General features: G+C 67.5%; 112 protein-coding genes, 4 tRNA genes and 1 pseudogene (2 of these 117 only partly in view). 40 read left to right on the top strand and 77 right to left on the bottom strand.

The features are described from left to right. The 8 genes from amrS to ampE form a co-directional block, all read right to left on the bottom strand. On the bottom strand, positions 1-653 hold the 5' portion of the coding sequence (gene amrS, locus DSM104443_RS07245) for an AmmeMemoRadiSam system radical SAM enzyme (protein WP_171090834.1). It extends 454 nt beyond the left edge of the window; 653 of the gene's 1107 nt are visible here — the first part of the coding sequence; its start codon is at positions 651-653; the stop codon falls past the left edge of the window. After that, a complete protein-coding gene (gene amrA, locus DSM104443_RS07240; RefSeq protein WP_171090832.1) occupies positions 634-1194 on the bottom strand; it encodes an AmmeMemoRadiSam system protein A in 561 nt (186 codons plus the stop codon). The genes amrS and amrA overlap by 20 nt, the downstream gene beginning before the upstream one ends. Then, the gene (amrB, locus tag DSM104443_RS07235; RefSeq protein ID WP_171090830.1) at positions 1187-1990 is read right to left on the bottom strand and encodes an AmmeMemoRadiSam system protein B; all 804 of its coding nucleotides are present in this window, start codon (positions 1988-1990) and stop codon (positions 1187-1189) included. Before amrB ends, amrA begins: the two co-directional genes overlap by 8 nt. A gap of 43 nt (positions 1991-2033) precedes the next feature. Continuing rightward, entirely contained in the window at positions 2034-3728 is a 1695-nt protein-coding gene (locus DSM104443_RS07230; RefSeq protein ID WP_171090828.1) for a M14 family metallopeptidase, read from the bottom strand. Continuing rightward, positions 3712-5211 carry a tripartite tricarboxylate transporter permease gene (locus DSM104443_RS07225; RefSeq protein ID WP_171090826.1) on the bottom strand — a complete coding sequence of 500 codons (1500 nt, stop codon included), beginning with the start codon at positions 5209-5211 and terminating at the stop codon, positions 3712-3714. The genes DSM104443_RS07230 and DSM104443_RS07225 overlap by 17 nt, the downstream gene beginning before the upstream one ends. Positions 5212-5220: 9 nt before the next feature. Next, entirely contained in the window at positions 5221-5703 is a 483-nt protein-coding gene (locus tag DSM104443_RS07220; protein ID WP_171090824.1) for a tripartite tricarboxylate transporter TctB family protein, read from the bottom strand. A gap of 4 nt (positions 5704-5707) precedes the next feature. After that, positions 5708-6661, bottom strand: a complete 954-nt coding sequence (locus DSM104443_RS07215) for a Bug family tripartite tricarboxylate transporter substrate binding protein (protein WP_171090822.1) — start codon at positions 6659-6661, stop codon at positions 5708-5710. A gap of 100 nt (positions 6662-6761) precedes the next feature. Continuing rightward, positions 6762-7685 carry a regulatory signaling modulator protein AmpE gene (gene ampE, locus DSM104443_RS07210; protein ID WP_171090820.1) on the bottom strand — a complete coding sequence of 308 codons (924 nt, stop codon included), beginning with the start codon at positions 7683-7685 and terminating at the stop codon, positions 6762-6764. 98 nt (positions 7686-7783) lie between these two features. Between ampE and DSM104443_RS07205 the strand changes: the two genes are divergently transcribed. Further along, positions 7784-8752, top strand: a complete 969-nt coding sequence (locus tag DSM104443_RS07205) for a tripartite tricarboxylate transporter substrate binding protein BugD (protein WP_171090817.1) — start codon at positions 7784-7786, stop codon at positions 8750-8752. 44 nt (positions 8753-8796) lie between these two features. On the opposite strand, the gene DSM104443_RS07200 is transcribed toward DSM104443_RS07205, so the two are convergent. The 4 genes from DSM104443_RS07200 to DSM104443_RS07185 form a co-directional block, all read right to left on the bottom strand. After that, positions 8797-10035 carry a peptide MFS transporter gene (locus tag DSM104443_RS07200; protein WP_171090815.1) on the bottom strand — a complete coding sequence of 413 codons (1239 nt, stop codon included), beginning with the start codon at positions 10033-10035 and terminating at the stop codon, positions 8797-8799. An 8-nt stretch (positions 10036-10043) separates the two neighbouring features. Beyond that, the gene (locus DSM104443_RS07195; RefSeq protein ID WP_171090813.1) at positions 10044-11957 is read right to left on the bottom strand and encodes a serine hydrolase; all 1914 of its coding nucleotides are present in this window, start codon (positions 11955-11957) and stop codon (positions 10044-10046) included. A 15-nt stretch (positions 11958-11972) separates the two neighbouring features. Next, positions 11973-13106 carry an NAD(P)/FAD-dependent oxidoreductase gene (locus DSM104443_RS07190; RefSeq protein ID WP_171090812.1) on the bottom strand — a complete coding sequence of 378 codons (1134 nt, stop codon included), beginning with the start codon at positions 13104-13106 and terminating at the stop codon, positions 11973-11975. 66 nt (positions 13107-13172) lie between these two features. Beyond that, complete coding sequence (locus DSM104443_RS07185) at positions 13173-13901, bottom strand: helix-turn-helix domain-containing protein (RefSeq protein ID WP_171090810.1); 729 nt, start codon at positions 13899-13901, stop codon at positions 13173-13175. Positions 13902-14010: 109 nt separating this feature from the next. Here DSM104443_RS07185 and DSM104443_RS07180 point away from each other — a divergent pair, with 109 nt between their 5' ends. Together DSM104443_RS07180 and DSM104443_RS07175 are read left to right on the top strand one after the other, a co-directional pair. Next, positions 14011-16281, top strand: coding sequence for a TonB-dependent receptor (locus DSM104443_RS07180; protein ID WP_171090809.1), 2271 nt, complete (start codon positions 14011-14013; stop codon positions 16279-16281). Positions 16282-16285: 4 nt separating this feature from the next. Next, a complete protein-coding gene (locus DSM104443_RS07175; protein ID WP_171090807.1) occupies positions 16286-17788 on the top strand; it encodes a M81 family metallopeptidase in 1503 nt (500 codons plus the stop codon). Between the two features lies 1 nt (position 17789). Here DSM104443_RS07175 and DSM104443_RS07170 read toward each other — a convergent pair whose 3' ends face one another. From DSM104443_RS07170 to DSM104443_RS07135, 8 genes are all read right to left on the bottom strand, one after another. Beyond that, a complete protein-coding gene (locus DSM104443_RS07170) occupies positions 17790-18332 on the bottom strand; it encodes a hypothetical protein (protein ID WP_171090806.1) in 543 nt (180 codons plus the stop codon). Next, positions 18329-18550 (bottom strand): helix-turn-helix transcriptional regulator, encoded by a 222-nt coding sequence (locus DSM104443_RS07165; RefSeq protein WP_246232584.1) that lies wholly within the window; start codon positions 18548-18550, stop codon positions 18329-18331. Before DSM104443_RS07165 ends, DSM104443_RS07170 begins: the two co-directional genes overlap by 4 nt. A 289-nt stretch (positions 18551-18839) precedes the next feature. Beyond that, the gene (locus DSM104443_RS07160) at positions 18840-19418 is read right to left on the bottom strand and encodes a lysophospholipid acyltransferase family protein (RefSeq protein ID WP_171090803.1); all 579 of its coding nucleotides are present in this window, start codon (positions 19416-19418) and stop codon (positions 18840-18842) included. Continuing rightward, positions 19418-20380, bottom strand: a complete 963-nt coding sequence (locus DSM104443_RS07155) for a threo-3-hydroxy-L-aspartate ammonia-lyase (RefSeq protein ID WP_171090801.1) — start codon at positions 20378-20380, stop codon at positions 19418-19420. Before DSM104443_RS07155 ends, DSM104443_RS07160 begins: the two co-directional genes overlap by 1 nt. Continuing rightward, positions 20377-20583, bottom strand: coding sequence for a DUF6494 family protein (locus DSM104443_RS07150; RefSeq protein ID WP_171090799.1), 207 nt, complete (start codon positions 20581-20583; stop codon positions 20377-20379). The genes DSM104443_RS07155 and DSM104443_RS07150 overlap by 4 nt, the downstream gene beginning before the upstream one ends. A gap of 7 nt (positions 20584-20590) precedes the next feature. Continuing rightward, on the bottom strand, positions 20591-20833 hold the full coding sequence (locus DSM104443_RS07145; RefSeq protein ID WP_171090797.1) for a hypothetical protein: 243 nt from the start codon (positions 20831-20833) through the stop codon (positions 20591-20593). Between the two features lie 43 nt (positions 20834-20876). Further along, a complete protein-coding gene (locus tag DSM104443_RS07140; protein ID WP_171090795.1) occupies positions 20877-21890 on the bottom strand; it encodes a DUF6352 family protein in 1014 nt (337 codons plus the stop codon). A gap of 2 nt (positions 21891-21892) precedes the next feature. Beyond that, positions 21893-22864 (bottom strand): Bug family tripartite tricarboxylate transporter substrate binding protein, encoded by a 972-nt coding sequence (locus DSM104443_RS07135; protein WP_171090793.1) that lies wholly within the window; start codon positions 22862-22864, stop codon positions 21893-21895. Between the two features lie 72 nt (positions 22865-22936). On the opposite strand from DSM104443_RS07135, the gene DSM104443_RS07130 reads away from it, so the two are divergent. Beyond that, positions 22937-24574, top strand: a complete 1638-nt coding sequence (locus DSM104443_RS07130; RefSeq protein ID WP_171090791.1) for a mechanosensitive ion channel family protein — start codon at positions 22937-22939, stop codon at positions 24572-24574. Here DSM104443_RS07130 and DSM104443_RS07125 read toward each other — a convergent pair. The 3 genes from DSM104443_RS07125 to apbC form a co-directional block, all read right to left on the bottom strand. Continuing rightward, a complete protein-coding gene (locus DSM104443_RS07125; protein ID WP_343034663.1) occupies positions 24571-25665 on the bottom strand; it encodes a type III PLP-dependent enzyme in 1095 nt (364 codons plus the stop codon). The genes DSM104443_RS07130 and DSM104443_RS07125 overlap by 4 nt on opposite strands. 337 nt (positions 25666-26002) lie before the next feature. Beyond that, the gene (gene dcd, locus DSM104443_RS07120) at positions 26003-26569 is read right to left on the bottom strand and encodes a dCTP deaminase (protein ID WP_171090787.1); all 567 of its coding nucleotides are present in this window, start codon (positions 26567-26569) and stop codon (positions 26003-26005) included. Positions 26570-26603: 34 nt separating this feature from the next. Continuing rightward, the gene (gene apbC, locus DSM104443_RS07115; RefSeq protein WP_171090785.1) at positions 26604-27692 is read right to left on the bottom strand and encodes an iron-sulfur cluster carrier protein ApbC; all 1089 of its coding nucleotides are present in this window, start codon (positions 27690-27692) and stop codon (positions 26604-26606) included. Between the two features lie 84 nt (positions 27693-27776). Between apbC and metG the strand changes: the two genes are divergently transcribed. From metG to DSM104443_RS07100, 3 genes and pseudogenes are all read left to right on the top strand, one after another. Then, entirely contained in the window at positions 27777-29930 is a 2154-nt protein-coding gene (metG, locus tag DSM104443_RS07110; RefSeq protein WP_171090783.1) for a methionine--tRNA ligase, read from the top strand. Positions 29931-30188: 258 nt separating this feature from the next. Beyond that, positions 30189-30482 (top strand): annotated as a pseudogene (locus DSM104443_RS07105) (peptide chain release factor-like protein); the annotation flags it as partial. After that, positions 30482-30769: an acylphosphatase gene (locus DSM104443_RS07100; RefSeq protein WP_171090778.1), complete on the top strand. Its 288-nt coding sequence runs from the start codon at positions 30482-30484 to the stop codon at positions 30767-30769. The pseudogene DSM104443_RS07105 and the gene DSM104443_RS07100, both read left to right, overlap by 1 nt. 15 nt (positions 30770-30784) lie before the next feature. Here DSM104443_RS07100 and dnaE read toward each other — a convergent pair whose 3' ends face one another. From dnaE to DSM104443_RS07070, 6 genes are read right to left on the bottom strand one after another with little or no spacing between them, the layout of a single operon-like run. After that, on the bottom strand, positions 30785-34204 hold the full coding sequence (gene dnaE / locus DSM104443_RS07095) for a DNA polymerase III subunit alpha (protein ID WP_171090776.1): 3420 nt from the start codon (positions 34202-34204) through the stop codon (positions 30785-30787). 41 nt (positions 34205-34245) lie between these two features. Further along, positions 34246-34674 carry a tRNA adenosine(34) deaminase TadA gene (tadA, locus tag DSM104443_RS07090; RefSeq protein WP_212757148.1) on the bottom strand — a complete coding sequence of 143 codons (429 nt, stop codon included), beginning with the start codon at positions 34672-34674 and terminating at the stop codon, positions 34246-34248. 23 nt (positions 34675-34697) lie between these two features. After that, positions 34698-35057 carry an arsenate reductase gene (locus DSM104443_RS07085; RefSeq protein WP_171090772.1) on the bottom strand — a complete coding sequence of 120 codons (360 nt, stop codon included), beginning with the start codon at positions 35055-35057 and terminating at the stop codon, positions 34698-34700. A gap of 29 nt (positions 35058-35086) precedes the next feature. Further along, positions 35087-36229 (bottom strand): PepSY-associated TM helix domain-containing protein, encoded by a 1143-nt coding sequence (locus tag DSM104443_RS07080; RefSeq protein WP_171096288.1) that lies wholly within the window; start codon positions 36227-36229, stop codon positions 35087-35089. Between the two features lie 5 nt (positions 36230-36234). Further along, positions 36235-38427, bottom strand: a complete 2193-nt coding sequence (locus DSM104443_RS07075; protein ID WP_246232568.1) for a TonB-dependent receptor — start codon at positions 38425-38427, stop codon at positions 36235-36237. Next, positions 38424-38645, bottom strand: coding sequence for a hypothetical protein (locus DSM104443_RS07070; RefSeq protein ID WP_171090770.1), 222 nt, complete (start codon positions 38643-38645; stop codon positions 38424-38426). Before DSM104443_RS07070 ends, DSM104443_RS07075 begins: the two co-directional genes overlap by 4 nt. 154 nt (positions 38646-38799) lie before the next feature. Between DSM104443_RS07070 and DSM104443_RS07065 the strand changes: the two genes are divergently transcribed. Continuing rightward, positions 38800-39759 carry a Bug family tripartite tricarboxylate transporter substrate binding protein gene (locus DSM104443_RS07065; RefSeq protein ID WP_171090768.1) on the top strand — a complete coding sequence of 320 codons (960 nt, stop codon included), beginning with the start codon at positions 38800-38802 and terminating at the stop codon, positions 39757-39759. On the opposite strand, the gene DSM104443_RS07060 is transcribed toward DSM104443_RS07065, so the two are convergent. The 3 genes from DSM104443_RS07060 to guaB are packed head-to-tail and all read right to left on the bottom strand — an operon-like array spanning position 39760 to position 43446. Then, positions 39760-40395 carry an NAD(P)H-binding protein gene (locus DSM104443_RS07060; RefSeq protein WP_171090766.1) on the bottom strand — a complete coding sequence of 212 codons (636 nt, stop codon included), beginning with the start codon at positions 40393-40395 and terminating at the stop codon, positions 39760-39762. 13 nt (positions 40396-40408) lie between these two features. Further along, positions 40409-41989: a glutamine-hydrolyzing GMP synthase gene (gene guaA, locus DSM104443_RS07055; RefSeq protein ID WP_281359551.1), complete on the bottom strand. Its 1581-nt coding sequence runs from the start codon at positions 41987-41989 to the stop codon at positions 40409-40411. Then, positions 41986-43446 carry an IMP dehydrogenase gene (gene guaB / locus DSM104443_RS07050; protein WP_171090762.1) on the bottom strand — a complete coding sequence of 487 codons (1461 nt, stop codon included), beginning with the start codon at positions 43444-43446 and terminating at the stop codon, positions 41986-41988. Before guaB ends, guaA begins: the two co-directional genes overlap by 4 nt. Before the next feature lie 186 nt (positions 43447-43632). Here guaB and DSM104443_RS07045 point away from each other — a divergent pair, with 186 nt between their 5' ends. From DSM104443_RS07045 to DSM104443_RS07030, 4 genes are read left to right on the top strand one after another with little or no spacing between them, the layout of a single operon-like run. Continuing rightward, complete coding sequence (locus DSM104443_RS07045; protein ID WP_171090760.1) at positions 43633-43971, top strand: hypothetical protein; 339 nt, start codon at positions 43633-43635, stop codon at positions 43969-43971. 22 nt (positions 43972-43993) lie between these two features. Beyond that, positions 43994-44443: a DUF4124 domain-containing protein gene (locus tag DSM104443_RS07040; RefSeq protein ID WP_171090758.1), complete on the top strand. Its 450-nt coding sequence runs from the start codon at positions 43994-43996 to the stop codon at positions 44441-44443. A gap of 59 nt (positions 44444-44502) precedes the next feature. After that, positions 44503-46788 (top strand): hypothetical protein, encoded by a 2286-nt coding sequence (locus tag DSM104443_RS21745; protein WP_212757244.1) that lies wholly within the window; start codon positions 44503-44505, stop codon positions 46786-46788. Positions 46789-46792: 4 nt separating this feature from the next. Next, complete coding sequence (locus DSM104443_RS07030) at positions 46793-48418, top strand: hypothetical protein (RefSeq protein ID WP_171090756.1); 1626 nt, start codon at positions 46793-46795, stop codon at positions 48416-48418. Here the strand turns inward: DSM104443_RS07030 and DSM104443_RS21740 are convergent. Together DSM104443_RS21740 and DSM104443_RS21735 are read right to left on the bottom strand one after the other, a co-directional pair. After that, the gene (locus tag DSM104443_RS21740; RefSeq protein ID WP_212757021.1) at positions 48415-48696 is read right to left on the bottom strand and encodes an RnfH family protein; all 282 of its coding nucleotides are present in this window, start codon (positions 48694-48696) and stop codon (positions 48415-48417) included. The genes DSM104443_RS07030 and DSM104443_RS21740 overlap by 4 nt on opposite strands. Continuing rightward, a complete protein-coding gene (locus DSM104443_RS21735; protein WP_212757019.1) occupies positions 48693-49127 on the bottom strand; it encodes a type II toxin-antitoxin system RatA family toxin in 435 nt (144 codons plus the stop codon). The genes DSM104443_RS21740 and DSM104443_RS21735 overlap by 4 nt, the downstream gene beginning before the upstream one ends. 14 nt (positions 49128-49141) lie before the next feature. On the opposite strand from DSM104443_RS21735, the gene smpB reads away from it, so the two are divergent. Further along, positions 49142-49588 carry an SsrA-binding protein SmpB gene (gene smpB / locus DSM104443_RS07020; protein ID WP_171090754.1) on the top strand — a complete coding sequence of 149 codons (447 nt, stop codon included), beginning with the start codon at positions 49142-49144 and terminating at the stop codon, positions 49586-49588. A gap of 7 nt (positions 49589-49595) precedes the next feature. Here smpB and DSM104443_RS07015 read toward each other — a convergent pair. Next, positions 49596-49670: transfer RNA gene (locus DSM104443_RS07015), tRNA-His, on the bottom strand. A 201-nt stretch (positions 49671-49871) separates the two neighbouring features. Between DSM104443_RS07015 and DSM104443_RS07010 the strand changes: the two genes are divergently transcribed. Further along, positions 49872-50369 (top strand): CHRD domain-containing protein, encoded by a 498-nt coding sequence (locus DSM104443_RS07010; RefSeq protein WP_171090752.1) that lies wholly within the window; start codon positions 49872-49874, stop codon positions 50367-50369. A gap of 20 nt (positions 50370-50389) precedes the next feature. On the opposite strand, the gene DSM104443_RS07005 is transcribed toward DSM104443_RS07010, so the two are convergent. The 9 genes from DSM104443_RS07005 to rimP all read right to left on the bottom strand — a co-directional run bounded on the left by DSM104443_RS07005 (position 50390) and on the right by rimP (position 59308). Beyond that, positions 50390-50466, bottom strand: a tRNA-Arg gene (locus DSM104443_RS07005). A 21-nt stretch (positions 50467-50487) separates the two neighbouring features. Next, positions 50488-50561 (bottom strand) — tRNA-Pro (locus DSM104443_RS07000). 56 nt (positions 50562-50617) lie between these two features. Further along, complete coding sequence (pnp, locus tag DSM104443_RS06995) at positions 50618-52765, bottom strand: polyribonucleotide nucleotidyltransferase (protein ID WP_171090750.1); 2148 nt, start codon at positions 52763-52765, stop codon at positions 50618-50620. Positions 52766-52908: 143 nt separating this feature from the next. Continuing rightward, positions 52909-53178, bottom strand: a complete 270-nt coding sequence (rpsO, locus tag DSM104443_RS06990; protein WP_171090746.1) for a 30S ribosomal protein S15 — start codon at positions 53176-53178, stop codon at positions 52909-52911. Positions 53179-53267: 89 nt separating this feature from the next. Next, positions 53268-54182: a tRNA pseudouridine(55) synthase TruB gene (gene truB, locus DSM104443_RS06985; protein ID WP_171090743.1), complete on the bottom strand. Its 915-nt coding sequence runs from the start codon at positions 54180-54182 to the stop codon at positions 53268-53270. A gap of 2 nt (positions 54183-54184) precedes the next feature. Beyond that, positions 54185-54607 carry a 30S ribosome-binding factor RbfA gene (rbfA, locus tag DSM104443_RS06980; RefSeq protein ID WP_171090741.1) on the bottom strand — a complete coding sequence of 141 codons (423 nt, stop codon included), beginning with the start codon at positions 54605-54607 and terminating at the stop codon, positions 54185-54187. 3 nt (positions 54608-54610) lie between these two features. After that, positions 54611-57313 carry a translation initiation factor IF-2 gene (gene infB / locus DSM104443_RS06975; protein WP_171090739.1) on the bottom strand — a complete coding sequence of 901 codons (2703 nt, stop codon included), beginning with the start codon at positions 57311-57313 and terminating at the stop codon, positions 54611-54613. A gap of 25 nt (positions 57314-57338) precedes the next feature. After that, entirely contained in the window at positions 57339-58823 is a 1485-nt protein-coding gene (nusA, locus tag DSM104443_RS06970) for a transcription termination factor NusA (protein WP_171090737.1), read from the bottom strand. A 20-nt stretch (positions 58824-58843) separates the two neighbouring features. After that, the gene (rimP, locus tag DSM104443_RS06965) at positions 58844-59308 is read right to left on the bottom strand and encodes a ribosome maturation factor RimP (RefSeq protein ID WP_171090735.1); all 465 of its coding nucleotides are present in this window, start codon (positions 59306-59308) and stop codon (positions 58844-58846) included. A 485-nt stretch (positions 59309-59793) separates the two neighbouring features. Here rimP and DSM104443_RS06960 point away from each other — a divergent pair, with 485 nt between their 5' ends. The 7 genes from DSM104443_RS06960 to DSM104443_RS06930 all read left to right on the top strand — a co-directional run bounded on the left by DSM104443_RS06960 (position 59794) and on the right by DSM104443_RS06930 (position 69562). Continuing rightward, positions 59794-62556, top strand: a complete 2763-nt coding sequence (locus tag DSM104443_RS06960; protein ID WP_171090733.1) for a TonB-dependent receptor plug domain-containing protein — start codon at positions 59794-59796, stop codon at positions 62554-62556. Between the two features lie 71 nt (positions 62557-62627). Next, on the top strand, positions 62628-63359 hold the full coding sequence (locus DSM104443_RS06955) for a response regulator (protein WP_281359550.1): 732 nt from the start codon (positions 62628-62630) through the stop codon (positions 63357-63359). Between the two features lie 27 nt (positions 63360-63386). Then, positions 63387-64694: an ATP-binding protein gene (locus tag DSM104443_RS06950; protein ID WP_171090731.1), complete on the top strand. Its 1308-nt coding sequence runs from the start codon at positions 63387-63389 to the stop codon at positions 64692-64694. 247 nt (positions 64695-64941) lie between these two features. Then, a complete protein-coding gene (locus tag DSM104443_RS06945) occupies positions 64942-67662 on the top strand; it encodes a TonB-dependent receptor plug domain-containing protein (protein ID WP_171090729.1) in 2721 nt (906 codons plus the stop codon). Positions 67663-67771: 109 nt separating this feature from the next. Further along, complete coding sequence (locus DSM104443_RS06940) at positions 67772-68269, top strand: GNAT family N-acetyltransferase (RefSeq protein ID WP_171090727.1); 498 nt, start codon at positions 67772-67774, stop codon at positions 68267-68269. Then, complete coding sequence (locus tag DSM104443_RS06935; RefSeq protein ID WP_171090725.1) at positions 68266-69060, top strand: thymidylate synthase; 795 nt, start codon at positions 68266-68268, stop codon at positions 69058-69060. Before DSM104443_RS06940 ends, DSM104443_RS06935 begins: the two co-directional genes overlap by 4 nt. 7 nt (positions 69061-69067) lie before the next feature. Next, a complete protein-coding gene (locus tag DSM104443_RS06930; RefSeq protein ID WP_171090723.1) occupies positions 69068-69562 on the top strand; it encodes a dihydrofolate reductase in 495 nt (164 codons plus the stop codon). Here the strand turns inward: DSM104443_RS06930 and DSM104443_RS06925 are convergent. The 16 genes from DSM104443_RS06925 to DSM104443_RS06855 all read right to left on the bottom strand — a co-directional run bounded on the left by DSM104443_RS06925 (position 69559) and on the right by DSM104443_RS06855 (position 80678). Continuing rightward, on the bottom strand, positions 69559-70041 hold the full coding sequence (locus DSM104443_RS06925; protein ID WP_171090721.1) for a hypothetical protein: 483 nt from the start codon (positions 70039-70041) through the stop codon (positions 69559-69561). The two genes, DSM104443_RS06930 and DSM104443_RS06925, sit on opposite strands and share 4 nt — an antisense overlap. A gap of 102 nt (positions 70042-70143) precedes the next feature. Further along, a tRNA-Lys gene (locus DSM104443_RS06920) sits at positions 70144-70219 on the bottom strand. A gap of 90 nt (positions 70220-70309) precedes the next feature. Beyond that, complete coding sequence (locus DSM104443_RS06915) at positions 70310-71419, bottom strand: YeeE/YedE family protein (RefSeq protein WP_246232560.1); 1110 nt, start codon at positions 71417-71419, stop codon at positions 70310-70312. 4 nt (positions 71420-71423) lie between these two features. Then, entirely contained in the window at positions 71424-72104 is a 681-nt protein-coding gene (queC, locus tag DSM104443_RS06910) for a 7-cyano-7-deazaguanine synthase QueC (protein WP_171090719.1), read from the bottom strand. Positions 72105-72119: 15 nt separating this feature from the next. Beyond that, positions 72120-72971: a tol-pal system protein YbgF gene (gene ybgF, locus DSM104443_RS06905; RefSeq protein ID WP_171090717.1), complete on the bottom strand. Its 852-nt coding sequence runs from the start codon at positions 72969-72971 to the stop codon at positions 72120-72122. Beyond that, the gene (gene pal, locus DSM104443_RS06900; RefSeq protein WP_171090716.1) at positions 72964-73497 is read right to left on the bottom strand and encodes a peptidoglycan-associated lipoprotein Pal; all 534 of its coding nucleotides are present in this window, start codon (positions 73495-73497) and stop codon (positions 72964-72966) included. The genes ybgF and pal overlap by 8 nt, the downstream gene beginning before the upstream one ends. A 34-nt stretch (positions 73498-73531) precedes the next feature. After that, the gene (tolB, locus tag DSM104443_RS06895; protein WP_171090713.1) at positions 73532-74806 is read right to left on the bottom strand and encodes a Tol-Pal system beta propeller repeat protein TolB; all 1275 of its coding nucleotides are present in this window, start codon (positions 74804-74806) and stop codon (positions 73532-73534) included. A gap of 27 nt (positions 74807-74833) precedes the next feature. Beyond that, positions 74834-75691, bottom strand: coding sequence for a cell envelope integrity protein TolA (gene tolA, locus DSM104443_RS06890; protein ID WP_171090711.1), 858 nt, complete (start codon positions 75689-75691; stop codon positions 74834-74836). 4 nt (positions 75692-75695) lie between these two features. Further along, a complete protein-coding gene (gene tolR / locus DSM104443_RS06885; RefSeq protein WP_171090709.1) occupies positions 75696-76112 on the bottom strand; it encodes a protein TolR in 417 nt (138 codons plus the stop codon). Between the two features lie 4 nt (positions 76113-76116). Then, complete coding sequence (gene tolQ / locus DSM104443_RS06880) at positions 76117-76806, bottom strand: protein TolQ (RefSeq protein ID WP_171090707.1); 690 nt, start codon at positions 76804-76806, stop codon at positions 76117-76119. Continuing rightward, positions 76803-77246, bottom strand: a complete 444-nt coding sequence (gene ybgC, locus DSM104443_RS06875) for a tol-pal system-associated acyl-CoA thioesterase (protein WP_246232552.1) — start codon at positions 77244-77246, stop codon at positions 76803-76805. The genes tolQ and ybgC overlap by 4 nt, the downstream gene beginning before the upstream one ends. Next, positions 77243-78277, bottom strand: a complete 1035-nt coding sequence (ruvB, locus tag DSM104443_RS06870; RefSeq protein ID WP_171090705.1) for a Holliday junction branch migration DNA helicase RuvB — start codon at positions 78275-78277, stop codon at positions 77243-77245. The genes ybgC and ruvB overlap by 4 nt, the downstream gene beginning before the upstream one ends. A 4-nt stretch (positions 78278-78281) precedes the next feature. Beyond that, complete coding sequence (ruvA, locus tag DSM104443_RS06865; RefSeq protein ID WP_171090703.1) at positions 78282-78854, bottom strand: Holliday junction branch migration protein RuvA; 573 nt, start codon at positions 78852-78854, stop codon at positions 78282-78284. Then, entirely contained in the window at positions 78851-79381 is a 531-nt protein-coding gene (ruvC, locus tag DSM104443_RS06860; RefSeq protein ID WP_212757017.1) for a crossover junction endodeoxyribonuclease RuvC, read from the bottom strand. The genes ruvA and ruvC overlap by 4 nt, the downstream gene beginning before the upstream one ends. Continuing rightward, entirely contained in the window at positions 79381-79950 is a 570-nt protein-coding gene (locus tag DSM104443_RS21730; RefSeq protein ID WP_212757015.1) for a GNAT family N-acetyltransferase, read from the bottom strand. Before DSM104443_RS21730 ends, ruvC begins: the two co-directional genes overlap by 1 nt. Next, a complete protein-coding gene (locus DSM104443_RS06855) occupies positions 79950-80678 on the bottom strand; it encodes a YebC/PmpR family DNA-binding transcriptional regulator (protein WP_171090700.1) in 729 nt (242 codons plus the stop codon). The genes DSM104443_RS21730 and DSM104443_RS06855 overlap by 1 nt, the downstream gene beginning before the upstream one ends. A gap of 89 nt (positions 80679-80767) precedes the next feature. On the opposite strand from DSM104443_RS06855, the gene DSM104443_RS06850 reads away from it, so the two are divergent. From DSM104443_RS06850 to DSM104443_RS06840, 3 genes are read left to right on the top strand one after another with little or no spacing between them, the layout of a single operon-like run. Next, positions 80768-82285 (top strand): helicase HerA-like domain-containing protein, encoded by a 1518-nt coding sequence (locus DSM104443_RS06850; protein ID WP_171090698.1) that lies wholly within the window; start codon positions 80768-80770, stop codon positions 82283-82285. 14 nt (positions 82286-82299) lie between these two features. Beyond that, positions 82300-82872 carry a nucleoid occlusion factor SlmA gene (gene slmA / locus DSM104443_RS06845; RefSeq protein ID WP_171090696.1) on the top strand — a complete coding sequence of 191 codons (573 nt, stop codon included), beginning with the start codon at positions 82300-82302 and terminating at the stop codon, positions 82870-82872. A 10-nt stretch (positions 82873-82882) separates the two neighbouring features. Beyond that, complete coding sequence (locus DSM104443_RS06840; RefSeq protein WP_212757013.1) at positions 82883-83482, top strand: GNAT family N-acetyltransferase; 600 nt, start codon at positions 82883-82885, stop codon at positions 83480-83482. On the opposite strand, the gene DSM104443_RS06835 is transcribed toward DSM104443_RS06840, so the two are convergent. From DSM104443_RS06835 to clpS, 5 genes are all read right to left on the bottom strand, one after another. Continuing rightward, a complete protein-coding gene (locus DSM104443_RS06835; protein ID WP_171090694.1) occupies positions 83479-84819 on the bottom strand; it encodes an ATP-grasp domain-containing protein in 1341 nt (446 codons plus the stop codon). The two genes, DSM104443_RS06840 and DSM104443_RS06835, sit on opposite strands and share 4 nt — an antisense overlap. A 110-nt stretch (positions 84820-84929) precedes the next feature. Further along, positions 84930-86198 carry an FCSD flavin-binding domain-containing protein gene (locus DSM104443_RS06830; protein ID WP_212757011.1) on the bottom strand — a complete coding sequence of 423 codons (1269 nt, stop codon included), beginning with the start codon at positions 86196-86198 and terminating at the stop codon, positions 84930-84932. 9 nt (positions 86199-86207) lie between these two features. After that, positions 86208-86558 (bottom strand): c-type cytochrome, encoded by a 351-nt coding sequence (locus DSM104443_RS06825; RefSeq protein WP_212757010.1) that lies wholly within the window; start codon positions 86556-86558, stop codon positions 86208-86210. Positions 86559-86696: 138 nt separating this feature from the next. After that, positions 86697-88970, bottom strand: a complete 2274-nt coding sequence (gene clpA / locus DSM104443_RS06820; RefSeq protein ID WP_171090693.1) for an ATP-dependent Clp protease ATP-binding subunit ClpA — start codon at positions 88968-88970, stop codon at positions 86697-86699. Continuing rightward, complete coding sequence (gene clpS, locus DSM104443_RS06815; protein WP_171090690.1) at positions 88967-89278, bottom strand: ATP-dependent Clp protease adapter ClpS; 312 nt, start codon at positions 89276-89278, stop codon at positions 88967-88969. Before clpS ends, clpA begins: the two co-directional genes overlap by 4 nt. 285 nt (positions 89279-89563) lie before the next feature. Between clpS and cspE the strand changes: the two genes are divergently transcribed. Further along, complete coding sequence (cspE, locus tag DSM104443_RS06810) at positions 89564-89767, top strand: transcription antiterminator/RNA stability regulator CspE (protein ID WP_076021892.1); 204 nt, start codon at positions 89564-89566, stop codon at positions 89765-89767. 69 nt (positions 89768-89836) lie between these two features. Here cspE and DSM104443_RS06805 read toward each other — a convergent pair whose 3' ends face one another. Next, positions 89837-91051, bottom strand: coding sequence for an NADP-dependent isocitrate dehydrogenase (locus DSM104443_RS06805; RefSeq protein ID WP_171090688.1), 1215 nt, complete (start codon positions 91049-91051; stop codon positions 89837-89839). Between the two features lie 66 nt (positions 91052-91117). Here DSM104443_RS06805 and DSM104443_RS06800 point away from each other — a divergent pair, with 66 nt between their 5' ends. The 3 genes from DSM104443_RS06800 (at position 91118) to mnmA (ending at position 93328) form a co-directional block, all read left to right on the top strand. Further along, positions 91118-91681, top strand: a complete 564-nt coding sequence (locus tag DSM104443_RS06800; RefSeq protein ID WP_171090687.1) for a pseudouridine synthase — start codon at positions 91118-91120, stop codon at positions 91679-91681. Positions 91682-91813: 132 nt separating this feature from the next. After that, a complete protein-coding gene (locus DSM104443_RS06795; protein WP_171090685.1) occupies positions 91814-92173 on the top strand; it encodes a hypothetical protein in 360 nt (119 codons plus the stop codon). Between the two features lie 90 nt (positions 92174-92263). Beyond that, positions 92264-93328, top strand: a complete 1065-nt coding sequence (mnmA, locus tag DSM104443_RS06790; protein ID WP_171090683.1) for a tRNA 2-thiouridine(34) synthase MnmA — start codon at positions 92264-92266, stop codon at positions 93326-93328. A gap of 4 nt (positions 93329-93332) precedes the next feature. Here mnmA and DSM104443_RS06785 read toward each other — a convergent pair whose 3' ends face one another. Then, the gene (locus tag DSM104443_RS06785) at positions 93333-93941 is read right to left on the bottom strand and encodes a glutathione S-transferase N-terminal domain-containing protein (protein ID WP_171090682.1); all 609 of its coding nucleotides are present in this window, start codon (positions 93939-93941) and stop codon (positions 93333-93335) included. 34 nt (positions 93942-93975) lie between these two features. Here DSM104443_RS06785 and purB point away from each other — a divergent pair, with 34 nt between their 5' ends. After that, a complete protein-coding gene (purB, locus tag DSM104443_RS06780) occupies positions 93976-95343 on the top strand; it encodes an adenylosuccinate lyase (RefSeq protein ID WP_171090680.1) in 1368 nt (455 codons plus the stop codon). Positions 95344-95385: 42 nt separating this feature from the next. Here purB and DSM104443_RS06775 read toward each other — a convergent pair whose 3' ends face one another. Both DSM104443_RS06775 and DSM104443_RS06770 read right to left on the bottom strand, forming a co-directional pair. Further along, a complete protein-coding gene (locus DSM104443_RS06775) occupies positions 95386-95916 on the bottom strand; it encodes a bactofilin family protein (protein WP_171090678.1) in 531 nt (176 codons plus the stop codon). Positions 95917-96141: 225 nt separating this feature from the next. Continuing rightward, on the bottom strand, positions 96142-96984 hold the full coding sequence (locus DSM104443_RS06770) for an aldo/keto reductase (RefSeq protein ID WP_171090676.1): 843 nt from the start codon (positions 96982-96984) through the stop codon (positions 96142-96144). Between the two features lie 75 nt (positions 96985-97059). On the opposite strand from DSM104443_RS06770, the gene DSM104443_RS06765 reads away from it, so the two are divergent. Continuing rightward, positions 97060-97350, top strand: coding sequence for a ComEA family DNA-binding protein (locus DSM104443_RS06765; protein ID WP_171090674.1), 291 nt, complete (start codon positions 97060-97062; stop codon positions 97348-97350). A 70-nt stretch (positions 97351-97420) separates the two neighbouring features. Here DSM104443_RS06765 and DSM104443_RS06760 read toward each other — a convergent pair whose 3' ends face one another. The 6 genes from DSM104443_RS06760 to DSM104443_RS06735 form a co-directional block, all read right to left on the bottom strand. Continuing rightward, entirely contained in the window at positions 97421-98977 is a 1557-nt protein-coding gene (locus tag DSM104443_RS06760; protein ID WP_171090672.1) for a 2-isopropylmalate synthase, read from the bottom strand. Between the two features lie 201 nt (positions 98978-99178). Continuing rightward, positions 99179-100354, bottom strand: coding sequence for a CDP-diacylglycerol--serine O-phosphatidyltransferase (gene pssA / locus DSM104443_RS22150; RefSeq protein WP_171090670.1), 1176 nt, complete (start codon positions 100352-100354; stop codon positions 99179-99181). A gap of 13 nt (positions 100355-100367) precedes the next feature. Further along, entirely contained in the window at positions 100368-101024 is a 657-nt protein-coding gene (locus DSM104443_RS06750; protein ID WP_171090668.1) for a phosphatidylserine decarboxylase, read from the bottom strand. Beyond that, on the bottom strand, positions 101025-102041 hold the full coding sequence (gene ilvC, locus DSM104443_RS06745) for a ketol-acid reductoisomerase (protein ID WP_171090666.1): 1017 nt from the start codon (positions 102039-102041) through the stop codon (positions 101025-101027). It abuts the gene before it with no gap. A gap of 33 nt (positions 102042-102074) precedes the next feature. Further along, on the bottom strand, positions 102075-102566 hold the full coding sequence (gene ilvN / locus DSM104443_RS06740; protein WP_171090664.1) for an acetolactate synthase small subunit: 492 nt from the start codon (positions 102564-102566) through the stop codon (positions 102075-102077). Positions 102567-102568: 2 nt separating this feature from the next. Then, positions 102569-104320 (bottom strand): acetolactate synthase 3 catalytic subunit, encoded by a 1752-nt coding sequence (locus DSM104443_RS06735; RefSeq protein WP_171090662.1) that lies wholly within the window; start codon positions 104318-104320, stop codon positions 102569-102571. A gap of 165 nt (positions 104321-104485) precedes the next feature. On the opposite strand from DSM104443_RS06735, the gene DSM104443_RS06730 reads away from it, so the two are divergent. From DSM104443_RS06730 to DSM104443_RS06715, 4 genes are read left to right on the top strand one after another with little or no spacing between them, the layout of a single operon-like run. Beyond that, entirely contained in the window at positions 104486-105049 is a 564-nt protein-coding gene (locus DSM104443_RS06730) for an RNA polymerase sigma factor (RefSeq protein WP_171096271.1), read from the top strand. Further along, on the top strand, positions 105046-105414 hold the full coding sequence (locus tag DSM104443_RS06725) for a DUF3619 family protein (RefSeq protein ID WP_171090661.1): 369 nt from the start codon (positions 105046-105048) through the stop codon (positions 105412-105414). The genes DSM104443_RS06730 and DSM104443_RS06725 overlap by 4 nt, the downstream gene beginning before the upstream one ends. After that, positions 105393-105872, top strand: a complete 480-nt coding sequence (locus tag DSM104443_RS06720) for a DUF3106 domain-containing protein (protein WP_171090659.1) — start codon at positions 105393-105395, stop codon at positions 105870-105872. The genes DSM104443_RS06725 and DSM104443_RS06720 overlap by 22 nt, the downstream gene beginning before the upstream one ends. Continuing rightward, positions 105869-106309: an RDD family protein gene (locus DSM104443_RS06715; protein ID WP_171090657.1), complete on the top strand. Its 441-nt coding sequence runs from the start codon at positions 105869-105871 to the stop codon at positions 106307-106309. The genes DSM104443_RS06720 and DSM104443_RS06715 overlap by 4 nt, the downstream gene beginning before the upstream one ends. Here DSM104443_RS06715 and lptG read toward each other — a convergent pair. Together lptG and DSM104443_RS21725 are read right to left on the bottom strand one after the other, a co-directional pair. Continuing rightward, complete coding sequence (gene lptG / locus DSM104443_RS06710) at positions 106306-107373, bottom strand: LPS export ABC transporter permease LptG (RefSeq protein WP_212757008.1); 1068 nt, start codon at positions 107371-107373, stop codon at positions 106306-106308. The two genes, DSM104443_RS06715 and lptG, sit on opposite strands and share 4 nt — an antisense overlap. After that, entirely contained in the window at positions 107374-107859 is a 486-nt protein-coding gene (locus DSM104443_RS21725) for a hypothetical protein (RefSeq protein ID WP_212757006.1), read from the bottom strand. It abuts the gene before it with no gap. A gap of 167 nt (positions 107860-108026) precedes the next feature. On the opposite strand from DSM104443_RS21725, the gene DSM104443_RS06705 reads away from it, so the two are divergent. The 6 genes from DSM104443_RS06705 to DSM104443_RS06680 form a co-directional block, all read left to right on the top strand. After that, a complete protein-coding gene (locus DSM104443_RS06705) occupies positions 108027-108533 on the top strand; it encodes a hypothetical protein (protein WP_171090655.1) in 507 nt (168 codons plus the stop codon). A gap of 152 nt (positions 108534-108685) precedes the next feature. After that, on the top strand, positions 108686-108952 hold the full coding sequence (locus DSM104443_RS06700; RefSeq protein ID WP_171090653.1) for a DUF4212 domain-containing protein: 267 nt from the start codon (positions 108686-108688) through the stop codon (positions 108950-108952). After that, positions 108949-111015 (top strand): VC_2705 family sodium/solute symporter, encoded by a 2067-nt coding sequence (locus DSM104443_RS06695; protein ID WP_246232545.1) that lies wholly within the window; start codon positions 108949-108951, stop codon positions 111013-111015. The genes DSM104443_RS06700 and DSM104443_RS06695 overlap by 4 nt, the downstream gene beginning before the upstream one ends. A 104-nt stretch (positions 111016-111119) precedes the next feature. After that, entirely contained in the window at positions 111120-111440 is a 321-nt protein-coding gene (locus tag DSM104443_RS06690) for a hypothetical protein (protein ID WP_171090651.1), read from the top strand. A gap of 5 nt (positions 111441-111445) precedes the next feature. Then, positions 111446-111994, top strand: a complete 549-nt coding sequence (locus DSM104443_RS06685) for a tetratricopeptide repeat protein (RefSeq protein WP_171090648.1) — start codon at positions 111446-111448, stop codon at positions 111992-111994. A 2-nt stretch (positions 111995-111996) separates the two neighbouring features. Further along, positions 111997-112222, top strand: the 5' portion of a protein-coding gene (locus DSM104443_RS06680) for a hypothetical protein (protein ID WP_171090646.1). 68 nt of this gene lie beyond the right edge of the window; only the first 226 of its 294 coding nucleotides appear in the window; its start codon is at positions 111997-111999; the stop codon falls past the right edge of the window.

The raw sequence follows: 112222 nt of genomic DNA, 5'->3' as shown, positions 1-112222 counted from the left end.
TTGAGGTAGACGAGGGTATCCAGCACCGGCGCCAGCCGGGCACCCGTGAGCTTCACGTAGAACTCGTCGGTGAAACCCTTCAGGTCCACGTTCGCCGCATCCATCTTCGCGTAGAACTCGCGCCGCGGCTCCGGGCTGATGTAGCCCGCCGTGACCGCCACCGCGAGCACGCCCACCGCGTGGCACGCATCGGCCACGTCCATCGCGTACTCGGCGAAGATCACCGGGTCGTTGTACGTGAAGGCCACGCTGCGGCAGCCCGAGCGCACGGCCGCCTGCGCAATCGCGCCCGGCGACGCCTCGTCCATGAGGCGATCCATGTCGCGCGACTTCGAGATGTCCCAGTTCTGGCAGAACTTGCACGCGAGGTTGCAGCCCGCGGTGCCGAACGAGAGGATCGCGCTGCCGGGCAGGAAATGGTTGAGGGGCTTCTTCTCCACCGGATCGATGCAGAAGCCCGACGAGCGCCCGTAGGTCGTGAGTACCATCGCATCGCCCACGCGGGCTCGAACGAAGCAAGCACCGCGCTGGCCTTCGTGCAGGCGGCACTCGCGCGGGCAGAGGTCGCACTGCACGCGGCCGTCGTCCAGCGTGCGCCACCAGCGTCCGGGATGCAGTGGGCCCTCGACGGGATCAGGAGCCCGGTCGTTCATCGCGGAACTTCTCGACGGTGTAGCGCGAGAGCTTCACGTCCGGGTGCCAGAAACGCGCGGAGAGGCCCGCCTTGCGCCGCAGCTCGGCGAGGAACACCCGCGGATCGGGCAACGACTCCCACACCTGCGGCAGGAACGTCGCGCTCGCCGCGCCGTACTCGAAATAGACGCCGTCGATGCCGGGGCGCAGCTTCGAAAGCGCATCGGCCTCGCTCGTCACGGCCACGGGCTCGCGTGCCGAGAGCAGCGACACCTCGACATCCAGTGCATCGACCTCGTCGCGCGCGACCGGCGGGAAGCGAGGGTCGCTGAACGCCGCCGCACGCGCGTTGTGCGCAACATCCAACCCCATTGGCCGGCGCGCATCGAGCGAGCCGATGCAGCCGCGCAGGTCCCCCTGCTCTCGCAGCGTCACGAACGTTGCGGCCGGCTGCAGCAGCCAGGGCTCGTGCCGCTCCGTGACGCGCGCCAGCCCGAGATGCTCGCGGATCGATTCGCGCGCGATGTCGACGAGAACCGCCCCGTCCACCGGCTCAGTCACGGACCGCCTCGTGGAAAGCGAAGGCCGCGTAGCCGACCACGCGGTCGCGGCTGCCCGCCGTGTCGCCGGAATTGCGCAGGTCCACGAGGCGCGCCGACAGGCCGCGGCGGCGGGCGATCTCGAGCAGCCCGTTGATGGGCGCCGCCCCGCACGCCTCCTCGGGATCGAGGCCGGCGTCCAGCCGCAGGATGCGATCGGTCGTGTGCCGGTCGATCGCCCGGGCTTCGTCGTACGCGTGGTAGTGCGAGAGGTCCGAGCTCACCACGACGAGCGTCTCGTCGCCGCCCCAGAGGACCTCCAGCACGCGCGCCATCTCCTCGCGCGTCGCGTCGCCCACCACCAGCGGCACGATCGAGAAGTCGTCGAGCACCGATTGCAGGAACGGCAGGTGGACTTCCAGCGAGTGCTCGAAGGCGTGGGCCCGCGGGCTCACCTCGATGAAGGGCAACGCGCGGAGCGTCGCGATGGCGGCGCTGTCGACGGGCACGCGGCCGAGCGGCGAATCGAAGGCCTCGACACCCGGCACCGCGATGCCGCGCACGTAGACGCGGTGCGCAGGCCCCGCGAGGACCACGCGCCGCACCACGCCTCGCAACGGCGCGATCCGTGCGTAGGCGCGCGCGGCGACGGCTCCCGAATACAGGTAGCCCGCGTGCGGGGCGATCAGCGCCTTGGGTGCGGGACCCGTGTCGCCCGCGGGAACCTCAGCGAGGTACGCCGCGACTTCGGTGGCGAGGTCGGTCGGATCACCGGGGTAAAACGTACCTGCGACGGCGGCACGGCGAATCGAGGACATGGCGGCCCTCCGTGGTCCACGGAGAAGGTCAGACTAGCACCCCTCAGAGGAGTTCGACGCTGCCCTCGGCGCGGCCGGCGCGCTCATGCCGCGCGACGAGCTTCACCCGCGTGCCCTTGGGCGCACGCACGGTCCATTCGACCTGGCCCCGGTCCGCGGTGACGTGGAGGTCGGGCAGGAAGGCCTGCAGCGAGACCTTGTTCGCGCGTCCCTCGAGCTGCGCGCCCTCGACGCGGGCCTTGCCCCCGACCAGCGTGGCGCCGGGCGGAAGCTCGATCTCGTAGACGACGCCGCGGCTGATCTTGCGCTCGAGCGCCCGCTTGGAGACGTAGCTCGGCAGGTAGCCGCTGTTCTGCACCGAGAAGCGCACCCGCCACGTATCCGCGCCCAGGGGCTCGGCGGTGGCCTTCAGCGTCTCCAGCTTGGGCAGCGTGAGCGCCTGCCAGATCACCCATTCCGGGAAGCGCTTCACCTCGCGCTCGATGTACTTGGCCGGCGGATTGCGGAACGTGGCGAGCTTGTTCCAGCCACCCAGCTCCACGCGACCGAGCTGCGGATGGTCGAACGGATACCAGGCGATGTAGCCCTCGCCGTTCAGCTCCTTGTCGCTCCAGGCGAGGAGCTTCAGGTCGTCCGCGGGCGGATGCTCGCGGTACCAGTCGATGAAGTGGTAGCTCTCGACACCCGCCTCCTTCACCGGCGCCCAGATCTCCACGGTCCAGAAGAACGCGCCCTGGTGCTCGTAGAGCCAGTCGAAGGCGCCGGTGATCACCTGCTTCGGGTGGTACTTGAAGTCGTGGAAGATCGAGATGTTCGGGTAGCCCGTGGTCTCGGTCGCCTTCTTGCCGAAGAGCTTGTAGAGCCACAGGTCCTCGGCGTGCATCTCGTCGTCGGACTGCCCCGAGAGGGGGCGCAGGATCACGCCGCTATGCGTGTGGAACGAGATGCCGCCGCCGATGTTCGGGTGCTTCACGATGAAGTCCACCACCGCGCGCACTTCCGGCTCGGAGGTCGGGTACGGTCCCGCGCCGAACTGCTGGTACTCCTGGCGCCAGTCGACCGGGAAGTTGCGGTTGAGGTCGAGGCCTTCCTTGTCGCGGTTCACGCGGATGTCGATGCCGTCGTAGTTCACGACCGTGCCCTCGGGCACGATGCGCCAGTACTGGCCGCCGGATTCCGCGGGATCGCGCGGCGTCATCAGGCGCGCGTCGTCCGGGTGCGCCTTGTACGCACCGTGCGGATCGGCGATGCGCATTTGCAGGATGCGCCCGTCGCCGTCCACGTCCTCGACGTTGAGGCCCTCGACCGGGTCCTCGTCGAAGGGATAGGGGCGCGTCGAGGAGCGGATGTACTTCGGCTTGTCCGCGAGCGCCCATTCGGCGCCGTCGGGGTTGATGCGCGGCACGATGTAGAGCGCGCGCGTATCGAGCAGCCGCGTCACGTCCTCGCGCTTGCCGTAGAGGTCTTCGAGCGTCTTGAGGATATAGAAGCACGCGGTGGATGCGGTGAGCTCGCCGGCGTGGATGTTGCCGTCGAGCCAGAACGCCGGCTTGTCGGCCGCGGCACCGGTCTTCGGGTTCGTGGCCGTGAGCAGCCAGATGTCTCGGCCCTCATGGCTCTTGCCGAGGCTGTCCAGCGCGAAGATCTCCGGACGCCGTGCGGCGAAGGCCTTCAGGTGCTCGGTGAGATCGGGGTAGCGGTAGAAGCGGTCGAAGCGCAGCTCAGGATGACTTGGCATCTTTCTTCTTGAGGAAGCGCGCCAACCACGGCGCAAGGAGGATCAGCACGGTGAGGCCCAGCAGCACGGCGGAGATGCCGTGCGTGACGAAGATGCTCCAGTCGCCCTGGCTGATCGAGAGCGAGCGGCGCATCTGCTCCTCGGCGAGGGGGCCGAGGATCATGCCCACGATCACCGGAGCCGCGGGGAAGCCGTACCTGCGCATGAGGAAGCCGCCGAGGCCGATCGCGTAGAGCAGGAAGACGTCGAAGGCCGACTGGCGCATGCCGTACACGCCCATCGTCGCGAAGACGAGGATGCCGGCGTAGAGCTGGGGCTTGGGGATCTCGAGCAGCTTCACCCACAGGCCCACCAGCGGCAGGTTCAGCACCAGCAGCATCACGTTGCCGACGTAGAAGCTCGCGATGAGGCCCCACACCAGCGCGGAGTTCGTCTCGAACAGCAGCGGGCCCGGCTGCAGGCCGTATTGCTGGAACGCCGAGAGCAGGATCGCGGCCGTGGCCGAGGTCGGCAGGCCCAGCGTGAGCAGCGGCACCATCGTGCCCGTCGACGAAGCGTTGTTCGCGGCCTCGGGTCCGGCCACGCCCTCGATCGCGCCCTTGCCGAATTCCTCGGGGTGCTTGCAAAGCTTCTTCTCCATCGCGTAGGAGAGGAAGGTCGGGATCTCCGCGCCGCCCGCGGGAATGGTGCCGAACGGGAAGCCGATCAGCGTGCCGCGGATCCACGGGCCGAAGGAGCGCTTCCAGTCGTCCCACTTCATCCAGATCGAGCCGGTCATCTGTTCCAGCTTCTCGTCGACGGTGCCCAGCTTCGAGGCGGCGTAGATGGTCTCGCCCACCGCGAAGAGGCCTACCGCGATCGTCACGACCTCGACGCCATCGAGCAGCTGCGGGATGTCGAACGCGAAGCGCGCCTGGCCGGTCTGGTTGTCGATGCCGATCAAGCCGATGGCGAGGCCGAGGAAGAGGCTGCAGAGGCCGCGCAGCGTCGACTCCCCGAGCACCGCGGAGACTGTCGTGAACGCGAGCACCATCAGCGCGAAGTATTCGGGCGGACCGAACTTGAGTCCCAGCTCGACCACCAGCGGCGAGAGGAACGTGAGGCCGACGGTCGCGATGGTGCCCGCGACGAACGAGCCGATGGCGGAGGTGGCGAGCGCCGGGCCGGCGCGGCCGCGCTTGGCCATCTGGTTGCCCTCCATCGCCGTCACGATGGTGGCGCTCTCGCCCGGCGTGTTGAGCAGGATCGACGTGGTCGAGCCGCCGTACATCGCGCCGTAGTAGATGCCCGCGAACATGATCAGCGCGCCGCTCGCTTCGACCTTGGTGGTGATGGGCAGCAGCAGCGCCACCGTCACGGCCGGGCCTACGCCGGGCAGCACGCCCACCGCGGTACCGAGCAGGCAGCCGATCAGGCAGAACATCAGGTTCTGGAACGTGAGTGCGACCGCGAAGCCCTGCAGCAGTTGTGCCCAGATGTCCACGCGGCTCTCCTAGGCGGGAAGGACGAACTTGAGGAGACCGGCGGGCAACGTGAGGCCCAGGCCGTAGTTGAAGATCGCGAACACGAACGCGGCGAGGGCAAAGCCGACGACGATGTTGAGGATCCAGCGCCGGCTGCCGAAGCTGCGTGCGACCAGGACATAAAGCACGGTGGAGGCGAAGACGAAGCCCACGCGCTCCACCATCAGGCCGTAGAGGATGATCCCCGCGGAAACCCACGCAAATGCGACCCAGTCCATCGGGATGTGCTTCTCGGCTTCCTCGTCCACGCCGCGGAAGCCGCCGGTGAGCACTTCACGCAGCAGCGCGATGCCGAGGAGGATGAGCCCGACGCCGACGAACTTCGGCACGACGCCGGGACCCACTTGCGCGTAGCCCGCGCCGGCGGGCAGGTAGAACGCCCCGGAGAGGATCGCCACGCCGATCGACAGGATGCCGACCGACAGTGCGAATTGGCCGCCGGGCCCTTTCATGGCGCTACTTCTTGCCCAACCCGAGCGCGGCGAGGATGTCGGCGATGCGCTTGTTCTCTTCGTCGATGTACTTGCCGAAGGCGTCGCCGGAAAGATAGAAATCCTCCCAGTCGTTCTTCTTGAGCGATTCCTTCCAGGCGGGGGACTTCACGCCCTTCTCCACCGCGGCGATCAGCTCGTCGCGCTGCGGCTTCGTGATGCCGGGGGCACCCCAGATGCCGCGCCAGTTGGCCAGCTCGACATCCACGCCCTGCTCCTTGAGCGACGGGATGCCCTCGATCGCCTTGGGCGACGAGACGGCGAGCGCGCGCATCTTGCCGGACTTGATGTGCTGGGCGAACTCGGAGAGGCCCGAGACGCCGGCGGTGACGTGCCCGCCGATGATGGCGGAGACGGCTTCCCCGCCGCCCTTGAACGGGACGTAGTTCACCTTGGTGGGATCGGCGCCGATCGCCTTGGCGATGAGGCCCGCGAGGATGTGGTCGGTGCCGCCGGCGCTGCCGCCGCCCCAGGACACGCTGCCCGGGTTGGCCTTGAACTTGTCGAGCAGCTCTTTCAGGGTCTTCGGGCCGTTGGCGGGCACGACGATCACTTCCCATTCCGACGTGAGGCGCGCGAGCGGCGTCACCTGGTTCAGCTGCACGGCGGACTTGTTCGTGATGAGGCCGCCCACCATGACCAGGCCGCCCATCATCGCGGCGTTCGGATCGCCCTTCGAGGCGGTCACGAACTGCGCGATGCCGATGGCGCCCGCGGCGCCACCTTTATTGTCGAACTGGACGTTCTTCACGGCCCCGGAGGACTGCATCGCCTTGGCGATCTCGCGGCCGGTCGTGTCCCAGCCACCACCCGGGTTGGCGGGAATCATCATCTTCAGGGAATCGACAGCGAGGGCCGGGAAGGAAAGGGCGACCGCGGCAGCGGCGATCGCGATGCGGGCGCGAGTAATGGCGTGCATGGAATGAATCTCCTCAGGGTGTGATCTTGGCCGCCGGCGATGCGACGGGTTTTGACCGAGTGTACCGGAACGGATGCGGCGCGGTGGACGCCCGCTTTGGCTATCCGACGCCGTGAATCGCGGCCGCCAGCAGGAAGACCACGAGCCAGAGAACGAGCGCGCGCCAGAGCAGGCCTTCGAGGCTCGCCAGCGTCTCTTCGCGGGCCACGTCGCCCGTGCCGAGCGGGGGGCGGTCGACGAGCGTGCCCGCCACGGGCACCGGATCGCCCAGGCGCACGCCGAGCGCTCCGGCGCCGGAAGCGAGCACCAGGCCCTCGTCCGGGCGGATCCATTGCGCGGCCTGCGAACGCGCGCAGACCAGCGCGTCCTCGAAGTTGCCGACGACGGCGAATGCGAACGCGGTGAGGCGCTGCGGGATCCAGTCGATCACGAAGAACGTGCGCGCGGCGAACCAGCCGAAGTCCTGGCTGCCGGGCTCGATACCCTGCTCCCAGGACCGGGCCGCGCGATGCGCGAGGGGATAGAGCACGAGCCCCAGCGGCCCCGGCAGCACGAGGAACCAGAAGAGCGGCCCGAAGGTGCCGTGGTGCGCATCGCGCAGGGCCTGCTCCGAAGCCAGGCGGGCGACCGCCGATGCGTCGTCGGCCTCGATGGGAACGCCCTGCCACTCCGACAGCAGGTTCGCCGCCGCGGCGGTCTCGCCCGCGCGAAGCTTCGATTCGATCGCGGCGAGGCTTCGCGTCGTGGCGAGGAAGCGCAACGTCCCGTAGAGCATCACGGTGTCGAGGATCCAGAGCACGAAGGGATGCACCGCCGCGAGGGCCGCGCTCACCAGCGCCAGCGGCACCAGCACCACGGCCAGGAGCGCGATGCCCGCGAGGATCCCCGAGTTGCGGTCGCCCGCGTCGAGGCGCTTGGCGGTCGAGACGCAGAGGCGCCCGTAGAACGCGAGCAGGGGATTGCGGCCCGCGATGGGATAGGCATATTGCGCGAGAAGCGCGATCAGGAGGGCTAAGAGGCTCACGTCGCCTGATTATAATGGCGGGTCGGCCGCGCACCGGGCCCCCCGGCCCCGCGCGACCCTTAGCCGGCTTCCAGAACGAAACCGAGGAGAGAAGACTCATGATGAAACGACTGCTGGCCGGCCTCGCGACGGCCTCGCTCGCCTTCGCCGCCGTGGCGCAGGACTACCCCAACCGCGCGATCACCATCACCGTGCCCTTCGCGGCCGGAGGTCCCACCGACACGGTGACACGCCTTGTCGGACAGTCGATGTCGAAGACGCTGGGACAGCCGATCATCGTGGAGAACGTCGGCGGCGCCGGCGGCACCATCGGCGTGGAGAAGGTCGCGCGCGGCAAGCCCGACGGCTACACGCTGCTGCTGATGCACATCGGCATCTCGACCAGCCCCTCGCTCTACCGGGCGCTGCGCTACGACCCGGTGAAGGACCTCGAGCCGATCGGCCTCGTGACCGACGTGCCGATGACCTTCGTCGCGAAGAAGGACTTCCCGCCGAAGGACATGAAGGAGCTCATCGCCTACGTGAAGGCCAACAAGGACAAGGTCACCTACGCCAACGCCGGCGTGGGCGCGGCCTCGCACCTGTGCGGCATGCTCTTCATGAGCGCGGTCGGCGTGGAGCTCACCACGGTTCCCTACAAAGGCACCGGCCCCGCGATGACCGACCTCATGGGCGGCCAGGTCGACTTCATGTGCGACCAGACGACCAACACCACGCCGCAGATCAAGGGCGGCAAGGTGAAGGCCTACGCGGTCACCACCAAGACGCGCGTCGCCTCGCTGCCGGACCTGCCGACGATGCAGGAGTCGGGGCTCGCCGGCTTCGAGGTCGGCATCTGGCACGGCATCTGGGCGCCGAAGGGCACGCCGAAGCCGATCATCGACAAGCTGGTCGCCGCGCTCCAGACCGCGCTCAAGGATCCCAACGTCATCGCGAAGTTCGCCGAGCTGGGCACCGAGCCGGTCTCGCAGCCGCGCGCCACGCCGGGCGCGCTCGACGCGCATCTCAAGTCCGAGATCGCGAAGTGGGCGCCGATCATCAAGAAAGCCGGCATCTACGCCGACTGAGCTGCGGATTCACCCTTGAAAATGCCCGCCTCGCGCGGGCATTTTCATTTCCGCTGCGCGAAGGCGAGCCCCGCGAGCGCAACGCCCGAGGCCGAGGCGATGGCGGCCATCGCGCCGAAGAACGCGGCCGGGCTCATCTGGCTCCACCACGTGCCCACGTAGCCGCCGAGGAAGTTGCCGGCGAAGGCCGCGAGGAACCAGGCGGCGATCGCCGTCGCCGTGAAGCGGCTCGGGCTCAGCGTTGCGAAGAGGCTCAAGCCGATGGGCAGGATGTAGATCTCGGCGAGCGTATAGAGCAAGAAGAACGCCACGACGATGCCCCAGTGCACGAGGCTGCCGCCGGCCATCGCGATGAGGCCGCAGAGCAGCGCGTAGGAAAGCGCCACGCCGAACGCACCGAGGGCCATGCGCCGCAGGGCTTTCGGTCGGTAGCCGTGCAGTGACTTGTCCCGGCTCCACCAGGCGACGATGAGCGGCGTGAGCGTGAACACGAAGAGCGGATTGAGCGACTGGAACCAGGTCGCCGGAATCGTGAAGCTTCCGGCCACGCGATCGACGCCCTGGTCGATCCACAGTGCGAGCGCATTGCCCGACTGCTCGTACGCGCTGCGAAAGACGATCACTGCGAGGCCGACCAGGAGCAGCATCCGCCACGGAAAGGGATCGTCGCTCGCTTGCGGCGACGAAGCCGCGGGGGCCTCGGCGCTGTCGTTGCGCGGCAGGTAGCGGCTGCCCGCAAGGTAGATCGCGAGCCCCACGCACATCCCGATCCCCGCGGCCCCGAAGCCGTAGTGCCAGCCGTAGACCTCCCCGAGCGTTCCGCAGACGAGAGGCGCGAAGAAAGCGCCGAGGTTCACCCCGAGGTAGTAGATGCTGTACGCGGATTGGCGGCGCGGATCGTCGCGCTCGTAGAGCTGCCCGATCTGGCTGGGCAGGTTGGGCAGGAAGAGGCCGTTGCCGACCGCGATGGTGGCCATCGCGACGTAGAGCAGCGGCTCGAAGGCCATGAGGAAATGGCCGACCGCCATCGTGAGGCTGCCGATGATGATCGCGCGGCGCTTGCCGAGCCAACGGTCCGAGATGTACGCGCCCACGATGGGCGTGAGGAAGACGACCGCCGCGTACGTCCCGTACACCATCGACGCGAAGCCCTGCTCGAAGTGCAGGTGCTTCACCATGTAGTACACCAGCAGCGCCCTCATCCCGAAGAACGAGAACTTCTCCCACATCTCCGTGAGGAAGAGGACCGTGAGGCCGCGCGGCTGGCCGAACCAGGTCTGCATCGCGAGTCCTAGAACTGGCTGTAGAACTTGAGCATCCCGTAGTTCCACCCGAGCCAGACCAGCATCGTGAAGGCGAACAGGATCGCCGCGCTCCATGCGATGCGCTTCCAGCCGAGGCGGCCGCGCACGTCGAGCACGAGGTTCCAGGCGGCCACCAGCCAGCCGCCGAAGAAGGCCACGCAGGCCAGCGCCTGGCTCGCGAAGAGGAACGTATCCAGCTTCGGCGTGAGGTTCTGCAGCGCCATCACGAAGAGGGCCGCCCACGCGACGAGCGCGCCGAGCGTGAGGATCGCGAAGACCCGGCCCGCGCGGATCGCCAGCACTTTCGGACGCGAGAAGACGCGAGGGTTCGCGGCGGCACGCAGCGCGGTGGCACGGATGGGCCACGCGAAGAGCCCGAGGAGGATCAGCACGACCGCAAGCCCGACCAGGGGAATCGCCAGGCCCGCGCCCGCGAGGCCGCCCTGGGGCTCGAAGGAGAACGCGAACGCGAGCATGTCCGTCGTCCACGACACCACCTTGCCGTCGACCACCGTCGCCTGCAGCTTGTCGTGCCCGCCGATTTCCTGCCACACGAACGGCTTCACCTCGCGGTAGCGGACCGGGAAGCCCAGGATCGAATGCGAGATGGTGTCGTCGGCATTGGCCGTGAGCGTGACCACGCCGGCCAGCGTGGCGAGCGAGATGAACGTCGAGTCGGCGCGGCGCGACGTCTTGTAGCGCCCCGCGATCATCTGCGCGTGTTCCTTCGCGGTCTTCGCGTCCACCGGCGTGAAGGTCTCGGCGCGCGGGAAGTAGCGGTCCGCGAATTCCGGGACGATGAAATAGCGCGCGCGTGCGCCCATGCCGCCGCGCCCGCCGCCGTTCACCGACATGAAGAGGCCGACCTTCTCCGCCGGGAAGAGCAGGAGCTCCGAGTGGAAGTAGACCGTGTCGCCGCCGTGCGCGATCGCGCGGCGGCCGTTGATGGTTTGCTCGTAGAAGCCCAGCGCGTTGCCGTTCAGCTCCGGGAACGTCCGGAACGAGAACTCGTGCATCTGCTTCGCGGTCTCGGGCTTGAGCAACCCCGCGCCATTGTTGAGGTGCGCGATCATGAACTTCGCCATGTCGTCGGCGGTGGAGGTGAGGCTGCCCGCGGCAGGCATGCTGATGATCTCGAAGCCGTCGCCCTTGTTGTCGACGTCCTTGTAGCCGACGGACATGTTGGCGCGCATCGCCTCGGGCAGCGGCTGGCGGAACGTCGAATTCTTCATTCCCAGCGGCACGAAGATGTGGCGCTCGAGGTACTCCTGGAACGGCTCACCCGAGACACGCTGCACGATGTAGCCCGCGAGCGAAGTCGCGTAGTTGGAATAGCCCGCCACCGTCCCGGGCGGGTAGATCCGCGGCGGGATGTACTTCTTCACGGTCTGCTCGTCCGTCGGTCCCTCGCCCGTGAAGGTGATGAGGTCCTTCACCACCTCCTCGAAGCCGGTGCGGTGCGTCATGATGTTGCGCAGCGTCAGCGGCTTGCCGTCATACGCCGGGATCTGGAAGTCGAGGTACTTGTTCACGTCGGCGTCGAGGTCGAGCTTGCCGGCTTCCACCTGCTGCATGACCGCCGTCCACGTGAAGAGCTTCGAGACGGAGCCGGGACGGAAGAGCGTCGTGCGCGCATCCACCGGCGTGAGCTTCTCCATGTCGGCGTAGCCGTAGCCCTTCTCGAACAGGACCTGGCCATCCTTCACCACCGAGATCGTCACGCCCGGCGTGCCGGTGATCTTCAGCGTGGTCGGCATGACGCCGTCGAACCAGGCTTCGAGGTCGGCCGCGGTCAGGGGCTTGGCTTCGCGCGCGGGCTGCGCGAGAGCAGCGCCGGTGAACGCAAGGCAAGCCAGGCCAGCGGCGATCCGAAGAAGTCGTGCGGTGAGGATCCTGATCATGGGGTCTCCTTGGGTTCAATGCCTGAAGCGATCCATGGCGAGCGCGTCGTAGCGCACGCCGAGAGTCTTCTCGTCGATCGGCGGCGCCTCGCCGCAGGCGAGCGCCGCCGCGATCCGACCGAGTGCCGGTGAGGTCTGGATTCCGTAGCCGCCCTGCCCCACGAGCCAGAAGAAGCCGCGAGCCTCGTCGTCGAAACCCAGCGCGGGCGTGCGATCGCTCGTGAAGACGCGAAGGCCCGCCCAGCGGCGCGTGACGCGCTCCACTCGCAGCGACGTGGCGCGCTCGAAGCGGTCCACGGCGATGGCGACATCCAGCTCCTCGGGCTGCACGTCGCAGGCCGGGCTCTCGTGCTCGTCGGCGGGCGACAGCAGCAGCGCTCCGGCGTCGGGCTTGAAGTAGAACTCCTCGTCCACGTCGACCGCGGCGGGCCACGGGGAGAGCTCCGCGCCGGTGGGGGCCTCGATGCGCATCGCCGTGCGGCGGCGAGGCTGCAGGCCGATCGGGCGCACGCCCGCGAGCCGCGCGAACTCGTCGCCCCAGGCGCCCGCGCAATTGACCACGACCGGCGCCGTGAAGGTGTCCTGCCTGGTTGCGATGCTCCAGAGATCACCCGTCCAGCGCGCCTCGCGTACCGCGGCGCCCAGCTCGATGCGTCCCCCGAGCGAGCGCGTGCGGCGCAGGTAGGCCTGGTGCAGTGCATCCACGTCGATGTCCGCGGAGCCCGCGTCGAGGGCGGCGGCATGGACATAGCCGGGCTTGAAGATGGGAACGAGCGAGGCCGCGCGGACAGCGTCGACGAGCTCGGTCCCGGCCTTCACGTCATCGTCGCTGCGCATCCGCTCGAGCGAGGCCATCTGGTCCTCGCGGGCGAAGTAGAGCGTCTGGCGCGGCGAGACCAGGGGAACGGAAGAGAAGTCGGCAGACGGCTCGAACAGGAACTCGCGGCTCGCCCGCGTGAGTGCCCGGATGGTCGCGTTGCCGTAGATCGCCGAATAGAGAGCCGCCGAGCGTCCGGTGCTGTGGTAGCCGGCGTGCTCTTCCATGTCGAGCACGGCGACCGAGCCGCGCGAGGCGAGCGCCGAAGCGACCGACGCGCCGGCGATGCCGGCGCCGACGACGACGAAATCAACCGGGTGGGATTGCGGCATGCGCGGGCTCGAAGTGCACGGCGCATGTTATCTCAAATCAGAAAGTTTTTTCCAGTATGGAAACTTTTATGATTTGCGCGCCTTCGCCCGGCGCGGCCTGGGCGGCGGCACTTCCTGGTTGGCGGCGTGCCGCTCGGAAGCGCCCATGAAGGTGTCCAGCACGCTCTCCTCCCGGCCGCGCGGGGAGCAGGCGCACACCAGCGTGCAGGGCGGGTCGGAGGCATTGAGGTAGGCGTGCCCCATCTCGCTGTCGAAGTACATCGAGTCGCCGGCCGCGAGGCGCAGCGGCGCGTAGAGCTCGCTGTGGAACTCGAGCTCGCCGGTGAGCACGTGCACGAACTCCTCGCCGGGATGGCGGATCAGTCCGCCGAATTCCTCGCGGAACTCGTCCAGCGTGCGGGCGCGAAGCTCGACGACGATGGGCGCCATGCGCTTGTGGAGCAGCTCCGTGGCGAGGTAGACCTGGCGGTAGCTGCGCGTCTCCACGAGCTGGCCCTCGCCGGCACGCTGCACCACGCGCCGCCCGCGCAACGGGGCGGACGAGCCCTCGTGATGCGGAGCGGGCTCGATCAGCTCCGCCATGTCCACGCCCAGGGCCTTGCTGATCGACAGCAGCTTGTCGAAGGAGAGCGACACGCGCCCCTTCTCGAGCTTCGAGAGCGTGGAAACAGCCATGCCGGTGCGCCGGCCGACCTCGTTCAGCGTGAGGCCGAGCTTCTTGCGGATGGCGCGGATGGTGTCGCCCGGCGTGGACCGGGATTCCGTCTCTTTCGGGGTAGCGGGGCGGGCGCTCATGCGCGAAGTCTACCCTTTAATGCCGCGGCAATGGGTTGCGGATTCGATGTTGTAATTTCCAAAGAAGAAATTTACTATCCACAAGAGAAATTTCACCCCAGGAGGAGTTATGGCCCACCGTCGCTTCGATGTCCGTCCGGCCGGCTTGCGCCGGTGCCGCCCGCTCCTCCTTCCCATGCTCGTCGCGGCCGCGGCCGCGAGCCCCTACGCCGCGGCGCAGACGCCGCCGTCGGCCGATCCCACGGCGCCCGCCGCCGGGAAGAAGGACAAGGAAGCGCCCCAGACGCTGGAGGTGCTCACCATCACCGGCACGCGCCGCCGCGAGCCGGTGCGTGACGTCCCCGTCCAATTGAACACCGTGCCCGCGGAGAAGCTCGAGGAGTCTGGCGCGCGCACGCTCTCCGACTATCTCGCGACGCAAGCCGGCCTCGACCTGAAGACCGGAGGCGGCCCGGGCATGGGCAGCGTCACGATCCGCGGCATCTCCACGGGCGACCTGACCATCGCGACCGTGGGCGTGTACGTCGACGACGTACCCTTCGGCTCCAGCACCGCGTACGCGATCGGCTCCGGCACGGCACTCGACATGGGCCTGCTCGATCTCAACCGCGTCGAGATCCTCCGCGGACCGCAAGGCACCATCTATGGCGCGAGCACGATGGGCGGACTCATCAAGTACGTCACCAACGATCCGGACACCACGCGCTTCTCGGGGCGCGCGATGGTCGGCGGCGCCACGGTCAAGAACGGCAGCGCCAACAACACGCTGAGCGCGGTCCTCAACGTTCCGTTCCAGGAGAACACGGCGGGGCTGCGCATGGCGGCCTACCGTGAGCACGCCGGCGGTTTCGTGGATGCGGTCGGCGACGCCGCGGGCAGTGACGTGAACACGGGCAACACCGTCGGCGGCCGGCTCGCGTTTGTGGCCAACCCGCTGTCGAACCTGCAGTTCAAGCTCTCCGCGACCTACCAGGACATCAAGCGCGAGAGCCAGGACACGGTCGACTACGACGCCGCCACCGGCAACTCCGTGAATGGAGACCTCACGCGCAAGCTCGCCGTGCGCGAGCCCTATGAGATCAAGAACGGCGTCGCGGGCCTCGAGATCGACTGGGACATGGGCTGGGCGCGCCTCAATTCGATCACCTCGGGCCAGAAGACCGACAACACGAGGCGCCTCGACGCGACCTATGTGTATGGACCGCTACTCGCCGGCGCCGGCCTCGACCTCGATCGCGTGCCCATCGACTACAACGTCACCGTGCGCAAGCAGGTGCAGGAGCTGCGCCTCACGTCCCCGCGTGGCGTCTTCGAATGGCTCGCGGGCTACTTCTACGCCCACGAGAAGAGCACCAACGACCAGCGCGTGACCAGCCGCTTCACGGGAGGCGCGGCCGGGCCCGAGCTCGCGACCGTCGCATTGCCCGCCGACTACACCGAGAACGCGCTCTTCGGCGACATCACGTGGAATCCGTCGCGCGAGCTGTCCCTCACGGGCGGCATCCGCAGCTCGAAGAACAAGCAGAACTTCAGCCAGATCAGCGACGGTCCGCTCGCAGGCGGGTCGACCAATATCCACGGCGACTCGGACGAGACCACGCAGACCTACCTCGCCACGGCGCGCTACGCGCTCACGCCGACCAGCAACATCTATGCACGCGCCGCAAGCGGCTTCCGCCCCGGCGGTCCGAACGCCGTGATCAACGATCCGGCGACCGGCCAGCCCCTGGCACCTCCCACGTTCAAGAGCGACTCGCTGTGGAGCTACGAGGCCGGCTACAAGGCCGACCTGATGCAGCGCACCCTCTCGGTGGAAGCCGCCATCTACAACATCCAGTGGAAGGACATCCAGCAGCCCGTGGCCGTGAACGGTTTTGGCGTGATCGCCAACGCGGGCCGCGCGAAGGTCGACGGCGCCGAGATCGGCCTGCGCTACCGTCCCAGCGCGCAGTGGAGCCTCGACGCGGCCTATTCGTATATCAACGCCAAGCTCACCGAGGATGCGCCGGGCCTGGGGCCGTCGGGCACGCGGCTACCCAACAGCGCGAAGAACTCCGCCAACTTCGGCGCGACGTATTCGTTCTCCGCGGGCGGCTACTCGTCCAGCGTGGGCGCGGACGTGCGCTACGTGGGCGAGCGCAATGCGGGATTCGAGGGCAGCGCCTCGGCGCCCAACTACAAGCTCCCGGACTACACGCTCGTCGATGTGCATGCGACGATGGACTTCCGTGCCGTCCAGGTGGGACTCTATGTGCGCAATCTCGCCGACAAGCGCGCGCAGCTCGGCGCCGCGACGAACTTCGTTCCGCTGGGCGGCTACGTGCAGGTGAATCCCGCGCAGCCCCGCACCATCGGCGTCACGGTGAGCGGGAACTTCTAGCCCCTTGCGCGTCTTCCTCGCGGCGCTCGCGCACGAGACCAACACCTTCTCGCCGCTGCCGACGACGCGGGAGTCCTTCGCCGAGGGCCTGCTGCACCGTCGCGGCGATGCGGCGACGCTCGACAAGGCCCGGCAGTTCTCGGGCTACAGCGACGTGCTGGACATCGCCCGCCACCGCGGCGACGAATGCATCGCGGGGCTTTGCACGTGGGCACAGCCCGGGGGACCGCTGCCGCAGGCCGACTACGAGGCGCTTCGGGACGAGCTCCTGGACGACCTGCGCGCCGCCGGCAAGGTCGACTTCGTGTTCCTCGTGCTGCACGGCGCGATGGTGGCGCAAGGCGGCTATCCGGATTGCGAAGGCGACATCCTGCAACGCGTGCGTGAGGTGGTGGGCGCGACGATTCCGGTCGGCGCACTGCTCGACCTGCACGGCAACGTCTCCGAAGACATGGTGGCGAGCGGCGCGATCCTCGTGGCCTGCAAGGAGTATCCGCACGTCGACTACCCGCAGCGCGCCGAGGAGCTCTATGGACTGCTCGCGCGCGGCGCGCGGGGCGGCCTGCGAACGCGAACCGCGATGCGCAGGGTGCCCATGGTCGGAATCATGGGCACCACCGAAGAGCCGATGCGCGGCTTCGTTCGCAAGATGCAGGCGCGCGAGCGCAAGCCCGGCATCCTTTCGATCTCGGCCATGCACGGCTTCCCGTGGTCCGACACGCCCCACACCTCCGCCGCGATGCTCGTGGTGCACGATGCAGACGATGCGCGCGCCGGCGACGATGCCGAGCGCATCGCACGCGAGCTCGCCGCGGAGTTCTTCGGCCTGAGGACCACGGCCATTGCCCGGCGCCTGCCCGTGGAAGAAGCGCTCGACGCGGCGCAACACGCAAGCGAGCGCGTGCGGAACTGGCCGGTCGTGATCGCCGACGGCTCGGACAATCCCGGCGGCGGCGCGCCCTGCGACAGCACGTTCCTCCTGCGCGCCCTCCTCGACCGCGGCATGTCCGGCGCGGCCCTGGGCATGATCTGGGATCCGGAGGCGGTGCAGGTCGCGCAGCGTGCCGGCGTGGGCCGCGAAGTGCGGCTGCGAATCGGCGGCAAGTTCGGCGCCATGTCCGGCGAGCCGATCGAATCGATGGCCACGGTGCTCTCCAGCCGCGACGACGCGAGCCAGCGCAGCTTCGGCGAGCTGCGCGACGAGCTGGGCCCGGCCGTGGCCGTGCGGATCGGCGGCGTCGACGTGGTCGTGAACAGCCTGCGCCAGCAGGTGTTCTCTCCCGACTGCTTCACCCAGATGGGCATCGATCCCGCCACGAAGCGCTTCGTGGTCGTGAAGTCGACACAGCACTTCCGCGCGCACTTCGATCCGATCGCGGGAGCGACTGTCTATTGCGATGCGCCGGGTGCGCTCAACGCGAACCTCGCCGCGCTGCCGTACCTCAACGTGCGCCGTCCCCTGTGGCCCCTCGACAGGAACGCGCGGCTCCCGCAAGAAGCGACGTAATCTATTCCCTGGGCAATTGCCGCAAATTCCAGCTCGCATAGAGCGTCGGCAGGCATCCGAACAAGCTGATGTTCAGCATGAGGGCCGACGACGCGACGCCCACGCTGTATCCGGTCTGCCAATGCTGCCCGTGGGACAGGATCATGAGGATGGGTTGGCCCACGCAGTTGAGAGCGGCGAGCAGCCCAAGGCAAAACAGGAAGGAGTCCTTCCTGAGCGCCGCCTCGCGCTCGTCATCTTCCAATGAAGGCTTTCCCAACGGCCCGCCCAGATGGATGGCGGGCAACATGGCCAGCAGGCTCACCTGCAGCCCGACGAAAACAGCGCCCAGCCGCACCACGTCCAGCTCCGGCGGCGAGATGAAGAAAAGGACGAACACCGCGCAGGACAACGCGATCGGCAGGATCGGGATCCAGCGCAGCGGCCGGTGCTTGCGATCTGCCGATGGAGCGTCGGACATCTCATCGGCGACCCGGGCGTTCATTCCGGTCCACCGCACCGTGCCATCCAGCTTGGCCAGGAATGTTTCTCGGAGGGGCTTCATTCATCTTCTCCTGCACGCTTGAGCGTCATGGCAATGGGTTCGAAGCGCTCGAACGAGAAAAGCATCTCGACGGCCACCCCGAAATGACGCGCGATCTTCAGGGCGAGCTCCAGGCTGGGCTTGTAGTCACCGCGCTCGAGATAACCAATGGTCTGGTGGTTGACCCCGACTGCGTCGGCCAATTGCCGGCGGGAGACGCCGCGCTCCGCCCGGAACACCGAAATTCTGTTGTATAAACTCACGTGATTGTCGTTAATCCTTACGAGTCATTGTGATTACACAACATATCGGCCCCAAAAAATAGCCCCTCCCGTTTCGGGGAGGGGCAAACCGCTCTCGGAGGAGAAACGCCGGCACCGAAGCGCCGGCGTAGTTCTTATTGCAGGGAGCGTGCCAACTTTTCGCGGGCGTGATTTTCCTGGTCAATCAAGGATTTAGCATCTGCGTACGGCGGTGTTTGTGAAATCCGTCACGCAACGCGCTGGTGCACGCGGGCACCAAAGCGAATCAGCGGGGGTGCTTGCCGTGGATCGGACGGAAGTGCGCCTCGACGCGATCGCGATCGGCCTCGACGTCCTCGCCCGGTTCGATCGTCGGGCCGAGCCGCACGCATTTGTGGCCGTAGTCGAGCGCGACCAGGACGACCGGCACGCCCGCGCCGCGCGCGATGTGCAGGAACCCGGTGCGGAAGTGCTCGACGCGCCTGCGCGTGCCTTCGGGTGCGATGACGAGCACGCGTTCGCCCGCGGCCCTGAAGGCGCGCACCGACTCCGCGACAACGCCTTGCGCCGCGGCCCGGTCGATCGGAATGCCGCCCATCCAGCGCAGCACCGTGGAGAACGGCCAGACGAAGATCGTGTGCTTGCCGATGAAGGCGAGGCGGATGTCGAGCGCGAACATGGTCGCGGCGCCGAACACGAAGTCCCAGTTGGAGGTGTGCGGCGCCACCGCGATCACGAACTTGGTGAGGTTGGGCAGGTCGCCCTCGATGCGCCAGCCGAAGGAGCCGAGGACCGTGCGCCCCACCCAACGCCAGAACGGGCTCTCCCGGCGCGGTACCCGCTCCGGAAGGACCGGCAGGTGCATCAGGCCGCGAGGAGCTTCGAGACCGCCGGAAGGTCGGCGTTGCCGCCCGAGAGGATGATGCCGACGCGCTTGCCGCGCACGTCGCCGGGATGGTCGAGCACCGCGGCCGTCGCGAGCGCTCCGGTGGGTTCGACGATCATCTTCATGCGCTCCCAGAGGAAGCGCATCGCGTCGACCAACTGCGCGTCGGACACCGTCACGATGTCGTGCACGTGCTCGAGCACCAGTGAGAGCGTGAGCGCGCTCGGCGCCTGCGTGCGCGCGCCGTCGGCGATGGTGTCGGGAACGCCGATCGAGACGATCTTCTTCGCGCGGAAGGACTGCTGCACGTCGTTGCCCGCCTCGGGCTCGACGCCGATCACCTTGATGCCGGGCGAAAGATGCCGCGCCGCGATCGCGCAGCCCGAGAGCAAGCCCGCGCCGCCGGTGCACACGAAGAGATAGTCGAGCGCACCGACTTCCTCGATGAGCTCCTTGGCGCTGGTGCCCTGGCCGGCGATGACATCGGGATGATCGAAGGGCGGCAGGACCATGCTGCCGCGCTCGGCGGCGAGGCGCGCGGCGATCTTCTCGCGGCTCTCCTCGGCACGGTCGTAGAGCATCACCTCGGCGCCGTAGCCGCGCGTGGCGGCGACCTTCACCGAGGGTGCATCCTTGGGCATCACGATGGTCGCCGGCACTCCGAGCAGCTTGCCCGCGAGCGCGACGGCCTGCGCATGGTTACCCGAGGAGAAGGCGACCACGCCCTTCTTGCGTTGCTCGGGGGTCAGCTTCGCCAGGCTGTTATACGCGCCGCGGAACTTGAACGCGCCCATGCGCTGCAGGTTCTCGCACTTGAAGTACGCCTGGCAGCCGGCGAGCTCGTCGAACTGCGTGGACGTGGCCACGGGCGTGCGGTGGGCCACGCCCTCGATGCGCGCGGCCGCGGCTTCGATATCCGCGTACGTGACCCCGGCGCTCATTCGAGCGAAATCTTGCCGTCGAAGGAGACGGAGAGCGCCACGCCTTCGATGGTGAGCGTCATGCGCGCGGGCAGCGACTCGCCGCCCTTCAGCGTGCCCGCGGCGATCGCGCCCTGCACGGCGGTCTCGATCTCGCGCTGCGACTGCACGCCGACCATCTTCAGGAACTTGCGGATGCTCATGTTGAGCGCTTCGTCGTTCATGGCCGCCTCACTTCGCGCGCGTGATGGAGCGCAGTGCGTCCTTCAGCGTGTCTTCGGGAAGGGCGTTCACGTTCTCGGCGAGGATCTCGGCCTCGGTGGCCACGGTGCCGGGGAGCTTGTTGCTCTCCAGGACGGCCACGAACTGGGCCGCGGCCCCGGCCACCTTGAGGAGGTGCTGGCGCTCCGCCATGAGCATGTCGATTTCCTTGCTGAGCATGAACGTGCCCGTGTTCTGCGTGGAGGCCGTCATCGGTGTTTCCTTAGGGGTTCGGAGGTGAAACGGAACCTCAATTCTAACCCGCGGCGGCGAGCGGCAGATTCAGCAGCAGGTTCTGGGGCTTCATCTTCAGCGTGCGATCGGAGCGGAAAGCGAGCCCCAGGTACACGGGCCGGCCGCGCGCCTCGGACACGGCATCGGCGGGATCGCGAAACTCGAGGCGAAAGAGGAGCGCCAGGCGCGCGAGCGCGTCCTCGCCGGGTGCTTCGCCGCGATAGAGCGCGTTCAGGATCTCGCTCGCCTCCGCATCCAGGCCCACATGCCAGCGCCAGCGGTCGTCTTCGATCTTCGCGAGCGGCTCGATCGCCACGCGGGCGCCGGTGAAGTGCGCGACCCATCGCTCGAGCACGCGCGCGAGCGCCGCGGCGCCTTCGGTGCCGGGCGTGAGGTCGACCAGGAACCCGTGCAGCTCGTCGCGCAGGAAGTAGAGCGCGGCATTCTCGCGCGAGAGCACGTCCATCTTCGGCACGATCATCGCCGTGTTCTGCTGCCGCAGCAGGCGCCCCATGTTGCCGAAGCCCCCGCTCTCTTCATACGCCTCGATGGTGGCCGCATCGGCGGCGAGCACGCGGCCGTCCTCGGTGCTCACGCGCTGGCGGCGGAAGAGGAGCTCGGCGGCACGGCAGAGCCAGGCGTCTTCGGTCCCGTCGAGGATCGAGCGCACGATGGCCTGCGCGAGCGCGTCGACGAAGACCGGTGCCACGTCGACGGGGCCGCGGAAGAGGCTCGCGTAGCAGGCCTCGAGCGTCGGGTGCGCCAGCACGCGGTCGCGGAAGCGCAGGAAGTGCGTCCAGTTCTCGCGCGCGTCCGCGTCTTCCACCGCATCGAGGTCCGCGCGCTCGAGGGCGAGCCGCGGCTTCGCCGCGAGGCGTGCATGCAGGTGGCGCTCCGCCGGTCCTGCCTCCGGCGGCGGAAGAAGCTCCTCGCGATCGAGGAAGCGCGCGAGCCAGGCGTCGGTGGCGACGAGCCCGCCCTCCGGGCTGCGGCCGAGGTCGCGATACCCGCTGGAGGCCCAGAAGTCCTGCGCCACCGCTAGTCGATGCTGATCTTCGCGTCCTTGCCGAGCTTGCCGTACTTGGTGAGCTCCGACTTCAGGAACGCTTCGAACTCGCCGGGCGTGCCGCCACCCAGCTGCGTGCCGATGTCCACGAGCTTCGCGCGCGTCGCCGGATCGTTCATCGCCTTGTTGATCTCGACCGAGAGCCGGTTGACGATGTCCTTCGGCGTCTTCGACGGCGCGAACACGCCGTACCAGTTGGTGACGTCGAAGCCAGTGATGCCCGATTCGACGAAAGTCGGAAGATCCGGGAGCTGCGGCAGGCGCTTCGGCGTGGAGATGGCGAGAGCGCGGATGCGGCCGCCCTGGATGTGCGGAAGCACCGGCGGCATGGTGTCGAAGTTCATCTGCACCTGGCCGGCGATGAGGTCGGTGATCGCCTGGCCGCTGCCTTTGTACGGAATGTGGACCATCGACGTGCCGGTGAGGAGCTGGAACATCTCGCCCGCGAGGTGCTGCGTGCTGCCGACGCCGGAGGAGGCGTAGGACATCTTGCCGGGATTCGCCTTCAGCTCCGCGATCAGCTCGGGCACCGTCTTCGCCGTGACCGACGGATGCACCACGAGGATGTTCGGCACGTAGCCCACGTAGGTGATGGGCTGGAAATCGGCGACCGCGTCGTACGCGAGCTTCTTGAAGAGCATGGGCGCGATCGCGTTGGAGTTCACGTGGCCCATGAGGATCGTGTAGCCGTCGGGCGTGGAGCGCGCCATGGCTTCGGCCGCGATGGTGCCGGTCGCTCCGGCGCGGTTCTCGACGATCACGGGCTGCCCGAGGCTTTCGGTGAGCTTCTGCGCGATGAGGCGGGCCACGACGTCCGTGCCGCCGCCGGGCGCGAAGCCGACGAGCATCTTGATCGGACGGTTGGGCCAGTCCTGGGCGGCGAGCGGCAGGCTGGTCGCGGCCAGGGCCAGCAGTGCCGCGATCGAGCGGGCGAATCGATTCATTTTCGAGGTCCTAGGAAAGCGGTGAGCGCCGACTCTAGCAGCCCCGGTGCCCCCGGGTCACAATACGCCGCCATGAACGCCTTATCCCTCCGGTTCCTAGCCGCCCTCGCCTTCTCCCTGGCGAGCCTTGCCCCCGCTGCGTGGGCCGCGGACGCTCCCGCGGGTGCCGCGCCCGCTCCGGAGCCCGCGCGGACCGCCGTCCCCCTGAAGATCGTGGGCCGGGACGTGATCAAGTTTCGCTCCACGGTGTTCGGCTACGGGCCCACGGACCGCGTGGAGGGCGCGAAGAGCCGCCTGCTCGCCGCCTACCAGAAGAACAAGCACCTCAAGTTCAGCACGCGCCACACCGCCGAGGGCAGCCAGGTGCTCGCCGACGCAGGCGTGATGTTCATCGTGACGCCGGGCGACGTCGATCGTGCCGCCGGCGAGACCACCGAAGCCGCCGCCACGCGATCGGTCGACGTCCTGGCGTCGATCGTCGACGACCTGCATGCGCGCGAGGATCCGCGGTCCCTGCTGCAGGGGTTCGGCATCGCTGCCGCCGTGACGCTGCTCGCGATCCTGCTCATGCGCTTCATCCTGGCGGCCGACCGGCGCGCGAGCCTGTGGTTCGCGCGCCGCGTGGCGGATCACGTCGGCCGGGTCCGGGTATCGGGCGTCGCGATGCTGGACGAAGGCAACTGGCTGCGCGTCGCGCGCGCCGCGGTGCACGGCGTGGCGTGGGTCGCGGCGGGCATCCTCGCGTTCCTCTGGCTCAATGCCGTGCTCGAGGCGATTCCCTACACGCGCCCCTGGGGCGAGCAGCTCACGTCGATCCTGCTCGGCGTGCTGGCGACCGTGGGCAACGGCCTCGTCGAATCGGTGCCGGGCCTGCTGTTCGTCGTCGTGATCATCGTCATGGCCCGCATCGTGTCGCGGACCGGCGCGGCATTCTTCCAGCGCGTGACCGACCGCAACCTGTCGTTCGGTTGGGTCGATCGCGACACCGCCCCGCCCGCCCGCATGATCTTCACGGGTGTGGTGTGGCTCTTCGCGCTCGCGATGGCCTATCCGTACATCCCGGGTTCGGACTCGCGCGCGTTCCAGGGCCTGTCGGTGCTCGTGGGCCTGATGGTCTCGATGGGGGCCTCGGGCACGGTGAGCCAGGGCGCGAGCGGGCTGATCCTCATGTTCTCGCGCGCGTTCCGCGTCGGCGAGTACGTGCGCATCCAGGACCACGAGGGCACGGTGATCGAGCTGACCGCGTTCACCACGCGCATCCGCACCGGCATGGGCGAGGAGATCCTCCTGCCGAACACCTACGTGATGGGCGGCGCCACGAAGAACTACTCGCGCGCGATCCCGGGCGCCGGCTTCGTGCTCGACACGGTGGTCACCATCGGCTACGACGCCTCGTGGCGCCAGGTGGAGGCGATGCTGAAGGAAGCCGCGGGGCGCACCGAGGGCATCATGGCCGACCCGGCGCCGCGCGTGATGAAGACGGCGCTATCGGACTTCTACACGGAGTACCGGCTGATCGCCTATGCGACGCCGACGATGCCGCTGCCGCGCGCGGAGGCGCTCTCGCACCTGCACGGCAACATCGTCGACGTGTTCAACGAGTACGGCGTGCAGATCATGTCGCCGCACTACCTCGGCGACCCGGCCCACGAGAAGGTGGTGCCGAAGTCGCGCTGGTTCGAGGCTCCGGCGAAACCGCCGAAAGGCTAGTTGCCGAGGACGGCGACTTCCGGCAGCGGGAAACCGTTGAAGTTGCTGGCGTAAGCGGTGGTGTACGCGCCGGCGTTCTTGATGAAGATGAAGTCGCCTTCCTGCAGGTCCGCGGGCAGGAGCTCGTCGCGCATCACCACATCCACCGAGTCGCACGTCGGGCCGGCCACGTTCCAGGCCACCGGCTCGCCATCGCGGTCCGTGTAGATGTTGTAGCGCAGGCCTTCCGTCGTCTCGATCACGCCGCCGAAGACGCCCGCATCCCAATACATCCAGCGCTGGTCATTGCGCGTGGCCGTGCCGATCACGCGGCAGATGAAATAGCCGGCGTCGGACACGAGGTAGCGGCCGGGCTCGGCGATCACCTGGATCTCCGGGCCGAAGTGGCGCAATTCCTTGTTGATCACCTCGGCGATCGTCTCGATCGACGGCATCGGCTTCACGTGGCGCACGGGGTAGCCGCCGCCGAGGTTCAGCAGGCGCGGGCGCAGGCCCGCGGTGCGCATCGCGGCGAACACCTTGCGCGCGCGGTCCATGCCGACGCGCCAGTTCTCCGGGTTCAGGCACTGCGAGCCGACGTGGAAGGTGATGCCCGCGAGGTCGGCCTTGCAGTCGACCGCGGCCTGGATCAGCTCCGGGATGTCGCTCATGTGCGCGCCGAACTTGCCGGCGAGCGGCCAGTCGCTGCCGATGTTGGGGGCGTCGATGCGCAGGTACATCTTGGCGTCGGCCTTCACCGACTGGACCTTGCGGATCTCCTCGACGCTGTCGACCACGTACCACTCGACGCCCTTGCCCGCGGCGTACTCGAGGTAGGCGCGCGACTTCATCGGGTTCGAATAGAAGATCTCGGCCACCGGCACGCCGATGGACAGCAGGAGGTCCAGCTCGGCGATCGAGGCGATCTCGAAGCCGGCGCCTTCCTGGATCAGCGTCTTCAGGACGCGCGGGTCCGGATTCGCTTTGACGGCGAAGTGCGGGCGCACGCGCGGCAGCGAGGCGCGGAAGCGCCGGGTCTTGGTGCGGACGATGTCGAGGTCGACCAACAGCACCGGACGCTTGTAGCCGTGCCGGGCGAGGAATTTCTTCACCCGGTCGAAATCGAGGCTGACTTCCGGATGGGTATCGAGGGGGAAGTCCGGTTGGGGCCGGATTTTCTTAACGGTCGCAGATCGGGGCATCGAGGTCTTTCATGACAAATGGAGAACGTACTGAAGCGTTGCGCGCGCCGGCATACGAGCCGACGGCTTGCCGCCTCTAGTAGTTCCTGGTCCTTGTCATGATGACCTCCTTGCTTCCCCGGTGAAGGGTCGTGAAAACCGTTAAGAAAGAGTCCCTTAAGGGACAAAAATCAGCAAAAAACGCGCGAAGTATAGGGCAAATCCGCTGCGGTGCGTCAAAAAATTTTGTAGAAACGGGTTACGGCGGTCACATCTTGGGGAGGGTGACGCCCTTCTGCCCCTGGTACTTCCCGCCCCGGTCCCGATACGACGTTTCGCAGACCTCATCGGATTCAAAGAAGATCACCTGGGCCACGCCTTCGTTCGCGTAGATCTTGGCCGGCAGCGGGGTCGTGTTCGAAAACTCCAGCGTGACGTAGCCCTCCCACTCGGGCTCGAAGGGCGTCACGTTCACGATGATCCCGCAGCGGGCGTAGGTGCTCTTGCCGAGGCAGACGGTGAGCACGTTGCGCGGAATGCGGAAGTACTCGACGGTCCGGGCGAGCGCGAAGGAGTTGGGCGGGATGATGCACACCGGCCCGCTGAAGTCGACGAACGACTTCGGGTCGAACGCCTTCGGGTCGACGATGGTCGAGTTGATGTTGGTGAAGATCTTGAAGTCGGTCGAGGCGCGGATGTCGTAGCCGTAGCTCGAGGTGCCGTAGGAGACGATGCGCTTGCCGTCGACCTCACGCACCTGGCCGGGCTCGTAGGGCTCGATCATGCCGTGGGCCTCCGCCATGCGGCGGATCCACTTGTCACTTTTTATCGACATGGGCTGGGTCCCCGCCTGCGCGGGAATCACGGGGTTAGGAGTTCTGGATGACGATCTTCGGGAAGAGGCTGGTGCGATCCTCCCCCTGCTTCGCGATGCGCGCGGCGATCTTGCGCGCGATCTGGCGGTAGACCTGGGCGACCGCGCCGTCCGGGTCCGCGACGACGGTGGGCTTGCCCGCGTCGGCCTGCTCGCGGATGCGGATGTCCAGCGGAAGGCTCCCGAGGAGCTCGACGCCGTAGTCCTTGCTCATCGCCGCTCCGCCGCCGGCGCCGAAGATGTGCTCGGCGTGGCCGCAGTTGGAGCAGATGTGCACCGCCATGTTCTCGACGATGCCGAGGATGGGGATGTTCACCTTCTCGAACATCTTCAAGCCCTTCCGGGCATCAATGAGCGCGATGTCCTGGGGCGTGGTGACGATCACGGCGCCGGTCACCGGCACCTTCTGGGCGAGGGTGAGCTGGATGTCGCCGGTGCCGGGCGGGAGGTCGACCACGAGGTAGTCGAGGTCGCGCCACTTGGTCTCGGTGAGGAGCTGCTCCAGGGCCTGCGTGACCATCGGGCCGCGCCAGACCATGGGCGTGTCCGAATCGATCAGGAAGCCCACGCTCATCGCCTGGATGCCGTGGCCTTCCATCGGCTCCATCGACTTGCCGTCCTTCGACGTCGGCCGTCCGGTGATGCCGAGCATGAGCGGCTGGGACGGGCCGTAGATGTCCGCGTCGAGCATGCCCACCGAGGCGCCTTCGGCGGCGAGCGCCAGCGCCAGGTTCACCGCGGTCGTGCTCTTGCCGACGCCGCCCTTGCCCGAGGCGATGGCGATGATGTTCTTGATGCCCGGCACCAGCTTCACGCCGCGCTGGACGGTGTGGGGCACGATCTTCGAGACCACGTTGGCGCTCGCCTGCGCGATGCCCGGAAGCTTCTTCAGGCGATCGACCACCTGCGTGCGCACCGTCTCCAGGACGCCGCGCGCCGGATAGCCGAGGACGACGTCCACGGTCACGCGCTCGCCGTCCACCTTCACGTTGCGGGCGCTCTTCGACTCGACATAGTTTCGATCCGTGACCGGGTCGATCAGCTCGGACAGCGCTTCGAGGACGTCTTTTTCGGAAACCGGCATGGGGGATTGGAGCGGGGATGGCGTTGCAAGGTCGCAATTCTAAAGCAATTTGCTATGATCGCGCTGTCCCCGGCCGCCTCCTCAATGCCCCGCAAGCTCTTCGTCACCACCGCACTCCCGTACGCGAACGGCCCTCTCCACATCGGCCACTTCATGGAGTACGTGCAGGCCGACATCTGGGTCCGCTACCAGCGGCTGCAGGGTCACAAGGTGAACTTCGTCTGCGCCGACGACGCGCACGGCGCTCCGATCATGCTCAAGGCCGAGGCCGAGGGCGTCACGCCCGAGGAACTGATCGCCCGCGTGGCCGAGGGCCACAAGCGCGACCTCACGCGCTTCGGCATCAGCTTCGACCACTTCCACACGACGCACTCGGACGAGAACCGCGACCTGTCGCGCTCGATCTTCCTCGACCTGAAGAAGGCCGGCTTCATCGACACGAAGACGATCGAGCAGTTCTTCGACCCGGTGAAGGGCATGTTCCTGCCCGACCGCTACATCAAGGGCGAATGCCCCAAGTGCGGCACCAAGGACCAGAACGGGGACTCCTGCGAGAACTGCGGCGCGGTCTACGCGCCCACGGACCTGAAGAACCCCTACTCGGTGCTGACCGGCGCCAAGCCGGTGCTGAAGAAGTCCGAGCACTTCTTCTTCAAGCTCTCCGACCCACGCTGCGTGGAGTTCCTGCGCGGCTGGACGCAGGACGGCAAGCTCCAGCCCGAGGTGTCGAACAAGGTCCTCGAGTGGCTGGACGGGGGCCTGAACGACTGGGACATCACCCGCGACGCGCCCTACTTCGGCTTCGAGATCCCCGGGGCCAAGGGCAAGTACTTCTACGTCTGGCTGGACGCGCCCATCGGCTATCTCGCGTCGCTGAAGAGCTTCCTCGACAAGAAGGGGCAGGACTTCGACAAGTACCTGGCCGACCCGAAGCTGGAGCAGATCCACTTCATCGGCAAGGACATCATCTACTTCCACACGCTCTTCTGGCCCGCGGTGCTGCAGTTCGCCGGCCGCAAGATCCCCGACTTCGTCTACGTCCACGGCTTCCTGCAGCTCTCGGGCGAGAAGATGTCGAAGTCGCGCGGCGTCACGGTGAGCCCGCAGAAGTACCTGGACCTGGGCCTGAACCCCGAGTGGGTCCGCTACTACCTCGCCGCCAAGCTGAACGATCGCGTCGAGGACCTGGACTTCAACCCCGAGGACTTCCTCGCGCGGGTGAACTCGGACCTGGTCGGCAAGTACGTGAACATCGCCAGCCGCGCCGTGGGCTTCATCTCCAAGCGCTTCAACGGCAAGCTCTCCGAGGAGCCGCTTTCCGCCGGCCGGGAGCTGAAGCACAAGATGCGCGGCGCCGTGGCGCCCCCGGCGGCCGACGACGACCAGGCGCCGCAGATCCTCTTCGAGGTGCGCAGCTTCGCCGACGCGATCGCCGCGGACTACGAGTCGCGCGAGTTCGGCAAGGCGATCCGCCAGATCATGTTCCTCGCCGACCGCGTGAACCAGTACGTCGACGAGCAGAAGCCGTGGGAGATCGCCAAGGAGGCGGGCCAGGACGGAGCGCTGCAATGGTTCTGCACGCTCTACCTCGAGCTCTTCCGCATCCTCACGATCTACCTGAAGCCGGTGCTGCCGAAGGTCGCGGAGGATGTCGAGGCATTCCTTGGAAGCGCGAAGCCCTACACCTGGGAGGACGTCGCCACGCCGTTGAAGCCCGGGCACGTCGTGCAGCCGTACAAGCACCTGGTGTCGCGCATCGACCCCAAGCAGATCGAGCAGCTGCTGGAGCCCCCGGAAACGAAACCGGAGCCGGGCAAGGCCGCCGCGCCGGGCGCGGCCGCCGCGAGCGACGCGCCCGAGTTCAAGCTGGAGCCGGTCGAGCCGCCCAAGCCTCCCGTGATCCTGCCGGTGGGCGAGACGATCTCCATCGACGACTTCGGCCGCATCGACCTCCGCATTGCCCGCATCGTCGACGCGGAGCTGGTCGCGGATGCCGACAAGCTCCTCAAGCTCACCCTCGACATCGGCATCGAGCAGCGAACGGTGTTCGCGGGCATCCGCTCGGCCTATACGCCCAAGGAGCTCGTGGGACGCCTCACCGTCATGGTCGCCAACCTGGCCCCGCGCAAGATGCGCTTCGGCGAATCGCAGGGCATGGTGCTCGCCGCGGGCGACGGCGGCTCGATCTACCTGCTCGCTCCCGACTCCGGTGCCGCGCCTGGAATGCGCATCAAATAAAAAGCCCGCCGGAGGCGGGCTGGGGGCTTTCGCGGGCCGGAGAGTTTCAGCCGAGCGAGAGATGCGGGAAATCGTCGTTGTTTTTCATCACGAGCCCACTGTGTTCCCCCTCCCCGCAAGCCGAAGTGAAACGCCACACAGATTCGCGGTCGCGTACATTACGACCGTAAGCGAACCCGCCCCATGCCCCGCAGAGCCCCTCTTGCCCCGCCGCCCTACGCCACCGACCGCCCCACGCTCGAGCGAGAGGTCGTCGTCGAGGTCTTCCGGGCGAGCGGTCCCGGCGGGCAGCACGTGAACAAGACCGAGTCGGCCCTCCGGCTCACCCACCCGCCTTCGGGAGTCGTCGTGATGGCACAAGACACGCGCTCGCAGTTCCGCAACCGAGAGACCGCCTTCGACAGGCTGGTCGAGGCCCTCCACCGCCTGAACCACGTGCCGAAGAAGCGCGTGGCGACGAAGCCGTCGCGCGCCGCGAAGGAGCGGCGCATCACGGAGAAGAAGGTGCGGGCCGTGACCAAGCGCGGCCGCGGCCGCGTGAGCGACGACTGATGGCCGCCCCGGGAACGATCAGCCGCCACCTGGTGATTTGGGGCCGGGTCCAGGGCGTGGGCTACCGCGAAACGATGCGCCAGGAGGCGCAGCGCCTGGGGGTTCGGGGCTGGGTGCGCAACCGCCGCGACGGCACCGTGGAAGCCGTCATCGAGGGGCCCACGCAAGCCGTGGAGCTGCTCCTGAGATGGGCGCACCGCGGGCCGGAAGCGGCCAACGTCGCGCGCGTGGAGATCATGGAAGACTCGGGAACCTACGCCGCGTTCGAGACGCGTCCGTCGGACTGAGGCCCGCCCCGCCGGTCAGTAGACGACTTCGACGTTTTCCTCGCGCAGCCACTCGTTCAGCGAGGCGAGCAGCGGCTCGGAGACCTTCACGCGATAGGCATCGGGCAGGCGGATATCGCACTCGCCCTGCGCATTGCGGTAGCGGATCGCCACCGCGCAGGCGCCGCCCGCGTACGGGGCGAGGACCTGCCTCAGCTTGTTCGAATCGGCCTGGCCGTTCATGTTGAGCCGCAGCAGCTTGGCATGCGCCGCGCGCACCTCGGAGAGATCCATCAGCTTCTCGGCCGTGACGCGCAGCCCCCCGGAGAATTCGTCGTTCTGCACCTTGCCCGCGAGCGCGATCACCTGGTCTTCCTGGATGATGGCGCGCTTCTCGTGGAAGAGCTCGCCGAACACCACCACCTCGACCTTCGCCGTGGCGTCGTCCAGCGTGAGGATCGCCATGCGGCCGCGGCGCGTGTTGCGCATCTGCACGCCGTAGATGACGCCGGCCAGCATCACCGTCTCGCCGTAGTTGGTGGGCATCACCTTCGCGAGCGGCGTGGAGGCGATGCGGCGCAGCTCGTCGCGGTACGCGTTGAACGGGTGGCCGGATAGATAGAAGCCGAGGCTCTGCTTCTCGTTCAGCAGGCGCTCGCGCTCCGGCCAGGGCGGCATGGACACGAGCGTGAAGGCCGAATGGCTGGCATCGTCCCCGCCGCCGAAGAGGCTCACCTGGTTGGCGAACTGCTCGCCTTTCTCCGCGACATCGATCGCCGCGCCGAGCGACGCGGCGAGGCTCGCGCGGTTGGGCTCGACGGAGTCGAAGGCACCGGCCTTGATGAGGGCCTCCATCGCGCGGCGGTTCACCACGCGGCGGTCGACGCGCCGGCAGAAATCGGCGAGGTCCTTGAACGGCCCGCCCACGGCGCGCGCGGCGACGACGTTCTCGATCGCGCCCTCGCCCGTTCCCTTCACCGCGCCCAGGCCGTAGCGGATGTTCTTGTCGTCGAGCGGCACGAAGCGATAGCTGCCCGAGTTGATGTCCGGGGGCGCCACCTTGAGGCCATTCTTGCCCGCGTCGTCGTAGATCGACTGGACCTTGTCGGTGTCCGTCATCACCGCCGACAAGTTGGCGGCCATGAACGCGGCCGCGTGGTGCGCCTTGAGGAACGCGGTCTGGTAGGCGACCAGCGCGTACGCCGCGGAGTGCGACTTGTTGAAGCCGTAGCCCGCGAACTTCTCCATCTGGTCGAAGAGGATGTTCGCCTTCACCGCGGGCAGGCCGCGCTCGCCCGAGCCCTTCATGAAGATCTCGCGCTGCTTCGCCATCTCCTCGGGCTTCTTCTTGCCCATCGCCCGCCGCAGCAGGTCGGCGCTGCCGAGCGTATAGCCGCCGATCACCTGGGCGATCGTCATCACGTGCTCCTGGTACGTCATGACGCCGTAGGTGGGCTCGAGGATCTCCTTCAGCCGGGGATCGAGGTACTCCCAGCGCTGGCGGCCGTGCTTCCTCTCGATGAACTCGGGGATCAGGTCCATCGGGCCCGGGCGGTAGAGGGCGTTCAAGGCGATGAGGTCTTCCAGCCGGTCGGGACGCGCCTTCATGATGAGGTCGCGCATGCCGCGGCTTTCGAACTGGAAGATCGCGACCGTATTGCCGGAGGAGAAGACCTTGTACGACGGCGGATCGTCGAGCGGGATCTTCTCCACGTCGAAGTCCGGCTGGCCCAGGGAGCGGATGTTGCGCTGCGCCTCGGCGATGATCGTGAGCGTGGTGAGGCCGAGGAAGTCGAACTTCACCAGCCCGGCCTTCTCGACGTCGTCCTTGTCGAACTGGCTCACGAGCGCGTTGGAGCCCTCGGCGCTGTAGAGCGGCGTGAAGTCGGTCAGCTTGCCCGGCGCGATCAGCACGCCGCCCGCGTGCATGCCGACGTTGCGCGAGAGCCCTTCCAGCGAGAGGGCGAGCTCCATCAGCTCCGCCACGCCTTCCTGCTCCTTCACCAGGGCCTTCAGCTGCGGCTCCATCTCGAGCGCCTTGGTGAGCGTGATGCCCAGCTCGAAGGGCACGAGCTTCGCGATGCGGTCGACCTCGCCATAGGGCATGCCGAGCACGCGGCCGACGTCGCGCACGACGGCTTTTGCCGCCATCGTGCCGAAGGTCGCGATCTGCGAGACGCACTCGGCGCCGTACTTCTGCTTCACGTAGTCGATGACGCGGTCGCGCCCGTCCTGGCAGAAGTCGATGTCGAAGTCGGGCATCGACACGCGCTCGGGATTGAGGAAGCGCTCGAACAGCAGCTCGTAGCGCAGCGGATCGAGGCCGGTGATGCCCAGCACGTAGGCCACCAGCGAACCGGCGCCCGAGCCGCGGCCCGGACCGACGGGAACGCCGTGCGACTGCGCCCAGTTGATGAAATCCGCGACGATGAGGAAGTAGCCCGCGAAGCCCATCTGGATGATGGTCTTCAGCTCGAACTCGAGGCGCTCGGCGTACGTCGGCGCGGCTTCCGCGCGGGCCGCCGCGTCCGGGTACAGCGCCTCCAGGCGCATGGCGAGGCCCTCCTGCGAGCGCTTGCGCAGGTAGTCCTCGATCGACTCGCCGTTCGGCGTGGGGAAGTCCGGGAGGCGGCTCTTGCCCAGCTCGAACTCGAAGCTGCAGCGCCGCGCGATCTCGATGGTGTTGGCGAGTGCCTCGGGGAGGTCGGCGAAGAGCTCCGCCATCTCGTCCTGCGTCTTGAAGTACTGCGACGGGCGGAATTCGCGGGGACGGCGCTGGTCGCCCAGCACGTAGCCCTGCGCGATGCACACGCGCGCCTCGTGGGCCCGGTAGTCCTCGCGCTTCACGAACTGGATCGGGTGGGTGGCGACGACCGGGATGTCGAGGCGCCCCGCGAGCGCCACGGCGGCTCGCACGTAGGGCTCGTCACGCTCCGGGTCGGCGCGCTGGACCTCGAGGTAGAAGGCGCCGGGGAAATCCGCGGCCCATTCGCGGGCGAGCGCTTCCGCCTGGACTAAGTTGCTGGCGCCGAGCGCCTGGCCCACGTCGCCGGAGCGCGCTCCGGAGAGCACGATCAGCCCCGGCACGCCCTTCAGCCACTCGCGGCGCACCTCGGCGCGGCCGCGCCAGTGGTTCTCGACGTGCGCCCGCGTGAGCAGCGCGCACAGGGCGAGGTAGCCCTCGCGGTTGCGGCAGAGCAAGGCAGCGCGGTAGGGGTGGTCGCGGCTGCGCTCGTTGGTGATCCAGAGGTCGCAGCCGACCAGCGGCTGGACACCCACGCCGCGGGCGGCCTGGAAGAACTTCACCGCGCCGAAGAGGTTGCCCAGGTCGGTGATCGCGAGCGCGGGCATGCCGTCGGCCGCGGCCGCGTCGACCGCGGCATCCACGCGCGCCATCCCATCGACGATCGAGTATTCGCTGTGGAGGCGGAGGTGGACGAAGCGGGGGGCGGCCATGGATACGAGCAGCGGTGACGACGAAATTCTACACCCGCGACCTAGCGCCGATCGGCGAAGAACTTTCGCAGCACCGCACCGCTTTCGTCGGCCAGGACACCGCCTTCGAACGTCCCGTGGTGGTTCAGGCGTGCCTCGGCGGGAAGGTCGACCACGCTGCCGCAGGCGCCGGTCTTCGGGTCGCGCGCTCCATACACGACCCGGGCGACGCGCGCGTGGATCATCGCGCCCACGCACATCGCGCAGGGCTCCAGCGTCACGTAGAGCTCGCAGCCGGGCAGGCGGTAGTTGCCGAGCCGCGCGGCCGCCTCCCGCATCGCCACCACCTCGGCGTGCGCCGTGGGATCGCGGTTCGTGATCGGCCGGTTGGAGCCGCGCCCGATGACCTCGCCATCCTTTACGACCACCGCGCCCACCGGCACTTCGCCGGCCCGGGCCGCTTCGGCCGCGAGGGCGAGCGCCTCGCGCATGAAGGCTTCGTCGTTCGCCACCGCTAGCGCTTGCCGGGGAACGCGGCCTGGTAGGCCTCGGGCTTGAAGCCGACGAGCGTGCGTGACCCTTCGACCAGCACGGGCCTCTTGATCGCCGAAGGATGCGCGACCATGAGGGCCACGGCCTTCTTCGCGTTCAGGTCTTGCGTGAGCGCCGGGTCGAGCTTGCGGAAGGTCATGCCGGAGCGGTTCAGGATCGCCTCCCAGCCGTGCTCCCGCACCCACTTCTCGAGGCGGCCCTTGTCCACGCCCTGCTTCTTGTAGTCGTGGAAGTCGTACTCGACGCCGTGCACCTCGAGCCAGGCGCGCGCCTTCTTCACGGTCTCGCAGTTGGGGATGCCGTAGACCTTGACCTTGACCATGGGCCGATTCTACCCATCCCCAGGCGGCGCTAGGCGGTTTCCCCCACCACCGCTCCCGCTTCCTCCACGAGGGACTGGGGCTGGCGGCGCTTGAGCCAGAGGTAGAGGCCGCTGCCCAGGACGAAGATCGTCGCGATGTCGAGGAGCGCCCAGAGGACCTTCATCGGCATGCCGCCGTAGTCGCCGAAATGCAGCGGCTGCGAGACCAGCAGCGCCGTGAGGTACCACGGCAAGTCGGGCGCGTTGGTCACCGCGGCGGTCTTCGCATCCACCATCACGGGCTTCAGCAGCTTCGAGGTGAGCGGCGTGTTCCCCGCCATGAAGAACGTCGTGTGGTGCGGGCTCGAGAACGCCGTCCCGGGGAATGCGATGAAGCGGACCTTGGTGCCCGGCACGTGCGCGAGCGCCGCGTCGTAGGCTTTCTGCAGCGACCCACGCTCCGCCGCCGGCACCAGCGGTTGCCCCTTGTAGGGCGCGAGCAGCGTCGTCATCGAGTCGTACTGCCAGTACTTGATCAGCAGGTCGGCCCAGGTGTTGATCATCCCGGTGGCTCCCACGACGAAGGCCCACGTGAGCGTGACGATGCCGAGCAGGTTGTGCAGGTCGAGCCACTTCACGCGCGGCGACTTCTCGCGGCGCACGTCCCCGAAGGCGAGCTTGCGCATGAACGGCGCGTAGAGCATCACGCCCGTCACGATCGCCACCAGCAGCAGCAAGCCCATGAAGCCGAGGAAGAGCTTGCCCGCCAGGCCGGCGAAGAGGTCGATGTGGAGCTTGAACATCACGTACATGAAGCCCTCGTCGAACTTCGGCTCCTTCAGCACCTGCGCCGTGCGCGCGTCGACGGCCACGGACTTGAAGTCCTCCGTCGGCTCGGGCGAAGGCGTCAGCGTCACGAACCAGATGTTCGGATCTTCCTCGTCGGGCGATGCGAACTGCACCACGCGCTGCGGATGGCGCGCATGTCCTGCCGCGAGGATCTCCTCCAGCGGCTTGTGCGGCGTGCCCGCTGCCATCGGTGGCGCCTCGACCTCCGTGCCGGTGAGGTGCCCGATCTCGTGGTGGAAGATCAGCGGCAGGCCGGTCAGGCACAGCAGCAGCATGAAGACCGTGCAAACGAGGCTGCTCCACTTGTGCAGCCACGTCGTGATGCGAAGCGCGCGGGGGCTCATCATGGTCAGAAATCCACGCTGCCCGAAAGGGTGAAGGTACGGGGAGCACCCACGACCAGGTAGCCGATGCCGGGGAAGCCGCCGACGGAAGCCCAGTAGTTCTTGTCGGTGGCGTTGTCGAGGCGCGCACGCAGTGTCACCGGCTTGCCCTGGACCTCCACCAGGTAGCGCACGCCGAGGTCCAAGCGCGTCCAACCCGGCACCTCGAGCGTGTTGGCCCCGTCGGCAAAGCTCGACCCGGTATAGACGACGCGCGCATCGACCGCGAGACCTTCGACGGCGCGAATGTCCCAGTCGATGCCGAAGTTCGCCTGCCAGCGCGGCACGCCGATCACGCGCTTGCCGTCGGTCGCGGACGAGCCTGTGTTTTCCTGCTTCGCGTCGAGCCACGTGGCCCCGCCCAGCACGCGCAGGCCAGGCGCGGCCTCGCCGTACAGCGTGAATTCCAGGCCCTGGTGGCGATCCTCGCCGTTCGAGGTGAACGTGTTGCTCGAGTCGACGATCGCACGCGGCTTGTCGGTGGAGAAGTAGGCGGCGCTCATGCCGAGGCGGCCCGCGTCGTACTTCACGCCGACTTCCTTCTGCTTGGACACGTACGGGGCGAGCATCTCGCCGAGGTTGGCCGCGGTCGAGGGCGCCGTCTCGCCCTGCGTGAGGCCCTCGATGTAGTTCGCATAGAGCGAGAGCCGCTTGGAGGCGCGGTACACCACGCCCACGGCCGGGCTCACGCGGCTGTCGTCGTACGCCGGATCGGCCGCGTGCGTCGTGTACGCGAAGTTCTCGACCTTCAGCTTCTGGTCGCGCAATCCCACCGTGGCGAGGAGGGTGTTGTCCAGAAAGGACAAGGTATCGCCGATCGCGATGCTCGTGAGCCGGGTGCGGCCGGTGAGCGACGGCGACGAGATCTCGTTGCCGTAGAACGTCGCGGGACTGAAGGCGGGCTGCGGATGCGAGATGGGCGAGTAGAGGTTCGTCGGCAGCGAGTTGAAGAAGTCGAACGCATAGGCGTTGTCGCGCTCGCCCTGGAAGTACGAAGCCGCGACCACCCACTCGTGCCCCACCGAGCCGGTGCGGAACTTGCCTCGCACGCCGACCTCGCCGGTGTCGACGCGGTCCTCGCGCGTGTTGTCGAAGCGCTGGACGCTCGAGGCTCCGGTGGTGCCGTCATCGACGGTGATGTTCGCGAGCGAGTTCGCTTCCTCGCTGCGGCGAAGGCCGTACGCGCCGTAGAGCGTGACGTTGCGCGCGATATCCCATTCGCCGCGGAGCGTGCCGAAAAGGTCCTTCTCGTTCGAGTACGACCAGGGTTGCGCGAAGTTGCGCGCCGCGTCGGGAACGCCGGGCACCGAGGTCACGCCGGACCCGAGGCTCACGTTGGTGCGTGTCTGTCGCAGGCGGTTGTCCTGGTAGCCGAGGTCACCCGAGAGGCGCACGTCGCGGCTGCGCCAGTCGAGGCCGATCGACGCGAGGCCGAGCTCGGCGTGCTCGTCGTCGATCGAGGTACCGCCGTCGCGATAGGCGCCGTTGATGCGTACGCCCATCGCGCCGTCCGGACCGAAGCGGCGCGCGATGTCCGCCGAGACGTTGTATTGGGAGTTGTCGCCGAAGCCGAGCGTGACGCGATTCAACGGCTCGTTGGGCGCGCGTTTCGGCAGCAGGTTGATCGCGCCGCCGATGCCATCGCCGCCGGGGCTCGCGCCGCCGAGGAAGGCCGTCGCTCCGCGCAGCACCTCGACGCGCTCGAAGAGCTCCGTCGCGATGTACTGGCGCGGCAGCAGGCTGTAGAGGCCGTTGTAGGCGACATCGTCCGAGCTGAGGATGAAGCCGCGGATGAAGTAGGCCTCCTGGAAGTTGCCGAAGCCGCGCGCGATGCGAACGCCCGGATCGTTCTGCAGCACGTCGCCCACGCTCCGGGCCTGCTTGTCCTGGATCAGCTCGTTCGTATACGCGGTGATGGAGAACGGCGTCTCGAGGTTGTCCTTCGTGCCGAGGATGCCGGCTCGTCCGCCGCGTGCGACCTGGCCACCGGGATACGCCGGCGACAGGCCTTCCGCCGAGGCATCGGCGCTCGCCTTCACGACGATGGGCGCCATCGGCACCGCCTTGTCGTCGGGAGCGGCGGGAGGCGTGGCCTGCGCGAAGGCGGCGGCGACGTGGAAGGCAAGGATGGAAACGGCGAAGGCGCGTTGCAGATTCAAGGAGAGCTCCGGGTTGCGGCGGGGGATTCGGGAAGGGAGGCGCTGGCCTTGCGCCGGGGCAGGCCGAACCAGGCCATGACGGCCACGGGCACGCCGAGGCCGACCCACGACCACGGATCACCCCAGGAATCGGAAACGAGCGCGGCCAGCAGTCCGGTCGCGGTGAGCACGCCCAGGACGATGGGCCAGCGCCAGAGGGAGGCGGAAGGGGAAGGCACGGGTACCTCGGGTGCGAATAGAAATAGTTCTCAATTGTAACCGAGAGTCCCTTCGCCGGACAGCCCGGGTCGCAGACACCCTTCGCGGGCGTGACGCATGGGCGCCGGGATTCGTCGTGTAAGGTGATGCGACCTCTGGAGGAACGACCCGAAAATGAAGCGCATCCGCCTCGCTCTCGCCGCCACGCTGCTCGCGACCCTGCCCGCCCTCGCCCAGGACTGGCCCAACAAGCCGGTGAAGATGATCGTGCCGTTCCCGCCCGGCGGCGGCACCGACACCGTCGCGCGGCCCCTCGCGCAAAAGCTCTCGACGATCCTCGGGCAGCAGGTCGTGATCGACAACCGCGGCGGCGCAGGCGGGACCATCGGCGCGGCCGTGGTCGCCAAGTCCCCACCCGATGGCTACACGGTGCTGCTCTATTCGGTGCACGGCGCGGTGGCCGCGGCTGCGTACAAGAACCTGAGCTACGACCTCGAGAAGGATCTCGTCCCCGTCACGACGGCAGCGATCTTCCCCGACGTGCTCGTGGCCGCCAATCGCGTGCCCGCGAAGACGCTCCCCGAATTGATCGCGTTCGCGAAGGCCAATCCCGGCAAGATCAATTGCGGTTCGGCGGGCAACGGCACCTCGCGCCACCTGTCGTGCGAGATGTTCGCGGCGGCCGCGGGCTTCAAGGCCACGCACGTCCCGTACAAGGGAACGGGGCCGGCCACCGCCGCGCTCGTCGCCGGCGAGATCGACTACATCTTCGAAGCGTTGGGAAGTGCCGCGGGGCAGATCCGCGGCGGCACCGTGCGGCCGATCGTCGTCACGTCCGCGAAGCGCTCGCCGTCGTTCCCCGAAATCCCGACCGCGATGGAGTCCGGCATGCCGGGGTTCGAAGTCACGTCCTGGTACGGCCTGTGGGTGCCGGCGGGAACGCCGAAGCCGATCATCGACAAGCTGCGCGCGGCGGTCGTGAAGGCCTTCGAGGATCCCGACCTGAAAGAGACGTGGTTCAAGCTCGGAGCCGAGCCCGGCGGCTCGACTCCGGAGGAGTTCCGCTCGCTCATCTCGCGCGACATCGCCAAGTGGGGCAAGGTCGTGCGCGACTCCAACATCACGATCGAGTAGTCACTCCGCGATTTCGCCCGGTCCAATGATGCGGGTCCCCGTCGATCCCGCGATCGCCGTCTCGACCGCCAGGCGCGCCACGGTGGAGACCGGGCTCACGCGTGCCGACCGCGGCAGCACGGGACCCGCGAGGCGCAGCACGGCCCCCACGACACGCTCGAAGGGCCGGTACTCCGCGCGCTCGCCCTCCAGGAAGCCCGGCCGCAGGATCGTGAGCGACGGAAATCCGAGGCGGCCGATCGCCTCCTCGACCTCACCCTTGGTGCGCGTGTAGAGAACGCGGGACCGCGGATCGGCACCCACGGAGGAGACCAGCGTGAATCGCTGCACGCCCGCTCCCCGCAATCGCTGGGCAATGGCCAACACGAGGTCATGATCGACCGCACGAAAGGCGGCGTCGGAGCCGGCGACCTTCCGCGTCGTCCCCAGCGCGCAGATCGCGCCGTCGGCACGCCAACCCTCAGGTGCGGCATCGTCGATCAGCGCTTCCAGCCGCGGATTCTCGAGGGAAGCGTGCGCGAGGAGTGGGCGCCGGGTAGGCGCGATCACGCGCGTCACGCGTGCATCGGCCAGCGCCAGCGCCAAGGCCCGGCCGCCGACCAGCCCGCTCGCCCCTGCGATGAACAGCGTCGTCATCGCATCCCCCGCTTCACTCCCACTCGATGGTGGCGGGCGGCTTGCTCGAGATGTCGTAGGTCACGCGGTTGATGCCGCGCACCTCGTTGATGATGCGGTTCGAGGCACGCCCCAGGAGCTCGTAGGGCAGCTCGGCCCAGTGCGCGGTCATGAAGTCGGTGGTCTGCACGGCGCGCATCGCGACGACGAATTCATAGGTGCGGCCGTCGCCCATCACGCCCACCGAGCGCACCGGCAGGAACACGACGAAGGCCTGCGCGACCTTGTCGTACCAGCTCGTGCCGTCGGAATCTTTCGCGCGGCGCAGCTCCTCGATGAAGATCGCGTCGGCGCGGCGCAGCAGCTCGGCGTATTCCGCCTTCACTTCGCCGAGGATACGAACGCCGAGACCGGGTCCGGGGAACGGATGGCGGAAGACCATCTCGCGCGGCAGGCCCAGCTCGAGACCCAGCGCACGAACCTCGTCCTTGAAGAGCTCGCGCAGCGGCTCGAGCAACTTGAGATGCAGCGACTCCGGCAGCCCGCCCACGTTGTGGTGCGACTTGATCGTCACCGCTTTCTTCGTCTTCGCGCCGGCGCTCTCGATCACGTCGGGATAGATCGTGCCTTGCGCGAGCCACTTCGCCTTCGGAAGCTTCTTCGCCTCGCGCTGGAAGACTTCCACGAACAGGCGGCCGATGATCTTGCGCTTGGCCTCCGGATCCTCGACGCCCTTCAGCTCGCGATAGAACTCCTCGGAGGCGTTCACGCGGTCGACCTTCACGCCCATGTGCTTCGCGAAAGTCTCCATCACCTGGTCGCCCTCGCCGAGGCGCAGCAACCCGGTGTCGACGAAAATGCACGAGAGCTGGTTGCCGATCGCCTTGTGGATCAGCGCGGCGGCCACGGCCGAATCCACGCCGCCGGAGAGGCCGAGGATCACCTCGTCGCCGCCGACCTGCTCGCGGACTTTCTGGATGGCCTGGGGTGCGAACTCCGGCATGTTCCAGCTCGAGCCCGCCCTGCAGATCTCGTGCACGAAGCGCCGGTAGATCTGCGTGCCCTGCTTGGTGTGCGTGACTTCCGGATGGAACTGCACCGCGTAGAACTCGCGGTCGGGATCGAACATGCCCGCGATGGGGCACGCTTCGTTGGAGGCCATCAGCTTGAAGCCGGGCGGAAGCGCCGTGACCTTGTCGCCGTGGCTCATCCAGACGTCGAGGTGTCCCTCTCCGTTCGCCCCGCTGCGATCCTGGATGCCCTCCAGCAGCTTCGAATGGCCGTGGGCACGCACTTCCGCATAGCCGAACTCGCGCACCTTGCCGGCCTCGACGCCGCCGCCGAGTTGCGCGGCCATCGTCTGCATGCCGTAGCAGATGCCGAGCACGGGGACGCCGTGCTTGAAGACGTACGGGTCGGCCTTGAGCGTGCCCTCGTCGAGCGCCGAGGCGTGGCTGCCCGAGAGGATGATGCCCTTCGGGTCGTAGTCGCGGATGAACTTCTCGTCGACGTCGTTGGGATGCAGCTCGCAGTAGACGCCCGACTCGCGGATGCGGCGGGCAATGAGCTGCGCGACTTGCGAACCGAAGTCGAGGATCAGGATGCGGTCCATCAATCCACCCGGTAGTTGGGAGCTTCTTTGGTGATCTGCACGTCGTGGACGTGCGACTCCCGCATCCCGGCTGAAGTGATCTCGACGAACTCGGCCTTCGAGCGCATCTCCTCGATGGTGCGGCAGCCCGTGTAGCCCATGCTGGCGCGAAGCCCCCCCATGATCTGGTGGATGATCGCGACCGAGGGCCCCTTGTAGGGCACGCGGCCCTCGACGCCTTCGGGCACCAGCTTGTCGGCATTCATCTCCGCGTCCTGGAAGTAGCGATCGGAAGAACCCTTCTGCATCGCGCCGATCGAGCCCATGCCGCGGTAGCTCTTGTACGAGCGGCCCTGGAAGAGCTCGATCTCGCCCGGAGCCTCCTCGGTGCCGGCGAAGAGGCTTCCCAGCATCACGCTCGAGGCGCCGGCCGCGATGGCCTTGGCCACGTCGCCCGAGTAGCGGATGCCGCCATCGGCAATGCACGGGATGTCGAGCTTCGCGAGCGCGTCGGCGACGTTCTGGATCGCGCTGATCTGCGGCACGCCGACGCCCGCGACGATGCGCGTGGTGCAGATGGAGCCGGGGCCGATGCCGACCTTCACGCCATCCGCGCCGTGGTCGACGAGCGCGTGCGCTCCATCCTTCGTGGCGACGTTGCCGCCGATCACCTGCAGGTTGGGGAATTTCTTCTTGACCCATTTCACGCGGTCGAGCACGCCCTGGGCATGGCCATGCGCTGTGTCGACGACGATCACGTCGACGCCGGCCTCGACCAGCTTCTCGACGCGCTCATCGGTGTCTTCGCCGACGCCGACCGCCGCACCGACGCGAAGCCGGCCGAACTGGTCCTTGCTGGCGTTCGGGTGCTCGGACGACTTGAGGATGTCCTTCACGGTCATCAGCCCGCGCAGCTCCCAGTCGCCGTTGATCACGAGCACGCGCTCGAGGCGATGCTTGTGCATCAGCTCGCGGGCGTCGTCGGTCGTGGCGCCCTCCTTCACGGTCACGAGCTTCTCGCGCGGCGTCATGATGTTGCCGACCGGCTGGTCGAGGTTCGTCTCGAACCGCAGGTCGCGGTTGGTGACGATGCCCACGACGCGCTTGCCCTCGAGTACCGGCAGCCCCGAGATGCGATGGCGGCGAGTGATCTCCAGCACGTCTCGCACGCTCATGGTCGGCGCGACGGTGACGGGCTCCTTCACCACGCCGCTCTCGAAGCGCTTCACCTTCGAGACTTCCGAGGCCTGCTGCTGCGGGGAGATGTTCTTGTGGACGATGCCGATGCCGCCTTCTTGCGCGAGGGCGATCGCGAGGCGCGATTCCGTCACCGTATCCATGGCGGCGGAGAGCAACGGGATGTTGAGCTGGATCGACCGGGTGAGGCGGGAGGTGAGGCGGACTTCGCGAGGCAGGACGGTCGAGTGGGCGGGAACGAGGAGGACGTCGTCGAATGTGAGCGCTTTTTGGATGACGCGCATTGGGCCAAACCCTTCACTCAAAACGAGATTATACAGATGCGGTCTCACCGGACCAAACCAAGCCCCGGGGCCTCCCGGTGCAGGCATTCATTGACGTTCCAGTCCTTTCTCGATAAGGTTTCGTAAATGCTTGAAACTTCACGTGTTTGCCTAACAGTTGTTTGGATCCGGCGTGGAGCCGCCGCGGTGTTCGCCACAGTGTTCGCGCTCGCGGGTTGCGTGGCTCCGGAAACGGCACCCGAGACGGCCGCGCCCGCGGTTCCAGCCGTAGCGAGGCCGCAGTCGGCGCCGGTCGATCCGGGCGCGTTGGACCAGGAAGCGCGCGCGATGCTGGCGCAGGCAGAGACGGACATTCAACGGGCGCGCGCGAAGCGCGCGCTGTGGGCGAAGGCCTGGGAGTCGCTGGTGCTCGCGCGCCAGGCCGCCGCCACGAAGGACAACGCCGCGACCGTGCGGCATGCAAAGAAGGCCAGCGAGCTGGCCCAGCTGGGACTGGAGCAGCTCGCCTATCCGGCCGTGAATTGAACGAAACCGCGAAGGAGTTTCCATGAGACGTTTCCTGATCGCCGCGATCATCCTTTCCGCCGCCGTGCCGGCCGCGGCCCAGCTCTACAAGTGGGTCGACAAGGACGGCAAGACCTACTACTCGGACTCGCCGCCGCCGAACCAGGACACCAAGCGCCTGAGCGTCGGTACCGGCACGACCGCCGAGCCCGCCGCCGCGCCGAAGACCGCGGTCCAGCGCGACAAGGACATGGAGAAAGGCCGGCAGGACGCGCGCGAGGCCGCGAAGAAATCCGACGACGCGGTGAAACAGTCCGCGGCGCAGGTCGAGCAATGCAACGTCGCCCGTTCGAACCTCCAGGGGCTCGTCGAGGGCGGCCGCATCGCTCGCTACAACAGCAAGGGCGAGCGTGAGGTCCTGTCCGACGAGGACATCGCCAAGGAACTCGAAAGGGCCAAGAACGACGTGGCCCAGATCTGCAAGAAAACCTGAGCCGGCACCCGGTAGCGGACCGGGAACCCATAACAAATTTCCCCGCCATGGCGCGCAACGTGAAACCGCATCGGACTTTCGAGGCAGTCGCCGTCGCGCTGCTCGCGGGAGCGCTCGCGCTGCCCGCGGGCGCGCAGACCCTCGGCGACCTCGAGCTGCGTTCCGCCCCGGGCGAGCCGCTCGATGCGACCGTGGCGCTGGGCAGTGCGAACGGCGCGCCCGTCACCGCCGAATGCCTGTTCCTCTCCCGCGGCGCGGCCGAAGACGGCCCGTTCATCACGCGTGCGCAGGTTGCCGTCTTCGACGAGGGCGGCGAGCGCTACGCGCGCTTTCGCTCCGACCAGCCGGTGCAGGATCGCAACGCGCGCCTGCGCATCGTCGTTCGCTGCCCGGGCCAACCGCACGTCGCCTACCGCGAATACCGGGATCTCTTCGAACCCCGCGTGGCTTCCGCGCCCTCGCCTGTGGCCGCGCCCGTCGCCACCGCCGCGCCGATCGGCGACACGACGGGGTTGCAGGTCCGCAATGGCGATTCCATGGCGTCGATCGCCGCGCTCCTGCTGCCGCGCAAGCCTTCGGCGCAGCGTGCGTACGTCCAGGCGATGCGCGAAGCCAACCCGTCCATCGCCGGCCTCGGCCCCACCGATCCGATTCCACTCGATGCGAACGTCGTCCTCCCGGATCTCCGCTCGCTGCCGCGCGTGAAGTCCGAACCGTCGATCGCCTCCGCGCCGCCCACCTCCCCGCCGCCGCAGCGTCCCCCCCGCGCGGCACCGAAGTCGACCGAGGCTCCGAAAGCGCGCGCGCCTTCTCCTTCGACCGCATCCGAACCGACGACGGCTGCATCCCCGGCTCTCGCGGCCACCGAGCCCGCGCCGGCACCCTCGCGCCCCGCGCCTGTGAAAGCGCCCGCGAAGGCCCCTGCCCCGCCCGCAGCCGCAGCCGCGGCCCCGCGCCGCGCGCCGGAGAGCGGGGAGCGCGTGGTGCTGCGGCTTTCGAGCTCCGAGGTCGACCTCTCGCGCAGCCGCAACATCAACGACACGGACCGCGCCAAGCTGCGCGAGCGCCTCCTCGTCCTCGACAACGACGACCAGGTCGCCGCGCTCCTGTCGCTGCGGGACAGCCTGAAGCGCCTCGAAGGCCGCGTCGCCGAGCTGCAGCTCAAGCTTTCGACCTTGCCCGTGAACCCGCCCCCGGCGACCGCGCCCGCCCCCGTGGCGAAGGCGCTGCCGCCGCCGAAGGTCGAAGCGCCGGCGCCGAAGATCGACGTTCCGCCGCCCAAGGTCGAAGCCGCACCGAAAGTCGAGGCGCCGAAAGTCGAAGCGCCGAAAGTCGAGGCCCCAAAGATCGAGGCTCCGAAGGTCGAAGCCGCGCCGCCGAAAGTGGAGGCCCCTCCGCCCAAGGCCGAGGCGCCGGTCGTGGCCCCCGCGCCGGTCACGCCGAAGCCCGTTTCCAAGCCCGCGACCGCCGCCAAGCCCGCGAGGGCCGCCGATCCCGCGGAAGAAGGCGTCGCCCTGTGGATCTGGGCCGCGCTCGCTGCCGCCGCGCTGGCGCTCGTCGCGCTCGGCTGGTGGTGGCTGCGCCGCGAGCCCTCCGAGGAAGACCTGCCCGAGATCCAGGCCGCCGATTCGATCCCGCCGCCGGCCACCGAACCGCCGACGGACGGCCATGAGGAACGTGAGTTCGACGTCGCCGAGCCCGCCGTGGCGGCGAAGCGCCGCGAGATCGACAGCGACGCCACGCTCGCCACCGAAGTGCGTGGTGCCGATCCCGCAGCGCTTCGCCAGCGCTACATGGAAGAGCGGTTCCCCGAGATCGCCAACCGCGCGATCGTGCTCTCCAATCCGGATTCGGTCGTGAAGGCCGCGCGCCTCTTCTACGAAGACGGCTCGATCCCGCGCGCGGTCGAGCTGCTGCAGCTCGCCATCGAGGAGCATCCCCAGGAGCAGCGCACGTGGCTGGCCCTCTTCGAGATCTATCGCCTCGAGCGGATGGCCGAGCCCTTCGCCGAGGTCGCGCAGCGCTTCCGCGACCTGCACGGCAAGGGCGAGAACTGGCGCAAGGTGCAGTTCTTCGGGCGCGAGGTCGATCCGGGCAACGCGCTCTACCGCGACATGTCCGTCGGCATCGAGACGATCAAGTTCGAGGCGGGCAAGCCGCCGGCGCCCTCCACCTACGATCCGATCGCGGAGAACTGGCTCAACGCCCCGATGGATTTCGAGAACGAGCTCCTGGCGGTGGACCTGCGCCGCGCGCTGATGGACGAAGCGGGCATCACCGACGAGGACCTCACGCCGAATCCGATGCCGGCGCTGCGCAGCGTCGAGATGTTCACGGTCGCCTGAGGCCATGGAGACCTCCGCCTTTCCCGTCGACATCGGCCGCGTCCTCGAGCAGAAGACGGTGCGTGACGCCACGGCGCGCGCGCTCTTCCTCGCGGCCATCCGCGAGCTCGGGCGCGAGGGCGGCCACTTCACGCTCGAGCGCCTCGAGCAGTTCATGCGCGTCGAGGAGCACTTCCAGGCGCTGCTGCTCTACGACCAGCTCGATTTCCTCCGCCAGCCCGCCTCCGCGATGGAGGCCGACCGCGACTTCGCGCTGAACGTGCAGCGCATCTGCCTCGAAGCCGCCAACGGGTTCCAGCGGTTCCTGCGCACGCGCAACGAATGGGCCGAGACCCGCGAGGCGGTCGACGCGATGTTCCGCGTGACCGGCCTCGCCGTGCACGCGATTCATTCGTACGTGAAGTGGGGATACTTCCTCGCCGAGCAGGGCCGCACCACACCGTGGAAGCAACTGCATGCGCTCTACGGCCTGTCGGAGGCCGACGGCTACTCGCAGGTGCCCTTCGTGCTGCATCCGGCGCAGCCCAGCTTCAAGCCGTCGGTGCAATCGCTCTACCTGCGCACGCTGCTGCTCGACCTCCTCAACGCCGGCAACCTCTCCAAGATCCAGGTGGAGATCGCCGACGGCTGGTTCTCGTCGTGGTGCGCCGACTACCACCTCGATGCCGAGTACTCGACGCGCAACCACCTCTTCTACGTCGACCTCGCCTCCGAGTCCGGCATGCACTTGATGCGCAAGGACAGCCACGGCGAGAGCGTGCGCTACGTTCGTGCCGACGGCCTCAAGGCGCAGATCGAGGAAGTGCAGGCGGGCCTGCGCCACGGCCGCCTCTATGCCGGGTATGGCGCGGGCGCCGTGTTCCCGGTGGAAGAGCACATCGCGCTGCTGGAGATCATCGAGAAGCTTTATCGCTCGATCCTCGCGGGCAGCGAGAACCGCATCGAGGAGCGCACGCATTTCGAGGACCGCGAGGTCGATGTCGCGATCGGCATCGACCTCGTCATGCGCAAGCTCCGCGACGCGCCGGCGATCCCCGGGGAATCGCCGCTCGCGGGCGCGCCCTCGCTCGAGCTCGCATCGCCGGCCACCGAGACCATCGAGCTGAGCGCCGAAGGCGTCACGCAGGTGGACGACAAACCCGCGCCGCCCGATGCCGCGCGACCCGTCGTGGCCGAGGACCCGGAGCTCACGCGCCTGCGCGTGCTCGACCTCTCTTCGCGTGGCTACGGCCTGCTGGTGGATCGCATCACCAGCGACACGATCCTGCTGAACGGCATCCTCGGCCTTCGCAACCACGAAGCCGGCGGGCTCATCCTCGGCCAGGTGGTGCGCAAGCTGCCCAACCGCGTGCGCGGCGAGATGCTCCTCGGCGTCGAGGTGCTTTCCTACCGGCCGATGTTCATCAACCTGCGGCGCGAATCGGGCAACGCGATCGACGCGGTGTTCCTGCCCGGCGCGGACAAGAACGGCAAGCAGGACGCGATCCTGGTGCGGATCGGGGACTTCTCGCCCGAGGAGACCTTCGTGCTCCATGCCGGCGGCTCGGAATACCGCGTGCGCCTGAACCGGATCATCAAGAAGGGCGCGGACTGGATCAAGCTGCGCTTCGAGATCACCCAGAAGAGCTAGCGGCGCTTCGGTGCCGAACGCGCGCGCTCGCGGCGTTCCTCCTTCGGGTCGGCGATGAGGGCCCGGTACAACTCCACGCGGTCGCCCTCGCGCAACACGGCTTCGCGCTTGCACGGCTTCGACCAGATTCCCGTCTTCATCGCGGCGACGTCCAGGCCCGGGTAGCGCTGCGCGATTCCCGCGGCGGCGATCGCGTCGGCCACGGACGATCCTTCCGCGAGCGAGAGCTCGATCACCTCCTGCCGTTCCGGCAACGCAACGGCGAGCAGCACCTTCACTTCGCCGCCACCTCGTCGGCGCGCGCCACGAAGCGATCGACGAGCGTCTCCAGGATGTGGCCGAAGACGGGGCCCACCAGCGCGTCGAGCGCCCGGTTCTCGAACCCGTAGTCGAGGGCGAATTCCACACGGCAGCCGGCATCGCCCAGCGGCACGAACCGCCAGTGGCCGGTGAACTGCTGGAACGGACCCTCGACGAACTCGAGGTGCATCCACTCCGGCGGCTCCTTGCGGTTGCGCGTCGTGATCGAGCTCTTGAGCCCGTGGTAGTCGATGTCGACGCGGCCGACCGTGAGCTCGGCCGTGCGCTCGATCAGCTGCGTGCCGCCGCACCACGGAAGGAATTCGGGATAGCGCTCCACCGCGTCGACGAGCTCGAACATCGCCTCGGCGGGGTGGGGGACGAGCACCGATTTGCGGACGGTGGGCATGAGAGAATCTTCTCATGAGCATCGTCGAAAACCGGAAGGCATTCCACGACTACTTCGTCGAGGAGCGCTACGAGGCGGGCCTCGTCCTCGAGGGCTGGGAAGTGAAGTCGATCCGTGCCGGGCGCGTGCAGCTGAAGGAGGCCTACGTGGTCCTCAACGGCGCCGAGCCGTTCATCATCGGGATGCACGTGAGCGCGCTGCCGACGGCCTCCACGCACGTGAACCCGGACCCCACGCGCTCGCGCAAGCTCCTGCTGAACGCCGAGGAGATCAAGAAGCTGGTCGGCAAGGTCGAGCAGAAGGGCTACACGCTCGTGCCGCTCAACCTGCACTACACGAAGGGCCGCGTGAAGCTCGAGATCGGCCTCGCCAAGGGCAAGAAGCAGCACGACAAGCGCGAGACGGAGAAGGAGCGCGACTGGCAGCGCGAGCAGCAGCAACTGCTGCGCAGGAAAGCCTAGAGGGGGATGGGGTGGCTGATGGGATTCGAACCCACGACAACTGGAATCACAATCCAGGACTCTACCGCTGAGCTACAGCCACCGTCGCAAGAGCGAAATTATACCAAAGCGGTGCCCTTCCCGCCCCCTTTCCCGTCGCCGGATGGCGACTCGGGAATAGCCGCGGCAACCGGCTGTTGACGCTGCGGGGCCGATCTCAAAACGAAGCCCCGCGTTGCAAACAATTCCTTCGGCGCATCGCTCGGGCCCCGCCGGCCCGGACACCACCAGCGAAGGAGTGACCATGAAACGCCTCGTCCTCATCGCGGCCCTTTGCGCCGCACTTCCCGTCCTCGCCGATCGCGAGGGCAATGTCCTGAAGGCCCGGCTCCTCGGCAACAACGAGGTGCCCGCGGTCTCGACCGCCGCGCACGGCGACCTCGAGGTCCGCATCGCGCGCGACGGAACGTCGATCGCTTACGAGCTCAACTTCTCCGGCCTCCAGGGCCAGGTCCGGCAAGCGCACATCCACGTGGCCCAGCGCAACGTGAACGGCGCGATCGTCCTGTGGCTGTGCGGCTCGGCAACGAACCCCGGGCCCGCCGGAACGCAGGCCTGCCCGCAAACGGGCCGGGTCGTCGGCACGCTCACGCAGGCCGATCTCCAGCCGTCGACGACGCAGCAGGTGACGACGCTCGCCGACGTGGTCGAGGCGCTCCAGGACGGGGTCGCGTACGTGAACGTGCACACGGACCTCTCGCCGGGCGGCGAAATACGCGGGCAGATCGGGGGACGGCACTAGCAGGGGAAGCTAGCGGGTTGTGGCGCGCCCGACAGGACTCGAACCTGTTACCCCCGGCTTAGAAGGCCGGTGCTCTATCCGGATGAGCTACGGGCGCTTCGAACGCTGGGCTTGTGGGTCGGGGTGAGAGGATTCGAACCTCCGACCACCTGCTCCCAAAGCAGGTGCGCTACCAGGCTGCGCTACACCCCGACGGTTACTTGCGAACAGGCCAGCGCGTGGAATTATACGCGCCGGCCTTTTCGCGATTACTGCGGCGGCGTGGCGGCTTCCGAGGGCTGGGGCGCGGCCTCTTCCTTGCGGGGCGCGGGCGCGTCCAGCAGCGCCTTTCTCGACAGGCGCACGCGGCCCTTGTCGTCGGCCTCGAGCACCTTCACCTTCACGATCTGGCCTTCCTTGAGGTAGTCCGAAACCGCGTTCACGCGCTCGTGCGCGATCTGCGAGATGTGCAGCAGGCCGTCCTTGCCGGGCAGCAGCTGGACGATGGCGCCGAAGTCCAGCAGGCGCAGCACCGGGCCCTCGTAGACCTTGCCCACTTCCACTTCCGCGGTGATCGCCTGGATGCGGGCCTTGGCGGCCTCGCCGGCTTCGGCCGACAGGCACGCGATGCTGATCGTGCCATCGTCCTCGATGTCGATCGTGGTGCCGGTCTCGCGGGTGAGCGCCTGGATCACGCTGCCGCCCTTGCCGATCACCTCGCGGATCTTGTCCGGGTTGATCTTCATCTTGATGATGCGCGGCGCGTAGTTCGACATCTCGACGCGCGGGCCCGGGACGGCCTGCTTCATGATGCCGAGGATGTGGAGGCGGCCTTCCTTGGCCTGGTCCAGCGCGACCTTCATGATCTCCTTGGTGATGCCCTGGATCTTGATGTCCATCTGGAGCGCGGTGATGCCGCGATCCGTGCCCGCGACCTTGAAGTCCATGTCGCCGAGGTGGTCTTCGTCGCCGAGGATGTCGGTCAGCACCGCGAAGCGCCCGCCGTCCTTGATCAGGCCCATGGCGATGCCGGCCACGTGACCCTTGAGGGGCACGCCCGCGTCCATCATCGCGAGGCAGCCGCCGCACACCGAGGCCATCGAGGACGAGCCGTTCGACTCGGTGATCTCGGAGACCACGCGCAGCGTGTAGGCGAACTCTTCCTTGGAGGGCAGCACCGCCAGCAGCGCGCGCTTGGCGAGGCGGCCGTGGCCGATCTCGCGGCGCTTCGGCACGCCGACGCGGCCCGTCTCGCCCGTCGAGAACGGCGGGAAGTTGTAGTGCAGCATGAAGCGCTCGGTGTACTCGCCCTGAAGCGCGTCGATGCGTTGTTCGTCTTGGCCGGTGCCGAGCGTCGTCGTGACGATGGCCTGGGTTTCGCCGCGCGTGAAGAGCACGGAGCCGTGGACGCGGGGCAGCAGCGTCGGGCGGATGGAGATCGGGCGGACGGTGCGAGTGTTGCGGCCGTCGATGCGCGGCTCGCCGTTCAGGATCTGGCCACGGACGATCTTCGATTCCATTTCCTTGAGGATGCCGCGGGCGACGTTGGCGTCGGCCGGGTTGTCCTCGACCAGCACGCAGGTGTCCCAGACCTTCTTCTTGATCTCGTCCAGCTTGCCCGAGCGGAGCGACTTCGACTTCATGCGGTAGGCGTCGTTGAGGTCCGACTCCACGAGCGCGCGGATCTTCTCGATCAGCACGGCGTCGCTCGCGGCGGCCTCCCAGTCCCAGTCATCCTTGCCGGCTTCGTCGGCGAGCTCGTTGATCGCGTTGATCGCGACCTGCATCTGCTCGTGGCCGAACATCACGGCGCCCAGCATCACTTCCTCGGACAGCTCGTTGGCCTCGGATTCCACCATCAGCACGGCGGCCTCGGTGCCCGCGACGACGAGGTTCATCTGCGACTGCTCGAGCTCCGTCTTGGAGGGGTTGAGCACGAACTTGCCGTCGAGGAAGCCCACGCGCGCGGCGCCGATCGGGCCGTCGAACGGGATGCCGGAAAGCGCCACGGCGGCGGAGGCGCCGATCATCGCCGGGATGTCGGAGTCCACCTCAGGGTTGCTCGAGAGGACTGTCGCGATGATCTGCACTTCGTTGTAGAAGCCGCTCGGGAAGAGCGGACGCAGCGGCCGGTCGATCAGGCGGCAGGTGAGGATTTCCTTCTCCGAGGGACGGCCTTCGCGCTTGAAGAAGCCACCCGGGATGCGGCCCGCGGCGTAGGTCTTCTCCTGGTAGTCGACGGTGAGCGGGAAGAAGTCCTGGCCGGGCTTCACGTCGGCGCGGCCGACGCAAGTCACGAGCACGACGGTGTCGTCGACGGTGACGAGGCAGGCGCCATCGGCCTGGCGGGCGATCTCGCCCGTTTCCAAGGTGACTTGGTGGGCACCGAACTGGAAGCTTTTCTTGATGGATTTCACGGTTTCATCCTGTTTTCGGCCCGGCGGGCGCGCGGGGTGGGCGGCGCGGGCGCGGGACACGGGTGAGCTACGGGGGAAACGAAAAAACCCCGCGGGCGCTCCAGGGGAGGCGACGCGGGGTTTCGGTTCCGGGTGCTTGAGCCTTACTTGCGCAGGCCGAGCCGGTCGATGACCGAGCGGTAGGCCTCGATGTTGGTGCGCTTCAGGTAGTCCAGCAGGCTGCGGCGCGAGCTCACCATCTTGAGGAGGCCGCGGCGCGAGTGGAAATCCTTGACGTTCGTCTTGAAGTGTTCGGTGAGCGAGTTGATGCGCTCGGTAAGCAGGGCGATCTGCACTTCCGGGGAACCGGTATCACCCTTGGCGCGCTGGTAGGTTTCGACGACGCGCGCCTTGTCTGCGGTAGTTACTGCCATGGCTGTCTTCTCCGTTGAATCTCTAACGTTCTGGTCTCTCGATTGAGCCCATGATTTTAGCGCGAATGACCCTACAAACTCAAGCAAAATCAGGGAGCTTCACCATGTCCGCCGCCGGTGGCGAGCAGGCGCATCACGGTGACCCGTCCGGTGGCCGAGGCCCTGCCGACGCCGACGAATACATGGCCCGGCGCGAAGAGCGCGACCTCCCCTTCGGGGCCTTGCGAATCAATGATCTGGCCGTGGCCGATGGCGGTGGCCTGGGCCGCGTCCAACGGGAGCTCGGGAAGGCTGCGGACCAGCACCTCGGGCGGCAGAAGGCGCTCACGGGCCCGCTCGCCATCCGCCTCGAGCTGCTCGAGCGTCACGGCTTCCTCGATGCGAAAACCGGAGACCGCTGTGCGCCGCAAAGCCGTGAGATAAGCGCCGCATCCGAGGTGTTTTCCGATGTCTTCGGCCAAAGTCCGGATGTACGTGCCTTTGGAGCATTTAACGGAAATTGTCAGCTTTTCTCCGGAGATCGATACCACATCGAGGGCATGGATCTCGACCTCGCGGGGGGCTCGCTCCACCTCAACCCCTTCCCGGGCCAGTTCATAGAGGCGCCGCCCCTCGTGGTGCAGGGCGGAGTGCATGGGGGGTACCTGCAGCTGAACGCCGACGAACGTGCGGGCAACGGCGTCGATCTGCGATGAAGTGACCGCTACCGGCGTCGGCTCGGATATCTGCCCCTCGGGATCGCCCGAGGTCGAAGTCCGCCCCAGGCAGAGGGTCGCGAGGTACTCCTTGGGCGCATCGATGAGGAAGCGCGAGAATTTCGTGGCCTCGCCGAAGACCAGCGGCAGCAAGCCGGTGGCAAAGGGATCCAGCGTTCCGGTATGCCCGCCCTTGCGCAGGACCAGCAGCCGCTTGGACCGGCCGAGGGCGCGAGTCGAGGTCCAACCGGGCGGCTTGTCGAGGAGGAGGACCCCGCCCGCGGCCGAGGGCGGGGCGGGAACCGACACAGTCAGTGAGCGGCGCCGCCGCCGCGTGTGCGGCGCGGCTTGGCCGGAGCCGGGGCTTCGGGCGCCGGAGTCGGCACCGCGGGGGTTCCGACCGCGTCGTCGATCAGCTTCGACAGGCGTACGCCCCGCTCCACGGATTCATCGTAGGCGAAGTGCAACTCGGGGACGGTGCGCGTCGAAAGCCGGTGCGAAAGGCTCGATCGGAGGAAGCCCGCGGCACGCTCGAGGCCCTCCTGCGTGGCCTCGGCATCGGCGGCCGGATCGAGCGTCGTGAAGAACACCTTCGCGTGGGAGTGATCGCGCGAGAGCTCGACCGCGGTGAGGGTGACCAGGCGCACGCGCGGATCGCGCACCTCGAGGCGGACCAGCTCGGCGAGCTCGCGCTGGATCTGCTCCGCGATGCGGTGGCTGCGCGCGACGGCCATGGATTACGCGATCGAGCGCGCGACCTCGACGACTTCGAAGACCTCGAGCTGGTCGCCCACCGCGATGTCGTTGAAGCCCTTCACCGACAGGCCGCACTCGAAGCCCGACTTCACTTCCTTCACGTCGTCCTTGAAGCGCTTGAGCGAATCGAGCTCGCCCGAGTGCACGACGATGCCGCCGCGCAGGACGCGCACTGACGAGCCGCGCTTCACCACGCCGTCGGTCACCATGCAACCCGCGACCGTGCCGACCTTTGAGATGCGGAAGACGTTGCGGACCTCGACGGTGCCGATGACGGTTTCCTTGCGCTCCGGCGCCAGCATGCCGTTCAGCGCCGCCTTCACCTCGTCCACCGCTTCGTAAATGATGTCGTAGTGGCGAAGGTCCACGCCGGAGTGCTCGGCGAGCTTCCGCGCCGCCGCATCCGCCCGCGTGTTGAAGCCGATCACCACCGCCTTCGACGCCAGCGCGAGGTTGATGTCCGACTCGGTGATGCCCCCCACGCCCGCGTGGATGATCTGCACCTTCACCTCGTTGGTGGAGAGCTTGGTGAGCGCGTGCGACAGGCCTTCGTACGAGCCCTGCACGTCCGCCTTGATGATGAGCGCGAGCGTCTTGGCGCCTTCGGCCAGCTGGTCGAATACGTTCTCGAGCTTCGCCGCCTGCTGCTTGGCGAGCTTCACGTCGCGGAACTTGCCCTGGCGGAAGAGCGCGATCTCGCGCGCCTTGCGCTCGTCCGTGAGCACCAGCAGGTCATCGCCGGCGCGCGGCACGTCCTGCATGCCCTGGATCTCCACCGGGATGGAGGGGCCGGCTTCGCTCACCGCCTTGCCGTTCTCGTCGTTCATCGCGCGCACGCGGCCGAAGACGGCGCCCACGAGGACGATGTCGCCCTTCTTGAGCGTGCCGGACTTCACCAGCACCGTGGCCACCGGGCCGCGGCCCTTGTCGAGGCGCGCCTCGATCACGACACCCCTTGCGGGTGCGTGGACCGGGGCCTTCAGCTCGAGGACTTCCGATTGGAGCTGGATCATCTCCAGCAGCTTGTCCAGGCCCTGGCCGGTCTTGGCCGAGACCTCGATGAACGGAACCTCGCCGCCGAATTCCTCGGCGACGACTTCGTGCGTGAGCAACTCCTGCTTCACGCGCTGGGCGTTGGCTTCCGGCTTGTCGATCTTGTTCACGGCGACGACGATCGGCACCTTGGCGGCCTTCGCGTGGTGGATGGCCTCGATGGTCTGCGGCATGACGCTGTCGTCGGCCGCGACCACGAGGATCACGAGGTCGGTCACCTGGCTGCCGCGCGCGCGCATGGCCGTGAAGGCTTCGTGGCCCGGCGTGTCGAGGAACGTGATCACGCCGCGCGGCGTTTCCACGTGGTAAGCCCCGATGTGCTGCGTGATGCCGCCGGCTTCACCCACCGCCACGCGCGCCTTGCGGATCGCGTCGAGGAGCGAGGTCTTGCCGTGGTCGACGTGGCCCATCACGGTGACGACCGGCGGACGCTGCACGCGGTCGCCTTCGTCCTGGGCTTCGATGAGGAAGCTCTCGGGATCGTCCAGCTTGGCCGGCTTGGCGGTGTGGCCCATCTCGGCCACGACGATCATCGCCGTCTCCTGGTCGATCACCTGGTTGATGGTGACCATCGAGCCCATCTTCATCATGACCTTGATCACCTCGGCGGCTTTCACCGACATCTTGTGGGCGAGGTCCGCGACGCTGATCGTCTCGGGCACCAGCACCTCGACGATCTTCGGCTCGGCCGGCGTGGCGAAATCGGTCGCATCGTCGCCATCGCGATGACGCGAGCCGCCGCGCGGGCCGGCACGCCAGCCGCCGCGGCCGCCACCCGCGTCGCCGCGGGTCTTGATCTGGCGGCGCTTCGCCGCGTCGTCCACCCACGCGGTCGTGGGCTTGACGGCCTTCACGGGCTTCTTGTTCTTGTCGGCCGGCTTCGCGGTCGGGCGGTGCAGCGTGCCCTCGGTCGCGCCCGGCGCGGCGGCTTTCGCGGCTTCGGTGGCGGCAGGCGTCGCGTCGGCGGACGCCACGGCGTCGGCCTTCGCTTCGACCGGCGCGGCCGCATCGGCGGGGACCTCGTCCTTCTTGCGGATGACACGCTTCTTCTTCGGAGCCTCGCCGTCGACGGGCTTCGCCTCGGGCGGCGCCTCGGCCGCGGGCGCGGCGGCGGCGGTCGCTGCGGCAGCGGCGGCGGCATCATCCTCGGCCTTCTTGGCCTTGGTCGTGGCGGCCTTCTTGGTGCGCGACTGCGCATCGGCGGCCTGGCGCGCGGCGAGCTCGGCCTGGCGGGCCGCTTCCGCTTCGCGCTTCTTCAGCTCTTCGGCGTTGATCAGGGGCACGGGCGCCGCGACGACCGGCTTCTCCACCGGCACGGGAACCTCGACCGGCTTCTCGACCTTCACGAACGTGCGCTTCTTGCGGACCTCGACCTGGATCGTGCGGGCCTTGCCCGTCGAATCCGCGCGCTTGATCTCGGTGGTTTGCTTGCGCGTGAGCGTGATCTTCTTGGTCTCGGACTTCTTGCCGTGCATCTCCTGCAGGTGGTCGCGCAGGCGCGTCTTGTCCTGCTCGGTGACGGCATCGTCCCCGGACTTCTTGTTCACGCCGGCAGCCTGGAGCTGCTCGATGAGCGTGGCAACCGGGAGCTTGAGCTCCTCGGCGAACTGGGCGACGGTCGATTTGGCCATTGAGTCTCGTTAGTGCGCGCCGGCTTCAGGCCTGCGCGGAATCCTTGAACCACGGCGCGCGCGCCGTCATGATGAGCTTGCTCGCCCGGTCGGCATCCATGCCGGTCATCTCGGTGAGCTCCTCGGTATCCAGGTCGGCGAGCGCATCCATGGTGGTGATGCCCTTGGAAGCAAGCGCGCGCGCGGTCTGGTTGTCCATGCCCTCCATGCCCTGGAGGTCCTCGGCGGCGTGCTCCACCTTCTCTTCGCTGCGGATCTCCTCGGTCAGCAGCGAATCGCGGGCGCGGCGGCGCAGCTCGTTCACGGTGTCCTCGTCGAAGGCCTCGATCTCGAGCATCTCGTTCAGCGGCACGTAGGCCACCTCGTCGAGCGACGTGAAGCCTTCCTGCACGAGGATCTCGGCGACTTCCTCGTCGACGTCGAGCTTCTCCATGAACATCGCGCGCAGCCCCGAGGTCTCCTCGGTGCTCTTCGCCTGGCGCTGCTCGGTGGTCATGATGTTCAGGTGCCAGCCGGTGAGCTCGGAGGCGAGGCGCACGTTCTGGCCCAGCTTGCCGATGGCCAGGGCCAGCTGGTCTTCCTCGACGACGACATCCATCGAGTGCTTCTCCTCGTCGACGACGATGGAGCTCACCTCGGCGGGCGCGAGGGCGTTGATCACGAACTGCGCGGCGTCCGGCGACCAAAGGATGATGTCGACGCGCTCGCCGGCCAGCTCCTGGGTCACGGCCTGCACGCGCGAGCCGCGCATGCCGACGCAGGTGCCCACGGGGTCGACGCGCGGGTCGTTCGATTTGACGGCGATCTTGGCGCGCAGGCCCGGGTCGCGGGCGGCGGCCTTGATCTCGAGCAGCCCTTCCTCGATCTCGGGGACCTCGAGCTCGAAGAGCTTCACGAGGAATTCGGGGGCCACGCGCGAGAGGATCAGCTGCGGGCCACGGGCCTGGCGGTCGATCTTCTGGATGAACGCGCGCACGCGGTCGGACACCCGCAGGTTTTCCTTCGGGATCAGCTGGTCGCGCGGCAGCAGCGCTTCCACGCGGCCCGATTCCACGATCAGGTTGCCGCGCTCGGCGCGCTTCACGGTGCCGGTCACGAGCGATTCGCCGCGCTCGAGGAAGTCGTTCAGGATCTGCTCGCGCTCGGCGTCGCGGATCTTCTGCAGGATCACCTGCTTCGCGGCCTGGGCTCCGATGCGGCCGAAGGCCTCGGACTCGAGCGGCTCCTCGTGGATGTCGCCCACCTTGGCTTCGGCATCCTCGGCGAGCGCGTCGGTGATCGCGATCTGGTGCGCGGGCTCCTCGTGCTCCTCGTCGGGGACCACCGTCCAGCGGCGGAAGGCGTTGTATTCGCCCGATTCGCGGTCGACCTCGACCCGGACGTCGACTTCGTCCTTGAACCGTTTCTTCGTCGCCGACGCGAGCGCGAGCTCGAGCGCGAGGAACACGGTGTCCTTCGCGACATTCTTCTCGCGCGAGAGCGCATCGACCAGCAGCAGGAGTTCCTTCATGACTTCTCTCTCTTCGAAAGCTACACGTCCGGGACGAGCCGGGCGCGGTCGATATCCTCGAAACCGATCGCCAGCCGTTCACCTTCCACCTCGAGCAGCACCTTGCCCGCTTCCACGCCGGCAATGCGGCCGTCGAACCGCCTACGCCCGTCACGCGGGAGCTTGAGCTTCACGCTCGCTTCGCGCCCGGAGAAACGCTCGAAATCCGCCAGCCGCTTGAGCGGCCGGTCGAGACCCGGCGACGAAACCTCGAGGCGCTCGTAGTCCACACCTTCGACGACGAACGCTCGCGTCAGGTGGTGGCTCACCCGGGCACAGTCGTCGACGTTGATGCCTTTCGGCGCATCGATGAAGACCCGGATCAGGCCGCCGCGCGACGATTCGAGGTCAACGAGCTCGTAACCGAGCCCCTCCAGGGTGTTCCGGAGCCATTCCTCGCGATCCGCAATCGGCGTCACAAACAAAAAATGGGCGCTGCCGCCCATCCGTTTTTGAAACTCTCGGATTGTAACACCAAACGGCACCACCCGGCACCCTCGATCCGCGCCGTCGCACCGTTGCGCGCACGCGACACGGCGCCTTCCGAACCCTTCGCGAAGCACCTCGCTGCAACGCGGCGTCACGAGGCGGTGACGGGCTCAAATCTCTGTTTCGTCACGGTTTTCGCCCCGACCGCGCAACAAGCGGTTCCACGCGACCACACGCGGTGATGCGACACAACATTCAGCGACAAAACGCTACAGACCGCATTGGACGCTTGCGTACAGTCGGCCGAGCCAAAACACCTCCTTTTCACAGCGAAATCAACGACACAGGGGACGCCAAATCGAGGCGAATTCGAAGTAGGAGGGGGTGGTGACGCGCGGGTCCGGCAACGGCCGGCGCGACACCTGCGGCGTTTGCGCAACACGAAACCGCGGCCCACATCCTCGATCACGGTCCATCCCTAACGACAACGGGGAACATTTCCATGCACAAGAAACGCCAACTCATCGTCCACCTTGCGAGCCTGGGCATCGCCGGCAGCGTCGGCCTCGCGCCGGCCATGGCGCAGCAGACGCAGAAGATCGAGAAGATCGAGGTGACGGGCTCCAATATCAAGCGCATCGAAGGCGAAGGCGCGGCGCCCGTGACCGTCATCACGCGCGAGGAAATCAATCGCTCGGGCGTGACGACCGCGGCCGAGCTGCTCGACAAGATCTCCGCGAACAGCGGCGGCGGCTACAACGTCTCGCAAGCGGTGGGCGATTCCGGCACGCCGGGCCTCGCCGCCGCATCGCTGCGCGGCCTGGGCAGCACGAACACGCTGATCCTCTTGAACGGACGGCGCCTGTCGAACTACGCGTTCAATGCTTCCGGCGGCGGCGCCGTGAACCTGAACCAGATTCCGCTCGCCGCCGTGGACCGCGTCGAGGTGCTGAAGGACGGCGCCTCCGCCATCTACGGAACGGACGCGATCGGCGGGGTGATCAACTTCATCCTGCGCAAGGACTTCACCGGCATCGAAGCGTCGGCCTACGGCACGCAGACCGAGCACGGCGGAGGCAACGTCCGCCGCTACACCGGCACCATCGGCTTCGGCGACATCAACAAGCAACGCTTCAACGTCCTCGCCTCGTTCGACTATGAGAAGGACACGCCGCTCAAGGCTTCGCAGCGCCCGGACTTCGCCGGCACGGGCATCCGCCCCGACCTCGGCTTCTCGCAGACTTCGGGCAACACCTGGCCGGCCAACTTCGTGTTCGACGGCAACCAGCTCAACGTGACCGCCCGCAACGGTTGCCTCCCGAACCAGGGCTCCTATCGCATCACCGCGGCCTCGGGCGAAGCCGCTCCGCTGCAGCCGTTCTGCCGCCAGGACTTCACGGCCGCGCTGGACATCTACCCGCCGGCCGAGCGCAAGGGCTTCTTCACGCGCGGCGCCCTCCAGTTCTCGAACGACCACCAGGCCTTCGTCGAGTACCACTACTCCAAGAACGAGATCACCTTCGGCTCCTCCGAGACGCCGGTGAACGACTTCAACGGCACCGGCCCCTTCCTCTATCCGGCCGGCGGGCGCTACTACCCGACGTCGTTCCAGCTTCCGGACGGCACGACGGTCACGCCGACCGGCGACCTGCCGATCGCCTGGCGCCTGAAGTCGGGCGGCCTTCGCACCAACCGCGCCGATACCGAGGAAAGCCGCCTCGTCGCCGGCTTGCAGGGCGTGCTGTTCGGCTGGGACTACAACACGGCCTTCTCGCAGAGCATCAGCAAGGCCACCGACAACTACATCGACGGCTTCGTGCGCGAATCGCTGATGCGCCAGGCCATCGCCAGCGGCAACGTCGACGTCTTCTCGGGCAACCCGCTCGACGCTGCCGGCCAGGCCCTGATCGACGGCGCGAAGATCCTCGAGCAGGTCCGCAAGTCCGAAGCGAAGGTCACCTCGTTCGACGGCAAGATCTCCAAGGAGCTGATGGAGATGAAGAACGGCGCGATGGCGCTGGCCGTCGGCTTCGACACGCGCAAGGAGGAGCTGGACGACCAGCCCGCCGCGGTGCTGTTCTCCGGCGACATCCTCGGCGGCGGCGGCGCGCAGCCCCCCACCCGGGCCGACCGCCGCGTGACCGCGTTCTTCGGCGAGCTGAACATCCCGCTGCTGAAGAACCTCGAGGCGCAGGTCGCGATCCGCTACGACGACTACAGCGACTTCGGCAGCACGACCAACCCGAAGGTGGCGCTGCGCTGGACGCCGACGAAGGAAACGCTGGTGCGTGCGTCGTACAGCACCGGCTTCCGCGCGCCGACGCTCTCCGACATGTTCCTGCCCAACTTCCTGGGCAACACGGCGGACACGCACAACGACCCGATCCGCTGCCCGGGCTCCACGCCCATCGGCGGCTACGTGAACCAGGGCCTGGAGTGCGACGCGCAGTTCCAGAACCAGCTCGGCGGCAACCGCAGCCTCACTCCGGAGAAGTCGAAGAGCTACACGGTGGGCGCGATCTGGGAGCCAAACAACACGGTCTCCCTCGGCGCGGACTATTGGGACATCCGCCGCCGCAACTCGATCGGCGCCCTCGGCGACACGACGGTGTTCGACGTGTACGGCGCCGCCGATCCGCTGACCGCGGGCGGCCTCTTCGTGCGCACCGAGCGCGTCGCGGGCGGCGGCTGCCGCGGCGACCTGCCCGGCTCGCCGACCCCGGCCAGCGTGCCCTGCCCCATCGACTACGTGATCCAGACGCAGCAGAACCTCGGCAAGTACAACGTGAACGGCGTCGACTTCACCGGCTCGGTGCGCTTCCCGGCCGGCAACGCGGGCCAGTTCACGCTGCGCGGCGAGGGCACGTACATCCTCAAGTACCGCTACCAGAACCAGGCCGACGGCCCGTACCTCGACAATAACGGCGCGTTCACGGCCGACAACGGGGCGATTCCGCGCTGGCGTCATTACGTGACGCTCAACTGGAAGAGCGGCCCGTGGGGCGGCACCCTCGGCCAGAACTTCGTGCTGGGGTACACGGACTCGAGCGGCACGCGCCGCGTGGGCAGCTACGAGACGTGGGACCTGCAGGGCACGTGGGATGGCTGGCGCGGCCTGGGCGTCGTGGCGGGAATCCGCAACGTCCTCGATCGCGATCCGCCGGCCTCGGACCAGGGCCAGACGTTCCAGGTGGGCTACGACCCGCGCTATACCGACTCGCGCGGCCGTACCTACTACGTGGGCCTGAAATACGCTTACAAGTAAGCGGGGCCAGGGACGTTAGACTAGGGGCGCGTGGCCGAAAGGCTGCGCGCCCCGTTTCACGGAGGAAGCACGTGGATATTTCCGAAGTCACCCGGGTGGAAGCCCAACAGCGGGTCCTGCTGGTCGAGGACGACACGCGGCTGGCCGACCTCATCACCGAATACCTCGGCAAGAACGGCCTCGAGGTCCACGTCGAGCGCCGCGGCGATCTCGCCGTCGACCGCACGTACGAGCTGGAGCCGGATCTCGTCGTGCTGGACGTCATGCTGCCGGGACGCGACGGCTTCGACATCTGCCGCGAATTGCGCGCGCGTGGAGCCACCACGCCGATCGTCTTCCTCACCGCCCGCGACGAGGATTTCGATCGTGTCCTGGGACTCGAGCTGGGCGCCGACGAGTTCATTCCCAAGCCCATCCAGCCCCGGGTGTTGCTCGCCCACATTCGGGCGGTGCTGCGCCGCGCCGGCATGCGCGAGCGCCCGGGCCCGGTGACCGACTCGCTGGCCTTCGGCAAGCTCGAGATCGACAACGCCGCGCGCGAAGTCCGCGTCGCCGGCAAGCCCGTCGAGCTCACCACTTCCGAGTTCGACGTTCTCTGGCTGCTCGCGCGCCACGCGGGCAAGGTCCTCTCGCGCAACGACATCCTGCAGCAGCTGCGCAGCCTCGACTACGACGGCTCCGACCGCTCGGTCGATTGCCGCATCTACCGCCTGCGCCGCAAGCTCGGCGACCTCGCCTCGAGCACCGAACGCATCAAGACCATCCGCAACGTGGGTTATCTTTTCAGCCCGACCAACTGGTAGGACGCCGGCGACCGCCGGCCACGCCGCATGATCCGTCTCTTCCTGAAGCTCTACGGGCTGCTGATCGCCACGCTCGTGTTTTCGTTCGTGGTGCAGACGCAGCTCGTGGACTACGTCTATCGGGAGATGACGCCGGGGTTCGACTTCCGCCAGCGGTTCATGGCCACGTTCCATCTGCTGGAGGAATCCCTCGCCCCGCTGCCCCGCGACCAGTGGCCCGCTCGCTTCCGCGAGCTCGCGGCGGGCTTCTCGACGCCCGCCCGGATGGGCCCCGTCTCGACGCTTCCGGAGCGCTCGCGCCTCGATCCGGAGAAGGCCCAGCAGCTCGACTCGGGGTCCATCGTCGCCCTCGACCGGCCCGGCGGCGGGTTCGTGCTCGCCAAGCGCCTGCGCGGCAGCGATCACGCGGTGGTGATGGAATTTCCCGGGCCCGACAACAGCCGCATCCGCATCGCGACCTACCTGGTGAACTGGACCACGGAATTCCTGATCGTCGCGGTGCTGGTGTTCTTCTGGGTGCGTCCGTTCTGGCGCGACCTGCTCAAGGTGCGCTCGGCCGCGGAGGCGGTCGGCGCCGGGCAGTTCGACCAGCGCGTGACCGTGAAACGCGGTTCCGCCCTGCGCAGCCTCGCCGAGGGGTTCAACGCGATGACCGAGCGCATCGCGGCGCTCCTGCAGTCGCACCGCGGGCTCACGAGCTCGGTCTCGCACGAGCTGCGCACGCCGCTCGCCCGGCTCAAGTTCAGCCACTCCATGGCCCGCGACGAACCGCGCCCCGAGGGCAAGGATCGCTTCCTGGCGCTCATGGAACGTGACATCGCGGAGCTCGATGAGCTCACCACCGAGCTGCTGGACTACGCCCGCCTCGAGCGCGGCGTGCCCGAGATCCGCGTGCAGACCGTTCCGGCCGAGCCCTGGCTGGAAGACGTGATCGCCGACGCGCGGCAAACCGCCGTGGCGTCGCAGAACGCGGCCCGGATCGATCCGCAGGTCGACCTGGAGACCGTGCAGTGCGAGCCGCGCTACATGGCGCGCGCCGTCGTCAATCTCATCCGCAACGCGCTCCACTACGCACGATCCACCGTGACGGTCTCCCTGGCCCGGGAAGGCGCGCGCACCGTGATCCACGTCGACGACGACGGTTCGGGCATTCCCGCGCAGGACCGGGAGCGCGTCTTCGAGCCGTTCGCGCGCCTGGACCAGAGCCGCGATCGCGACTCGGGCGGATTCGGCCTCGGGCTCGCCATCGTGCGCCAGGTGGCGCGCTGGCATGGCGGCGAGGCCTCGATCTCGGATTCCCCGCTCGGCGGAACCCGCGTCACCATCGCCTGGTAGGGGCAATTTGTAACAGCCGGCCGCCCCGGCCGGCCTTCCGCGCGCCCCGATTTGTTACCGCGCCGTATCGCCCTGCGCACCCCGCGTCACGGTAACCATTCCATTGTTGCGGAAAGGCGACATTCTGAAATATTGTGTTGGAGTTTTGCTGCCCGTGTCGCTATCCTTCACGGCGCAGGAAAGCCGGCCCAAGACCGGATTCCGTCCCAAGGCAACTCTCCACCCTTTTCATCCATCGGGAGATTTCATGAAGCAACTCAAGAGGAAAACCCTCTACGGCGCGCTTGTGCAGGCGCTGGGAACGGGTGTGGCGCTCTCCGTCATCGCGACGGGCGCAGCAGCCCAACAGACCCAAAAGGTCGAGAAGATCGAAGTGACCGGCTCCAACATCAAGCGCCTCGACATGGAAACCGTCGCGCCGGTCGAAATCATCACCAGAGACCAGATCGAGCGTACGGGCCTGCCGACGGTCGCGGAAGTCATCCGCAACGTCCCGGCTGCCATGTCCGGCTCCTTCAACGAGAGCTTCTCCAACAGCTTCGCGCCGGGCGCCTCGGGCGTCTCCCTCCGCGGTCTCGGCCAGAAAACCACCCTCGTCCTGATCAACGGACGCCGCACGGCCGGCTACGGCTTCGCGCAGAACCTCCAGGACACGTTCGTCGACCTGAACTCGATCCCGACCTCCGCGGTCGAGCGCATCGAGATCCTGAAAGACGGCGCCTCCGCGATCTACGGTTCCGACGCCATCGCGGGCGTGGTCAACATCATCCTGCGCAAGGACTTCAAGGGCCTCGAGCTCAACGTGTCCGGCGGCTACGCCGAAGGCGACTGGGATACGCGCCTGTCCGGCACCTGGGGCATGGGCGACCTCGCCAAGGACCGCTGGAACGTGTTCGGTGTCGTCGACTACTACAAGCGCGACGAGCTGCTCCAATCCGACACCAAGTTCCTCCACACCCGCGACATGCGCGGCTACGAGGGCGGCCGCAACTTCCAGTCGCTCACGGGCGGCGGCACGTGGCGCCAGCTGAGCGCGACCAACGCACTCACGGCCAACCACCGCGCCATCTCCGAGTGCGCGGGCCAGGTCATCGACGGTCCGGAAGCGGTTCGCCGCGGCCTGATCGGCGCTCCGGCCGGCAACACGGCGTTCAACATCCCGGGCAACACGTTCTGCTCGGTCGACTTCAAAGGCCAGTTCAGCGCCCTCCCGGGCACCGAACGCGTCGGCTTCATGGGTCGCGGCACGAAGATCTTCTCCGACAACATGACGGGCTACGTCGACGTCGGCTACAGCCAGGTCAAGACGGACCAGACCTTCCAGGCTGCGAGCTTCGTGACGACCGCGCTCCAGCAGACCAGCGTCGGCCTGCGTCCGTTCGCCTACACCGCGAACTTCGCACCGGGCTCCGCCGGCAACCCGTTCACCTCGAACGCCCGCTACGTCGGCGTCCAGAACGACATCGGCACGCGCAACCAGGAAATCACGTCGGACACGTTCCGCATCCTCGGCGGCCTGACCTACACGGTCGGCTCCTGGGACTTCGACAGCGCCCTCAGCTACTCGAAGAACGAGATCGACCAGGTCGGTACGGGTCGCCTCTCGCTCACGGGCATGTCGCAGGCCCTCGGGATCCCGTCCGGCCTCCAGCCGCCGATCCCGCTGTCGTCCAACTCGTCGTACAACCTCGACCGTCCCTCGACCAACTCGCAGGCCGTCCGTGACGCGATCACGCTCGAGCCGGTGCGCAAGTCGGAGTCGGAGCTGAAGTTCATCGACACCAAGGCCTCCACGGAGCTGTGGCAGATGGCTGGCGGTCCCGCCGGCCTCGCGCTCGGCATCGAGTTCCGCGACGAGTCGCTGAAGGACCGTCCGGACGCCGCCGCTCAATCCGGCGACATCCTCGGCCAGGGCATCACGGCGACCGATGGCTCGCGCACGAACACGTCGATCTACGGCGAGATCTCGCTGCCGATCACGCGTTCGATCGAAGCCCAGCTCGCCGCTCGCTACGACCACTACAGCGACTACGGCAACTCCACCACGCCGAAGGTCGGCGTCAAGTGGCGTCCGCTGAGCACCCTCGTCCTGCGCGCCAACTGGGGCAAGGGCTTCCGCGCTCCGACGCTGGTCGAGATCTCCCCCTCGGTGGCCACGTTCTTCACGCAGGTGGCCGACCCGAACTTCGGCGGCGCCGCGCGGAACGTGTCCGGCTCGTTCGCGGGCAACCCGAACCTCGAGCCCGAGAAGTCCACCAGCCTGACGGCCGGCTTCGTCTGGGAACCGACGCGCGACTTCAGCCTCGGCATGAGCTACTACGAGATCAACTGGAAGAACATCGTGGTGGGCAACTGCTGCCAGGACATCGTCGACTCGGGTGATCCCACCCGCGTGATCCGCGACCCGGTGACGGGCGAGATCGTGACCGTGGTCGGTAACTTCGAGAACCAGGCGAAGACCGAAGTGAAGGGCATCGACCTCGACGCCCGTTACGCCATGAGCACGGACATCGGCAAGTTCACGGGGCGCGTCAACTGGACGTACTTCGACTCCTTCAAGGAGAACGACACCGAAGTGGTGGGTTCGAACGCCGGCACCAACACGATCCCGCGCGCCAAGGGCGTTGTGGGCCTCGATTGGGACTACCGCGCGTTCTCGGCGACGGTCAACATGAACTACACGCACGGGTATCACCAGACCGCGGCGTCGCTGGCCTCGTACATGGTGCCGCAGGACCCGCAGTTCCAGAACGGCATCTACCCGGAGAAAGTGCGTCACTTCCGGACCGTGGACATCTACGCTCGCTACAACCTCAACAAGAACTTCCAGATCAACGCTTCGCTCGTCAACGCCGAGGACAAGACGCCTCCGTACGACCCCGGCTTCAGCACGACGAACCTGTACGACTTCAGCCTGTTCGACATCCGTGGCCGCCAGTGGCGCCTCGGCTTGAAGTACACGATGTAAGCCGTACGTTGCGGGGCTTCGGCCCCGCGATCGGGAAACCGATGGAACCCGCAGGCTTCAACCTGCGGGTTCTTTTTTTGTGCGGACGTAACGCGGATAAAATCACGGCATGTCCATCGGAATTCTCCGGGCGGCGCGGGAAGCGGACCTCCCCGCCATCGTCGCGATCTATAACGCAGCCATTCCCGGCCGCCAGGCCACGGCCGACACCGAACCCGTGACCGTCGCCGAGCGCGAGGCCTGGTTCCATTCGTTCGACGCCTCCAGCCGCCCCCTGTGGGTCCTGGAAGACGGCGGCGCCGTCCGCGCCTGGCTCAGCTTCCGCTCCTTCTACGGCCGCCCGGCGTACCACCGGACCGTCGAGACGGGCGTTTTCGTCGATCCGGAGCACCACCGCCGGGGCTATGCCGGGCAGCTGCTTGCGCACGCCCTGGGGGCCGCTCCCGGGCTCGGCATCACGACCGTCCTGGCCTTCGTGTTCGCGCACAACGAGCCCAGCGTGGCGCTGTTCCTGCGCCACGGGTTCGCCGGCTGGGGCCGGCTGCCCCGCGTGGCCGAGCTGGACGGCATCGAGCACGACCTCCTCATCCTCGGGCGCCGGCTGTGAAGACCTACCTCGACCTCCTGTCCCACGTGCTCGAGCACGGGACCCGCAAATCCGACCGCACCGGCACCGGGACGCTCTCCGTCTTCGGCTACCAGATGCGCTTCGACCTCTCCGAGCGCTTCCCGCTGCTCACTACCAAGAAGGTCCACACCAAGAGCGTGATCCACGAGCTCCTGTGGTTCCTGCAGGGAAGCACGAACATCGCCTACCTCAAGGAGCACGGCGTCACGATCTGGGACGAATGGGCCGACGCGAAGGGCGAGCTGGGGCCCGTCTACGGCTACCAGTGGCGATCGTGGCCCACGCCCTCCGGGGCGCACATCGACCAGATCGCCCAGGTCGTCGCGCAGCTGCGCGCCAACCCCGACTCGAGGCGCCTCATCGTCTCGGCGTGGAACGTCGCCGACATCCCGAAGATGGCGTTGGCGCCCTGCCACGCGCTGTTCCAGTTCTACGTGGCCGATGGACGCTTGTCCTGCCAGCTGTACCAGCGAAGCGCCGACATCTTCCTGGGCGTGCCCTTCAACATGGCCTCCTATGCGCTGCTCACGCTGATGGTCGCGCAGGTGGCGGGCCTCAAGCCGGGCGACTTCGTGCACACGCTGGGCGATGCGCACCTCTACCTCAATCACCTCGATCAGGCGAAGGAACAGCTCGGCCGCACGCCGCGCGCGCTTCCCGTGATGCGCCTCAATCCGGACGTGAAGGACCTCTTCGCGTTCCGCTACGAGGACTTCACGCTGGAAGGCTACGATCCGCACGCCGCCATCAAGGCGCCGATCGCCGTATGAGGCCGGCATGATCCGCTCGTACGTCGTCGCGGCCACGCGAAACCGGGTGATCGGGAAGGGCAACGGGATGCCCTGGCACCTGCCCTCGGACCTCGCCTTCTTCAAGAAGATCACGATGGGCCATCCGATCGTGATGGGCCGCAAGACCCACGAGTCGATCGGCAAGGCGCTGCCGGGCCGGACGAACATCGTGATCACGCGCGACCCCGCTTTCAAGGCCCCAGGGTGCGTGGTGGTCGATTCGCTCGAGGCGGCCTATCGCGCCGCGGGTGACGTGGACGAAGTGTTCGTGATCGGCGGCGCGCAGATCTTCGAGGCGGGCATGCCCGGCGTCGACCGCATCTACCTCACCGACATCGACGCGCAGATCGAGGGCGACACCTGGTTTCCGCCCTTCGACCGGAGCCAGTGGGTGGAAACGGAGCTCGCGAGGCAGGGCGTGGACGAGCGCCACGCGTTCGCGACGCGCACCGTGAGGCTGGACCGCAAGCGCCCTGCCTAGCGGTTCATCCCGCCGTCCTTGCTCGACTCGATGCGTGCGATGACCTTGCTCGCGACCATGCCGCGGTCGTCGATCATCACCGAGAAGATCGCGAGGTAACCCCACGTGTCGCGGAACCGGTAGTCCCACGCGAACTGCTGGAGGTTCTCGAAGCGGACTACGCGGCTGGGCGGCCCGATCATGCGGCGCACCTGCTCGGCCGTGGTGACGCCGGCCTGGATGCGATAGAAATTGTCGTCGGTCAGGGCCTGCTCGACGCGCTGCACCGTGCCGCCCTTCAGGAACACCATGTACGTCTCGGTGCCGAGCGGGCCGCGCGGATACACGAGCTGGTGGGTGCCGTCGGGATAGTCGAACTCCGCGGCCGGCGCACCGAAGGCTCCGCGCGCCTGGGCCTCGGGCGTGCCCGGCGGGATGCTCGCCATCGGAGTGCATGCGGCCACGATGAGCGCGGCCAGGAGCGTAACGGTGGGCTTCATGGGGAACCTCCTCTGGGGAGCTAACACCTCCGACCCCACGATCATCCCACCGTTCGAGCGCCCCAAATGAAACGGGCCTGCGTTGAGCAGGCCCGGCGTTGCTGGTAGGGCGTACTGGATTCGAACCAGTGACCAACGGATTAAAAGTCCGCTGCTCTACCAGCTGAGCTAACGCCCCATCACTTGGAAAGTGAGTCCAAAAACGACTTGGGAAAGACCGAGATTATAGCTTTTCCGGCGAGATCGGGTCAATTGCGGCGGGTGCCGATCATGCCTCGCGCAGCATCCGGTCGTACTGCCATTTCATCGTGAGCGCGGCGCCCGCGACGATGGCGAAAAAAGTGAGGATCGAGCCCACGGCGAGCGTCGAAAAGCCGCTCAGCCCCTGTCCGATGGTGCAGCCCAGGGCCGTCACGCCGCCGAATCCCATGAGCGTGCCGCCGATGATGTGGTTCGCGGTGTCTTCGGCGTTCACGAAACCCTCCCAGCGGAACGTGCGCGACCACAGGGCGTAGGCGAGCGAGCCGCACACGATGCCGGCCGTCGCCGCGATGCCGAAGGTGATGGCGAGCGACTTGTCGCTCCACAGCATCAGCAGCTCGAGCGTGTAGCCGACCGGGGCCACGAACGAGAGCGATTCGATCGTGCGGCTGTTGGTGCCGAAGTACGTGTCCTCGAGCGTCTGCGGGTTCTCCGCGTAGCCAACGTGGCCGGTGAGATACCAGCCGCCGACGATCACCAGGCCGATCGCGATGCCGCCCAGCCAATGGTCGAAGCTCTCGCGGAACTCCCGGTCCTTCACGACGAACGCGATGAGCGCCACCGCGACGATCCCCGCCACGGCAAGCTGCATCGCCTTCAGGGACGCGCCCGTCAAGGCACTCGCGAGCGTGGGGAGATCCTGGCCGCGGCCGAGATCCGTGGCGACGGGATCGATCCAGGAGATCCGCCACACCGCGAACAGGCCCTTCAGCGTCATGTACGCGGCGATGCCCAGGAACACGAAGACGATGACCGACTTCAGGTTGCCGCCGCCCATGCGAACCAGCGTCTTGCTTCCGCAGCCCGAGCCCAGCGTCATGCCCACGCCGAAGAGGAAACCGCCGAGGATGTACGAGAGCCAAGTGACGTTGGGCCGCGTGTAGAACGATTTCGCGAGGTCGATCTGCCCGGTGGCCGCGAGGAGGTTGGTGCCGACGATGGCCACTGCGATCGCGAGCAGCCACATCCGCATGCGTCCCCAGTGGCCCATGTTCACGATGTCGGAGACCGCGCCCATGGTGCAGAAGTTGGTGCGGTTCGCCACGGCACCGAACACGAACGCGAGGAGGAAACCGCCGGCGGCGACGATCCAGGGAAGGTTGGCGGCGGTACCCAAGCTCTCAGGTCACTCCCGGTTGATAGCGCGTCGGATCCGGCAGCCCCGCGGTGGCGAAGCCTTCGCGGCGGAATCGGCACGCGTCGCATTGCGCGCAAGCACGGCCCGCCGCATCGGCGTTGTAGCACGAAACGGTGAGCGCGAAGTCCACGCCCAGCTCGTGGCCCCGCCGCACGATGTCGGCCTTGGAGAGCCGGACGATCGGCGCGCGGATCGCGATGGGCGAGCCTTCCACTGCGCGCTTGGTCGCGAGGTTCGCCATCGCTTCGAACGCGGCGAGGTACTCCGGGCGGCAATCGGGATAGCCCGAATAGTCCACCGCATTCGCGCCCGTGAACACGGCGTCCGAACCGGTGACTTCCGCGTGCGCGAGTGCGAGCGAGAGGAACACGGTGTTCCGTGCGGGGACGTACGTGATGGGGATGCCGCCCGTGGATTCAATGGGGACGTCGATGGAAGCGTCGGTGAGCGCCGAGCCGCCGAACAGGCCGAGCCCCACGTGCGCGACACGATGCTCCACCGCACCCAGCGCGCGCGCGATCTGCGTGGCCGCGTGCAGCTCCGCCTTGTGGCGCTGTCCGTAGTCGACCGAGAGCGCGTGGCATTCCCAGCCCTCGGCCTTCGCGATGGCGAGCACCGTCGCGGAATCGAGACCGCCCGAGACCAGGACGACGGCGGATTTCACCCCGGTCGGCGCCGGCTACCGGCGCAGGGAAGCGAGGCGCGTGCGCGCCTTGCCCGCGGCTTCGGAGCCGGGGTAACGCGCGATGATGTCCTCGAGCGTGTTGCGGGCGCTGCCGTTGTCGCCCTGCTCCGCTTGCAGCGCGGCGATGGCGAGCAGCGCATCGGGCGCCTTGGGCGATTGCGGATAGCGCTGAAGCAAGCCCTCCTGCGTGGCGAGGGCGTTGCGGTAATCCTTGAGGTTCGCGTAGCCGATGCCGATCCAGTACTCGGCGTTGGGCGCGAGCGGGCTCTGCGGATAGTCCTTCAGGAATGCCCGGAACGCGTCGATCGCCGAGGCGAAGTCGTTGCGCCGGAAGAGGTTCGAGGCCGCGTCGTAGGCCTTGATCTCGCGGGCCTGGTCATCCTTCGTGGCCGGACGGGCCGAGGCCTGGATCGTCGACGCGGGCGGCGCGCTCGACTCGGGGGGCGCGATGCTCGGCGTGCCGGCTCCGGCGGGCTTCGCCGGGCCGCCCTCGAGGCGCGTCAGGCGCGAATCGAGGTCGAGGTAGAAATCCTTCTGGCGCTTCTGGAGCTGCTCGTTCTGGTTCGTGAGCACCTCGATGCTGCCGCGCAGGCGCGCGATCTCCGCATTCAGGCCGTCGATCTGGCGCAGCAGCTCCACCACGCCGATGTTGCGGATCTGCTCCTCGAGGCGCGCGATGCGCGCTTCGTTGTCCTTGCCTTGCTGCGCGAGCTCCTGCTTGATCAGCTCGATGCGCCGGCGCGCCTCCTCGTCGTCGAAGAGGCCGGCATGCGCGGGAATCGCGGAGGCCGCCAGCGCCGCGAAGGCGCCGGCAGCGAGCAGGCGAAGCCCGTACGGCTTACTCACCCGAGTACTTGATGTCGGCGCGTCGGTTCTGCGCGTAGGCGCCTTCGTCATGACCCTGCGACTGCGGCTTCTCCTCGCCGAAGCTCACGGTCTCGATGCGGCCGTCCTGCACGCCGAGCACGGTCATCACTTTCTTCACCGCTTCGGCGCGGCGCTGGCCGAGCGCGAGGTTGTACTCGCGGCTGCCGCGCTCGTCGCAATTGCCTTCGATGCGGATCTTCGAATCGCGCTTGTCGGCCGTCATGTACTTGGAGTGCGCCTGCACGACCGGGCGGAACTCGTCCTTCACCGCGTTGGAGTCGTAGTCGAAGAACACGCTGCGCTTCGACAGGATGTTGCTCGGATCCGTGAGCGGGTTGCCGGCCACGCGCGGGTTGGTCATCGACGACGTGTTGCCGGCGGTGTTGGCCGAGGGTTGCGTGGTGGTCGAAGCGGTGTCGCGGACGGGAACGTCCTGCTTCGTCTCGGTGCTGCCGCAAGCGGCGAGCACGGTGGCAACAGCGATGTAGAGGACAGCTTTTTGCATGGTCATCTCCTTGCAAGTTGGAACGCGTCGAAACTCAATTGGTCGGGAAGGGGCCCCACGCGGGATCCCGCACGTCGCCGGCCGCGGAGGCCAGGCGCTGGCGGACTCGACCGTCCGTGGAAACGGCCGCAAGTTGCCCACGGCCGCCGGCCTGGGCTTCGTAGAGAATGATCTTACCGTTGGGGGCGAAGGACGGTGAATCGTCGAGGCTGCCCTCGGTGAGCACCGTGACCTGCCCCGTCGCGATCTCGAGCAGGGCGATGCGGAAACGGCCCGCGTCGCGCTGCACGTACGCAAGGCTCTTGCCGTCGGGACTGAAGCGCGGGCCGACGTTGTAGGTGCCGTCGAAGGTCATGCGCTGCGCGGGACCGCCCGCGGCCGGCATGCGGTAGACCTGCGGCGTGCCGCCGCGGTCGGACGTGAAGGCGATCCACTGGCCGTCGGGCGAAAACGCGGGCTGCGTATCGATGCCGCTCGAATCGGTGAGGCGCTGCGCATCCCCGCCGCCGGAAGGCACGCGATAGATCTGCGTGAGGCCGTCCTTGCTCAGGGCCACGGCGACCTGGCTGCCGTCGGGCGACCACGACGGGGCGCTGTTGTTGCCGCGGAATCCGGCGACGACCTTGGTCGTGCCCTGCGCGAGGTTCTGCACGACGACCACGGGCTTCTTCTGGTCGAACGACACGTAGGCGAGGCGGCTGCCGTCGGGCGACCACGACGGCGAGATGATCGGCTCGTTCGAGGCGAGCACCGTCTGCGGGTTGAAGCCGTCGGCATCCGAGACCTGCAGCTCGTAGCGGGTGCCCCGCTTCACCACGTACGTGATCTTGGTGGAGAAGACGCCCTTGTCGCCCGTGAGGCGTTCGTAGATCACGTCGGCGATGCGGTGCGCGGTGGCGCGCAGCTGCGCGGGGGCCACGACGTACGAGTAGCTCGCGAGCTGGGATTGCTTGGCGACGTCGAAGAGGCGGAAGCGAACTTCGACACGCCCGTCGGGCAGCGGATCCACCTTGCCGATGACGAGCGCCTCCGCCGTGCGGGCCGTCCAGTCGGGGAACGTGACCTCGGAGGGCTCCGTGGGCAGCGGGCTGATGCCGACCGTGTTCACGAGCCGGAAGAGGCCGCTGCGCTTGAGGTCGTCGCTCACGACCGAGCTGATGGCCTGGGGCTGCCCGTCCTCCCCCTTGAGGGGCATCACGGCCACGGGAATCTGGCGCCCGGCGGCCGTGGGGATCTCGATCGTGAGCTGGGCCTGGGCGGCGGCAGCGAAGAGGAGGGAAGCGAGGAAAGTCAGCAGGTAGCGCGTCATATTGTTCTATTCGATGGGCGCGGCGCCCTAGCGTTCATGCGTGAAGTTAAGGTTAAGGTCCCGGAATTGGGGAAAAAGTTCCGAATCGGCCGGGGGTACGGGCAGCGGCGACGCGCTGCGAATGCCTCTCAAGATGGCCTCGTCGTAGGCCCGGTTGCCGCTCGGGCGGGTGATCTGGGCCTCGAGGACCTCGCCGCCGGGCAGGATCCGGATGCGCACCACGACCTCGGGCCTGCCGGTTGTGTTGTCGGGCGGGTTGGCCTTGCCCTGGATTTTAGCCCGGATGTTGTTCACATACCGGTCGAACTCCTTCTGGCGCACGGCCGAGGCCGCCTCGCGGGCCTGGTCCGCTTCCTTGCGGACGCGATCGTCCTCCTGCTTCTTCTTCGCGTCCTCCTGCTTTTTCTTCGCGTCGTCGGCCTTCTTCTTCGCGTCGTCCTGGCGCTTCTTCTCGGCCTCGCGCTTCTCTTTCTCCTGCTTCTCGCGCTCCACCTTCTCGCGCTTCTCCTTCTCCCGCTTCTCGCGCTCGACCTTCTCGGCCACGGCCGGGTCGGGCTTCGGCGGCTCGGCCTTGACGGGCTTCGGGGGCTCGGGCGGCGGCTTCACCGGCTCGGGCTTGGGCTCGACCTTCGGCGGATCGGGCTCGGGCTTGGGGGGCGTGGGATCCGGTTCCGGCGGCTTCGACCCGGTGCGGGGCGTGGGAGGCATCTCTTTCCACAGCTCGGCTTCCACGGGAGCCTCGGGCTTGTTCTGCCACGTCACGCCGAACACGATCAGCCCGAAGAAGATCGCGTGCACGATGACAGCAAGGATGATCGCGCGCAGCCGTCCCGGCTGGCTGCGCTTCTCCAGGGCGGGCGGCGTCTCCTTCACCGATCGTGGCACGCGCTCAGGGCCCCGCGGGACGCGCGAGCAGCCCGATGCGCTTCACCTGGTTCTGCTGGAGGATGTCCATCACCTTCAGGACCTCCTCGTAGCGCACGGCCTTGTCCCCGGCGATCACGATCGCCTGGTCGGGATTGGCCTTCTGCGCCTGGCGGATCAACTGCACCAGCCCGTCGCGCCGGACGATCTGCTCCTCCGGCGATTTCGCGCGGTCGACGACGGCGAGGTCTCCATTCGCCCTCACTCGCACCTCCATAGGCGCCACGGCGGGATCGAGCTTCTGGGCCACCTGCGGGAGGTCGATCTGCCCCGGGTTGATGAGCGGAGCGGCCACCATGAAGATGATCAGCAGCACGAGCATCACGTCGATGTACGGCACCACGTTGATCTCGGCCATCGCGCGGCGCGTGCGGCGGGCCATCTCGCTAGCGCTCCGTCTGGTGCGACTGGCGCTGCAGGATGTTGGAGAGCTCCTCGATGAAGCTCTCGTAGCGCCCCGCGAGGCGGTCGATGTCGTGCGCGAAGCGGTTGTACGCGATCACCGCCGGGATCGCCGCGAAGAGGCCGATCGCGGTGGCGACGAGCGCCTCGGCGATCCCGGGCGCCACCTGGGCGAGCGTGGCCTGCGCGACGTTCGACAGGCCCCGGAACGCGTTCATGATCCCCCACACCGTGCCGAAGAGGCCGATGTACGGGCTCACGGAGCCCACGGTGGCGAGGAAGCTCAGGTGCGACTCGAGCGCGTCCAGCTCGCGCTGGTAAGCGGCCTTCATGGCCCGGCGCGTGCCCTCGAGGAGCGCGGTCACATCCGATCCCGCGCGGCCCTTCAGCTTCAGGAACTCCTTGAAGCCGGCTTCGAAGATGCGCTCCAGGCCGACCGTCACGTAGCGCCCGTTGGCCGCGCGCTGGTAGAGCCCCACGAGGTCGGAGCCGCTCCAGAACTCGCGCTCGAAATCGTCCGCCAGGCGGCGAGCCCGCCGGATCTGGAAGAGCTTCATGAAGATGTACGTCCACGAGAGCAGGGAAGCCATCACGAGGATCGCCATGACGACCTTCACGACGATGCTCGCGTTGACGATCATCCCGATGACCGTCAGGTCGTGGGTCACGATCATTGGCTGGCCTCCATCTTTCTCCTTAACGGCTCGGGGATCTCGACGGGTTTGAACGAATCGACGGTGAGGCAGGCCACGGTCACCTTGGCCTTCACCAGCACTTCGTCCTCCCGGCGGACCTCCTGCACGAAGACACTTCGAACCTTGCCCAGCGACTCCAGCTGGACGCTCACGGAGACCATGTCGTCCAGCCGCGCGGGCTTGATGAAATCGATCGCCATGGAAGAGACCACGAAGACCACCTTATGGTTGCGTCCGAGGACCTGGTGGTCGAACCCGAGGTGGCGCAGCCACTCGGTGCGCGCCCGCTCGAGGAACTTCAGGTACTCCGCGTGGTAGACCACGCCGCCGGCGTCGGTGTTCTCGTAGTAGACGCGGACGGGGAACGAATACGTGAACAGCTCCGGCTGCAGGCGCGGCTTCACGGCGATGCGGCTCACGGAAACAGCTCTCCTTCCCGGCCGGGGGGATGGGCGACGATGCCGAAGTGCCGATAGCAGAGCGCGGTCGCGATGCGCCCCCGCTGCGTGCGCTGGAGATAGCCCTGCTGGATGAGGAAGGGCTCGAGCACGTCCTCGATCGTGTCGCGCTCCTCGCCGATGGCCGCGGCCAGGTTCTCCACGCCGACCGGCCCGCCGCCGAACTTCTCGATCACGGCGAGCAGGAGCTTCCGGTCCATGAGGTCGAGGCCGATCGCGTCCACGTCGAGCATGCGCAGCGCCTGGTCGGCCACGGGCGACGTGACGATCCCCTGGGCCTTCACCTCGGCATAGTCACGCACCCGCCGCAGCAGGCGGTTGGCGATGCGCGGCGTGCCGCGCGAGCGCTTGGCGATCTCGTCGGCGCCGTTGTCCTCGATGCGCACCTCGAGCAGCCCCGCCGAGCGCTTCACGATGTGCGAGAGCTCGCTGTCGGTGTAGAACTCCAGGCGCGCGACGATCCCGAACCGGTCGCGCAGCGGGTTCGTGAGCATGCCCGCGCGCGTGGTGGCACCCACCAGCGTGAACGGCGGAAGGTCGAGCTTCACCGAGCGCGCGGCCGGGCCCTCGCCGATCATGAGGTCCAGCTGGAAGTCCTCCAGCGCCGGATAGAGGATCTCCTCGACGACGGGATTCAGCCGGTGGATCTCGTCGATGAAGAGGACGTCGTTGGGCTCGAGGTTGGTGAGGATCGCCGCGAGATCGCCCGCGCGCTCGAGAACCGGACCCGAGGTCTGCCGCAGGTTCACGCCCATCTCGCGCGCGATGATGTGCGCGAGCGTGGTCTTGCCGAGGCCGGGCGGGCCGAACAGCAGGACGTGGTCGAGGGATTCCTTGCGGGTGCGCGCCGCGGAGATGAAGATCTCCAGCTGTTCGCGGATCTTCACCTGGCCCACGTACTCGGCCAGCTGGCGGGGCCGAAGGGCGCGCTCCTCGCCCTCTTCCTGGGGCGAGGCAGTCGATCCGGCGATCAGTCGATCGGCTTCAATCAATCGTTCAGGGCTTCGCGAGGAGTTTCAGCGCCTGCCGGATGGCATCGGTCAGCGCGAGGTCCGGGGGCAGCTGTTTCACCGCGGCCTGGGCCTCGCGGTCATTATAGCCAAGCCCCATGAGCGCATTGAGGACGTCGCTTCCCGGCGTGGTCCCGGCCTTGGTGAGAGCCACGGCCACGGGCAGGCGGTCGCGAAGCTCCAGCACGAGCCGCTCCGCGGTCTTCTTGCCGATGCCGGGAACGCGCATGAGGCGCGCTGCATCCTCGGAGGCAACGGCCGCGGCGAGGTCGTCGACGGACAGGCCCGAGAGCACCGACAGCGCCACCTTGGGCCCCACGCCGCTGATCTTGAGGAGCTGGCGGAACGTCGTGCGTTCATGCGCCGTGAGGAACCCGAACAGCAGGTGCGCATCTTCGCGAACGACGAGGTGCGTGAGGAGCACCACCTTGTCGCCCACGCGCGGCAGGTTATAGAACGTGCTCATCGGCACGTCGATCTCGTAGCCCACGCCGCCGGCCAGGACGACGACCTGGGGCGGATTCTTCTCCGCGAGCTCGCCCGAGATGCGTCCGATCACGAGAGCCTCCCGCGCTTCACGCGCCGGCCCCGCGTCACGATGGCACCCAGCCCCAGCCCGCCATGCGCGTGGCAGATGGCGCAAGCCAGCGCATCGGCCGCGTCCGGGCTCGGTACACCGGGGAGCTTCAGCAAGCGCTTCACCATCTCCTGGACCTGCTCCTTCTTCGCGTGCCCGTTGCCTACCACCGCCTGCTTCACCTGCATGGCCGTGTACTCGGCCACGGGCAGCTTCGCGAGGACGGCCGCGGAGATCGCGGCCCCGCGCGCCTGGCCCAGCAGCAGCGTCGACTTGGGATTCACGTTGACGAACACCTCTTCCACGGCGACTTCCCCCGGAGCATAGCCCGCGATGACCTCTGCGAGGCCCTCGAGGATCGAGGAGAGCCGGATGGGCAGGCTGTCGGTGAGACGCGAACGGATGCGGCCGCTCGCGACATACGCGAGCTTCTGCCCGTCCTTCTCGACCAGGCCATAGCCAGTCACCGCGAGCCCCGGGTCGATGCCGAGGATGCGAATCACCGCCACTAGAACGTCTTCGCGTACACGCACGCGTCGGCGAGCTGGCCGGCGTTGTCGCGGCGTGCCTGGCGGAGGATGCCCTCCAGCGTGAAGCCGCACTTCTCCGCCACGCGCCGGCTGGGCATGTTGCGCGCGTCCGAGCCGATCTCCAGGCGCCGGGCGCCCAGCACGTCGCGCGCGAAATCCACGAGCGCCTGCGTGCCTTCGGTCGCATAGCCCTGGCGCGCGCACGAGGTGCGCACCCAGTAGCCGATCTCGAACTTCGGAATGTCCCATTCGATGGTGTGCAGGCCGCCCCGCCCGACGAGCAGCCCGTCGTCCTTGCGGAACCAGGCGAAATCGAGGGCTTCCCGCGCGAGCCACTTGGCGCGCGTCTCGCGCGCGTTGGCCTCGCTCTGCTCGGGGCTCTGCATCTGCTTCGCCCACGGCATCCAGGGCTTCAGCTGCTCGAACGATTCGGCCATCGCGGCGTTCGACTCGGCTCCGTGGCCTGTTCCGACGGCGCGAAGCGTGAGGCGCTTCGTCTCGAGGACCTCGGGGATGTCGAGCAGCAGGGCCTGCAGGAGCTCCGCCACTAGGCCCCCGCGATCACCGCGTTGGTGTAGACCTCCTGGACGTCGTCGAGCGACTCGAGCGCGTCGAGGAGCTTCTGCATCGTGACCGCGTCCTCGCCGGTGAACTCGGTCTCGGTGGAGGCCTTCATCGTGACCTCGGCGAGCTCCGCCTTGAAGCCGGACTTCTCCATCGCCGCCTTGATGCGGGCGAATTCGTGCGGATCGGTGATCACCTCGATCGAGCCGTCCTCGCTCGAGACGACGTCCTCGGCTCCGGCCTCGAGGGCGGCGTCCATCAGCTTCTCCTCGTTCGTGCCGGGCGCGTAGAGCAGCTGGCCGCAATGCTTGAACAGGAAGGCGACGGAATTGGAAGCACCCATGTTGCCGCCGAACTTGGTGAACGCGTGGCGGACTTCGGCCACCGTGCGGACGCGATTGTCGGTGAGGCAGTCGACGATGATGGCCGCGCCGTGGAGGCCGTAGCCCTCGTAGCGGATCTCCTCGTAGTTCACGCCGTCCAGGCCGCCGGTGCCGCGCTTGATCGCGCGCTCGACGTTGTCCTTCGGCATGTTGTTCTCGTACGCCTTGTCGACCGCAAGGCGCAGCCGCGGATTCATGTTGGGATCACCCCCGCCCATCTTCGCGGCGACGGTGATTTCCTTGATGAGGCGGGTGAAGATCTTGCCGCGCTTGGCGTCCTGGCGGCCCTTGCGGTGCTGGATGTTCGCCCACTTGCTATGGCCTGCCATATGGGTCTGCTTGTCGCTTGAAGCGTCAATGCCGAGCGGGAAAACGTAATGGTAACATTCGCGTCCCGCCTCTCTCCAGAGCGAAACCGGTGCTTCCTCCCCTGCTGGTCGCGAAGTCGAAGGAAGACTTGGGCCTGCTGCCCGCGATGGCCAACCGGCACGGCCTCATCGCCGGCGCCACCGGCACCGGCAAGACCGTCACGCTGCAAACGCTCGCCGAAAGGTTCAGCTCGATCGGCGTTCCCGTGTTCATGGCCGACGTGAAGGGCGACCTCGCGGGACTCGCCGCGGCCGGCGGCGGGAACGCGAAAGTGGAAGAGCGCGTGAAGACCCTCGGCATCGAGGGCTTCGCGTACAAGGCTTCGCCTGTCGCGTTCTGGGATGTGTTCGGCGACGCCGGGCATCCCGTCCGCTCCACCGTCTCGGAGATGGGCCCGCTGCTGCTCTCGCGCATCCTGGATCTCAACGAGACGCAGGCCGGCGTGTTGGCGGCGGTCTTCAAGATCGCCGATGACCAGGGCCTGCTGCTGCTCGACCTGAAAGACCTCCGGGCGCTGCTGCAATTCGCGGGCGACAACGCGGCGAAGTTCCGCACCCAGTACGGCAACATCTCGACCGCGAGCGTGGGCGCCATCCAGCGCGGCCTGCTCACGCTCGAATCCCAGGGCGGCGCGAAATTCTTCGGCGAGCCCGCGCTCGACCTCTCCGACCTCATGCAGACGGTCGATGGCAAGGGTGTCATCAACATCCTCGCCGCCGACAAGCTGCTCTCGAGCCCGCGCGTGTACTCGACGCTGCTGCTGTGGCTGCTCTCGGAGCTCTTCGAGACCCTTCCCGAGATCGGCGACCCGGAGAAACCGAAGCTCGTGTTCTTCTTCGACGAAGCGCACCTGCTCTTCAACGACGCGCCCAGGGAATTGCTCACGCGCATCGAGCAGGTCGTGCGCCTCGTGCGCTCGAAGGGCGTCGGCGTCTACTTCGTCACGCAGAACCCGCTCGATGTGCCGGACACCGTGCTGGGCCAGCTCGGCAACCGCGTGCAGCACGCGCTTCGCGCATTCACCCCGCGCGACCAGGCGGCGGTGAAGGCGGCGGCGACCACGTTCCGTCCGAATCCGAAAGTGAAAGTGGAGGAAGCCATCACCGAGCTTGCGGTCGGCGAAGCGCTCGTGTCCTTCCTCGACGAGAAAGGCCGTCCCCTGCCGGTCGAGCGCGCCTTCGTCGTGCCGCCCGCTTCCCGCCTCGGCACCGTGAGCGCCGACGAGCGCAAGAAGGTCATCGCCGAATCGCTCTGCGCCGGGCACTATGAGAAGGCGGTCGATCGCGAATCGGCCTACGAGAAGCTCACCGCGAGAGCGGAAGAGAAGACGGCACCGCCCGCGGGAAGTCCGGGCGGCGCAAAAGGCGAGGAAGAGTCCGCCGGCGGCTGGGGCGGTATCCTCGAGAAGATCGGACTACCGGGCGCAGGCCCGGCCGGGCCGAAGGGACGGACGCGCGAGACGGCCATGGAAGCCGCCGCCAAGAGCGCAGCGCGCGCCATCGGGAGCGAAGTGGGACGCAAGGTCATCCGCGGGGTGCTGGGGTCGATCTTCGGCGGCCGGCGGTAACAAGGGGGAGCACGATGGCGAAGACGGGCGAGCGCAAGGCCCAGATCCTGCAGACGCTCGCGGCGATGCTGGAGGACCCGAAGGGCGAGCGCATCACCACGGCGCTGCTGGCCGCGCGCCTCGACGTGAGCGAGGCGGCGCTTTATCGCCACTTCGCGAGCAAGGCGCAGATGTTCGAAGGGCTGATCGAGTTCATCGAGCAGACGCTGTTCACGCTCGTGAACAAGATCCAGGCCGAGGAGAAGGACGCCCTGAAGCAGGTGGAGACCACCGTCACCACCCTGCTCGGCTTCTCGCAGAAGAATCCGGGCATGACGCGCGTGCTGATCGGCGACGCGCTGGTGAACGAGGACGACCGCCTGCAGGCCCGCGTGAACCAGCTGCTCGACCGCCTCGAGGCGAGCCTGCGCCAGAGCGCGCGCCTCGCGGTGAACGCCTCGCAGCTTCCCGCCGACTGGGACGTGAATGCCTACGCGAACACGCTCCTCGCTTTCGTGATCGGCCGCTGGCACCAGTTCGCGAAGAGCGGCTTCAAGCGCGCACCCATGGAGGGCTGGCCGCAGCAGTGGCGGATCTTCGCCGCCTGAAGTGAGCTCCGTGCCCGCCGCCCTTCCCGAGCTGGTCACGCCGCGCCTGGCGCTGCGCCTCGGGCGCCCCTCGATGGCCGGCGCCGTCGCGCGCTTCTTCACCGAGAATTGGGAAGGCCACCTTGACCGCTGGTCACCGCCTCCCGCGCCGGGCTTCTTCGAGCCGAAGTACTGGCACGAGCGCCTCGAGCGCGCCGAGGTGGAGTGGGAGTCGGGCATCTCCGCGCGCTTCGTGCTGCAGCCGCCCGGTCCCGAATCGGGTCCCGTCCTCGGCACCTGCAACTACACGAACATCGTGCGCGGCCCTTTCCAGGCGTGCCACCTGGGCTACCAGATCGCCCGTGACCACGAGGGCCGCGGCCTGATGCGCGAGGCGCTCGAGGCGCTGAACGCCTTCGCGTTCGACGAGATGGGGCTGCATCGCATCATGGCCAACTACATCCCCACGAACGAGCGGAGCGGCCAGCTGCTCGCGCGCCTGGGCTTCGAGCGTGAGGGCTACGCGAAGAATTATTTGTATATCGCCGGCCAGTGGCGCGACCACGTGCTCACGGCTCTCGTGAACCGCGAATTCGACCCGGCACGCTTCGAGCCGGGCGTGGCGCGCTAGTCGCCGCCGGCGACCTGGGCCAGCAGCGATTCCACCGAGGGCTCGACGTGGCCCCGCGGATGGAAGCGGATCTGCGCGCACAGCTGCTGGTAGCGCCGGAAGAGGTCCTCCAGCGAGCCCCCGCCCAGGTTGAACGTCCCATAGCGGTAGCTCCCCAGCCACTTCATCTCGCGCTCGAGGTCGGCGCCGCGCTTGAGATAGAACATGAGGTGGGCTTCGGGATTTGCCGCCTGGAGCGAAGACACTTCGCGTTGCCCCGGCCAGCGCGACAGGCCGTCGCCGGTGAAGTCGCGCAGCACGAAGCTCGCCGCATGCGCGTCGCGGCCCTGCCGGTGGCGCACGACGGGCTCGCGGCCCGCGTGGAGGTCGAGCAGCACGTCGAAGAGGCAATAGCCGTCGACGCGCTCGAAGAGGTCGTAGAACTGGCCCGCCGCGCGCGGGTTGATCTCGATCACGCGCACCGCGCCCGACGCGGGGTCGATGCGCAGCTCGATGTTGAAGACGCCGTGCTCGAAGCCCAGGCCCTCCAGCAGCTTGATCGCCGTCTGGTCGATGCGCGACAAGGTGTCGGGCGGAAGCGACGACGGGTACTGGAAGCGCTGGAAGTGATCGGTGCCGGGGTACATCACCGAGTCGACCGTCCCCAGCATGGTGACCTTGCCATCCCGCGCGTAGCCGTTGGCCGTGACCTGGCGGCCATGCAGGATGCCCTCGGCGATCATGCTGAAGGGCTCCTCCTCGAAGCTCGAGTGGGCGCGCATCACATCGTTGAAGGGCTTCACGAGGCGCTCGATGATCGCGCGCTCGAACCAGCCGAAGGCGGTATGGCGGCGCAGCTCCGCGTACGAGTCCACGCGCCGGGCGAGCACCGAGTACGCGGCCTTCACCGGCTTGATGTAGAACGGGAACGGGATGGGGACGTCTTCGGGGCTGCTGTAGTTGCGACGCAGGAGCCCGTAGGCGGGATTCGTGCCCGGCAGGATGCGTTCGAACGCCTGCCGCGCGTAGTACTTGTGCTGGATGGTGAGCACGGCCGCGAGCGGCGTGTGCAGCAGCCCCAGGCGCTTGCTCACGAGCGCGGCGAGGAAGGGGCCGAATTGCTCGTCGGACGTGACGACCGCCTCGATGCCCGTGCCCGCGTGGCGCCGCGCCACTTTCTCCGCGAACTTGAGCGCGTCGAACGTGAACAGGCGCGCGTTCTCGGGGAAGGAAAAGAGGTCGAAGCCCTCGAAGAGGAATTCGTGGGTTCCCCGGTAGCGGGGATCTTGGGCGATGGCCCGGTCCCATTCGTCGGGGAACAGGACCAGGATGCGGCGCTTGTCCGTGGGCGATGTCATTGCATTTCTACGCGGCCGGCCCGTTGTCGGATTCCAGCCTTGTCCCGAGTGTAGCGGAAATGAAAAGGGGGCTGACGGGCAGCCCCCCTTTCGACACGTCCGGTAACGACTCAGGCGAGCGCGTCGGCCCAGATGTTGCGGGCCCAGTTCATGGTGTAGACCCCTTCGGCCTCGTTCATCGCCGCCGAGACCCCGCCCGCGCCCGGCACCGTCTTCATGGTGCGGTCCTTTTCGTCGTACTTGTGGACGGAGGTCACGTGCACGGCGAGCTTGTCCGACACCATGCTGTAGCAGGTGTTGATGAGCGTGGGCGAAGGGTTGGGCGCCTCGCCGTTCAGCAGGGCCACCACGGCCGTCGCGCAGATCCGGCCGTGGCCGTTGGCCATGCTGCCGGACTTGGGCATCAGCGGTGCCACCTGCAGCGCGTCACCCAGCACGTGCGCGCCCTTGTGCGCCTTCGACTCGAACGTCGTCCAGTCCACCTCGCACCAGCGGTTGTTCGCCGTGATGAAGGGCTTGGCCACGTCGCCGGCACGCTGCGGCGGGATCACGTTCAACACATCGCCCTTCTGGTCGCCGAACTCGAGCTTCACCGTGCGGCCCTTCCAGTCGACGTCCACCGCCTTGCTGTTCGGGCGGTAGTCGATCATGCCGCCATAGAGGTCGGTCCACGCCTTCTTGAAGAGCGGCCCCTTCGAGATCACGTCCGCGTTCTCGTCCAGCAGGATGATCTTCGAGCGCGGCTTGGCGGCCTTGAAGTACGCCGCCACCTGGCAGACGCGCTCGTACGGCCCCGGCGGGCAGCGAAACGGCGCAAGCGGCACCGAGATCACGAAGACGCCGCCATCGGGCATCGCTTCGAGCTGCTTCCTCAGCGACACCGTCTGCGGGCCCGCCTTCCAGGCGTGCAGCACCGCGGCCTGCGCCTCGGCGCTCGCCATCGACGGCAGCGCTTCCCACATGAAGTCCACGCCCGGCGAGAGGATCACGCGATCGAACGCGACCTTCGAGCCGCCCTTCAGGGCCACGGTCTTCGTGGTCATGTCGACGGCCGTCGCCCAGTCGCGCACGACCTCGACGCCGTGCTTCGCGAGACCTGTGTACGGCGTGGTGATGTCGCCGATGCCGCGGAACCCGCCCAGCACCATGTTCGAGAGCGGGCAGGAAACGAAGGCTTCATTGGGCTCGATCAGCGTCACGTGGATCGCCGGATCGAGCATGCGGATGTACTTCGCGGCCGTGGCGCCGCCATAGCCGCCGCCCACCACCGCGACACGTGCCTTGGCCGGAGCGCTGGACGTGCTCGCGCAACCCGCGAGGCCCGTCATCGCAAGTCCCGCCGCGCCTGCCTTCAGGAACTGCCTGCGTTGCATCGTCATGGCGGCCTCCTAGCGCTGCTTCGAGAAGTAGTCGGCGAGCGCGGCGACCTCCGCGTCGCCGTAGCCCTTGGCGATCTGGTGCATGATCGTCGCGGGCCGCTTGCCGGCCTTGAAGTCGTTCATGAGGCCCACGAGCTCCGCGGCGGGACGACCGGCCAGCGGCGCGACGGTGGAGCCTTCCACCGCCTTGCCCGCGGTGCCGTGGCACATGGCGCAGCTGCCGGCCATCGAGCGCACGCCCGATTCGGAGAGATTGGCGGCGGCGAACGCCGGAGGCGGCGGTGCCGCGGGAGCAGGCTGCTGCGCTTGCGCACCGCCGGCCATCGCGGCCAGCAATACCGTTGCCAGGAGTCGCTTCATGAGGCACCTCGAGAATCGATGCACGGGATCCGAGGATAGCGCACTCGACGCGCGGGCGATTCATCAGCCGACGCTGATGCGCTGGAAGCGAAAACGCCCGCGCAGGGCGGGCGTTTCGCTTTTCGTGCGGCGGCCGCGTCAGGTCGACTCGACGGGCTCCGCGGATTGCGACTGTGCGATGTCCAGCTGCACCTTCCCGTCCTTGTCGACGTCGATCGTCACCTTGCCACCGGAGGCGAGCTTGCCGAACAGCAGCTCGTCGGCAAGAGCGCGGCGGATCGTGTCCTGGATCAGGCGCGCCATCGGGCGCGCGCCCATCTGCGGATCGAAGCCGTGCTTGGCGAGGTACTTCTTCAGGTTCTCGGTGAAGACGGCGTCGACCTTCTTCTCCGAGAGCTGCGCCTCGAGCTGCATCAGGAACTTGTCGACGACGCGCAGGATGATCTGCTCGTCCAGTGCCCCGAACGAAATCACGGCATCGAGGCGGTTCCTGAACTCCGGCGTGAAGAGGCGCTTGATCTCGCCCATCTCGTCGCCGGCGCGGCGGTCGTCGGTGAAGCCGATCGAGTTGCGCGACAGGCCCTCGGCACCCGCGTTGGTGGTCATGATGATCGCCACGTTGCGGAAGTCGGCCTTGCGGCCGTTGTTGTCGGTGAGCGTGCCGTGGTCCATCACCTGCAGCAGGATGTTGAAGATGTCCGGGTGGGCCTTCTCGATCTCGTCCAGCAGCAGGATCGAGTACGGATGCTTGGTGATCGCCTCGGTGAGCAATCCGCCCTGGTCGAAGCCGACGTAGCCGGGGGGCGCGCCGATGAGGCGGCTCACCGCGTGGCGCTCCATGTACTCCGACATGTCGAAGCGAATCAGCTCCACGCCCATGATGAACGCGAGCTGGCGCGCGACCTCGGTCTTGCCGACGCCGGTAGGCCCGGAGAACAGGAACGAGCCGATCGGCTTCTGCGCGTTGCCCAGGCCGCTCCTCGCCATCTTGATCGAGGCCGCGAGGGCTTCGATGGCCTTGTCCTGGCCGAAGACGACGTTCTTCAGGTCGCGGTCGAGATTCTTCAGCGCGTTGCGGTCGTCCGAAGAGACGTTGCGGGTCGGGATGCGCGCGATCTTGGCGATGATCTCCTCGATCTCGGGCTTGCCGATCACCTTCTTCTGCTTGGACTTCGGCAGGATGCGCTGCAGGGCACCCGCCTCGTCGATCACGTCGATCGCCTTGTCCGGCAGGTGGCGGTCGTTGATGAAGCGCGCCGACAGCTCGGCGGCCGTCGTGAGCGCGTTGGCCGTGTACTTCACGCCGTGGTGCGACTCGAAGCGGCTCTTCAACCCGCGGAGGATGTCCACCGTCTCGGCGATCGAGGGCTCGTTCACGTCCACCTTCTGGAAACGCCGGGACAGCGCGTGGTCCTTCTCGAAGATGCCGCGGAACTCGTTGTACGTGGTCGCGCCGATGCACTTCAGCGCGCCCGACGACAGCGCCGGCTTCAGCAGGTTGGACGCATCCAGCGTGCCCCCCGAAGCGCTGCCCGCGCCGATCAGCGTGTGGATCTCGTCGATGAAGAGGATGGCATTGGGGTTGTCCACGAGCTGCTTCAGCACCGCCTTCAGGCGCTGCTCGAAGTCGCCGCGGTACTTGGTGCCCGCGAGGAGCGCTCCCATGTCGAGCGCGAACACCTGCGCCTTCGAGAGGATCTCGGGCACCTGGTTGTCGACCACGCGCTTGGCGAGGCCCTCGGCGATCGCCGTCTTGCCCACGCCGGCCTCGCCCACGAGCAGCGGGTTGTTCTTGCGGCGGCGGCAGAGGATCTGGATCACGCGCTCGACCTCGGAATCGCGGCCGATGAGCGGATCGATCTTGCCGTCGATGGCGAGCTGGTTCAGGTTCTGCGTGAAGCTCTCGAGCGCACCGCCCGCCTGGGCCTCGGGCGCTTCCTGCTCGCCCTCGCCTTCCTCGCGCGAACCGGGTGCCTGGGGCGCCTTCGTGATGCCGTGCGAGATGTAGTTCACGACATCCAGCCGCGATACGCCCTGCTGGTGCAGGAAATAGACCGCGTGGGAGTCCTTCTCGCCGTAGATGGCCACCAGCACGTTGGCGCCGGTCACTTCCTTCTTGCCGGACGACTGGACGTGCAGGATCGCGCGCTGGATGACGCGCTGGAATCCGAGCGTGGGCTGCGTGTCGACCTCGCCGGATCCGGCGACGGTCGGGGTGTGCTGCATCACGAAGTCGGCGAGCGCCTTCTTCAGCTCGTCGATCTTCGCCGCGCAGGCCTTCAGCACTTCCGCCGCCGAAGGGTTGTCGCAGAGGGCGAGCAGCAGGTGCTCGACCGTGATGAATTCATGTCTCTTCTGCCGCGCCTCCACGAACGCCATGTGCAGGCTGACTTCGAGCTCCTGGGCAATCATGTTTCCTCCATCGCGCACTGCAAGGGATGCTGGTGCTGCTGTGAATAAGCCGTGACCTGGTCCACCTTCGTCGTTGCAACGTCCTTCGGATAGATGCCGCAGACCCCGCGGCCTTCCGTATGCACTTTGAGCATCACCTGGGTGGCCCGTTCCCGCGGCAAGGTGAAGAAGAGCTGCAGCACCTCGACCACGAACTCCATCGGGGTGTAATCGTCGTTATACATCACCACCTGGAACATGGGCGGCGGCTTGGCCTTCGTTGCACTGGGCTTGAGGGCCGTGGAGCCGCTGCTGGGTTTGTCGGTCATGGTGCCTGGACGGGCCCGTCCTCCGGGGGTTTCCCGAGCGGACGAAAAGATCGGGGGATGTCGCTACCTAATATGGACAAGCGGGGGCGGTTTTTCAAGACCCTTCAAACCCTTACGATGCGTGGCGCCAATGAGACACTTCCCGGCTCCCCCTGTTGACTTGCCCCGAGGGCGCAGGTACAAAGCGCGTTGGAGTTTGGCTTCAAGGGTTCTGCATCAGGTGCGGGGCTATGGAACCGAACGATGCGCGGGATTCCACCCGTTCCACACAGAGGGCAGGGAGCAATGGCAACAGGCACCGTCAAATGGTTCAACGATGCAAAGGGGTATGGGTTCATCACGCCGGATGATGGCAGCGAAGACCTCTTCGCGCACTTTTCCGCGATCCAGATGCAGGGGTTCAAGACGCTGAAAGAGGGACAAAAAGTCTCCTTCGACGTAACGCAGGGCCCAAAAGGCAAACAGGCTTCGAACATCCAGGCCGCCTGACGACGGACTCGATGAAAAACCCCTGCGGTTCGCCGCAGGGGTTTTTTTATGCCCCTTTCCGGGGCAGGGTCACTGCATCCGGCGCTTGAGCTCGGCGTCCACGGCGTCCATGTATTCCTCGGTCGTGAGGAACGGATGGTCGGGGCGGATCAGCGTCGCGAGGTCCTTCGTCATCTTGCCGCCCTCGACGACGTCCACGCACACCTTCTCCAGCGCGAGCGCGAAGTTCACCAGGTCGGGCGTGTTGTCCATCTTGCCGCGGTACTGCAGGCCGCGCGTCCAGGCGTAGATCGAGGCGATCGGGTTGGTGGACGTGGGCTTGCCCTGCTGGTGCAGGCGGTAGTGGCGCGTGACCGTGCCGTGCGCCGCCTCGGCTTCCACCGTCTTGCCGTCCGGCGTGGTGAGCACGGAGGTCATCAGGCCCAGCGAGCCGTAGCCCTGCGCGACCGTGTCCGACTGGACGTCGCCGTCGTAGTTCTTGCAGGCCCAGAGGTAGCCGCCGCTCCACTTGAGGTTCGAGGCGACCATGTCGTCGATGAGCCGGTGCTCGTACACGAGGCCCGCGCCGTCGAACTGCGACTTGAACTCGGCGTTGAACACTTCCTCGAACAGGTTCTTGAAGCGCCCGTCGTACACCTTGAGGATCGTGTTCTTGGTCGACAGGTAGACGGGGTACTTGCGGTTGAGCGCGTAGTTGAAGCAGGCGCGCGCGAAGCCCTTGATCGAGTCGTCCAGGTTGTACATCGCCATCGTCACGCCCGCTCCGGGCGCCTGGAACACTTCCTTCTCGATCGGGGCCCCGCCGCCCTTCGGCGTGAAGCTGATCTTGAGCGTCCCCGGGCCGTCGAACTTGATCTCCGAGGCGCGGTACTGGTCGCCGAAGCCGTGGCGCGCCACGACGACCGGCTTGTCCCAGTGCGAGACGATGCGCGGCACGTTCTTGCAGATGATGGGCTCGCGGAAGATGGTGCCGTCGAGGATGTTGCGGATGGTCCCGTTCGGGCTCTTCCACATCTGCTTCAGGTTGAATTCCTTCACGCGCGCCTCGTCCGGCGTGATGGTGGCGCACTTCACGGCGACGCCGTACTCCTTGGTGGCGTTGGCCGAATCGACGGTCACCTTGTCATCCGTGGCGTCGCGGTGCTCGACCGAGAGGTCGAAGTACTTGAGGTCGATGTCGAGGTACGGAAGGATCAGTTTCTCGCGGATGCGCTGCCAGATGATGCGCGTCATCTCGTCTCCATCCATCTCCACGACCGGGTTCTTGACCTTGATCTTCGACATCTGTTTCCCCTCTGCATGTAAGGTGTGCGGTGAACCCCGGATTGTAGCAAAGCACACCTACCCGCCATGCCGCGACTGCTCCTCCTGAACAAGCCCTTCGGCACGATCTGCCAGTTCTCGCGCGAGGGAGACCATCCCACGCTCAAGGATTGGGTCAACGTGCCCGACGTCTACCCCGCCGGCCGCCTCGACACCGACAGCGAGGGCCTCGTGCTCCTCACCGACCACGGGGTGATGCAGGCCCGCATCTCCGATCCGCGCCACAAGCTCGACAAGGCCTATTGGGTACAGGTCGAAGGCGTCCCGGAAGAAGCGGCGCTTCGCCTCCTGTCCGAAGGCGTCGAGCTCGCCGATGGCGTGACGCGCCCCGCGGTCGCCACCGCCATCGCGGAGCCGGAAGGCCTGTGGCCGCGCGACCCGCCGATCCGGGTCCGCAAGGCGTTGCCGACGAGCTGGATCGAGCTGGTGCTGCGCGAGGGCCGCAACCGCCAGGTGCGCAGGATGACCGCCAAGGCGGGGTTTCCGACGCTGAGGCTGATCCGCCACCGGATCGGCGACTGGAGCCTCGAGGGCCTGGCGCCCGGGCAGTGGCGCGAAGTCCCCTTCCCGCCTCGCGACGCGCGCCCCTAGATCCAGTCCTGGCGCGGCTCACGGGTGTGTCAACGCGTGTACGATGCGCCGCGTTACTGCCGATGACGAGGCTCGAAAACGACCCGTCAAGGTAACGAACCCCTGACCCCTACCCTACGAAAGCAAAGCAAAATGAAAAAGCTGTCCGCCCTGATCGCCGCGGTGTTTGCCGCCGGCTCGCTCTCCGCCCTCGCCCAGGCCCCGGCCGCCCCCGCCAAGGCCGCGGAACCCGCCAAGCCCGCCGTTGCGCCGGCCGCCGCGCCCGCCAAGGCCGAGGCTCCGAAGGCCGCCGAAGCCCCGAAGGCCGACGCCCCGAAGAAAGACGAAAAGAAGCCCGCCAAGAAATCCACCAAGAAGCCCGCCAAGAAAGCCGACGCCCCCAAGGCCGACGCCCCGAAAGCCGACACGAAGCCCGCCACCCCGGCCGCCGCTTCCCCGGCCGTCCCGGCCGCTCCGGTCGAGCCGAAGAAAGACGCCGCGCCCAAGAAATAACGCCGGCCTCCAGCACGCCGAAGGCGGGGTCCCCCGGGGCCCCGCCTTCGTTTTTGGGACAATGAGCGCCATGCCTGCCTTCCCTTGCCCATGAAAGTCGTCGTCGGACTCTCCGGCGGAGTCGATTCCGCCGTCGCCGCCCTGCTGCTGAAGCAACAGGGCCACGACGTCGTGGGCCTCTTCATGAAGAACTGGGAAGACGACGACAACGACGAGTACTGCTCCACGCGCGAGGACCTCATCGACGCGACCTCCGTCGCGGACAAGATCGGCATCGACATCGAGGCGGTGAACTTCGCCGCCGAGTACAAGGACCGCGTCTTCGCGAGCTTCCTGGAGGAGTACCGGTCCGGGCGCACGCCCAATCCGGACGTGCTCTGCAACGCCGAGATCAAGTTCAAGGCCTTCCTGGACCACGCCATGGCCCTGGGCGCCACGAAGATCGCCACCGGCCACTACGCCCGCGTGGAAGAGCGCGAAGGGCGCCACGCCCTCCTGAAGGGCCTGGATCCGGCCAAGGACCAGAGCTATTTCCTGCATCGCCTGAACCAGGCGCAACTCTCGCGGACGTTGTTTCCCGTCGGCGGCCTGCGCAAGACCGAGGTGCGGGAGATCGCGCGCCAGGCCGGGCTGCCCAACCACGCCAAGCGCGATTCGACCGGCATCTGCTTCATCGGCGAGCGGCCGTTCCGCGAGTTCCTCTCGCGCTACCTGCCGCGCGAGCCGGGCCCGATGGTGACCGAGGACGGCCGCACGATCGGCGAGCACCAGGGCCTCATGTACTACACGATCGGCCAGCGCCAGGGCCTTGGCATCGGCGGGCGGCGCGACGGCGGCGCGCAGCCCTGGTACGTCGCGGGCAAGGACATGGGCAGGAACACGCTGGTCGTGGTCCAGGGCCACGACCACGAGCGCCTGCTGCAGCGCGGCCTGCGGGCGGCCGATGCGAGCTGGGTGGCGGGCGCACCGCCCGAGGACGGCGCGTACGGCGCCAAGACGCGCTATCGCCAGGCCGATGCCGCATGCGAGCTGCGCCCGGAAGGCCCGGCGGCGTTCGCGCTCGATTTCCGCGATCCCCAGTGGGCGGTGACCCCGGGGCAGTCGGCCGTGCTCTACCGGGGCGAGGAGTGCCTCGGCGGAGGCGTGATCGCCTGACGGATCACGCGGCGGGCGGCCGCGTCGAGGAGAAGGCGGACCTCGCCTCGGCCCGTTCCGCCCAGCGCCGCAGGTTCGCATGGCGCTCGCGCCAGCCCACCTCGGGCAGTCGGAACTCCACGTAGAAGAGCGCCGCGCCCGCCGCGACATCGGCGAATCCCGGAGCCTCTCCCGAGAGCCACGGGGACTCCCCGAGCTGCGTCGCGAGCGCGGCGATCGACGCGTCGATCTTGGCGCGATGCCGATCCATCGTCGCGGCGTCCTGGCGCATCGGCTCGCGCTTGCGCTCGAGCACGATCGCCACCGCGGCGTCGCAGATGCCGTCGCAGAGGGCCTCCGAGCGGCGGGCGAGCGCGCGAGGCAGCGGCGCGGCGGGCAGCCACGGGGGCGACGCGAGCGTGTCCACGTACTCGGCGATCACGCTCGAGTCGTAGAGGGACGTCCCGTCGTCCAGGACCAGCACGGGCACCTTCGTGAGCGGGTTGAACCGCCCCACGAGCGTGCTCGCGGCCCACACGTTGTCCTCGACGAATTCGTACGCGAGCTGCTTCTCCGCGAACAGGATGCGCACCTTGCGCACATAGGGGCTGGTCTTCGATCCGATGAGCTTCATGGGGCCCATGATAAAATTTCCACTGGAATCGCGCATGACATCCCCGCTCACAGCCCTTTCTCCCCTCGACGGCCGCTACGCCTCCAAGGCCCGCCCGCTCCAGGCGCACTTCAGCGAGTTCGCGCTGATCCGCGAGCGCGTGCGCGTCGAGATCGCGTGGCTGAAGGCGCTGGCCGCCGAGCCGGGCTTCGCCGCGCTGCCGCCCTTCTCCGCCGCCACCGTCCGCGAGCTGGAAGCCGTGGCCGAAGGCTTCTCGGTCCCGGATGCCGAGCGCATCAAGGCGATCGAGGCCACGACCAACCATGACGTGAAGGCGGTGGAGTACTTCCTGCGCGAGCGCTTCGCCGGCAACGCCGAAGTCTCCGCGGCCTCGGAATTCATCCATTTCGCCTGCACGTCCGAGGACATCAACAACCTCTCCCACGCGCTGATGGTTCGCGGCGGGCGCGACGACGTGCTGCTGCCCGCCATCGACCGCCTCATCGAGCGCCTCCAGGGCCTCGCCCAGTCGCACGCGGACCTCGCGATGCTCGCCCGCACGCACGGCCAGCCCGCCACGCCGACCACGCTGGGCAAGGAGATGGCGAACGTCGCCGCGCGCCTGAAGCGCGCGCGCTCGAAGCTCGCGGCGGTCGAGATGATGGGCAAGATCAACGGCGCCACGGGCAACTTCAACGCGCACGTGGCCGCGGCTCCCGCTTTCGACTGGCCCGGGTTCGCCAGGCGCTTCGTCGAGGGCCTGGGCATCACGTACAACCCGCTCACGATCCAGATCGAGCCGCACGACGCGCTCGCCGAGGCGTTCGATGCCGCGGCGCGGCTGAACACCATCCTGATCGACCTCGACCGCGACCTCTGGGGCTACATCTCGCTCGGCTACTTCAAGCAGCGCGTGAAGGCGGGCGAGGTCGGCTCCTCGACGATGCCGCACAAGGTGAACCCGATCGACTTCGAGAACTCCGAGGGCAACCTCGGGCTCGCGAACGCGCTGCTGCGCCACCTCTCGGAGAAGCTCCCGATATCGCGCTGGCAGCGCGACCTCACCGATTCCACCGTGCTGCGCAACATGGGCGTGGCCTTCGGCTACTGCCTGCTGGGCTACGACGCGTGCCAGCGCGGCCTGGACAAGCTCGAGGCCAACCCGGCGCGGATCGCCGCCGACCTCGCCGAATCGTGGGATGTCCTCGCCGAAGCCGTGCAGACCGTCATGCGGGCCCACCGCATCGAGGGCTCGTACGAAAAGCTGAAGGACCTCACGCGCGGCAAGGGCGGCATCACCAAGCCCGACCTCCACGCCTTCATCGGCACGCTGCCCATCCCCGAGGCGGAGAAGGCGCGCCTCGTCGCGCTCACGCCGGCGTCGTACATCGGCCTCGCGGCGAAGCTGGCCCGGGAATCCTGAAAGCGGCGCCGCGTTGCACGGCGCCGCATCCTCACCGCAACGTCAGGAGGCGCTGCGCAGCAGGTCCTGCGGACCGTCGCCGAGCGCGCTGATCTCGCCCGTGATTTCCCCGCCTTCCTGCACGAGGATCTTGCCGTAGCGGATCTTCCCCGAGACACGGCCGCTGCCGTGGATCACGAGGCGCTTCCTCGCCGTCATCTCGCCGCTGAACGTGCCGCGGATCTCGGCCACGTCGATGTCGACCTTGCCGCTGAAGGCGCCCTGCTCGGCGATCTGGATCGCGCGGCTGTTCATCGTCGCCTCGACGCGGCCCTCGACGACCAGCGTGTCGCAGTCGTCGATCTCCACGCCCTTCAGCTTGATGTTCGGGCCGACGATGAGGCGGCTTCCACCGGGCTCCTCGGACTTCACGGGCGGTATGTCGGGTATCGGGGGCGGCGTCGCGGCGCGCGATCCGGTGGGGACGATCGCGGGTGTCGCATGCGGCGCATTCGCGGCCTGGGGTGGGTGGGTGGGGTTGGAGGGTGTCGGACGCGGGGCTTCGCGCTTGAACAGATGCTCGCCGTACTTCATCGGTACTCTCCTCGTTCGTGGGACAACATCAAGAGGGAGCACCACTCACGATTCGTGCCATGCGAGCGCGAATCGCCGCAAAGCAAGGCGGGGCGCGGGTTTCAGGTCCGCGGGGAGGATCCTGCAAAACCCGCGAAACGTCGCCGCACGGCAACGCTCATTTTCCGCGATGCCTCCAAGCTCCTGATCCACAACGATTGACGGCTGTCGCTTCAGCGCGACGCGCTAGATCATCTCGAGCGGCTGGCGTCGCGACGGTGGCGCGAAGAGGCGGTCCAGCTCCGCGAGCGTCGCCTCGTCGAGCACGAGATCCGCGGCCGCGCGGTTGTCGTGGACGTGCGCGGGATCCACCGCCTTGGGAATGGCGATGACATCCGGCCGGCGCACGAGCCACGCGATCGCCACTTGCGCGGCGGAGACCCCGATTCGCGAGGCGATCGCGGCCAGGCCCTTGTGGCGCAGCAGGCGGCCCTCGTCCACCGGCGAGTACGCCATCGTCGCGATGCCGCGCGATGCGTGGAGCGGCATCAGCTCGAATTCGGGACCGCGGCGATCGAGGTTGTAGAGGACCTGGTTTACCGCGACGTTCCCGCCCCCGGGGACCGCGAGCAGCTCGCTCATGTCGTCCACGTCGAAGTTGGAAACGCCCCAGCGCGCGACGGCTCCCGCGGCCACCAGCGACTCGAGCGCGTCAACGGTTTCGGCAAGCTGAACGTTACCTCTCCAGTGGTACAGGTAGAGATCGAGCGTGTCGATGTCCAGGCGCGTTCGCGTGGCGTCGCAGGCCGCGAGGAGCTTCTTGCGGGACGCGTGGTGCGGATAGAACTTGCTCACCACGAACACGCGCTCGCGTTGCCCGCGGATCGCTTCGCCCACGACCTCTTCGGCCCCGCCGTCTCCATACATCTCGGCGGTGTCGACGAGCGTCATGCCGAGGTCGATGGCGAGCCGCACGGCGGCCACTTCAGCCGCGCGCGCCGAGCGATTCTCTCCCATGTGCCACGTGCCGATGCCGAGACGTGCAACGGTCGTCCCGTCGGGCAGCCTGCAGCTGGGGATGCCTTTCATCTGAGGTGCGGGAAGCGAATAGAATCGTGGGGTCCGTCGCCCCACCCTACCACCTCCACAGAGGAGAGAATACCCATGAGAAAGTTGCTGATCGCCGCCTCGCTCGCCCTGGCTACCCTGGCCGCCCCGGCCTTCGCCCAGGACAAGAAGGCGCCCGCGCCCGCAGCCGCCAAGGCCGAAGCGCTGATGGACATCAACACCGCGTCGGAGAAGGACCTCGCCACGCTGCCGGGCATCGGCGAAGCGCGCGCGAAAGCGATCGTGAAGGGCCGCCCCTACAAGGGCAAGAACGAGCTCAAGGACAAGAAGATCGTCCCGGAGAACGTGTACGACGGCATCAAGGACAAGGTCATCGCGAAGCAGTAACCGCTTCGCGAGTCCGCAAGCAGAAGGGGCGGCCCTCGGGCCGCCCCTTCCTTTTTCAGGCACCGCCTTTTCAGGCGGTGGTGGTGACCGCCTCGCCGTACTGCGGATTCACGCGCGACTTGTGGCCCAGCTTGTTCAGCGCGTTGATGTAGGCCTTGGCGGATGCGACGACGATGTCGGTATCCGCGCCCATGCCGTTCACGATGCGCCCGCCCTTGGCCAGGCGCACCTGCACCTCGCCCTGGGAGTCGGTGCCCTGGGTCACGTTGTTGACCGAGTACAGCAGCAGCTCCGTGCCGCTCGTGACCACGCTCTCGATCGCCTTGAACGTGGCATCCACCGGCCCACCGCCGCGCGCCTCGGCGCGATGCTCCTTGCCGTCCTCGGAGATCACGACGCGCGCGAACGGCTGCTCGCCGGTCTCGGAGTGCGCCGTGAGCGACACCAGCTTGTAGTGCTCCACTTCCGGGGTCACCGCCTCGTCGGACATCAGCGCCTGGATGTCCTCGTCGAAGATCTCGCGCTTCTTGTCGGCGAGCTCCTTGAAGCGCGCGAACGCGGCGTTCAACTGCTCTTCCGACTGCAGCGAGATCCCGAGCTCCTGCAGGCGCGACTTGAACGCGCTGCGGCCCGAGAGCTTGCCGAGCGAGAGGCGATTGGCACCCCAGCCCACGTCGGAGGCCTTCATGATCTCGTAGGTCTCGCGGTGCTTGAGCACGCCGTCCTGGTGGATGCCGGACTCGTGGGCGAACGCGTTGGCGCCGACGACGGCCTTGTTGGGCTGCACCGGGTAGCCGGTGATCGTCGAGACGAGCTTGGAGGCCGGGACGATCTGCGTGGCGTCGATGCCGGTGGTGCAATCGAAGAGGTCGGAGCGCGTCTTCACCGCCATCACGATCTCTTCCAGCGACGCGTTGCCCGCACGCTCGCCGAGACCGTTGATGGTGCACTCGACCTGGCGGGCACCGTTCATCACCGCGGCGAGCGAGTTCGCGACCGCCATGCCGAGGTCGTTATGGCAGTGCGTCGACCACACGGCCTTGTCGGCGTTGGGAATGCGGTTCAGGAGCGTCTTGAAGAGCTCGCCCCACTTCTCCGGGATGCTGTAGCCCACCGTGTCGGGCACGTTGATGGTCTTCGCGCCGGCGTCGATGCAGGCCTCGAAGATGCGGCAGAGGAAATCGACGTCGGAGCGCACCGCGTCCTCGGCGGAGAACTCCACGTCGTCCGTGAAGGTGCGCGCGAGCTTCACCGCCTTCACGGCCGCCTCGAGCACCGCATCCGGCTGCATGCGCAGCTTGTGCTGCATGTGGATCGGGCTGGTCGCGATGAACGTGTGGATACGCGCCCGCTTCGCGGGCTTCACCGCCTCGCCGGCCTTGCGCACGTCGTTGTCGTTGGCGCGGGCGAGCGAGCAGATCGTGGACTCGCGCACGGCCATCGCCACGGCGCGGATCGCCTCGAAGTCCCCGGGGCTCGCGGCGGCGAATCCCGCCTCGATCACGTCGACCTTGAGGCGCTCCAGCTGCCGGCCGATGCGGATCTTGTCGTCGCGTGTCATGGAGGCGCCCGGGCTCTGCTCGCCGTCGCGCATGGTGGTGTCGAAGATGATCAACTGGTCTTTCATGGCCTGCTCCTCAATACGGATGGACTGTCCCGCCCCGCGGGTCCGAGGCGGCTGGGTCATGCACGGTACTGCTGGGGGGTGGGGGTTTTTAGCGCGCGAGGCGCAGCAGCAGGCCCAGCGCGAGCGCGCCGGTGGCCGGGATCAGGCGAATGGAGATGAGGTGCTCGCCGCTGTTCATGATCCAAATATAGCCGGGCAGCCCTACCTTGGCAAATCGGGCGGCAGGGGGGGGAGCTCGCGGCTGGCCTTCGCGCCATAGCCCAGGAGCGTGGCCACCGTGTCGTGCGCCCCGTGCTCGACGGCATGATCGAGCGGGGTGTCGCCCAGGAGGTCGCGGTGATTCGGGTTGGCTCCCCCGGCCAGCAGCGCCTCCACCGCCTCCTGGAACCCGCTCTCGGCGGCCAGGCCCAGCGCGGTAAGGCCCTGCTCATCGGCGACTTCCAGCGAGGCGCCGCGGGCGACGAGCAGCTCGATCGCCGGCAGGTTCACCTCCTCGATCGCGACCATCAGGACCGTTCGCCCGCCGGTGCCGATCACGGTATCGGCCGGCGTCGTGCCCAGCATGCGTGCGAGCGCCGTGAGGTTGCCTTCCTCGATCGCATCGCGGATGTGCGCGTATTGCTTCTGCGTGGCCTCGGTGCGCCACCGCGCCACGACCCACATCACGTAGCCGGAAAATCCGTAGGCGACCATCACGCCCCAGAGCACGTGCGACGGCTCGATCGAGATCAGCAGCAGGACCATCACCATCACGATCACGACCCAGAACGGCACGGCGCGGCGCAGGTTGATGTCCTTGCCGCTGTAGAACTTCACGTTCGACACCATCGTGAGGCCGGCGTAGACCGTGAGCGCGGCGGCGAACCAGCGCACGTCGCCACCCTTCACCTGGTAGTCGTCGAACACCCAGATCATGCCCACGACCAGCGCCGCGGCCGCCGGGCTGGGCAGGCCCTGGAACCAGCGCTTGTCGGCCACCGAAAGCTGCGTGTTGAAGCGCGCGAGCCGCAGCGCCGCGCCCGCGCAATAGACGAAGGCCGCGATCCATCCGATGCGGCCCATGTCGCGCAGGGCCCATTCGTACATCAGCAGCGCCGGCGCGGCGCCGAAGGACACCATGTCGGTCAAGCTGTCGTATTCCGCGCCGAAGGCCGATTGCGTGCGCGTGAGGCGCGCCACGCGCCCGTCGATGCTGTCCAGGATCATCGCGATGAAGATCGCGATCGCCGCCTGCTCGAAGCGATGGTTCATGCCCTGCACGATCGCGTAGAACCCCGCGAAGAGGTTCAGCGTCGTGAACGCATTGGGCAGCAGGTAGATGCCGCGCTTGCGGAACTCCGAGGCCGGGCGAAAGGCCTTCGGACGCGGAGAGCTCATCGCCGGGACGGCGTCACGGGCGCGGCAGCTCGGCCAGGACCGTGGAGCTCGCCTTCACGACGTCGCCGATGGCGACCTTCGGGACCGATCCGGGCGGCAGGAACACGTCCACGCGCGAGCCGAAGCGGATGAAACCATAGCGCTGCCCTCGCGCCAGGCGATCCCCCGCCTTCACGTAGCAGAGGATGCGCCGGGCGATGAGGCCCGCGACCTGCACGCAGGAGATCTCCACGCCGTTGTCGAGCGTGATGATGAGCGCGTTGCGCTCGTTGTCCGAGGACGCCTTGTCGAGCGCGGCGTTCACGAACAGGCCCTTCGAGTACTGGACTTCCTTCACCGTGCCGTCCACCGGCGAGCGCTGCGAGTGCACGTTGAAGACGTTCATGAAGATGCTCACCTTCACCGACTTCGCGCCGCCGCGGTAGGGATCCGGCGCCTCGCCCACCACGATCACGCGCCCGTCGGCCGGGCACAGCACCAGGCCTTCGCCCTGCGGGATGTCGCGCTGCGGGTCGCGGAAGAACTGCACCACGAAGAGCAGGAACAGCCACAGGGGCAGCGACCACCACCCGTAGAAGCCGCCGAACACGACGGCGGCCGAGAGGACGGCCAGGATCCAGGGCCAGCCCTCCCGGGCGATGATCGGATGCGGGTAGGGCCCGTTTGCCATCTAGTTCCTCGTCGTGTCGACCAGCTTGTTCTTCTTGATCCACGGCATCATGGCGCGCAGCTTCTCGCCCACCTTCTCGATGTCGTGCTCCGCCAGCAGCCGGCGCTTCGCGTTCAGCGTGGGCGCCCCGGCGCGGTTCTCCAGGATGAAGTCGCGCGCGTATTCGCCGTTCTGGATGCGCGACAGGCAATCCTTCATCGCCTGCTTCGCCTCCGGGCCGATCACCTTCGGGCCGGTCACGTACTCGCCGAACTCCGCGTTGTTGGAGATCGAGTAGTTCATGTTGGCGATGCCGCCCTCGTAGATGAGGTCGACGATGAGCTTGGTCTCGTGCAGGCACTCGAAGTAGGCCATCTCGGGCGCGTAGCCGGCTTCCGTGAGCGTCTCGTAGCCCATCTTGATGAGCTCCACGATGCCGCCGCACAGCACGGTCTGCTCGCCGAAGAGATCGGTCTCGGTTTCTTCACGGAAGTTGGTCTCGATCACCCCGCCGCGAGTTCCGCCGATCGCGCACGCGTAGGACAGCGCGAGCGCCTTGGCCTTCTTCGTGGCGTCCTGGTGGACGGCAATCAATGCCGGAACGCCGCCGCCCTGCGTGTAAGTACTACGCACGAGGTGGCCGGGGCCCTTCGGCGCGATCATCACCACGTCCAGGTCGGCCCTCGGAGCGATCTGGCCGAAGTGGATGTTGAAGCCGTGGGCGAAGGCGAGCGTGGCGCCCTTCTTGATGTTGGGCTCGATCGATTCCTTCCAGACCGCGGCGTGGTTCTCGTCGGGCAGCAGGATCATGACGAAATCCGCGCCCTTCACGGCCTCGCCGACTTCCTTCACGGCGATCTTGGCCTTCTTCACCTTGTCCCAGGAGGCGCCGCCGGGGCGCAAGCCCACGGTGACCTTCACGCCGGAGTCGGTGAGGTTCTGCGCATGGGCGTGGCCCTGGGAGCCGTAGCCGATGATCGTGACCTTCTTGCCCTTCACGAGGGAGAGGTCGGCATCCTTGTCGTAATAGACCTTCATGGTTCGCTTTCGATGGTTTGATGATTCGAGGGGTTAGGCCTTCAACACCCACTCGCCGCGCCCGATGCCGGATACGCCGGTGCGCACGGTTTCCAGGATGACGCCGCGGTCGAGCGCTTCCAGGAAGGCGTCGAGCTTCTCGGTGGTGCCGGTCAGCTCGATCGTGTAGGACTTGTCGGTGACGTCGATGATGCGCCCGCGGAAGATGTCGGCGGTGCGCTTCATCTCCTCGCGGTCCTTGCCCGAGGCGCGCACCTTCACGAGCATCAGCTCGCGCTCGATGTGCTTGCCCTCGGAGAGGTCGACGACCTTCACGACGTCGACCAGCTTGTTCAGCTGCTTGGTGATCTGCTCGACCACCTCGTCGGAGCCGGTGGTGACGATCGTCATGCGCGACATCGTCGCGTCCTCGGTGGGAGCCACGGTGAGCGTCTCGATGTTGTAGCCGCGGGCCGAGAAGAGGCCGGCGACGCGAGACAGGGCACCGGCCTCGTTCTCCACGAGGATGGAAAGGATGTGGCGCATGGCTAGAGCTCTTCGGAGAGGATCATTTCCGAGATGCCCTTGCCGCCCGGCACCATCGGAAAGACGTTTTCGGTCTGGTCGGTGATGACGTCGAGGAAGACCAGGCGGTCCTTCATCTTGAACGCCTCGCGCAGCGCCCCCTCCACGTCGCCCGGCTTGTCGACGCGAATCCCGACGTGGCCATAGGCCTCGGCGAGCTTCACGAAGTCCGGCAGCGCGTCCATGTACGACTCGCTGTAGCGGTTGCCGTGGAAGAACTCCTGCCACTGGCGGACCATGCCCATGTAGCGGTTGTTCAGGTTCACCACCTTCACCGGCAGGCGGTACTGCTTGCAGGTGGAGAGCTCCTGGATGCACATCTGGATCGAGGACTCGCCCGTGATGCAGGCGACATCCGCATCCGGGAACGCGAGCTTCACGCCCATCGCGTACGGCAGGCCCACGCCCATCGTTCCCAGGCCGCCGGAGTTGATCCAGCGCCGGGGCTTGTCGAACTTGTAGTACTGAGCCGCCCACATCTGGTGCTGGCCGACGTCCGAGGTGATGAACGCATCGCCCTTGGTGATCTCGTAGAGCTTCTCGACCACGTACTGCGGCTTGATGAGGTCGGACTTGCGGTTGTACTTGAGGCAGTCCTTGGAGCGCCACTCGGCGATCTGCTTCCACCAGTCGGCGAGCGCGGCGGCATCCGGCCGCTCCTTGGTGCCGCGCAGGAGTGCCAGGAGGTCCTGCAGCACGTCCTTCACGTGGCCCACGATCGGCACGTCGACCTTCACGCGCTTGGAGATCGAGGACGGGTCGACGTCGATGTGGATGATCTTGCGCGCGGGGTTGCCGGCGTTGAAGTGCTCGGGGTTGCCGATCACGCGGTCGTCGAAGCGCGCTCCGACGGCGATCAGCACATCGCAGTTCTGCATCGCCATGTTGGCCTCGACCGTGCCGTGCATGCCCAGCATGCCGAGGAACTGCTTGTCCGTGGCCGGGTAGGAGCCCAGGCCCATCAGCGTGTTCGTGACGGGGAAGCCGAGGTTGCGCACGAGCTCCGCCACTTCGGCCGAGGCGTTGCCGAGCACCGCACCGCCGCCCACGTACACCATGGGACGCTTTGCGTGCAGCAGCAGCTGCACCGCCTTCTTGATCTGGCCCGCATGCCCCTTCACCACGGGGTTGTACGAGCGCATGTGGATCTTGTCCGGATAGTGGAAGCGCGTCGGCTGCATCGACACGTCCTTCGGCACGTCCACGAGGACGGGGCCGGGACGGCCGGTGGTGGCGACGTAGAACGCCTTCTTGATCGTGATCGCGAGCTCGTTCACGTCCTTCACGAGGAAGTTGTGCTTCACGCACGGCCGCGTGATGCCGACCGTGTCGCATTCCTGGAAGGCGTCCTCGCCGATGGCGCGCGTCGGGACCTGGCCCGAGATGATCACCATCGGAATGGAATCCATGTACGCGGTGGCGATGCCGGTGACCGCGTTGGTGACGCCGGGGCCGCTCGTGACGAGGGCCACGCCGCACTTGCCCGTGGCGCGCGCATAGCCGTCGGCCGCGTGCAGGGCACCCTGCTCGTGGCGCACGAGGATGTGCTTCAGCTTGTCCTGCTGCGCAAGGGCGTCGTAAATGTAGAGGACCGCCCCGCCCGGATAGCCGAAAACGTACTCCACGCCTTCGGCGACCAGGCTGCGGATGACGACTTCGGCGCCCGTCAGGGTTTCACCGGTTTCCGCGAGCGTGGGCGTGGGCTGGAGTTCCATGTCTAAGGCCTTGTATATCGAGCGATTTCGCAGGGGGAACCTACGAATCTATCGGCTCGCCCCCTATTGGTCAAGCTGGAATAAGGGGGGCGATCCGTGGGGCCGTTCGGGCGGCCGCGCGAGGCCCGTTTGCTACCATGCGCCCACCGGATCGGAGACCCCAAACTGGCTACGCAAAAGGAGCTGTCGGACTTCCTCGCCCAGGTCGAGCGGCGCGCTTTCAAGCAGGCGGTCTTCGCCGTGCATGACGACGCGGCCGCCCTCGACATCGTGCAGGACGCGATGCTCAAGCTCGCCGAGAAGTATTCGGCTCGGCCGCACACCGAGTTCCCGATGCTGTTCCAGCGCATCCTGCAGAACGCGATCCGCGATCACTTCCGCCGGGCGAAGGTGCGCGGGACCTATTCGACCCAGCTGTCCAGTCTCGGGGCGGGCGGCGACGACGAGTCCGACCCGCTCGACACGCTCGACGTGGAGGACGTCGGCAACGTCCCCGACTCGCCCGCCGCAAGGTTCGAGCAGGCCGAGGTGATGGCTTTTATCGAGGATGCGGTAAAGGCACTGCCGGATCGTCAACGCGAGGCCTTTCTCCTGCGTTACTGGGAGGAACTCGATGTGAGCGAAACCGCCAAGGTCATGGGATGTTCGGAAGGCAGCGTGAAGACCCACTGCTCCCGAGCAACCCACGCATTGGCGAAGGTATTGCGAGCCAAGGGCATAACCCTATGAATGAAAAAGACTTTGCAGCCAAGCTGAAGCCTTGGCTGGATCGCTCGGCCACCCAGGTCGGCGAGCTGGAAGCCACCCGCCTCAAGGCCGCGCGCCTGCGCGCCCTGGACGCGTACCGCGAGCCGGTGTCCATCCTCGGCCTCGCCACCGTGAACGGCGGCGTGCTCGAGAACGCGCGCTACACCCTGCTGCAGCGGGGCCTCATGATCCTCCCGCTGCTGGCCCTGGTGGCCGCCCTCACCGTGCAGTCGATCGACACGGACGTCGACCTCGGCGAAATCGACGCCCAGCTCCTCACCCAGGAGCTGCCCCCGGACGCGTACCTCGACCAGGAATTCCGCTCGTGGCTCGGCTCCTCGCGCTGATCGCGGCCCTGGCCTTCGCCGGGGTTGCCCTCGCGGGTAACTCGGAGAAGGACCTCAAGACCCCGCAAACGCCGTGGCAACGCATCGCGCCGGAGGACCAGAAGGTCCTCTCCCCGCTCGCCGAGGAATGGGACCGCCTGCCCGGCTACCAGCAGCAACGCCTGCAATCGGCGGCCAAGCAGTACCCCAAGATGCAGCCGATCCAGCAGGAGCGCTTCCGCGACCGCATCCAGGGCTGGGCCAACATGTCGCCGGACCAGCGCAAGGCCGCCCGCGAATCCTTCCAGGGCATGCGCAAGCTCCCGCCCGAAAAGCAGCATGAGCTTCGGGAGCGCTGGCTGCAGAAGCGCGAATCCGGCGGCGGCGCTCCGCAGCAGCAGCAGGCGCCGCAACTGCAACAGCAGCCGGCGCCGCAAATGCAGCAAGCGCAGCCCCGCCCGCAGAAGCCGGGCCCGTGAGCGCTTCCCCCGGGCTTCGCGCGCCCGGCGTGGCGCGCCGCCTCGCCTCGGGCCTCTACGAGCTCCTCATCGTGAGCGCCGTGATCCTCATCGCGACCTTTCCCTTCATCGCCCTCTTCGGCGACGCCACCACGGGCTGGCGCCGCCACCTGCTGCAGGCCTGGGTCCTCTTCGTGGTCGGTGCGTACCTGGTCGGGTTCTGGACCCGTGGCGGGCAAACGCTCGCCATGAAGACCTGGCGCATCAAGCTGGTCCGCGACGACGGCGGCGTCATCGGGCCGGGGCGTGCGCTCCACCGCTACTTCCTCGCGTTGCTGGGGCTCGCGGCGGCCGGCCTCGGATTCGCGTGGGCCTTCTTCGACCGCGACCGGCAGTTCCTCCACGACCGGCTCGCCGGAACCGCCCTCGTCCCCGTCGAGACCCTCCGGGGCTCCTAGCGCCGCTCGGCGCGCACCAGCCCGCCCGCGGCCACCGCCATGAAGATCAGCGTCGGCAGCCCCGCGGAGAGGAAGGCCGGCCATTCGTTCAACAGGCCGATGTGCGAGAAGAGCCGCCCGGCGAAGTGGAACCCCAGGCCGAGCAGGATGCCGAGCACGATCCGCCCGCCCACGCCGCCCGTGCGCGCCGACGTGAGCGCGAAGGGAATCGCGAGGATCATCATCACCACCGCGGCCAGCGGGTAGAGCAGCTTCGTCCAGAAGGCGATCTCGTAGCGGATCGTGTTCTGCTTGTTGTCGCGCAGGTGGTCGATGTAGGCGCGCAGGTTCACCACCGACATCCGCTCCGGGACGATCTTCAGCACCGAGAGGATGTCGGGCGTGAGCACCGAGCTCCACGTCATCTCCGGCACGCGCTTCAGAACCGCGTTGTCGCCTTCGAAGCGCGTGACCTCCACGTTCGTGAGCTTCCAGCGGTTCGGCCCGTCGTAGGCGCCGGAATCCGCGCGGCTGATCGAGGCCAGCTTGTGGGACTTGTCGAATTCGTAGATGCGCAGGTTGAGCAGCGTGGTGTCGGGCGTCACGTCCTGGATGTTCACGAACGACAGGTCGTCCTTCACCCAGAAGCCCGAGCGGAACTCGCGCGCGACGATCGACTTCGTGGCCTTGAGGCGCAGCCCCTTGGCCGCCTCCTCGGTGTGCGGCGCCACGAACTCGCCCGCGGCGAAGGTCGCCACCGCCACCACGAGCCCCGCGCCCGCCACGTGCAGCGCGAGCTGCGAGAGCGACAGCCCCGCCGAACGCATCACGGTGAGCTCGGATTGCTCCGACATGCGCGCCAGCGCGAAGAGCGTGCCGATGAGCGCCGCGGCGGGCAGCAGCACGTAGGCGTGCGACGGCAGCGAGAGCGCGACATAGCCCAGCATCGCCGTCAGCCGGTAGTTGCCGCGGCCGAGGTCGTCCAGCTCGCGGATCAGGTCGAAGAAGAAGAAGAGCGAAAGGAGTGCGGCCAGGACCAGCAGGCTGGTGAGCAGGATCTCCCGCGCGAAGTAGCGGAAGAGCACCTAGCGCAGCATTTCGTTCAGGTGGCGCGCGAGCACATCGGCCGCGGCCTCGCCGTCGGCCTTCGCGATAGCCTGCCGGTACGGCTCGGCCAGCGCCCGAAGGTCCGCGATGGTGCCGGCCCGCTCCAGCTTCATGGTGAAGAAGAACGACTTCAAGCCCAGTGCATCGACGATCGTCACGTTCATCAGGTCCTTGGCGGCTCTGAACCGCTCGAATTCATTCGCCAACGGTGCGATCGGCGCTTCGCCGGCCGCCGCGGGAATCGCGGCACGTCCCGCCTTCTCGACCAGGCCCATCTCCACCAGCTGGTCGAGGAAATCTTCCGGAGCGCCCACCTTCTCGCCCTCTTCCTTCACCAGCAGCTCGGGTTGGGTCCCGTCGATCAGGATCAGCATCGTCCGCAGCCGCGGGCTCAGCTTCAGCTTGCGGCTCGCGATCTCCGCCTGGCCCCGTTCGGTCTTTCGATAGACATCAGCAGCTGCCATGCGTGCGCCCTCCGGGAAAGGGACGTGGGACACGGCGGGCCGTCTGGGCAGCCTCGCCGCAACTGGATGGGGACAGGCCGATTCTCTTTCACAACACGCAATAGCTCAAGGGTTTAGCGCCGGTTACCATGGTCCGCACATCCACCCACCTCATCGGAGGAGACGGGATGAATCCGAAGTCGGTCTTCCGGAAGACGGAAAAAGGCCGCGACGAGATTGCGAAGCGCACACACCGGCTCGACGCACGCCGCCGCATGGTGCTGATCGTGGTCGACGGCCAGGCGGACGCCGAATCGCTCGCCGCCAAGGTCGCGCATCTCGACAACGCGCTGGAGCTGCTCGAATCGCTCTCGGCCGAAGGCTTCGTCGAGCCCACGGACGGCCCGGAATTCGCCGAGCCGTCGCGCCCTGCGTACCCGCGGAGCACCACCCCCCGCGCCCCTGCACCTGCGCCGGTGTCGCCGTCGTCACTGCCACTCGAGGCCCTGAAGCGCAGCGCCGTGAGTCAGGTCGACCGGCTGATGGGACCGGGCGGCGAGGCGCTCGCGCTGAGGCTCGAAGCCGCCCCTACCCGCGAGGCGTTCCTGGCCGAGGCTCGCAAGGTCCACCAGGCCCTGGTCGCGTCCGTCGGCGCCAGGAAAGCCGAGGATTTCGCCCGGTCGCTGGGCCTCTAGGGCGTCCGGAACCCCTTCCAGCCCTTCCCGGGGCCCTTTGGGGTCAAGGGTTTACCCTAATTGTCAGGTTCGCGTCAGGAAGACTACGATCTCCGCGGTAATAAGGCCCGGCCTCGGCTGGAGACCGACAATAAATAAATGGAGGAGGAGCAATGCAACTCACGGAAAAGCACCGCGAGTACTGGCGCAAGAACCTCGTCATCACCGCCATCCTGCTGTTCATCTGGTTCGTCGTCACGTTCGTCGAAGCCTGGTACGCCCGGGAGCTCAACGGCGTCACCTTCTTCGGCTTCCCGCTCGGCTTCTACATGTCGGCACAGGGATCGCTCGCGATCTACGTCGTGCTGATCGGAATCTACGCGTGGTACATGAACCGCCTCGACGTGGAGTACGGCGTCGATGAAGGAGACGACTCGTGAACCAGGCAATCATTTCGGCCAACAGGGCCTTCTTCAACCAGCTGCGCAAGTACTACACGTTCTACACGGTCGGCTTCCTCGTCTTCCTGTTCGCGCTTGCCATAGCCGAGCAGATGGGAATGTCGCGCCGCTTGATCGGCTATGCGTTCCTCTTCGCGACGATCGCGCTCTATGCCGGCATCGGCATCATGAGCCGCACCGTCGACGCGGCCGAGTACTACGTGGCGGGACGCCGCGTCCCGGCGATGTTCAACGGCATGGCGACCGGCGCCGACTGGATGAGCGCCGCCTCCTTCATCGGGATGGCGGGCACGCTCTTCCTCTCGGGGTTCGACGGCCTGGCGTTCGTGATGGGCTGGACCGGCGGCTACGTGCTGGTGGCGCTGTTCCTCGCGCCATACCTGCGCAAGTTCGGCCAGTTCACCATCCCGGACTTCCTCGGTGAGCGCTACGGCGGGAACATCGTCCGCAGCATCGGCATCTTCGCGGCCATCCTCTGCTCGTTCACGTATGTCGTGGCGCAGATCTACGGCGTCGGCCTGATCACCAGCCGGTTCACCGGCCTGGAGTTCGGCATCGGCGTGTTCGTGGGCCTGGGCGGCATCCTCGTCTGCTCGTTCCTGGGCGGGATGCGTGCGGTCACGTGGACCCAGGTGGCGCAGTACATCATCCTCATCATCGCGTACCTCACGCCGGTGGTCTGGCTGTCGATGAAGCACACCGGCAACCCGATCCCGCAGATCGCGTACGGCCAGGTCCTGCAGAAGGTCACGGAGCGCGAGAAGGTCCTCACCAACGATCCGAAGGAGATCGAGGTGCGCGGCATCTTCAAGGCGCGTTCGGATGCAGCCGACGCCAAGCTGAAGGCGCTGCCCGCCTCATACGACACGGAGAAGGCCGCGCTCGCCAAGAAGCTCGCCGACGTGAAGGCCGCCAACGGCACGGTGGACGAAGTGGCCGCTGCCGAGAAGGCCGTGAACGACTTCCCCAAGGATGCCAACGCGGCGAAGGCGGCGTGGACGCGCGAGAAAGGGCTGGCCTCGAGGGCAGCACCTCCGCGTCCGCATGCCCAGCCGTTCCCGGGCAAGGACGAGAAGGCGCAGGACATCGCGCGGCTCAACTTCATCGGCATCGTGTTCTGCATGATGTTCGGCACGGCGGCACTTCCGCACATCCTGATGCGCTACTACACGACGCCCAGCGTGAAGCAGGCGCGGCAGTCGGTGACGTGGTCGCTCTTCTTCATCTTCCTGCTGTACTTCACCGCTCCCGCCCTCGCCGTGCTCGCCAAGTACGACGTGTATTACTTCCTGGTCGGAAGCAACTTCGCCAGCCTTCCAGCCTGGGCTTCGAACTGGGCGAGGGTCGATCCATCGCTGCTGTCGATCGTCGACATCAACAAGGACGGCATCGTGCAGCTCGCCGAGATCGTCCTGGGCGGCGACATCATCGTGCTGGCGACTCCGGAAATCGCGGGATTGCCGTACGTGGTGTCCGGCCTGGTCGCGGCCGGCGGCCTCGCGGCGGCGCTCTCCACCGCCGACGGCCTGCTGCTCACGATCGCCAACGCGTTGTCGCATGACCTCTACTACAAGATGATCGACCCCAATGCGACGACCACTCGCCGCGTCACGGTGTCGAAAGTCCTGCTGCTGGTGGTCGCGTTGGTCGCGGCCTACGTGACATCACTGAAGCCAGGAGACATCCTGTTCCTGGTCGGCGCCGCGTTCTCGCTGGCCGCCTCCGCGTTCTTCCCGGCGCTGGTGCTGGGCGTGTTCTGGAAGCGCGCGAACAAGTGGGGCGCCATCACGGGCATGATCGCCGGGCTCGGGCTCTGCATGTACTACATGGTGCAGACGTACCCGTTCTTCGGCGGCGTGGCCGCCAACCAGTGGTTCAACCTGGCGCCGATCTCGGCCGGGATGTTCGGCGTGCCGGTGGGCATCATCACGATCATCGTGGTGAGCCTGCTCACGCCGGAGCCCAGCCGTGAAGTCCAGGAGCTGGTCGAGCACGTCCGCTACCCGCAGCTGGGCGGCGACATCAACACGCAAGCCACCTGACCCCCGGGTCCGGCCGCCGAACCGACAAGGCCCGCGCAAGCGGGCCTTGTCTTTGCGCGGGCGGCTCGCCTTCATCCCATCCCCAGAATCCAAGGACCGCAGTCATGAATCCCACGATGCCCTCCTGGCTGGCCCGCCTCCTCGGCGCGCTCACCTTCATCGCCTTCCTCGCCGCTTGCTCCGATTCCGGGCACCCTCGCGGCATGTTCACCGGACGCGTGCTCGACAAGACCGAGGACGAGATCGTCGCGGACATCGGCAAGCCCGCCTCCATTGACCCGAGCAGCCCGGATCGCGTGAAATGGATCTACAAGAAGAAGACCTTCGATCCGGACAACATGAACACACCCGACCCCGAAACCATCCTCGTGTTCAAGCGCGACCCCGCCGGCAAGCTCAAGGTCGCGGAGGTCACGTTCAACTGATGGACATGGAACGCTGGCGGCACTACGCCCGCGCGCGCTTCTTCCTCCTGGTCAACAAGCCCGCGCGCGCGGTGGAGGGCCTGGAAGCGGCATTGCGCGTCGATCCGGACTTTCATCGTGCGGCCACCAGCCTGGGCTACGCGCACGGGCTCCTGGGCAAGGACGAGCTCGCGCTGAAGGCCTTTCGCCGCGCGCTCGAGATCAAACCCAAGGACGCCGTGGTGCTCTTCGACCTCGGATTCATCCACGACCGGCTCCGCCAGTACGAGCCGGCCATCGAAGCGTTCGAGCAAGCCGTGGCGTTGAATCCCGCGCTCGACCGCGCGTGGTACGGCCTCGGGCTCGCCCGTGCCCATCGCGGGCAGCACGAGCAGGCGGCATTGGCCCTCGAGAAAGCGGCCCAGCTCCAGCCGATGAACCCGCACGCCTGGTATGCGCTGGGCATGGCCTACTACACGATCGGCGAGCCGGAGAAGCTCGCCGCGACCATTGCCCACCTCGACCGGTTCGACCCGAAAATGGCCCACCGCCTCACCCAGGAATCCTCGGCCTGACCATGCTGCTCGCGATCATCATCCTCAAAGGGCTCCTCGAAGTCCTCCTGCTCTCGCACATCGCGCAGGGCATCCTCTTCGTGTTCGCCGGGGCCACCCGCGAGCGCAACATCGTCTATAAGATCTTCGCCACCGTGAACCGGCCCATATGGAAGGCGACGCGATTCATCACGCCGCGCTTCATCGTGGACGGCCACGTGGCGTTCGTGAGCTTCTTCTTCCTGTGCG

It is taken from the genome of Usitatibacter rugosus, from assembly GCF_013003965.1.
Lineage (GTDB): Bacteria > Pseudomonadota > Gammaproteobacteria > Burkholderiales > Usitatibacteraceae > Usitatibacter > Usitatibacter rugosus.
This window is presented reverse-complemented; position numbering and strand designations above follow the sequence as displayed.

What these genes read in the sequence shown, in the direction of transcription:
- pal (WP_171090716.1), bottom strand. Translation starts at nt 73,497, where the DNA reads ATGCAAAAAGCTGTCCTCTACATCGCTGTTGCCACCGTGCTCGCCGCT.
- DSM104443_RS07170 (WP_171090806.1), bottom strand. Translation starts at nt 18,332, where the DNA reads ATGAAGCCCCTCCGAGAAACATTCCTGGCCAAGCTGGATGGCACGGTG.
- DSM104443_RS06775 (WP_171090678.1), bottom strand. Translation starts at nt 95,916, where the DNA reads ATGAAGTACGGCGAGCATCTGTTCAAGCGCGAAGCCCCGCGTCCGACA.
- DSM104443_RS06930 (WP_171090723.1), top strand. Translation starts at nt 69,068, where the DNA reads ATGATCCGCTCGTACGTCGTCGCGGCCACGCGAAACCGGGTGATCGGG.
- purB (WP_171090680.1), top strand. Translation starts at nt 93,976, where the DNA reads ATGACATCCCCGCTCACAGCCCTTTCTCCCCTCGACGGCCGCTACGCC.
- DSM104443_RS06750 (WP_171090668.1), bottom strand. Translation starts at nt 101,024, where the DNA reads ATGGCAAACGGGCCCTACCCGCATCCGATCATCGCCCGGGAGGGCTGG.
- dnaE (WP_171090776.1), bottom strand. Translation starts at nt 34,204, where the DNA reads ATGGCCGCCCCCCGCTTCGTCCACCTCCGCCTCCACAGCGAATACTCG.
- DSM104443_RS07230 (WP_171090828.1), bottom strand. Translation starts at nt 3,728, where the DNA reads ATGCCAAGTCATCCTGAGCTGCGCTTCGACCGCTTCTACCGCTACCCC.
- DSM104443_RS21735 (WP_212757019.1), bottom strand. Translation starts at nt 49,127, where the DNA reads ATGCCCACCGTCCGCAAATCGGTGCTCGTCCCCCACCCCGCCGAGGCG.
- DSM104443_RS07155 (WP_171090801.1), bottom strand. Translation starts at nt 20,380, where the DNA reads ATGAGCGCCGGGGTCACGTACGCGGATATCGAAGCCGCGGCCGCGCGC.
- guaB (WP_171090762.1), bottom strand. Translation starts at nt 43,446, where the DNA reads ATGCGCGTCATCCAAAAAGCGCTCACATTCGACGACGTCCTCCTCGTT.
- clpA (WP_171090693.1), bottom strand. Translation starts at nt 88,970, where the DNA reads ATGATTGCCCAGGAGCTCGAAGTCAGCCTGCACATGGCGTTCGTGGAG.
- tadA (WP_212757148.1), bottom strand. Translation starts at nt 34,674, where the DNA reads ATGCGCGAGGCGCTCGCCCTCGCGGCCGAAGCGGCCCGGGCCGGCGAA.
- tolR (WP_171090709.1), bottom strand. Translation starts at nt 76,112, where the DNA reads ATGGCCCGCCGCACGCGCCGCGCGATGGCCGAGATCAACGTGGTGCCG.
- DSM104443_RS06945 (WP_171090729.1), top strand. Translation starts at nt 64,942, where the DNA reads ATGAAGCAACTCAAGAGGAAAACCCTCTACGGCGCGCTTGTGCAGGCG.
- DSM104443_RS06960 (WP_171090733.1), top strand. Translation starts at nt 59,794, where the DNA reads ATGCACAAGAAACGCCAACTCATCGTCCACCTTGCGAGCCTGGGCATC.
- DSM104443_RS07030 (WP_171090756.1), top strand. Translation starts at nt 46,793, where the DNA reads ATGGAGACCTCCGCCTTTCCCGTCGACATCGGCCGCGTCCTCGAGCAG.
- apbC (WP_171090785.1), bottom strand. Translation starts at nt 27,692, where the DNA reads ATGCCGGTTTCCGAAAAAGACGTCCTCGAAGCGCTGTCCGAGCTGATC.
- DSM104443_RS06735 (WP_171090662.1), bottom strand. Translation starts at nt 104,320, where the DNA reads ATGGAACTCCAGCCCACGCCCACGCTCGCGGAAACCGGTGAAACCCTG.
- DSM104443_RS21725 (WP_212757006.1), bottom strand. Translation starts at nt 107,859, where the DNA reads ATGGCAGCTGCTGATGTCTATCGAAAGACCGAACGGGGCCAGGCGGAG.
- DSM104443_RS07160 (WP_171090803.1), bottom strand. Translation starts at nt 19,418, where the DNA reads ATGCACCTGCCGGTCCTTCCGGAGCGGGTACCGCGCCGGGAGAGCCCG.
- DSM104443_RS07065 (WP_171090768.1), top strand. Translation starts at nt 38,800, where the DNA reads ATGAAGCGCATCCGCCTCGCTCTCGCCGCCACGCTGCTCGCGACCCTG.
- DSM104443_RS06800 (WP_171090687.1), top strand. Translation starts at nt 91,118, where the DNA reads ATGCCGCGACTGCTCCTCCTGAACAAGCCCTTCGGCACGATCTGCCAG.
- rpsO (WP_171090746.1), bottom strand. Translation starts at nt 53,178, where the DNA reads ATGGCAGTAACTACCGCAGACAAGGCGCGCGTCGTCGAAACCTACCAG.
- DSM104443_RS07135 (WP_171090793.1), bottom strand. Translation starts at nt 22,864, where the DNA reads ATGAATCGATTCGCCCGCTCGATCGCGGCACTGCTGGCCCTGGCCGCG.
- cspE (WP_076021892.1), top strand. Translation starts at nt 89,564, where the DNA reads ATGGCAACAGGCACCGTCAAATGGTTCAACGATGCAAAGGGGTATGGG.
- DSM104443_RS06855 (WP_171090700.1), bottom strand. Translation starts at nt 80,678, where the DNA reads ATGGCAGGCCATAGCAAGTGGGCGAACATCCAGCACCGCAAGGGCCGC.
- DSM104443_RS07195 (WP_171090813.1), bottom strand. Translation starts at nt 11,957, where the DNA reads ATGATCAGGATCCTCACCGCACGACTTCTTCGGATCGCCGCTGGCCTG.
- nusA (WP_171090737.1), bottom strand. Translation starts at nt 58,823, where the DNA reads ATGAAGGAACTCCTGCTGCTGGTCGATGCGCTCTCGCGCGAGAAGAAT.
- DSM104443_RS07060 (WP_171090766.1), bottom strand. Translation starts at nt 40,395, where the DNA reads ATGACGACGCTGTTCATCGCAGGGGCGAGCGGGCTGGTCGGCGGCCGG.
- dcd (WP_171090787.1), bottom strand. Translation starts at nt 26,569, where the DNA reads ATGTCGATAAAAAGTGACAAGTGGATCCGCCGCATGGCGGAGGCCCAC.
- DSM104443_RS06835 (WP_171090694.1), bottom strand. Translation starts at nt 84,819, where the DNA reads ATGACATCGCCCACGGACAAGCGCCGCATCCTGGTCCTGTTCCCCGAC.
- DSM104443_RS07205 (WP_171090817.1), top strand. Translation starts at nt 7,784, where the DNA reads ATGATGAAACGACTGCTGGCCGGCCTCGCGACGGCCTCGCTCGCCTTC.
- DSM104443_RS06765 (WP_171090674.1), top strand. Translation starts at nt 97,060, where the DNA reads ATGAGAAAGTTGCTGATCGCCGCCTCGCTCGCCCTGGCTACCCTGGCC.
- DSM104443_RS06760 (WP_171090672.1), bottom strand. Translation starts at nt 98,977, where the DNA reads ATGAAAGACCAGTTGATCATCTTCGACACCACCATGCGCGACGGCGAG.
- DSM104443_RS07040 (WP_171090758.1), top strand. Translation starts at nt 43,994, where the DNA reads ATGAGACGTTTCCTGATCGCCGCGATCATCCTTTCCGCCGCCGTGCCG.
- metG (WP_171090783.1), top strand. Translation starts at nt 27,777, where the DNA reads ATGCCCCGCAAGCTCTTCGTCACCACCGCACTCCCGTACGCGAACGGC.
- ilvC (WP_171090666.1), bottom strand. Translation starts at nt 102,041, where the DNA reads ATGAAGGTCTATTACGACAAGGATGCCGACCTCTCCCTCGTGAAGGGC.
- DSM104443_RS07190 (WP_171090812.1), bottom strand. Translation starts at nt 13,106, where the DNA reads ATGCCGCAATCCCACCCGGTTGATTTCGTCGTCGTCGGCGCCGGCATC.
- DSM104443_RS07100 (WP_171090778.1), top strand. Translation starts at nt 30,482, where the DNA reads ATGGCCGCCCCGGGAACGATCAGCCGCCACCTGGTGATTTGGGGCCGG.
- DSM104443_RS06795 (WP_171090685.1), top strand. Translation starts at nt 91,814, where the DNA reads ATGAAAAAGCTGTCCGCCCTGATCGCCGCGGTGTTTGCCGCCGGCTCG.
- rbfA (WP_171090741.1), bottom strand. Translation starts at nt 54,607, where the DNA reads ATGGCCGTCGCGCGCAGCCACCGCATCGCGGAGCAGATCCAGCGCGAG.
- DSM104443_RS06725 (WP_171090661.1), top strand. Translation starts at nt 105,046, where the DNA reads ATGAATGAAAAAGACTTTGCAGCCAAGCTGAAGCCTTGGCTGGATCGC.
- DSM104443_RS07080 (WP_171096288.1), bottom strand. Translation starts at nt 36,229, where the DNA reads ATGAGCCCCCGCGCGCTTCGCATCACGACGTGGCTGCACAAGTGGAGC.
- DSM104443_RS06685 (WP_171090648.1), top strand. Translation starts at nt 111,446, where the DNA reads ATGGAACGCTGGCGGCACTACGCCCGCGCGCGCTTCTTCCTCCTGGTC.
- DSM104443_RS06925 (WP_171090721.1), bottom strand. Translation starts at nt 70,041, where the DNA reads ATGAAGCCCACCGTTACGCTCCTGGCCGCGCTCATCGTGGCCGCATGC.
- DSM104443_RS06940 (WP_171090727.1), top strand. Translation starts at nt 67,772, where the DNA reads ATGTCCATCGGAATTCTCCGGGCGGCGCGGGAAGCGGACCTCCCCGCC.
- DSM104443_RS07145 (WP_171090797.1), bottom strand. Translation starts at nt 20,833, where the DNA reads ATGACGGCCTCCACGCAGAACACGGGCACGTTCATGCTCAGCAAGGAA.
- tolQ (WP_171090707.1), bottom strand. Translation starts at nt 76,806, where the DNA reads ATGATCGTGACCCACGACCTGACGGTCATCGGGATGATCGTCAACGCG.
- DSM104443_RS07085 (WP_171090772.1), bottom strand. Translation starts at nt 35,057, where the DNA reads ATGGTCAAGGTCAAGGTCTACGGCATCCCCAACTGCGAGACCGTGAAG.
- ilvN (WP_171090664.1), bottom strand. Translation starts at nt 102,566, where the DNA reads ATGCGCCACATCCTTTCCATCCTCGTGGAGAACGAGGCCGGTGCCCTG.
- clpS (WP_171090690.1), bottom strand. Translation starts at nt 89,278, where the DNA reads ATGACCGACAAACCCAGCAGCGGCTCCACGGCCCTCAAGCCCAGTGCA.
- DSM104443_RS06805 (WP_171090688.1), bottom strand. Translation starts at nt 91,051, where the DNA reads ATGTCGAAGATCAAGGTCAAGAACCCGGTCGTGGAGATGGATGGAGAC.
- DSM104443_RS07200 (WP_171090815.1), bottom strand. Translation starts at nt 10,035, where the DNA reads ATGCAGACCTGGTTCGGCCAGCCGCGCGGCCTCACGGTCCTCTTCCTC.
- tolB (WP_171090713.1), bottom strand. Translation starts at nt 74,806, where the DNA reads ATGACGCGCTACCTGCTGACTTTCCTCGCTTCCCTCCTCTTCGCTGCC.
- infB (WP_171090739.1), bottom strand. Translation starts at nt 57,313, where the DNA reads ATGGCCAAATCGACCGTCGCCCAGTTCGCCGAGGAGCTCAAGCTCCCG.
- DSM104443_RS07010 (WP_171090752.1), top strand. Translation starts at nt 49,872, where the DNA reads ATGAAACGCCTCGTCCTCATCGCGGCCCTTTGCGCCGCACTTCCCGTC.
- DSM104443_RS07150 (WP_171090799.1), bottom strand. Translation starts at nt 20,583, where the DNA reads ATGAACGACGAAGCGCTCAACATGAGCATCCGCAAGTTCCTGAAGATG.
- DSM104443_RS06690 (WP_171090651.1), top strand. Translation starts at nt 111,120, where the DNA reads ATGAATCCCACGATGCCCTCCTGGCTGGCCCGCCTCCTCGGCGCGCTC.
- DSM104443_RS06785 (WP_171090682.1), bottom strand. Translation starts at nt 93,941, where the DNA reads ATGAAGCTCATCGGATCGAAGACCAGCCCCTATGTGCGCAAGGTGCGC.
- slmA (WP_171090696.1), top strand. Translation starts at nt 82,300, where the DNA reads ATGGCGAAGACGGGCGAGCGCAAGGCCCAGATCCTGCAGACGCTCGCG.
- DSM104443_RS06830 (WP_212757011.1), bottom strand. Translation starts at nt 86,198, where the DNA reads ATGACGATGCAACGCAGGCAGTTCCTGAAGGCAGGCGCGGCGGGACTT.
- amrB (WP_171090830.1), bottom strand. Translation starts at nt 1,990, where the DNA reads ATGTCCTCGATTCGCCGTGCCGCCGTCGCAGGTACGTTTTACCCCGGT.
- DSM104443_RS07220 (WP_171090824.1), bottom strand. Translation starts at nt 5,703, where the DNA reads ATGAAAGGGCCCGGCGGCCAATTCGCACTGTCGGTCGGCATCCTGTCG.
- DSM104443_RS07185 (WP_171090810.1), bottom strand. Translation starts at nt 13,901, where the DNA reads ATGAGCGCCCGCCCCGCTACCCCGAAAGAGACGGAATCCCGGTCCACG.
- DSM104443_RS06700 (WP_171090653.1), top strand. Translation starts at nt 108,686, where the DNA reads ATGCAACTCACGGAAAAGCACCGCGAGTACTGGCGCAAGAACCTCGTC.
- DSM104443_RS06770 (WP_171090676.1), bottom strand. Translation starts at nt 96,984, where the DNA reads ATGAAAGGCATCCCCAGCTGCAGGCTGCCCGACGGGACGACCGTTGCA.
- pssA (WP_171090670.1), bottom strand. Translation starts at nt 100,354, where the DNA reads ATGAGCTCTCCGCGTCCGAAGGCCTTTCGCCCGGCCTCGGAGTTCCGC.
- DSM104443_RS06950 (WP_171090731.1), top strand. Translation starts at nt 63,387, where the DNA reads ATGATCCGTCTCTTCCTGAAGCTCTACGGGCTGCTGATCGCCACGCTC.
- mnmA (WP_171090683.1), top strand. Translation starts at nt 92,264, where the DNA reads ATGAAAGTCGTCGTCGGACTCTCCGGCGGAGTCGATTCCGCCGTCGCC.
- rimP (WP_171090735.1), bottom strand. Translation starts at nt 59,308, where the DNA reads ATGGGCGGCAGCGCCCATTTTTTGTTTGTGACGCCGATTGCGGATCGC.
- DSM104443_RS06825 (WP_212757010.1), bottom strand. Translation starts at nt 86,558, where the DNA reads ATGAAGCGACTCCTGGCAACGGTATTGCTGGCCGCGATGGCCGGCGGT.
- DSM104443_RS07215 (WP_171090822.1), bottom strand. Translation starts at nt 6,661, where the DNA reads ATGCACGCCATTACTCGCGCCCGCATCGCGATCGCCGCTGCCGCGGTC.
- DSM104443_RS07130 (WP_171090791.1), top strand. Translation starts at nt 22,937, where the DNA reads ATGAACGCCTTATCCCTCCGGTTCCTAGCCGCCCTCGCCTTCTCCCTG.
- DSM104443_RS06705 (WP_171090655.1), top strand. Translation starts at nt 108,027, where the DNA reads ATGAATCCGAAGTCGGTCTTCCGGAAGACGGAAAAAGGCCGCGACGAG.
- DSM104443_RS07180 (WP_171090809.1), top strand. Translation starts at nt 14,011, where the DNA reads ATGGCCCACCGTCGCTTCGATGTCCGTCCGGCCGGCTTGCGCCGGTGC.
- smpB (WP_171090754.1), top strand. Translation starts at nt 49,142, where the DNA reads ATGAGCATCGTCGAAAACCGGAAGGCATTCCACGACTACTTCGTCGAG.